This window comes from Bacillus sp. SH5-2 (assembly GCF_008368905.1).
GTDB lineage: Bacteria > Bacillota > Bacilli > Bacillales > Bacillaceae_G > Bacillus_A > Bacillus_A luti.
This window is the reverse complement of sequence record NZ_QOSD01000017.1, coordinates 112,908-228,250: the sequence shown is the minus strand read 5'-3', so window position 1 is coordinate 228,250 and position 115,343 is coordinate 112,908. Positions and strand designations below refer to the sequence as shown.

Genomic DNA, 115,343 nt, shown 5'->3' with positions numbered 1-115,343 from the left:
TAAAAGCGTCAGAGGCTGACATTTGGCAGGCAGTAAAGAGAGCGCAGTTAGAGGATTTAATTTACTCGCAGCCAGAAGGTTTAGATACAGTTATCGGTGAGCGCGGCGTGAAACTTTCTGGTGGACAGAAGCAACGTCTAGCGATTGCCCGTATGTTCTTGAAAAACCCGCCAATTTTAATTTTAGATGAAGCGACTTCTGCACTAGATACAGAGACGGAACTAGCAATTCAAAAATCGCTTGCAGAATTAGCAGTTGGCCGTACAACATTAGTGATTGCGCATAGACTTGCAACAATTAAAAATGCAGATCGTATCGTCGTTGTAAATAAAGACGGTATTGCAGAGCAAGGTTCACATGATGAATTAATTGAGCGTGGCGGAGGATATAGTAGGTTATACGAAGCGCAGTTTAGTTCGTAAATATAATTTCTGCTGAATTAGTGCACCATAAGTAGGTGAAAATCTCATATGGGAGGCTATAAAGTATGATTATAACAACAACATCTACAATTCAAGGAAAAGAAATTATTGAGTATGTCGATATCGTCAATGGAGAAGCAATTATGGGTGCGAATATCGTTCGTGACCTTTTCGCTTCTGTCCGTGACGTTGTGGGCGGTCGTTCGGGCGCTTACGAAAGTAAATTAAAAGAAGCGCGCGATATCGCGATGGAAGAGATGAAGACTCTCGCAAGACAAAAAAATGCGAACGCAATTGTTGGTATCGACGTGGACTATGAAGTCGTTCGCGAAGGGATGCTAATGGTTGCGGTGAGCGGGACTGCCGTCCGTATATAAAAGTGAAAAGCCGTGCTGATGCACGGCCTTTTATATTCTATGTCGAAGTTCCAATATTTCTTGGGAAATGCGGAAGGCCCTGTCGATATATAGGGAAGACATTAGAGTGCTTCTTTACATTTCCGGATTTCAACTAATAATGTTTCGTATTCTTGTTCGAGAGATTTGATGTCATCGTGATGATTTGGTATGGAAATTCGACCGATGATTTCTGTTAATTTTGTTTGTAATCGTAATAATTTTTGTTCAGTAACGTTTACAGAATCCCCGGTTGTTCTTTTTGTGTATTGCTCGTAATTACCGTGGAATACTCTTGGCTCGCTCTCATCTACTTGTAGAATATGGTCTGCAACAGAACGAATGAAGGCACGGTCATGACTAATGAAAAGTATAGTGCCAGGATATTCTTGTAACATGCTTTCTAATTCTTCTTGCGTCGCTAAGTCTAAATAGTTTGTCGGTTCATCGAGCAGAATCATATTATAGTTTCCTAAAAATACTTTTGCGAGTGCAACCTTCATTCGCTCACCCCCGCTTAGAACGTGCACAGGTTTATGAACATCTTCACGGCGGAATAAAAGCCTTGCAAGTATTGTGCGAACGAACGACTCTGTATAGTTTGTTTCTTCTAGAACATTTTCTAAAATGGTTTTATCTGTTTTTAAAATGGATAGTGTTTGTTCGAAGTATCCAATTTTACAACTCTTCGAGAGCTGAATGCCGCGCTCGTTTGCGAGAAGCATGTTGAACAAAGTTGTTTTGCCACTTCCGTTTGCCCCTAAAATAGCAAGCTTTGCACCAGGAGCAATAGTTCCATTCATATTTTTAAATAGTGTGCGGTCACCTATTTTCTTTGTTGCTTTATTGAACTGTACTGCCACTTTACTATGAATCGGTGTATGGTATTGCACGTCAAACTGAGCTTGAGAAAGATCCTTTGGCTTTTCCTTCTTTTCTAGTTTTTCGAGACGTGTTTCTAATGCTTTCGCTGCTTTACTAACTTGTTCTTGGCCATGAGCCCCACTTAATTTATAAAGTTTAGATTCAGATGAACTGAACCGTGTTGGGATTTTTGTCATGCGAGAAGCACGTTGCTTTTTTTGTAAAATGGACTGCTCTAAACGATTTTTTTCTTGTACATATTGCTCATATTCTGCTTGTTTTTGTATTCGCTTACGTTCTTTTTGCTTTCGATAGTTTGAATAATTACCTTTATACTCTTGAATAGTACCATCTTCGATTTCGATGATTTTTGTACATATCGCATCTAAAAAGTCACGATCATGTGATATTAAAACAAGTGCCCCTTTATAAGATAAAAGTACCTTTTCTAATTGCTCTGTACCGACCATATCTAAGTGGCTTGTTGGTTCATCAGCGAATAAAATGCCCGCATTCTGTTCAAGAGCGTGGGCAATCTTTAGACGCATTCGTTCACCGCCGCTCATTGAATCTGTAACGTTTGAAATACTCCATTTTCCTTTTGCGAGAGAAGAAGCGGTTTCTGGTAGTTCTTCGCTAAGCTGAGGAATGATGGAGATAGAACTATGATGAGTTACTGTACCTTCGTCAGCTTCTATTTCTTTACTTAATATTTGTAGTAACGTAGATTTTCCAGCTCCGTTGACTCCGACAATTCCTATACGATCCTGCGCTTGAATTTCCAGTGATGGTACCGTAAATAGGGTACGATCACCAAAGCTCTTTTCAATATTACGTGCGAATAAAATAGTCATAAAAAAACCTCCCTAGTTTCACTAGAGAGGATAAATGTCGCCCTTGCATGTAAAAATCGTACATAAATAAACGATTTTTCACATGATCGCTTCGAAAGAAAGTATCGACAAATGGACAGACTAATCCTCTGCTAGTTTTCATCATTTTTGTTCACTATTTGTGATGGATGAAATAAATAAGAGAATTAGAACTTCATTGGTCAAAGTACCTTCCTTTCATAATATTACTTTTATTGTATGCGCATACAAATGAGTTTGTCAAACTTATTACAGCTTGTGATTTTTGAATTCGTTATTATAAATTTGTGCCTTTGCTAGTGCCTCAGCATCATTTTGGATTTCATCTAGTCCATTCGCATCTCCAACAATATACCCTTCAAATGATGAACCAACAAAATCAAAGATGTATTGGAACTGAGAAATAAGCGGTAATGCTTTCAGTTTCGGATTATCTCCACCAACGATGACAACGTACATTTTTTTGCCTTTCATTTTTTCTTTGAAATGAAGGGATGTATCGCGCAAGCTTTGTGACCAGCGATCGACGAAGTTTTTCATATGACCGCTCATTCCATACCAGTATAGCGGTGTAGCGAAGATAATCGTGTCGTGATCTAACATGCGTTTCGTTAACTGCTCGTAGTCATCGTTTACAGGTTGAAATCCTTCTGCATCATGACGTTGATCTGTAATTGGATGAACTGTATGGTCACGCAAGTAAATTTGTTCTGTTTCAATTCCATCAATCATTATATGTGTTAGAGCTTCCGTATTCCCGTTTCGTCTTGAACTGCCATGTATAACAAACATGTAATCATCCCTTTTCTTTTGCTTGTTTTAGGAGTGAAACGTGTTTTTGCAAATTCGTTTGAATGCTAGAAAGTAATGAGATTTGCTTTGTTACTTCATTGAGTTTATCTTCGTAAAGCGTAAGGATACTGCTACATGGGTTTTCATATAGATGCGGCTCGATTTCGAGGCAACGCAGCATCCTTGCTGTCTCGTCTAAATTTAGGCCGAGCTGTAAGTACATTTGAATAAGATCTACTTTTTCAACGGCACTTTCGTCGAAATCACGATAGCCATTTGCGAGGCGCTTCGAAGGAAGTAATCCCTTTTCTTCGTAATGTCTTAGTGATCTTTCGCTAACGCCAGTTTCTTTTGATAACTCCCCGATTCGCAATGCGTTTCACTCCTTTTACATGTATTGTAAACCTTCACACTAATGTGAGGGTCAACTCTGTTTTTTCGCAAAAGAATCTACATGATTTAAAAACACTTGAATAGCTTTAGACGGAATAAAATATTTGCCGCGCACGATGGAGAATGGACGGATGAGTTGTTCATTTGGAACTTCGACGTGAAATAGCTCTTTTGCCAGTAGCTCTTTCCGTACAGTCCAATCAGAAAGTATAGCGATGCCAAGCCCGGCACTAACTGCTTCCTTCACACTTTGAATGCTGCTAAATGTAAAGAAGCGCTTCATTTTTAAATGGTGTTGATGAATAAAGCGGTCACTATAAGCACGTGTACCAGAACCACTTTCTCTTAATACCCATACTTGGTCTTGGAGTGTGCTTTCATTTATTTCCTTTGTGCGGAGCAGTGGATGATTTGGCGGAACGACGAGCTTCATTTCATCTTGCATAAATGTTTCAACGTTAACATCAGCGTATACGACTTGCCCTTCCACTAAGCCGATATCAATTTGATTAGAGCGAAGACTTTGCAAAACTTCTTCTGTATTTGAGATAAAGGTATGAACTTCGACGCGTGGATTTTCATTGGCATAATTAGCGAGTATTTTTGGAAGTAAGTATTCGCCAATTGTAAAACTAGCACCGATGCGAAGTGTTCCTGTTACAACGTTATGTAGTTCGTTAATTTCTTGCTTAGCATCTTCATAAAGAGAGAGCATTTGCTTTGCATGTATGTATAGAATATTTCCAGCTTCCGTAACTTGGACATGTTTCGGGGATCGCTGAATGAGTGTAGTTCCAAATTCGTTTTCTAAGTTGCGAATGTGCATACTTACGCCAGGCTGTGAAAGATTTAATAATTCCGCTGCACGAGAGAAGTGTTTCTGTTCAACAACCGTAACAAAAATTTTTAAAATATCTACGTTCATGTTCTAGGCTCCTTTCGTTTTTCTTTCATCTTATCATAAGTATTTCTGATGATAGAGATTTGGTATTGGTATTAAACTTATTATAGAAACTCTCTTATAATGTAAGTAGAAAGAACATGCATGTTCCAATACGATTATTGGGGTGGTTCAAAGTGGAACAAACACTTGTTATACAAAAGAAGAAGGGCTTTGGATTTTCGCAAGGAATTGGGATTACGTTATTAATCGCCATTGTCGCGAAATATTTAGCAGAGCTTCCATTTTTAAATATTATGGGACAATTAGTAATTGCTATTCTAATTGGGATGGTTTGGCGAGCAGCTGTCGGAGTTCCGCAAGAAGCGATAGCTGGAACGAATTTCGCCAGTAAGAAGTTGCTTCGCTTTGGGATTATCTTACTTGGAATGCGATTAAATCTTGTTGATATTGCGAAGGCGGGTCCAAAAGTATTGGTCATCGCAGCAGTTGTTATCACATTTACTATTTTCGTTGTATACGGACTAACGAAAGTATTTAAAGTGGACAAGAAACTTGGGATTTTAACGGCGTGCGGGACAGCAATTTGTGGCGCGGCAGCGGTCGTGGCAATTGCACCGCAAGTGAAAGCGAAGGATGAGGAAACGGCAGTCGGGGCAGCGATTATTGCAATTTTAGGTACAATATTTACACTTATTTATACGCTACTATACCCAGTGCTTGGCTTTTCTCCGTACGGTTACGGCGTGTTTTCGGGTGCGACGCTGCACGAAATTGCTCATGTCATCGCAGCTGCAGCGCCAGGGGGCAGCACAGCTGTAGACATCGCAGTTATCGTGAAACTAACGCGCGTCGCAATGCTCGTGCCAGTAGCAATTTTAATCGGGTTATGGTTTGGCAAGAGCGAGGGAAGCAAAGAAAAAGGTACTTGGCGTGATATCCCAATTCCATGGTTTATATTCGGGTTTTTAGCAATGAGCGCGGTGCATTCGCTCGGCGTGATTCCAGAAGTTGTTGCGGGATACATTGTAGTCATCGCTTATATGCTAATCGCAATGGCGATGGCAGGACTTGGTTTAAATGTAGAGTTTAAAACGTTCCGTAAATTAGGAAGTAAAGCATTCATGGCAGGGCTGATTGGCTCGGTTTGTCTATCGGTTCTTGGGTATGTTCTCGTATGGGGATTAGGATTTATGTAGTAGGAAGAAGCTGTTCCAAAAGGTATTTTGGAACAGCTTTTTCTTATGCTTATCGTGCTAGGAATGTCGGTATTTGTCGGTAAGTCGATATATTTAAAAAATCGCTGATATAAATTGAATTACTCTTGTACTTTGTTAGAGTAGATGTTCAGTGAAACGTTTTTCTAAAATTTGTAAAGATATCTTTACTTGTAACTGGAAAATATTTATAATTCAAGTAAAGATATCTTTACTTTCGAAGGTGGAGCCTATGGGTGTAAAAAATAAAATTAAAGAATTAAGAAAGCAACATCATATAACACAAGTTGAAATGGCAAAGGCGATGCAGGTGACGCGGCAGACGATCGTGGCAATTGAAAACCATCATTACAACCCGAGTCTAGAGTTATCCCTAAAAATCGCCAAATATTTCGGAGTGAAGGTGGAAGAAATATTTACGCTAGAGTAAAGGGAGAGAAAATGGACAATGCTAGAAAGTTATATGTCGGTTTGTTTTTTGGATTGTTGTTGGGAGACGTTATAGTCCGTATTATGAATCCGGCTATACCAATTTTACCGCTCGTAGTTAGTAATATTTTAGCGATTGTATTTCTAGTGTTGTATACAAATTACAAAAATCGTAAGTACAAAAAAGAAGAACTTCCAGATATAGATGAGCGAGTAAATGAAAATATAAAAAAGTATGTAAACGTTTCATTTGTATTCGCATTTCTGTTGCTTATTGTTTATATTGTTGCGAGTAAAGCAATAGGCAGGGCTGTTATACCAGTGCAAGAGATATTTATGATATGTAGTTTCTTATTTGCAGGTAGTCTCGTCATAGGAGTTATGGTAGGAAAACGAGCATAGCGATAGGAGGAATGAAAAATGCAAGATGAGTTTGAGAGATTTCAGTCGGATAAAGCGTTTAAATATGTAGGGTTGTTTTTTACAATTAGTTTAGCAATATGGAGTTTATATAATTTAATCGTTTACGGAAATGCTGGTATGCCGTTTGTGTTATTTGTATTAGGGCAGTTTGTTTATTTCTTTGTGAACTATTGGCCGAAATGGAGATATAGAAATAGTAAAGAGGCTGATCATGTATGAGTAAGAGAGAGGTCATGAGATTCGTAGGGAGTTTGCTTTTAGCAGGGATTCTTCTAAATACGAGTTTAATGATTTTAAGTATTTCATGGGGAACGATCTTCATATCGAACGTAGCGCTAGTTATTTTATATGCAATTGCGGAATATAGAGAACAGAAGCGTTTGAAAGAAGAGGGAATACCGTTGATTGATGAGCGGGTTGTGAATAAGATGAAGTCGTATTTTACGATTTGTATGACGTGCTTCGTTCTTTTGTTCATTATGTATCTGTGTGTAAATAAGTATTTAGATAGGCAAGTAGTACATGTAAATGAGTTATTATATATCGTTATTTTTGGTTTGTTAATAAGTATGGCATCGACGAGTATTTTCGCAACAAGGAATAGATAGAAAAAGGGGAACTGGGATGGGATTACCGGTATTATGTGTTGCTACGGCTATTTTTGCTTTGTTTTGGGGAATGCAGAACTTCTCTCGTAATCCAGTGCCAAGTATTTGTATTATGATTGGTACTGTAGGTTTATCGTATTATTTATTACTATCGGCACATTATCATAAAACAGCAACGAGCGTTGTTGTAGGAGCACTTATTTTATTTTGTGGTCGTGCAGTACAAAAGGGGTTATTTCCGTAAAAGCTGTTTATACAAAGAGTATAAACAGCTTTTTGTATTTTTTTTACAAAAAGATTGAAAGTTACGTAACGTCATCTTTTATAATGAAGGGGAAGAGGTGATGGTAGTGATTTCAATACAACAATTGACGAGAGAAACAGGGGTTACGGTACGTACATTACGTTATTATGATCAAATAGATTTATTAAAGCCGAGTGGAAAAACAGAAGGTGGACATCGGTTATATAGTGAAGCTGACGTAATACGTCTGCAACAAATTTTGTTTTTAAAGGAAATGGGATTTTCGTTAAAAGAAACTGCGAATATGTTAGTAAGAGGTGAGCTGGATTTAAAGGATTCTCTTGAAAAACAACTTCGATTTGTACAGGAAGAACAAAAGAAATTTAATCGAATGGAGCGTGTTTTACAAGCGGTTGTTTATTCAGTAGATATAGAGGGAGAGCTCGATTGGAAAGTTATGTTTGAACTTATTCAGCTTTCGAAACAGTCTCCTCGTATACGTGAAATATTCCAAAATGAAGTGTTTTCAAAGGAAGAACAAAAATTGCTTCACAATTTGCCAAATATGAGTGAGGAAGATCCGAATGTGTTAGAGTTTGTAGATTTGTTAAAGCAATTACGTACTTTTATGAAAGAAGGTAAAGAAGCCGCTAGTGATGAGGTACAAGAGGCAATGAAGAAATTAATGCAGAAATGTTTAGAGATGGCTAATGGTGACGAAGCATTTTTGGATAAGTTATGGGAAGTTAGAAAGTCAAAAGAGGATTCACAAAGGATGAGTATGTATCCAATTGAAGAAGAACTTTTACTATATATGGACAAAGCTTTTCGTATTTATGATGAAAGGGAGAGGGATAAATGAGTATACTCGCAGAATATCGTTGGTATTTTTTAATTGGGGCAGAGATTATATTTTGGTTATCGGCTATCGGTTTCTTTTTACTCCGTTACGGATTTCGTTTGAAGAAGGCGAGTTTTATCATGGGGATTGTACTCCTCGTAAATGAAGTGTTTATTTTAACTTTAGGGGTAGTGGACTATTATCAAACAGGAAAGTTCTCTAACTTTCAAATTATTACTGTAATTATTTTATTGTACGCAGTCTTTTACGGGAAAAAGGATTTGAAGAAGTTTGATATATTTGTGCAAAAGCTAGTTGCGAAATGGCGGAATGAACCGGCGCCTATTATGGAAGAACAGGTAGAATTAACAGGTATGGCCTATGCGAAGCAGGAAGTGAAAAATTGGGTAGTACATCTTGTTTTATTCGTTGCTGTTCATCTATTCTTTTTCTTCGCGTACGGATTGATTCCATTTGAACAATGGGGCAATTGGTTAGAGTCAGGAATCGTTTTAAATAAAGCTGCAAGTCGCGTGAGCCAAGTGTGGGCGATTATATTTTTAGTTGATACGGCGATTTCGTTTTCATATGTGATTTTTCCGAAGAAGGAGAAAGGAAAAGAAAAGCTACTTTCATAGTTGAAAGTAGCTTTTGGGTATACAAATAATTCTTATAGGAGAGGATGGCAATAGGGAAAAGAAGTGGTTTTATATGTCTACTTCTCTGTAGTTTAGTGGCCTGCTCACAATCTAACGTTGCAATTGATAAGAAGAATGATGTCATTGTAAAGGGAGCAGGAATTTCCAATCTAGATAAATTTGAACAGTTCATTTTGAATGTTGAACAAGGGGAAGTGGATAAAATAAAAATTGTACATTACACACATGAAGGTGACCCGATTTTTCAAACGTTAGAGCATAGTGAGAAAGATATACTTTATGTGTTAGATAATAGGCAAGATCAATTTGCTGGTGACGATAAAGGGGTACATAAAGATAGTTGTAGAAGTATTGTTAAAGAGCAGCGTGAATCAGGAAACACTTATAGGCTAATAGATTGTACGAATGAAGCTGGGCGCAATGGGTATGAATTATTATATGTACCTAAAAAATAGAGTTAGTAGAGGAAGGAAGTGTTTACTCCTTCCTTTTTCTATGTATATATTGTCGAAAACTTTACCGAATATCTGTTCGTTTTTTTAGGTTTTTTATGGGCATTCGTGGTAAAATAATAATACAGATTTTTATGAGGAGGTCGGATTTTACTTGGAACATCAATTTGAAATTATATCAGCGTATTCCCCGCAAGGTGATCAGCCGGTAGCTATAGAGAAGCTTGTAGAGGGAATTAATAGTGGAAAGAAAAAGCAAGTGTTGCTTGGAGCGACAGGAACGGGTAAGACATTTACAATTTCAAATGTCATTAAAGAAGTGCAGAAGCCAACACTTGTGATGGCTCATAATAAAACGTTGGCAGGACAATTATATAGTGAGCTGAAAGATTTCTTTCCTAATAATGCAGTTGAATATTTTGTTAGTTATTACGATTATTATCAGCCAGAAGCGTATGTGCCGCAAACAGATACGTTTATTGAAAAAGACGCGCAGATTAATGATGAAATCGATAAATTGCGTCACTCAGCAACGTCTGCATTATTTGAACGGGAAGATGTAATTATCGTTGCGAGTGTTTCGTGTATATATGGTTTAGGTTCTCCTGAAGAGTACCGTGAGTTAGTTGTTTCACTTCGAGTTGGTATGGAAAAGGACCGCAATCAATTGCTTCGTGAACTTGTGGATGTGCAGTATGGACGTAATGATATTGATTTCAAGCGTGGTACATTCCGTGTGCGCGGAGATGTAGTTGAAATCTTCCCGGCATCACTTGATGAGCATTGTATCCGAATTGAATTTTTCGGTGATGAAATCGATCGTATTCGTGAAGTAAATGCATTAACAGGCGAAGTATTAGCAGAACGTGATCATGTAGCAATTTTCCCAGCATCTCACTTCGTTACACGTGAAGAAAAAATGAAGGTCGCTATTGAAAATATCGAAAAAGAATTAGAAGAGCGTTTAAAGGAATTAAATGATAATGGTAAGTTGTTAGAAGCACAGCGTATAGAGCAACGTACACGTTATGATTTAGAAATGATGCGCGAGATGGGTTTTTGTTCAGGGATTGAAAACTATTCCCGTCATTTAACACTTCGTCCAGCGGGTGCAACGCCGTATACGTTATTAGACTATTTCCCTGAAGATTTCCTAATTGTTATGGATGAGTCGCACGTATCAGTGCCGCAAGTAAGAGCGATGTATAACGGGGACCAAGCACGTAAACAAGTGCTTGTGGATCATGGATTCCGTCTGCCATCAGCTTTAGATAATAGACCGCTCACGTTTGATGAATTTGAAGAAAAAACGAATCAAGTTATTTACGTTTCGGCAACGCCAGGACCGTACGAGTTAGAGCAGTCGCCAGAAGTAATAGAACAAATTATTCGTCCGACAGGGCTTTTAGATCCACCGATTGATATACGACCAATTGAAGGGCAAATTGACGATTTATTAGGAGAGATTCAAGATCGTATTGCAAAGAATGAGCGTGTATTAATTACGACTTTAACGAAAAAAATGTCAGAGGATTTAACGGATTACTTAAAAGATGTAGGGATTAAAGTGAACTATCTTCACTCTGAAATTAAAACGTTAGAACGTATTGAAATTATTCGTGATCTTCGCCTTGGTAAATTTGATGTACTTGTCGGTATTAACTTATTACGAGAAGGATTAGATATTCCGGAAGTATCACTTGTAGCTATTTTAGATGCTGATAAGGAAGGGTTCTTACGTTCAGAACGTTCATTAATTCAAACAATCGGTCGTGCAGCGCGTAATGAAAACGGCCGCGTTATTATGTACGCAGATCGCATAACGAGATCGATGGGAATTGCGATTGAAGAAACGCAGCGTCGTCGTACTATACAAGAAGCTTACAATGAAGAGCATGGCATTACGCCGAAAACGATTCAAAAAGGTGTGCGTGATGTAATTCGTGCAACGACAGCTGCTGAAGAGCCGGAAACATATGAAGCAACGCCAGCTAAGAAGATGACGAAAAAAGAGCGTGAAAAGACAATTGCGAAGATGGAAGCAGAAATGAAAGAAGCAGCAAAAGCGTTAGACTTCGAGCGTGCAGCTGAATTAAGAGATTTACTATTAGAATTAAAAGCGGAAGGGTGAAAAGAGTGAGCATGAGCAAGGATTTTATTGTTGTAAAAGGTGCTAGAGCACATAATTTAAAAAATATTGATGTAACCATTCCGAGAAATCAGCTTGTTGTTGTAACGGGATTGTCTGGTTCAGGGAAATCATCATTAGCATTTGATACGATTTATGCAGAAGGGCAGCGCAGATACGTAGAATCGTTATCTGCGTATGCACGCCAATTTTTAGGACAAATGGATAAACCGGATGTAGATACGATTGAAGGGTTGTCACCAGCGATTTCAATCGATCAAAAAACGACGAGTCGGAATCCACGTTCAACTGTCGGAACAGTGACGGAGATTTATGACTATTTGCGTTTATTATTTGCGCGAATTGGTACGCCAATTTGTCCGAATCATGGAATTGAAATTACATCGCAAACAGTAGAACAGATGGTAGACCGTGTTCTCGAATATCCTGAACGTACGAAATTGCAAGTACTAGCGCCTATGGTGTCAGGACGTAAAGGTGCACATGTAAAAGTACTTGAAGATATTAAGAAGCAAGGTTATGTTCGTGTACGTGTTGATGGGGAAATGCTTGATGTATCTGAAGAGATTACGCTAGATAAAAATAAGAAGCATTCCATAGAAGTTGTAATTGACCGTATTGTTGTGAAAGAAGGAATTGCAAGCCGTCTTGCGGATTCACTTGAAAGTGCATTAAAGCTTGGTGGGGGACGAGTGTTAATTGATGTTATGGGAGAAGAGGAACTTCTGTTTAGTGAACATCATGCTTGTCCGCATTGTGGTTTTTCAATTGGAGAATTAGAACCGCGTATGTTCTCATTCAATAGTCCGTTCGGTGCATGTCCTTCTTGTGATGGACTTGGCTCAAAGCTAGAGGTAGATTTAGAGCTTGTTATTCCGAACTGGGATTTATCGTTAAATGAACATGCGATTGCGCCTTGGGAACCGACAAGTTCACAATATTACCCACAACTTTTACAATCTGTATGTAATCATTACGGCGTTGATATGGATATGCCTGTGAAAGATATACCGAAAGATTTATTTGATAAAGTGTTGTACGGAAGCGGTGAAGAGAAGGTTTACTTCCGCTATGTAAATGAATTTGGTCAAGTGAAGGAAAATGAGATTTTATTTGAAGGTGTTATTCCGAATATAGAGCGTCGTTATCGTGAGACGAGTTCTGATTATGTTCGTGAGCAAATGGAGAAGTATATGGCAGAGCAAGCTTGTCCGAAGTGTAAGGGTGGGCGCTTAAAGCCTGAGAGTTTAGCTGTTTTCGTTGGTGATAAAACGATTGCTGACGTAACGAAGTATTCTGTTCAAGAAGTACAAGAATTCTTCTCGAATGTGGAGCTAACGGAGAAACAACAAAAAATTGCTCATTTAATTTTAAGAGAAATTCAGGAGCGTGTTGGGTTCTTAGTAAACGTTGGTTTAGATTACTTAACGCTAAGTCGTGCCGCAGGAACTTTATCAGGTGGTGAGGCGCAGCGTATTCGTTTAGCAACGCAAATTGGTTCTCGTCTTACTGGTGTACTTTACATTCTTGATGAGCCTTCTATCGGTTTGCATCAGCGCGATAACGATCGCCTTATTCGTACATTGCAAGAAATGCGTGATTTAGGTAATACGTTAATTGTCGTTGAACATGATGAAGATACGATGATGGCCGCTGATTACTTACTTGATATCGGACCAGGTGCCGGTATTCACGGTGGGCAAGTCGTATCAGCGGGGACACCAGCTGAAGTGATGCAAGATGAGAATTCATTAACAGGGAAGTATTTAAGCGGTAAAGAGTTTATTCCGGTTCCACCTGAAAGACGTAAAGGTGACGGACGTAAAGTAGAGATTGTCGGTGCAAAAGAGAATAACTTAAAGAATGCGAAAATGTCATTCCCACTTGGTACGTTTGTAGCGGTAACGGGTGTATCTGGTTCTGGTAAAAGTACGATGATTAATGAAGTGCTATACAAATCGTTAGCTCAAAAGTTATATAAAGCGAAAGCGAAGCCAGGAACTCATAAAGAAATTAAAGGTCTTGAACACTTAGATAAAGTTATTGATATTGATCAATCGCCAATCGGTCGTACACCACGTTCCAACCCAGCGACGTATACAGGTGTATTCGATGACATCCGTGATGTGTTTGCACAAACGAATGAAGCGAAAGTACGTGGATATCAAAAAGGACGTTTCAGTTTTAACGTAAAAGGTGGACGTTGTGAAGCGTGCCGCGGTGATGGGATTATTAAAATTGAAATGCACTTCTTACCAGACGTATACGTTCCGTGTGAAGTTTGTCACGGTAAACGTTACAACCGTGAAACGTTAGAAGTAAAGTATAAAGATAAGAACATTTCTGAAGTGTTAGGGATGACAATTGAGGACGGGGTAGAGTTTTTCGCTAATATCCCAAAAATTAAGCGTAAACTTCAAACGCTTGTAGATGTTGGGCTTGGTTATATGAAATTAGGTCAGCCAGCAACGACATTATCTGGTGGTGAAGCACAGCGTGTGAAATTAGCTTCTGAATTACATCGTCGTTCTACAGGACGTACGTTATATATTTTAGATGAGCCAACGACTGGTTTACATGCACATGATATTGCACGTCTTCTAGAGGTATTGCAGCGTCTTGTTGAAAGCGGAGAGACAGTTCTTGTAATTGAGCATAATTTAGATGTTATTAAAACAGCTGATTATATCGTTGACCTTGGACCAGAGGGTGGAGACAAAGGTGGACAAATTGTTGCTTCAGGAACGCCAGAGCAAGTAGTGAAAGAAGAGCGCTCGTATACAGGTAAGTATTTAAAAGAGATTTTAAATCGTGATAAAGCAAGAATGAAAGAGAAAATAAAAGAAGTAGAGCTATCGCAATAAATTTATTGATGAAAACCGAGTGGAAATGACGCTCGGTTTTTATTTTACGAGGAAAACTGGTAAGTGTGTTAGTAGGTATACAAGCATAAAGGGTAGAATAAGTTGATATAAGCGCTCGTAGGATACTTGCGTTTATTGTCTATTAGCGTATGATGAAATATATATGTTAAAAGGATGTGTAACGAAATGAGATGGATTGTATCACTTCTTGTAAATAGCGTTGTGTTAATCGCTGTATCGGGACTTTTAAAAGGGATTGCACCAGACGCGTTTTACGTAGCAAATATACAAACTGCAATTATTGCGAGTATTATATTAGCGATTTTAAATGTGTTCGTAAAGCCGTTTTTAATTTTAATTACGCTACCAATTACTGTTGTAACTTTCGGGTTCTTCTTAATTGTTATTAATGCGATTACGTTAAAAATAACAGATTCATTATTAGGGGATGCTTTCAATATAACAGGGTTTGGTGTAGCTATTGTTGCGGCAATTTGTATTTCAATTTTCAATATGATCATTGAAAAAGCAATTGTTGAACCGTTATATGAAAAAAAGAGAAAGTGACAAAAGGAAAAACATTTCATCATTCGTATGAAATGTTTTTTTCTATTTATTAGAAACCGTATTTCTTGTTTCCAGAAAAAAATGGTACAATATCCGGTAGAATGGAATTTTACATCAAATGAGACTGAACCCGCAGCGGAGTGGAGGTTTATACATATGCCGAAAGTAAGGACAAAAGATTTAATTGAACAATTTCAATTGGAGTTAATAAGTGGTGAAGAAGGAATTCATCGTCCGATTGATACAAGTGATTTATCACGACCTGGAATTGAGATGGCAGGATTTTTTACATATTATCCAGCTGATCGCGTGCAGCTTCTTGGAAAGACGGAGCTTACGTTCTTTGACACGTTAACGTCAGAGCAAAAACAAGAGAGAATGAAAGCGCTTTGTACTGAGGAGACGCCATGTATTATTGTAACTCGTAATCAAGATGTACCAGATGAGTTGCTGCAAGCATCACGTGAATCAGGTATGCCTTTATTACGTTCTTCTCAAACGACAACGAGATTATCAAGTCGTTTAACAAACTATTTAGAAGGTAAGTTAGCACCGACAACTGCTGTTCATGGTGTGTTAGTAGATATTTATGGTGTTGGTGTTTTAATTACAGGTCAAAGTGGTGTCGGTAAAAGTGAGACAGCTCTTGAACTTGTAAAACGTGGTCATCGCCTTGTTGCGGATGATAGTGTAGAAATTCGTCAAGAAGATGAAGACATGTTAGTCGGAAGCTCGCCAGATTTAATTGAGCATTTATTAGAAATTCGTGGTTTAGGCATTATTAACGTTATGACGTTATTCGGTGCAGGAGCGGTGCGAAATTATAAGCGTATTACACTTGTTATTAATCTTGAAATTTGGGATCAAAAGAAAAATTATGATCGCTTAGGTCTTGATGAAGAGAAGATGAAGATTATTGATACAGAACTTACGAAGATTACACTTCCAGTTCGTCCTGGTCGAAACTTAGCTGTTATTATTGAAGTGGCAGCGATGAACTTCCGTTTGAAACGTATGGGAGTTAATGCAGCACAACAGTTCTCTGAACGATTAATGAGTGCGATTGAGTTAGGCAATCAGGAGTAAACATTGGAGAGGGAGGTCATACATATGCTGTTAGGTTCTGTACCACAGCTTGACCGCGTAGCTATCCAACTTGGGCCATTCCCTGTATATTGGTACGGGGTTATTATCGGTACAGGTGTGCTATTAGGTCTTTGGCTAGCAACTCGCGAGGGAGAAAGGCTAGGTATTCCAAAAGATACATTTGTTGACCTTGTATTAATTGCAGTACCGGTCGCTATTCTATTTGCGAGAATGTACTATGTTATTTTTGAATGGGAATATTACGCGCAAAACCCGAGTCAAATTATTAATATTCGTCAAGGTGGTTTGGCGATTCATGGTGGTTTAATCGGAGCTGTTATTACAGGTGTTCTTTTTGCGAAACGACGCGGGCTTTCGTTCTGGAAGTTGGCGGATATTGCTGCGCCAAGTATTTTACTAGGACAAGCAATTGGCCGATGGGGAAACTTTATGAACCAAGAGGCGCACGGTGATGAAGTAACGAGACAGTTTTTAGAAGGTCTTCATTTACCAGATTTCATTATTAATCAAATGTACATTGAGGGTGTGTATTATCACCCGACGTTTTTATATGAATCATTATGGAATTTCGCGGGAGTAATTCTATTACTTGCATTACGAAAAGTGAATTTACGCCGCGGGGAATTATTCTTCACATATTTAATTTGGTATTCAGTAGGACGCTTCTTCGTAGAAGGATTACGTACAGATAGTTTAATGTTAGGACCACTTCGTATTGCACAAGTAATGTCAATTGGGCTTATTGTTATTTCTATTATTTTCATTATCGTGAGACGAAAAATGGGGCAAGCTGATAAAAGATATTTAGAAAAGTAGCATCTTATAATAAGATGCTGCTTCTTTCATATTCAGGAAAGCGAAAGGACGAAATGCAATGCAAATAAATACAGTGTTATTTGATTTAGATGGAACGTTAATTAATACAAACGAACTTATTATCTCTTCTTTTTTACATGTGTTACATACATATTATCCAAATCAGTATAAGCGTGAAGATGTATTGCCATTTATCGGTCCATCTTTGCATGATACTTTCAGCAAGATTGATGAAAGTAAGGTTGAAGAGATGATTGCATGTTATCGCCAATTTAACCATGAGCATCACGATGAATTAGTAGAAGAATATGAAACTGTATATGAAACAGTCCGAGATTTGAAGAAGCAAGGTTATAAAGTTGGTATTGTTACAACGAAAGCGAGACAAACGGTTGAGATGGGCTTAAAGTTGTCGAAGCTTGATGAGTTTTTTGATGTGGTCGTGACAATTGATGATGTAACGCATGTGAAACCACATCCAGAACCACTTCAAAAAGCGCTCGAATTACTAGATGCAAAACCAGAAGAAACATTGATGGTTGGGGATAATCATCACGATATTGTTGGCGGACAAAATGCGGGTACGAAAACAGCTGCGGTTTCATGGACATTGAAAGGTAGAGCATATTTAGAAGCTTATAAACCAGATTTTATGTTAGATAAAATGAGTGACTTACTACCGATTTTATCCGGTATGAATCGTTCATAAAGGTTCGAGTAAGTTAGTAGGGATGCGTGTCCCTACTAACTCAAAGTTTTACTTTTTTTAGTGGAGGAGCGAGCTAAGTGCGACGGACAACGCGCTATCCTGTTTCAGGAGAGAATTCATTATGGAATGTGTATAAAACAGTTTCTTTTTGGAAGGTAATGAAGAATTTTATTATTATCCAAATTGCACGTTACACGCCATTTTTATCTGTGAAGAATTGGTTGTATCGTACGTTTTTACGTATGAAGGTAGGAGAGAAAACATCATTTGCACTTATGGTAATGCCAGATATTATGTTTCCAGAAAAGATAGCTGTGGGAGAAAATTCGATTATTGGCTATAACACAACGCTTTTAGCACATGAATATTTAATTCGTGAATATCGTCTTGGAGAAATCGTCATTGGAGATGAAGTGATGATTGGAGCAAATACAACGATATTACCAGGTGTGAAAATTGGAGATGGCGCGATTGTCTCAGCAGGCACACTTGTTCATAGAGATGTACCGAGCGGTGCTTTCGTAGGCGGAAATCCAATGCGAATTATTTATACGAAAGAGCAAATGGCGGCTAGAGAAGTCTCATACTAAAAATGTAACATTTCTCCTCTTTTTTTATGAATAAAAAGGAAATAATTGAGTATAATATACTGTTTTGTTTTTTACGGAATCGTTTATACTTATAGATAGAAGAATGTGTGAGCGAAGAAAACAAAAAACTGGAGGATATATGGGGAAAAATCAAAGAATATATAAGGAGAACGGACAAGTTATCTCTTTTAATCAATTAGCGGACTTCTTTTATAAAAAAGGGATGAGAGCTTACAAAGGGCAGAAATTGCAAGATGCAATTAAATATTTTCGAAGAGCGGCACAAAGTGAGAAGGAGCCGTTTATTTTATGCCAATTAGCAATAACATTGTCTGAATATGGTGAATATCAAGAGTCGAATCAAATCTTCTTAAAGCTAATAAAATCTAATCCAGAACTTGAACAGTGTTATTATTTTATTGCAAATAATTATGCATATATGGGGCTATTTCAACAGGCGAAGAAGTATGCGGAGCGCTATTTAGATGTTGCAGAAGAGAAGGAATTTGTAGAAGATACATTAGAATTGCTTGAAATTATGGAAGAAGAAGCGATGGGTGCGGAAGAGATTGAAGATGAAGATGATTTAATTGTTATGCAGGAAGAAGCGAATCGTTATATTCGTAACGGACAATTAGAGGAAGCAATTGCTACGTTAGAAATTGTTACGAAAGATTATCCGGAATTTTGGTCAGGTCATAATAATTTAGCCATCGCACATTTCCAATCTGGTAATGTAGATAAGGCGCTGAAGTTAACAGAAATGATTTTAGAGAAAAATCCTGGTAATATACATGCGCTTTGTAATACGCTTATTTTTCTATATTCAATTGGAGAGCATAAACAAGTAGAAGCATTAGCTGGGCAGCTCGTTTCAGTATATCCAATTTCATTTGAACATCGTTTGAAACTCGGAACGACACTTGCAACAATTGGTCATTTCGAACCTGCATATAAATGGTTCAAAGTATTAAAACGTCAAGGATACGAAGGAGACGTTAGTTTTTATTATTGGTTTGCATATTCTGCTTATATGGTGAAAGATCAGCAAGTGGCTGAAAAAATGTGGCAACATGTTGTAGAATTGCATCCTGATAAAAAAGGAAAAGAACCGTGGAATGCACTGAATTTAGCAGATGAAGGGCAAAATGTATTATTTGAAGAATTACGAAAATCATTTCAGCAAAGTGCGACTCTAGAGGAGCAAATGCTAGCTTTATATTTAATGAATGAATTGTCAACACCAGAGAAGGTTGGATTCTTCTTTGATGTAACGCAAGCGAAGAACGGTGTTCCAATTGTATCGCAACTTGCAAAATACTTCTTTTTACTGAATAGCCACAAGAGTATTCCAGCTGATTTACAGCAATTTGAACAGTGCGTGCGAATTGCGGATGCGTTATACAATTATACGAAAAAAGATGATGAATTAATCGAAGAGTGTTTACAATTTTGGTTTTGTACATTCATACGTTTATATACATCTGGAGCGGTTTTTACAAACGTGTACGGATGGTCAGCGGCGGTTGAATATATTGTGCGCGGCGAACAAGGAAATAAGATGACACAGTCGGAGCTTGGAGATGTATATAATGTTTCTGTAGCGACTGTTCGAAAGTATGTGCAGGCTGTGAAGCGTACGCACACATAAGATAAGCAAATCATTGGGAAAAAAATGATGCTAACAGTATAATGAGGGTAACTTAATTGTGTAGGAATGGATAGGAGTGAATAGTGTGTCAGAAGAAAAAATTTATGATGTCATTATTATTGGTGCAGGACCAGCTGGTATGACAGCTGCAGTATATACATCTCGTGCGAATTTAAGCACATTAATGCTTGAGCGTGGTATTCCAGGCGGACAAATGGCAAATACAGAAGATGTAGAAAACTACCCAGGTTATGAGTCTATTTTAGGACCAGACTTATCAAATAAAATGTTCGAGCATGCGAAGAAATTTGGTGCTGAATATGCATATGGTGATGTGAAAGCAGTCATCGATGGTAAAGAGTACAAAACAATTATTGCTGGTAAAAAAGAATATAAAACACGTGCAATTATCGTTGCAAGTGGTGCAGAATATAAAAAAATCGGTGTACCAGGTGAAACAGAACTTGGCGGCCGCGGTGTATCATACTGTGCGGTATGTGATGGCGCATTCTTTAAAGAGAAAGAACTTGTTGTTATTGGGGGCGGAGACTCTGCTGTTGAAGAGGGTGTGTTCTTAACACGCTTCGCATCAAAAGTAACAATCGTTCACCGTCGTGACACTCTTCGTGCACAGAAAATTTTACAAGATCGTGCTTTCCAAAACGAGAAAGTAGATTTCATTTGGAATCACACTATTAAAGAAATTAACGAAGCGAATGGTAAAGTAGGAAGCGTAACGCTTGTAGACGTAAACAGTGGAGAAGAGAAAGAAGTCAAAACTGACGGCGTATTCGTATACATCGGTATGTTACCATTATCAAAACCATTCGTTGAACTAGGTATTACAAATGAAAATGGTTATGTTGAAACAAACGAGCGTATGGAAACGAAAGTTCCTGGTATTTTCGCGGCTGGTGATGTTCGCGAAAAAATGCTTCGTCAAATTGTAACAGCAACAGGTGACGGTAGTATTGCAGCACAAAGCGCACAACATTACGTAGAAGAGCTATTAGAAGAACTAAAAACTGTAACAGAAAAATAAGGGGTACTATACCTTTGAGAAGAAAGCTACCGATAGGGGGCTTTCTTCTTTTTTTTGTAAATGTCAAAGTTTTGTCAAAAATAAGTAGGATTATAAGCTTTCTTATTGATATACTGGACTTTACGGAAAAAATCACTATAAGAAATGAGGAGTTTATTCAGTATGGAATGGCGTAATATATATCGTGGATTTTGTATGGGCGTTAGTGATTTAATTCCTGGTGTGAGCGGCGGTACAATCGCTGTTGTGTTAGGGATTTATGAACAATTGCTTGCGGCAATTAGCGGGTTCTTTAGTCGTGAATGGAAAAAACATTTAGGATTTTTAATTCCCCTTGCTGCTGGTGTGGCGGCAGCGTTTTTAACGCTAAGTCATGTTATTAAATATTTACTTGCAAATCATTATGAACCGACTCAATTTTTCTTCCTCGGTTTAATAATTAGTATATTACCGATGTTAATGAGAGAAGCTGATGCAAAGGCGTCATTTAAAGGTAAGCACATTGCTTTATTAATAATCGCAGCAATTCTTGTTGCGATAACAGCGTTCTTTAAGCCAGATAAGGCAGCAGATCCAATTACAACGTTAACAATTTTAAATGCAATTGGTTTGTTTTTCGCAGGATGGATGGCTAGTATGGCTATGCTTCTTCCTGGAATTAGCGGATCGTTTATTTTATTAATCATTGGTGTGTATCCAACAGCAATTAACGCTTTAACTACACTTAATTTACCATTAATCGTGGTTATTGGTGCAGGTGTTATGGTCGGATTTGTTGTAAGTAGTAAAGGAATTAGTTTTTTACTGGATCGTTATAAAAGTATGACATTTGCGGCAATTATTGGACTAGTTATCGGTTCGATTGTAATTGTGTTCCCTGGTATTCCAACTGGTGGATTTTCAATTGTAAGTTCAATTATTACCTTTATTCTAGGGTTTGCAATTGTTACTTATTTCGGTAAGAAATAAGGGTTTTAGTCCCCTTAGCGATAAAAATCGTTAAGGGGACTTTTTATGCTGTTTATTGACAGTTCAAGCATTTACATTGCTTGTTCTAGAAAGCTTTTCTACAATTGTTGAGTAGCATATGCTTAACAAAAGAGGACTGGCTCCTTCGTTGTAGCAAACTGTTTTTGATAGTATAATGAAATGAGTATGCAGTGAGAAATTTCGCTGCAAGTAGCTGAGGTGAAGAAACATGCAAAGAGTGACAAACTGTGTGTTAATTAGAGATAATGAAGTACTCTTACTCCAAAAGCCTCGTCGAAATTGGTGGGTTGCACCAGGCGGGAAAATGGAGCGTGGTGAGACAGTGAGAGATTCCGTTGTTCGCGAGTATCGTGAAGAAACAGGTATTTATTTAAAGAACCCAGCGTTAAAGGGGGTCTTCACCTTTGTCATTCAAGAAGGTGATAAGGTAGTTTCTGAATGGATGATGTTCTCCTTTTTAGCAACAGATTTTGCAGGAGAAAACAAACTAGAGAGCGAAGAAGGCATCATTGGTTGGCATACATTTGATAAAATTGATGATTTAGCAATGGCGCCAGGAGATTATCACATTATTGATTATTTAATTAAAGGGAATGGCATAATCTACGGTACATTTGTATATACCCCAGATTTTGAGTTGCTTTCATATCGATTAGATCCGAGTTAAACCGGCAAGGAGAGGATACGATGACAGAGAATAATGATATAAAAATGGTAATTATTACAGGAATGTCTGGAGCTGGAAAAACAGTAGCTTTACAAAGTTTTGAAGATTTAGGATATTTTTGTGTAGATAATTTACCACCAATGTTATTGCCAAAGTTTATTGAGCTTATGGCGAATTCAAAAGGGAAAATGAATAAAGTAGCACTTGGCGTTGATTTACGTGGCCGAGAGTTTTTCGAACATTTATGGGGAGCACTTGATGATTTATCAGAACGTACATGGATCATTCCTCATATTTTATTTTTAGATGCAAAAGATAGCACACTTGTAACTCGTTATAAAGAAACGAGACGTTCGCATCCACTTGCGCCAACTGGCTTGCCATTAAAGGGAATCGAGGCGGAGCGTAGCTTATTAATTGATATGAAGGCACGAGCGAATATTGTGCTTGATACATCAGAGTTAAAACCGAAAGAATTACGTGAAAAAATTGTTCAACTGTTTTCAACTGAAACTGAGCAAGCATTTCGTGTAAATGTTATGTCATTTGGATTTAAGTACGGTATTCCAATTGATGCCGATTTAGTATTTGATGTTCGTTTTTTACCAAATCCATATTACATTCCACATATGAAGCCATTAACAGGACTAGATGAAGAAGTTTCATCGTATGTACTGAAATTTAATGAGACGCATAAGTTTTTAGAGAAACTAACGGATCTCATTACTTTCATGCTTCCTCATTATAAGAGAGAAGGCAAGAGCCAACTTGTAATTGCAATTGGATGTACAGGTGGACAACATCGTTCTGTTACGCTTACAGAATACCTTGGGAAACATTTGAAACCAGAGTATAGCGTTCATGTATCTCATCGTGATGTGGAGAAAAGAAAGGGCCATTAAGGGATGAAAAAAGAGAGAAAACCTAAAATTGTCATCATGGGAGGAGGGACTGGACTCTCTGTTTTATTACGAGGATTAAAGCAATATCCTGTTGATATTACAGCAGTTGTTACAATCGCTGATGATGGTGGCAGTTCAGGTAGATTACGTGATGAGCTAGAAATTCCGCCCCCAGGTGATATTCGTAACGTACTTGTTGCGTTGTCGGATGTAGAGCCACTGGTGGAAGCTTTATTTCAGCACCGTTTCACAACGGGAGACGGACTGAAAGGTCATGCGTTAGGAAATTTACTATTAGCAGGTATGACTTCAATTACAGGAGACTTTTTCCATGCAATTACGGAAACGAGTAAAGTATTAAATGTCAGAGGACGTGTATTACCAGCAGCGAATCAAAGTGCGGTACTACATGCTGAACTTGAAGATGGAGAAATTGTAACGGGTGAATCCAAGATTCCTTATTACGGAAAGAAGATTAACCGTGTCTTTTTAACTCCAGAAGATGTAGAACCGTTACATGAAACGCTAGCTGAGATTAAGCGAGCTGATTTACTTGTTTTCGGTCCTGGAAGTTTGTATACGAGTATATTGCCGAATTTAGTTGTTAACAAAATTGGGGACGCTGTTCTTGCTGCAAAAGCAAAGAAGGTATATGTATGTAATGTTATGACGCAAGCGGGTGAAACGATGGGATATACAGCGTTTGACCATGTGCAGGCGTTGCATGATCATTTAGGGCAACCATTTATCGATACTGCAATTGTAAATAACCGTGATATTCCTTGTGAATTACGTAAATTATATGAGGAAGAAATGTCGGGACCAGTTGTAGTGGATGAAGAACGTTTTGCTGAAAATAATGTTAATGTAATTCAAGATCAATTAGCGAAGTATGATGATCATGTTGTAAGGCATGATACATTAAAGTTAGCTTCTATTTTATATTCACTGTTGTAGATGTGCGTTATCTCTTTATGAGATAGCGCTCCTTCATTCATATAGGACAAGATTTTTGTTCCACAATAATCGTATAAGGAGGTGTTGACTGTGTCATTTGCATCAGAAACAAAGAAAGAGTTGACGAATCTGGAGATGAAGGAATGCTGTGAGAAAGCAGAATTATCAGCGTTGCTTCGAATGAACGGATCACTTTCTTTTTCAAACCGTCGTCTATCTATTGATATTCAAACGGAAAATGCAGCAATTGCAAGAAGGATTTATACGCTTTTGAAAAAGGGATATGACGTAACGGTAGAATTACTTGTTCGTAAAAAAATGCGATTGAAGAAAAATAATGTATATATTGTGAGGCTTGTTGAGAAATCACGTGAAATATTAGCAGATCTTCATATCGTTCGCGACGACTTTTCATTTATTCGAAATATATCGCAAGAATTAATTGAGAAGAAATGTTGTAAACGATCGTATTTACGCGGTGCATTTTTAGCAGGTGGTTCAGTAAATAACCCAGAAACATCATCTTATCATTTAGAGATCTTTTCGTTATATAAGGAACATAATGATGCTATATGTGAACTGATGAACGGATTTGATTTAAATAGTAAGACGTTGGAAAGAAGAAAAGGGTATATTACGTATTTGAAAGAAGCAGAGAAAATTACGGAATTTTTAAATATTATAGGTGCTCATAATGCACTTTTAAGATTTGAAGATATTCGAATTGTGCGCGATATGCGTAATTCAGTAAATCGTTTAGTGAACTGCGAAACAGCTAATTTAAATAAAACAATTGGTGCAGCGCTAAGACAGATTGAAAATATCCGCTATATTGATGAGACGGTTGGTCTTGATATTTTGCCAGATAAATTACGCGAAATTGCACAACTACGAAGAGATTATCAAGATGTAACATTGAAAGAGTTAGGTGAGATGGTATCCGGGGGGAAAATTAGTAAATCGGGTATTAATCATCGTTTGCGTAAAATCGATGAGATTGCAGAGAAATTACGCGCGGGGGAACCAGTAGTAAAAAAATAAGAGGTTAAAGGGGAAATGGAGCTGTGGTTCAAAAACAGGTTAAAGTTTCATTAAAAAACGGTTTACAAGCACGTCCGGCTGCGTTGTTTGTACAAGAGGCAAATCGTTTTCATGCAGATATTTTCATCGAGAAAGATGGAAAGACAGTGAATGCAAAGAGCATAATGGGGATTATGAGCTTAGCGATTGGAACTGGTAGCATGATAACAATTACAACGGAAGGTTCAGATGCAGAAGAGGCTTTAGAAGCGTTAGCTGCATATGTACAATAAAACTGCTATCGCATATGTGCGATAGCTTTTTTGTTTTTACTGTTTGTTGGTCGGGGCGGGGTATGTAGGGGTTATGTGTTTGTCGAGAATTGTCGGTAAGTCGATAAGTTGTGTCGAAACGTCGATATATTAAAATAATCGCCGATATAATTGGAGTTACGGTCGATATATTTGAAAAATCACTGATATATTTAGGTGGATACAGGGTGGGGTATGTGTGTGCGGAGGTTTGACTATAAAAAAAGCGCCCTATTATAGGGCGCTTCCGCTTTTAGTTATATCCAGCTCCGGCGGCTAGAACAGTCGGTCGTTTCACCCCTTCATTCGAGGCAAAAAGCGCCTCGGAATCAGGGGTTCCAACTTCCTCCTGTTCTGAACGAGCCGCCTCCGCTTTTAAGTATTAACGATTTGTAAAGATCTTATCGATTAAACCGTATTCTAGAGCTCTTTCTGCTGTCATGAAGTTGTCGCGGTCTGTGTCGCGTTGTAGTACTTCAAGTGGTTGACCTGTACGGTCAGCTAGAATTTGGTTTAGTTTTTCACGTAAGAATAGGATACGTTTTGCAGCGATTTCGATTTCAGTCGCTTGACCTTGTGCTCCGCCAAGTGGTTGGTGAATCATTACTTCACTGTTTGGGAGTGCGAAACGTTTTCCTTTTTCACCTGCTGCTAGTAAGAATGCACCCATAGATGCCGCCATACCGATACAGATTGTTGATACTTGCGGTTTAATAAACTGCATTGTATCGTAGATTGCCATACCTGCTGTGATAGAACCACCAGGGCTGTTGATGTAGATATGAATATCTTTTTCAGGATCTTGAGATTCCAAGAATAAAAGCTGGGAAACGATTGAGTTAGCTACGTTGTCATCAATTGCACTACCAAGCATAATGATGCGGTCTTTTAATAGTCGAGAGTAAATATCGTAAGCGCGTTCTCCACGATTTGTTTGTTCAATTACTGTAGGAATTAAATTCATCTGTTATTTCCTCCTTCTAAAGCTTTCTTAGTCTTATAATACAATTATGGTCAATAAAGGTCAAACGAAACCACTTTAAATCAAAAAAATATGTAGTTGTACCATGAATTATTCGCTATGTTTTTGAAATTCCCTGCTTATGTATCTTCAACATCATAACCGAATTACATAAATTTAAACGTCATGAAAGCTGTAGAAAAAAGAAAAGAACGCCTTTTGACGGGAGCGTTCTTTCACTATCTATTCTTTTAAAAGGTAGGTAACTTTATTTAAAATCTTTTCGACTTGTTTCGCATTTTTACTATACATTTCACTTGCTGTTTTGGACTTGGTTTCTAAAGAAAATAGTTCAAGATCAGCATGACATTTTTTTAAAGATGCCAATAATAAAGGCTTGTTTTGAGGAGAAGGCATTTGGAGTTTGTCATTGTAAATGTCGATAGTAAGTTGTCCATATGAGTCAACTTGAGCAAGGAAGACATTCTCGATGACAACACCGAGTTTTTCGAGCTCAGAATGTAACCAAGCGCGGTTATGTCCACTAGAGGATAAGGGTTCATCTAAGACATTGCCATCCATAATAACAGTTTGTGGTTCCTTTTCATTCGGTACTTTTAAGCCGATGTCTTTTGCTGTAAGTGGTTGGCGGTCTTTTTTCAATAATACATTTAATTCTCCGCTCGGTTCTAACACAGCAAATTCAACATCAGCTACGCTGAAAGCATCTTTTCCACGGAGAAGTTCCAGTAATTCGTCACTTGTATATTTTTCTTTCTTTAAGTTATCTTCGAGTATCTTTCCGTCTTTTATTAATACGGTAGATTTTCCTTCAAAAAAATCTCGAGCTGTTTTGTTCTTTAAAGAGAGGATTCCTGTGAAAAAAGGTACCACAGCGAAAATGAGTATCGCAAAGACGCCGTGGAAAAATTTTGAATCGAGCCCTGTAGATACTTGGGCAGCAATGTCACCGATTGTCATTCCGGCTATGTATTCAAAAAAGGAGAGCTGAGAGATTTGTCTTTTCCCTAACCATTTCGTAATAGCGAATAAAATAATTAATATGAATACAGAGCGAAGAATGACAAGTGTCCATTCCGGCAGGTGAGACATAGTCATTTCCTCCAGTCTACTTAAAACCCTTTATATTGAGGTTCTTCACGTTCTAATACTGAAACTCTATTCTGTAAATCAGCAATGATGCTGTCCATTTCTAACATGCATTCATGAAATACACGTTTTGATTCCGCGTCCTGTGAATTTAGTGAAAGAGAGCTTAAACTTGCTTGAGCGCCCCTTACACTAGCGAGGCAGGTTTTAACGCTAGCAATAACTGTCATACGAACACCTTATCCTTTCGGTTTGAATAGTAATGCTCCAATGAAGCCGAAAATAATAGCTGCAGATACGCCGGCGCTCGTTACTTTAAACATACCGGTAATAACGCCAACGATGCCATGTTTTGCAGCTTCTTCCATTGCGCCGTGAACGAGGGCATTACCGAAACTTGTAATAGGTACAGTTGCCCCAGCTCCAGCGAAGTCAATTAATGGTTCATACAAGTTGAATCCATCTAATATAGCTCCGGCAACAACGAGTGTTGCCATTGTATGAGCGGGTGTTAGTTTGCCGACATCAAACATAAGTTGTCCGATTACACATATGAGTCCGCCAATGACGAAAGCCCAGAAAAAAATCATTGCGTTGCACCTCCAAATTCAATCGAAACGGCGTGAGCGATACACGGAATCGTTTCTTCTTGTTGGAATGTAAGTGGAGATAGTAAAGCGCCTGTCGCAACGACAAGTATTTTTTTGAACTCTCCTCTTTTCATTCGGTTTAATAAATGACCGTATACGACCGTTGCGGAACATCCAGGCCCGCTAGCACCAGCTATGACAGGTTGTCCTTCTCTATAAATGAGTATCCCGCAATCTTGAAATTGTTCGCTCGTTACTTTCGTTCCGTGTTTATGTAGTAAGTCATAAGCAATTTCGCGACCGACATGTCCGAGGTCACCCGTTACGATTAAATCGTAGTAAGAGGCGTCAATTTGGCGTTCACGTAAATGGGCTTCAATTGTATCGACGGCAGCTGGAGCCATTGCGCCTCCCATATTAAACGGATCCGTTAATCCCATATCAATCACTTTTCCGATTGTGGCTGATGTTACCCTAGGACCGTGTCCAGTATCGCTTAAAATAGCGGCTCCTGCTCCAGTTACTGTCCACTGTGCAGTAGGTGGCTTTTGTCCACCATATTCGGTAGGATAGCGGAATTGTTTTTCTACAGCTGTATTATGACTGGATGCACCAGTTAATAAATATTTTGCGCCTTTTGCATTTACGATACTTGCCCCGAGTGCTAAGCCTTCCATCGAAGTAGAACAAGCACCGAATAATCCGAGATAGGGGGTGCCTAGTGTACGACACGCAAAGCTTGTAGGAGTAATTTGATTAATTAAATCTCCGGCGAGTACGAATTGAATATCGTCTTTACGAAGTTCTGCTTTTTCAGTAGCGCGGCTACAAGCTTCTTCGAATAAAATTTTGTGTGCTTTTTCATAAGAATCTTGTCCGAGCCATAAATCTTCATGAAGGATATCGAAGTCCTCAGGGATGTTCCCCTTTGCTTCAAATGGCCCGCCAACGACTCCAGTTGAAATGATAACTGGTTTGTTTTCAAATACCCACGTTCGGTGTCCTTGTAACATTTATAGCCCTCCCCATTGAACGAGAATCGTTTTAATAAGTGCGATGACGAAAGCGGAAAATACACCAAACAAAATAACAGAACCAGCTAATTTAAACATGTTACCGCCAACACCAAGGACAAATCCCTCTGTTCGGTGTTCGATACAAGCGGCAATAACAGAGTTACCAAATCCAGTAACAGGTACAGCTGTGCCTGCTCCAGCAAACTGTCCAAAACGATCGTATATACCAAATCCAGTTAGTAACATGGAGATGAAAATAAGAGTTGCGACTGTTGGATTTCCTGCTGAACGCTCGGTGAAATCGAAATATGTGATATAAAACGTAGAAATGAGTTGTCCGATGAAGCAAATAAAACCACCGACGAAAAAGGCTTTTATACAATTTTTTAAAACAGGGCGCTTCGGTTCTCGTTCTTGTTCGAATTTTTTATACTCCTGTTGCACAGGGGTTAAGTTTTTATCTTTACTAGACATTGCAATCCTTCCTTTTCTTTAAAAAAAGCGTTAAGTGTTAGACTCCATTTTTTTACCAATGAATTTTAGCTGTTTATTAATTTCATCTTTAGATACTTTTTTTTCCTTAATTTTTCTTTCCAGTTTTTCGAGTAACATAAAGATTTTTTTATCTGTACTTACACGAACATCGAAAGTAGGATTCTCATCACTTAGCTGCTTTTGAAGTTTCTTACGCAGAGGTTTTAATCCGAACCTTTCGTGATGCTCGGGTAGAACTGCTATGTAGAGATCTAAATTTGAATTTACTGCTGTGCTTTTTATAATTTCATCCATAGCGAGAGCTCTTTTCTTTGCTCCTTGTGATATAGATTGATTAAAGGATTCCGTACTCGTCTTTGTTAATTTAGGACCTTTTTCTTTCTCCGTTCGTTTTGCTTCTTCTTTCACTTTTTTATCTAAGGGACTATTATCACATCCAGTAAAAGAGCTAAATAGAAGGGCAAATAATGCGGTTATGAGACCGAGTTTTCGCATGATTATCATTCCATTTCTATTGCAATATGTAATGTGATAGAAAAAGGATGACTGCATATCATCCTTTTTCTATTTCACAGCATGACGAATTCGTTATTGCTGTGAGTATTGTGGTTCTTCTTGTTGGACTTCTTCAACACGTGGGTTTAAAGAATCGATAATCGTTTGTGTTTGCTGCGCAGCTGTTTGGAAAAGTTGCTTAGCTTGTTGGTTATCCGTATCAAGAGCGAATCCCTCTAAGCTAGCTTGTGCACTTTTTAACCCAGAAACAGTTTGCTTTAGTTTTGTAATTACAGTCATTGAATGAAGCCCCCTTTGGAATATCAATTCAAAGATTATAATTTGTGAGTTGGGGTGAATTTATGATTGGAAAATTTAGGGGTAGAGCTTCTGGGAAAGGGAACGAGTGTATAGAATGAAGGTGATTTCATAGGAAGGATAGAAAGTAAGGGATTTAATACCAATATAAAATTTTTTTATTTAGCATGGTATATCCGTTTATAATGGGTACTTGTGGAATTTTAATACGGAGGTTGTACATGAATACTTTATTTTTATAAATAAAATCATCTAGATTCTACATAGCGTATTGATTGTGATACATTTATGGAATCTCTTGTTTTGCAATTGATATCTTAGTGGAGGGGATTCGATGGAAAAATTCGTTTTAATATTTGGGGCACAAGCAGTTGGGAAAATGACAGTTGGACAAGAACTAGCAAAGATAACTGATTTAAAATTATTTCATAACCATATGACAATTGATTTATTGGAGCCGCTGTATGGGTTCTCTCCGGAAATGTGGCGATTAACACATCTTTTTCGAAAAGAAATATTCCAATCATTTTCAGAAAGTGACCATTATGGAATGATTTTTACATACGTATGGGCGTTTAATGAAAAGAAAGATTGGGATGATGTTGAAAGAATATGTAATATTTTTCGTTCTCAAGGAGTTGATATTTATTTTGTTGAACTAGAAGCTGATATAGAAGAAAGACTTCAACGGAATAAAACACCTAATAGACTTGAACATAAGCCAACGAAAAGGAATATTGAACAATCTGAACAGAATTTATTAAGCACATTTGAAAGTCATAGATTGAATTCAAAAGAAGGAGAAATTACAGAGGAAAATTATATAAGAATCAATAATACAAATATAAACGCTACAGAAGTCGCTCAGATTATAAAGAAAGAATTCCAGCTATAATTTTTTAATCATAACAAATTGAACAGTCCAGGTTTTATGAATATCGCATACATTTTTAGTTGACATAACGTAACATTATCGATAGCAAGGACAAGGCAGATTACTTACGAGAGTGAGGGTCCGCTTTTTTCTTTTTCTATGACTCTATTCATGTTCTTATACATTCCTATTGGGGATCCCATTTGTTACTTGATTAGCCGACTTGCATAATCTTAGCGTGTTTTTTTGAAAATGCTGTAAAATGAAATGTGAAATCAGAGGGATAATTGGTCAAGGGTGCTTTTAATTTATTGGTAGAGCAGTTTCTTCTATGTAATGTGTTATCAGATATTTTTATTGATTTGGCTGGGTTTTATTGCTATTATATGAAGAGAAAATAAGCAGGTATTTACTTGTTATATTTCACTTCTATTAGAGGTTTTTCGCAAGAAATTAAATGTGGAAAAGCGAAATAGAAGAAGGCTTAAAACCTTGATAATAAACGGTTTATAAAATTTTATCATGCGCCCATAGCTCAGTCGGATAGAGCGGTGGTTTCCGGTACCACGTCTGCCGGGGGTTCGAATCCCTCTGGGCGCGTCAAAAAGTCCTAACTTACGTTTTGTAGGTTAGGACTTTTTTTATTTCCCTCTTGTTATATCTGATAATAAGATTTACTATTAGTACTTGATAATAATTTTTTAAACTTATTATTTTCTTTCAATATTATTCAAATTTCGGTTGTAAGTTGTAAATCTCATTAATACATATAAATTAATAATATTTTGGAATGGGTGTCTGTGATAGGATTCTCCTTTTACCAAACTTATTGTACAATAGAAACAAGGGGGAGATTAGTTTGAAGGCAAGTCTTTTACAAGAACAAAGCTTACGTTTGGCAATGACACAAGAGTTAAGGCAAGCGATTACAATGCTTCAGTATAATGTACAAGAATTATCGGAGTTTTTGTATGAGCAATCGTTAGAGAATCCCCTTATTGAGTTAGGTGGTTTTGAGAGGGAGAAGAAAAAGAGCTCTAACACAAGTAAAAGTACCAGCAAACAAGTCGAGAATCAGATGGAAATCTACAGTGTGGATTCTACAACGATTCAGCAACATTTATTAAATCAAATACAGTATTATAAAATAGATGAAGAAGAGCGCAAAGTAGCTTCTTTCATTATTATGAACATGGATGGAAATGGGTATTTACAAGAAACGAATGAAGAGTTAGCAAATCTTCTTTCCGCACCGCTTCATGTAGTCGACCGCTCTGTAGAGCTTGTCCAATCATTAGAGCCAGCAGGGGTAGGCGCACGTAATATTCAGGAATGTTTAACCTTGCAATTGAAGCGCTTACAAAGACGGAATGGATTAGCGGAAGAGGTTATAGAGGATCACTTCGCTTATTTTGTGAAAAAAGATTGGCGAAAGCTCGTTCAAGTGTTGAAGTGTAGTAATGAGGAATTGCAATCGGCGGTGAACTGTATTACGTCATTACAGCCGAAACCGGGTCTTGCGTTTTCTTCAGATAAACCACTTTATATTGTGCCTGATATGGCGGTAAAAAAAGATGGCGATCGTCTCGTTTTACAGATGAACGAGAGAAATATGCCGAGAATTGAAATCCATTCTGAGTATAGTGCGCTTCTTAATAATAGTGAAAGTGAAGTAGCGTCTTACGTATCAGAAAAGTATCAGCATGTGCAGTGGATTATGCGCAGTTTAAAACAGAGAAAACAAACGCTTCTGCAAGTGATGACTATTATTATGGAAAAACAACGAGATTTCTTCTGGGAAGGTCCAGAACATTTAAAGCCACTTGCTTTAAAAGAGGTAGCGGAAGAGTTAAGTGTGCATGAGTCTACAATTAGTCGGGCAACGCGAAATAAATATGTGCAAACACCACACGGTTTATTTGAGATGAAATCGTTCTTTAGCAATGCTGTTTCGACGACTGAAGATGAAGCAGTTTCTACAAAGCGTGTGAAACGATTTATTCAAACGCTCGTTGAGGCAGAGAATAAGAAAAAGCCACTTTCAGATCAAAAGATTTCAAAATTGTTAGAAGAAGAGCATGAAATTGTTATTTCTCGAAGAACAGTGGCGAAGTATAGAGAACAAATGCACATTCCAGCTTCGTCATTACGAAAAACGATCGGATAGGTGAAAAAGATGGAAGTTGTACTATATACAAAAACAGATTGCGGCCTTTGTGTGCAGGCGAAACAAGTTTTACAAGAAGTACAATGTGAATATTCTTTTCAAATCAAGGAAATAGATATATATGAAGATAATGACCTTTTAGAAAAATATCACTTAATGATTCCGGTTGTAGAAATAGGCGGAAAACAAGTAGAATATGGTAACATTCACAAAGGTGTCATAATAAACTATATAAAGAATGCAGTTAAGAGTTGAATAAGTTTCTATCTCCTGTTACAATAATACACGTAGCAGGGATTATTTTTTTAATCTATGTGGGACACAAAATGTCACTACGGGACATAAAGTGACCACGAGAGGAAATGAACCAATGTAGTGAGGAGAAAAGATATGCGCTCATGGATTCAGAACACAAAAAAATTATTACCTGATCTGCTACCTGTTATGCAAACGAGAATGCAAATTCTTCAGTACATTAGGCTTATGCAGCCGATTGGAAGAAGAAATTTATCAGCAAGTCTCGGTATGACAGAACGAGTATTGCGAAGTGAAGTTCAAGTTTTGAAAGAACAAAACTTAGTTCACATCGCTTCTTCTGGAATGACATTGACAGAAGAAGGAACAGCTTTAGTTCTTGCTTTGGAAGACTTTATGAAAGAAATTTCCGGGTTAAAGGTTTTAGAAAAACAACTTAAGGAAACATTAGACTTGGATGAAGTTTTCGTTGTCCCTGGTGATAGTGATGAATCGCCTTGGGTCAAACTGGAGATGGGCCGTGCTTGTGTGACTTGTATAAAAGACCGTCTGACAGCGAATAATATCGTTGCTGTGGCTGGAGGAACTACGCTAGCTGCTGCTGCGGACATGATGCAGCTTGATTGCAAAGATTTACATATGCTATTTGTCCCAGCACGTGGTGGAATTGGAGAAGGCGTTGAATTAGAAGCCAATACCATTTGTGCCAAAATGGCGCAAAATACGATGAGTAATTATCGCTTATTGTATGTTCCAGACCATGTTAGTAGCGAAGCATATGCGTCTATTGTGACAGAGCCTTCCGTGAAAGAAGTTCTTGAGTTGATTCGATCTTCCAATATCGTCATTCATGGAATAGGTGATGCGTTAACAATGGCACGTCGCAGAAATACTTCAGAAGCAGATTGGTTAAAGATTCAGGCAAGCGAAGCAGTTGGCGAAGCTTTCGGTTACTACTTTAATGAACAAGGAAATGTTGTTCATAAAGTAAGAACAGTTGGTATGCAACTTGAGGATTTACAAAATGTATCTCACGTTGTTGCAGTCGCTGGAGGTTCTTCAAAGGCAAAGGCAATACAGGCTGTAATTAAACAAGGGCACACTTCAATTCTAATTACAGATGAAGGTGCAGCAAAACAGTTAACAAAGGGTATTACCCTTTAAATATAATCCCCCAAGGAGGAAATTCAAATGACTAAAATTGGTATTAATGGATTTGGACGTATCGGACGTAACGTATTCCGCGCAGCTCTTAACAACTCTGAGGTAGAAGTAGTAGCAATCAACGACTTAACAGATGCTAAAACATTAGCTCACCTTTTAAAATATGACACAGTTCACGGAACTTTAAATGCAGAAGTATCTGCTAACGAAAACAGCATCGTTGTTAACGGTAAAGAAATTAAAGTTATCGCTGAGCGTGACCCAGCTCAATTACCATGGAGCGACTACGGAGTAGAAGTAGTAGTAGAATCTACTGGCCGTTTCACTAAAAAATCAGACGCTGAAAAACACTTAGGTGGATCAGTTAAGAAAGTTATCATCTCAGCTCCAGCTTCTGACGAAGATATCACTGTAGTTATGGGTGTTAACCACGAACAATACGATGCAGCTAACCACAATGTAGTATCTAACGCTTCTTGTACTACAAACTGTCTAGCTCCATTCGCTAAAGTATTAAACGAAAAATTCGGCGTAAAACGCGGAATGATGACAACAATTCACTCTTACACTAACGACCAACAAATCTTAGACTTACCACACAAAGATTTACGTCGTGCTCGTGCAGCAGCTGAAAACATGATCCCAACATCTACTGGTGCAGCTAAAGCTGTAGCATTAGTATTACCAGAACTTAAAGGTAAACTAAACGGTGGCGCTGTACGTGTTCCAACTGCTAACGTTTCTCTAGTTGACTTAGTTGTTGAACTTGATAAAGAAGTAACAGTTGAAGAAGTAAATGCAGCATTCAAAGCAGCAGCTGAAGGCGAATTAAAAGGTATCCTTGGATACAGCGAAGAGCCATTAGTATCTATCGACTATAACGGATGTACAGCTTCTTCTACAATCGATGCATTATCTACAATGGTAATGGAAGGTAACATGGTTAAAGTACTTTCTTGGTACGATAACGAAACTGGTTACTCTAACCGTGTAGTAGACCTAGCAGCTTACATGACTTCAAAAGGTCTTTAATTCTTAATTATATAAGTTATCAATGACAAAACGAGGGAGAGGGTTTGTTCCCTCTCTCTCTTCTTTCGTTTTAAAAGCAAATGTGTTAAGCTTTTGAGTGGGTTTTGTCAATCCTAACTAGTAGTCGGAGGGAAATCCAATGAACAAAAAATCAATTCGTGACGTAGATTTAAAAGGTAAGCGTGTATTTTGCCGCGTTGACTTCAACGTACCTATGAAAGAAGGCAAAATTACAGATGAAACTCGTATCCGTGCAGCTCTTCCTACAATTCAATATTTAGTAGAGCAAGGTGCGAAAGTTATTTTAGCAAGCCACTTAGGCCGTCCAAAAGGTCAAGTAGTAGAAGAAATGCGTTTAACTCCAGTAGCAGCACGTTTAGGCGAGCTTCTTGGTAAAGACGTTAAAAAAGCAGACGAAGCATTCGGACCAGTTGCACAAGAAATGGTTGCAGCAATGAACGAAGGCGACGTATTAGTTCTTGAAAACGTACGTTTCTATGCGGGCGAAGAAAAGAACGATGCAGAACTTGCGAAAGAATTTGCAGCTCTTGCTGACATCTTCGTAAACGATGCATTCGGTGCAGCTCACCGTGCTCACGCTTCTACAGCAGGTATCGCAGACTACCTACCAGCAGTATCTGGATTATTAATGGAAAAAGAGTTAGATGTACTTGGTAAAGCACTTTCTAACCCAGAACGTCCATTCACAGCTATCATCGGTGGTGCGAAAGTAAAAGATAAAATCGGTGTAATTCGTCATCTATTAGACAAAGTAGATAACTTAATCATCGGTGGCGGACTTGCTTACACATTCGTTAAAGCTTTAGGTCATGAAATTGGTCTATCTCTATGTGAAGATGACAAGATTGAACTAGCTAAAGAATTTATGCAACTTGCAAAAGAAAAAGGCGTAAACTTCTACATGCCAGTTGATGTTGTAATCACTGAGGAATTCTCTGAAACTGCAACAACTCAAATCGTAGGTATCGACTCTATCCCTTCTAACTGGGAAGGCGTGGACATCGGCCCTAAAACACGTGAAATTTATGCAGATGTAATTAAAAACTCTAAGCTTGTTGTATGGAATGGACCAATGGGTGTATTCGAAATGACTCCATTCTCACAAGGTACAAAAGCAGTAGGACAAGCATTAGCAGATGCAGAAGGTACATACTCTGTTATCGGCGGTGGTGACTCTGCAGCAGCTGTTGAAAAATTCGGTATGGCTGATAAAATGAGCCACATTTCTACTGGCGGCGGTGCGTCATTAGAATTCATGGAAGGTAAAGAGCTTCCAGGTGTAGTTTGTCTTAACGACAAATAAGTAGCAGCCAAAGAAAAAGGACGGTGCAAAGCATGCGTAAACCAATTATCGCAGGTAACTGGAAAATGAATAAAACTCTATCTGAAGCAGTTAGCTTCGTAGAGGAAGTTAAAGGTCAAATCCCAGCAGCTTCAGCTGTTGATGCAGTAGTTTGCTCTCCAGCTCTATTCTTAGAGCGCTTAGTAGCTAAGGCTGAAGGAACTGATTTACAAGTAGGTGCACAAAACATGCACTTCGAAAAAAATGGTGCATTCACTGGCGAAATTAGCCCAGTAGCACTTAGCGACTTAAAAGTAGGCTACGTAGTGCTTGGCCACTCTGAGCGTCGTGAAATGTTTGCTGAAACAGATGAGTCAGTAAACAAAAAGACTATTGCAGCATTTGAACATGGTTTAACACCAATCGTATGTTGTGGTGAGACTTTAGAAGAGCGCGAAAGCGGAAAAACATTTGATCTAGTAGCAGGTCAAGTAACAAAAGCACTTGCAGGTTTAACAGAAGAGCAAGTTAAAGCAACTGTTATCGCTTATGAGCCAATCTGGGCTATCGGTACAGGTAAATCTTCTTCTTCTGCAGATGCAAACGAAGTATGTGCGCACATCCGTAAAGTTGTTGCAGAAGCTGTTTCTACAGAAGCTGCAGAAGCTGTTCGTATTCAATACGGCGGTAGCGTAAAACCAGAAAACATTAAAGAGTATATGGCACAATCTGACATCGACGGCGCTTTAGTTGGCGGTGCTAGCTTAGAGCCTGCTTCGTTCTTAGGTCTTCTGGGGGCGGTAAAATGAGAAAGCCAACAGCTTTAATCATTCTTGATGGTTTCGGACTTCGTGAAGAAACTTACGGGAATGCTGTAGCACAAGCTAAGAAACCTAATTTTGATGGTTACTGGAACAAGTTCCCTCACACAACGCTTACAGCTTGTGGCGAGGCAGTAGGTCTTCCAGAAGGTCAAATGGGTAACTCAGAGGTTGGTCACTTAAATATCGGTGCTGGCCGCGTAGTATATCAAAGCTTAACACGCGTAAACGTTGCAATTCGTGAAGGTGAGTTCGATCAGAATGAAACTTTCCAAAATGCAATTAAAAGCGTAAAAGAAAAAGGTACTGCTCTTCATTTATTCGGTTTACTTTCTGACGGTGGTGTGCACAGTCACATGAACCACATGTTTGCCCTTCTTCGCTTAGCAGCAAAAGAAGGCGTGGAGAAAGTATACATTCATGCATTCTTAGATGGCCGCGATGTTGGACCAAAAACAGCACAAAGCTATATCGATGCAACAAATGAAGTAATTAAAGAAACAGGAGTAGGTCAATTCGCGACTATCTCTGGTCGTTATTACTCCATGGACCGTGACAAGCGTTGGGATCGCGTAGAAAAATGTTACCGTGCTATGGTGAATGGTGAAGGCCCTACTTATAAATCAGCAGAAGAGTGTGTAGAAGACTCTTATGCAAATGGTATCTACGATGAATTCGTATTGCCGTCTGTAATTGTTAACGAAGATAACACGCCAGTTGCAACAATCAATGATGATGATGCAGTTATCTTCTATAACTTCCGTCCAGACCGTGCAATTCAAATTGCTCGTGTATTTACAAACGAAGACTTCCGTGAGTTCGATCGTGGTGAAAAAGTACCTCACATTCCAGAATTCGTATGTATGACACACTTTAGTGAGACAGTAGATGGTTACGTGGCATTCAAGCCAATGAACCTTGATAACACTTTAGGTGAAGTTGTTGCGCAAGCGGGATTAAAGCAACTTCGCATCGCGGAAACTGAAAAGTATCCGCACGTTACATTCTTCTTTAGCGGTGGTCGTGAGGCTGAATTCCCAGGAGAAGAGCGTATCTTAATTAACTCACCAAAGGTTGCAACGTATGACTTGAAACCTGAAATGAGCATTTACGAAGTAACGGACGCTTTAGTAAATGAAATTGAAAATGATAAACATGATGTTATCATTCTTAACTTTGCGAACTGTGATATGGTTGGCCATTCTGGGATGATGGAACCAACAATTAAAGCAGTAGAAGCAACTGACGAATGTTTAGGAAAAGTTGTAGAAGCGATTCTTGCAAAAGATGGTGTAGCACTTATTACTGCTGACCATGGTAATGCTGATCAGGAGTTAACTGCTGATGGTGAGCCGATGACAGCTCATACAACTAACCCGGTTCCTTTCATCGTTACAAAAAATGATGTAGAGCTTCGTGAAGGTGGTATTTTAGGAGATATCGCCCCAACAATGCTTACACTTTTAAATGTGGAACAACCGAAAGAAATGACAGGTAAAACAATTATTAAATAATTTGCTTATATAAAAAGGAGAGAATTTATTATGTCAACAATTATTGATGTTTATGCTCGCGAAGTCCTTGACTCTCGTGGTAACCCAACTGTAGAAGTAGAAGTTTACACAGAAAGCGGCGCTTTCGGACGCGCTATCGTACCAAGTGGTGCATCTACTGGTGAACACGAAGCAGTAGAATTACGTGACGGTGACAAATCTCGTTACCTTGGTAAAGGTGTTATGAACGCAGTAAACAACGTTAACGAAGCAATCGCTCCAGAAATCGTTGGTTTCGACGTAACTGACCAAGCTGGTATCGACCGTGCTATGATCGAATTAGATGGCACTCCAAACAAAGGTAAACTAGGCGCTAACGCTATCCTTGGTGTATCTATGGCAGTAGCTCACGCAGCAGCTGACTTCGTAGGTCTTCCATTATACCGTTACCTTGGTGGATTCAATGCAAAACAATTACCAACTCCAATGATGAACATCATCAACGGTGGTTCTCACGCTGATAACAACGTAGACTTCCAAGAGTTCATGATCTTACCAGTTGGTGCTCCAACATTCAAAGAATCAATCCGTATGGGTGCTGAAGTATTCCATGCACTTAAAGCTGTATTACATGACAAAGGTCTTAACACTGCAGTAGGTGACGAAGGTGGATTCGCTCCAAACCTTGGTTCTAACCGTGAAGCACTAGAAGTAATCATCGAAGCTATCGAAAAAGCTGGTTACAAAGCTGGCGAGAACGTATTCTTAGGAATGGACGTTGCTTCTTCTGAGTTCTACAACAAAGAAACTGGTAAATATGACCTTGCAGGCGAAGGCCGTACTGGCTTAACTTCTGCAGAAATGGTTGATTTCTACGAAGAGCTTTGCAAAGACTTCCCAATCATCTCTATCGAAGATGGTTTAGACGAAAACGACTGGGATGGTCACAAATTATTAACTGAGCGTATCGGTGATAAAGTACAATTAGTTGGTGACGACTTATTCGTAACTAACACTCAAAAACTTGCTGAAGGTATCGAAAAAGGTATCTCTAACTCAATCTTAATTAAAGTTAACCAAATCGGTACTTTAACTGAGACTTTCGAAGCTATCGAAATGGCTAAACGTGCTGGTTACACAGCAGTTGTATCTCACCGTTCTGGTGAAACTGAAGATGCTACAATCGCTGACATCGCAGTTGCAACTAACGCTGGCCAAATCAAAACTGGTTCTATGAGCCGTACTGACCGTATTGCTAAGTACAACCAATTATTACGCATCGAAGACGAACTAGGCGAAATCGCTGTTTACGATGGTGTAAAATCTTTCTATAACATCAAACGATAATTGTAGAAAATAACGACAGACCGTGAGAAATCACGGTCTGTTTTTTTATGCTAAAATTGTTCCCCCGTCATAAGTGACATGAAATGTTTAAAGAAACGGTTATAATCAAAATCAATTGCGATTTGATGACTCGGCCAATCAATAAATGGTTTAGATCCTCCTAAAGAGCGAAATTCTCCAATGCTTGCTCCTTGTGCATAAGATTCTGTCATGACAACGATAGGTGATTTGTGATACGTAAACATAGAGTTATCAAGTAAAGCGAGTATTGGAATTGTGTCATGGAAGGGGCTACCCTTTAAATTCGGTAAGGTGTCTTTATAATATCCGTAGTAATAATGATCGAATAACGGTTTAACGAGTGGGGCTTTTCCTTTTGCTTCAATATATTCAGCCATTTCTGGTGTAATGATGGAATATTGGGTGACATTTAATGGATAAATGTACATGTTAGGTGAGGATTGAAGGACTATATTAGCGGCAGTAGAATCGCCATAAAAGTTTGCTTCGGAAATAGGGGTGACATTACCAGGATGTAAAAAGGCACCGCCCATTACGTAATAAGATTTAACTTGCTGCATTAGCTGTTTACATACGATGAATAAAATTGCTAGGGAGGTAAGTCTTCCCAAACTTACAATGATTAGTTCATCTTTATACTGTTCAATAAGAGGAATGATTTCGAAAAAATTCTCCATTTCTCCGTTTGTCACATTCCCTTTTGGAATAATTGGCCCGAGCCCTTGTTTCCCGTGTACATCTGTAAAAAAAGCAGGCGGGGCACCAGTAAGCGGACGCTCTGACCCACCAAACACTTTAATATTTCTATCCTTTGCTTCTTTCGTAAGAAAATGAGCATTTTGTACGGCCATCTCTTTCGGAACATTGCCATAATCAGCAACAATGCCGATGATTTCTATTTCATCGATAAAGAATGCTAAGAGGAGAGCCATCGTATCATCAATGCCAGGATCACAAAAAATAAGAACTTTTTTGGTCATATGTTCACCACCTATCTTGTTTATATATATGTAAGCTTAAAGGTAAAAAGATTATTTTATTGAAATAACAACCTTTAAAATTCAGAAAATAAAAACTTCTTATATTAGGTCAAGGTTTTTGACTTAATTTTCTCTTGGAAATGTAGTCATATCAAGGTTGTAAGCGCATAACATAGGCGTTTTTTGCTGTCAAGTTGATAAATTGCAGCTTTTTACAATTTATACTATGATAAAGATATTAACAGAAGATCGTATAAACAAGAGGGATGATGAACATGAAATTTACAAAGATTCTTGTCCAAATTGCTGCTCTTTACGTTTTTTATATGGTTGGAACTTGGGTACAAGAAATGTTAAATATTCCGATCCCAGGAAGTTTGATTGGAATGTTCCTCTTACTTGTTTTACTTAGCCTAAAAGTTCTTCCAGTAAAATGGTTCGATTTAGGAGCAGAAACACTCGTTGCTATTATGCCGTTTTTATTAATTCCGCCAACGCTTGGCCTAATGAATTACGGTGCTTTTTTTATGAGTAAAGGAATTTCTCTTTTCATTACAGTTGTAGCGAGTACATTTTTGATCATTATTGTCGCAGGACATACAGGACAATATCTTGCGAATAGAAAGGAAAGAGAGTCGCAATGAGCCAAATATTAATCGGAATCGGTTGGGTTCTTTTTACGGTGCTATTATATCAATTATCTAAAAAAATCTATAAAGTATTTCCAACACCATTCACCATTCCAATGCTTGTAGCAACAGGATTAATGGCTTTCTTATTTATCGTGCTTGATATACCGTATCAACATTATATGGAAAGTGGTGGTGGCTGGATTGCGAAGTTGCTGGGACCCGGTGTTGTAGCATTTGCAATTCCTCTTTATAAACAACGTCACGTTCTGCAAAAATATGTTGTACCGATTGCCGGCGGGGTACTAGTAGGTACAACAGTTGCCATTGCAAGTGACTTTGCTATTGCCTCACTTATGGGAACAGATAAAAGCTTAATTTTATCTTCTTTACCAAAATCGGTGACAATGCCAGTTGCGATGAGTGTTTCAGAGCAAGTTGGTGGTGTACCTTCCTTAACAGCAGCTTTCGTTGTTATCGCAGGTATTACTGGAACGATTACAGGACCTCTTTTATTAAAATGGAGCCGTGTTACAAACTCGGTTGGTAAAGGTATCGGATTTGGATGTGCTTCTCATATTATGGGCGTGATGAGAGCGATGAAAAATAACGAACATGAAGGTGTTATTGGATCGGTAACAATGACATTAACAGCAATTTTGACATGTTTACTTGGACCGTTATTTGCAATGATGTTTATGTAATAGAAGAAAAGCGAGAGCAACCTTATAGCTCTCGCTTTTCTATAGAATTTATGCTACAGTTACAATAACTGAATCTTTGTAGGAGGTACGCCAAGTGCATACGTTATTATCAGTTTTACTTATTATTGTATCGATTTTAATGATTGTTATGGTACTTATGCAGTCTAGTAATAGCTCAGGCCTTTCAGGTGCAATTTCAGGCGGTGCGGAGCAATTATTTGGTAAGCAAAAGGCACGTGGAATTGAAGCGGTATTAAACCGTATTACAATTGTTTTAGCTGTATTGTTCTTTGTATTAACAATTGGTGTTACGTACTTCAATTTATAGAATTGAAAGAAGAAGCGTTAGTAAGATGTACTAATGGTTCTTCTTTTTTTATTTTGCTATTTGAAAAAAGTTTCTAATTAGATTATAGAAATATAAATATGGTACACTAAGATATAGAAAGAATACGACTAGATTACAGAAGAGAAAGAGGAGAAGTACATGATGAAATTAGCATCTCCGAAACCATTTACATTTGAGGGTGGAGACCGCGCTGTTTTATTACTACATGGATTCACAGGGAACTCAGCTGATGTACGTATGTTAGGGCGTTTCTTAGAAAAGAAAGGCTATACTTGTCATGCACCAATTTATAAAGGGCACGGTGTACCACCAGAAGAGCTTGTTCATACAGGTCCTGAAGATTGGTGGCAAGATGTAACAGAAGCATATCAACTTTTAAAAGATAAAGGTTTTGAGAAAATTGCTGTTGTTGGATTGTCACTTGGCGGCGTATTTTCTTTAAAATTAGGTTATACAGTACCGGTTTTAGGTGTAGTACCGATGTGTGCACCAATGTATATTAAGAGTGAAGAAACGATGTACCAAGGTATATTGGCATATGCCCGCGAATATAAGAAGCGAGAGCAAAAATCACCAGAGCAAATTGAACAAGAAATGTTGGAATTCCAACAGACACCGATGAATACATTAAAAGCATTACAACAATTAATTGCTGACGTACGTAACAATGTGGATATGATTTATGCACCAACATTTGTTGTACAAGCACGTCATGACGAAATGATTAATACAGATAGTGCTAACATTATTTATAACGGTGTAGAATCTACGTTAAAAGACATTAAATGGTATGAAGACTCTACGCATGTCATTACACTTGATAAACAACGTGACGAGCTACATGAGGATGTATATAACTTCTTGGAGCAACTAGATTGGTAAGATCTAGTTGCCTCTTTTTTTCATAAGGAATTTTTTGTGAAAACTGTAAAAATCATAAGGGGAGTATTGAAGTTTCGCTTTATACATCCCCTATCTTTCGGATACACTAAATAATATAAGGTTTTAAAGGAGGTATTTTTGCTTGGAAGAAATCACACAAGAACATATTGATAAGTTGTTATTATTTATGAGAGAAGAAGCGTATAAACCGCTAACGATACAAGAGTTAGAAGAGGCATTTGGAATTGAAGGTTCTGAGGGCTTTAAAGATTTTGTAAAGGCACTTGTAATGATGGAAGAGAAGGGACTTGTTATTCGTACGCGTAGCAATCGTTACGGTCTTCCTGAAAAAATGAATTTAGTACGTGGTAAGTTAATTGGACATGCACGTGGCTTTGCATTCGTTGTACCAGACGAGAAGAAAACGGGAGACGATGATCTTTTCATCCCACCTACAGAATTAAACGGTGCACTTCATGGTGATACAGTATTAGCACGCCTTAGTTCTCAATCGAGCGGTTCGCGTCAAGAAGGTTCAATTGTACGCATTTTAGAACGTGGCACGAAAGAACTAGTTGGTACATATACAGAATCGAAAAACTTTGGATTTGTTATACCTGACAATAAGCGCTGGACGAGTGATATCTTTATCTTGAAAAGTGCATCAATGGGTGCTGTAGAAGGTCATAAAGTAGTTGTGAAAATTACGAGCTATCCAGAGAATCGTTTAAGTGCAGAAGGTGAAGTTATTCAAATTCTAGGTCATAAAAATGATCCAGGAGTAGATATTTTATCTGTCATTCATAAACATCATTTACCTTTAGCATTCCCTGAAGAGGTGATGGAACACGCAAACAGTGTACCAGAAACGATTTCAGAAGAAGATTTAAAAGATCGCCGTGACCTGCGTGACCAAATGATTGTAACGATTGACGGCGCGGACGCAAAAGATTTAGATGACGCTGTTACAGTAACGAAGCTCGAGAACGGTAACTATAAGCTTGGTGTTCATATTGCGGACGTAAGTCATTATGTTCAAGAAGGTTCTCCAATTGATGTAGAAGCAGCGGAAAGAGCAACGAGTGTATATCTTGTTGACCGTGTAATCCCAATGATTCCACATCGTCTATCTAACGGTATTTGTTCATTAAATCCGAAAGTAGACCGTCTGACATTATCTTGTGAAATGGAAATCAACAATCTAGGTGATGTTGTCAAACACGAGATTTTCCAAAGTGTGATTAAAACGACAGAGCGTATGACGTATGCTGACGTAAGAAGCATTTTAGAAGATGAAGACGAAGAGTTAATTAAGCGTTATGAGCCGTTAGTACCAATGTTTAAAGAAATGGGCCAATTGGCACAAATTTTACGTGAAAAACGTATGCGCCGCGGTGCAATTGACTTTGACTTTAAAGAAGCGAAAGTATTAGTAGATGAAGAAGGAAAACCGACTGATGTGGTCATGCGTGATCGTTCTGTATCAGAGAAGTTAATTGAAGAATTTATGCTTGTTGCGAACGAAACAGTAGCAGAGCACTTCCACTGGATGAACGTACCGTTTATGTACCGTGTCCATGAAGATCCGAAAGAAGATAAGCTGGAGCGCTTCTTCGAGTTTGTAACAAACTTCGGATACGCAGTAAAAGGACGTGCGAACGAAGTACACCCTCGTGCATTGCAACAAATTCTTGAAATGGTTCAAGGGCAACCGGAAGAAATAGTAATTTCAACAGTTATGCTTCGTTCTATGAAGCAAGCACGTTACGATGCAGATAGCTTAGGACATTTCGGTTTATCAACTGAGTTCTACACGCATTTCACATCACCAATTCGTCGTTATCCAGATACGATTGTTCATAGATTAATCCGTGAATATATCATTAACGGTAAAGTCGACAATGAAACACAAGCAAAATGGCGTGAAAAGTTACCTGAGATTGCAGAGCACTCTTCTAATATGGAGCGTCGTGCTGTTGAAGCAGAACGTGAAACAGACGAAATGAAAAAAGCGGAGTACATGGTTGATAAGATCGGTGAAGAGTATGACGGTATGATTAGCTCTGTAACAAACTTCGGTTTATTCGTAGAGCTTCCAAATACAATTGAAGGTCTTGTACACGTCAGCTATTTAACGGATGATTACTACCGTTATGATGAGCAGCATTTCGCAATGATCGGAGAACGTACAGGTAACGTATTCCGCATCGGTGACGAAATTACAATTCGCGTTATTAACGTAAACAAAGACGAGCGCGCAATCGACTTTGAAATCGTTGGCATGAAAGGTACACCTCGTCGTAAGTTCAAAGATCGTCCAGTTGTAATCGAACAGCCAAGAACAGGCAGAAAGAAACGCGGTGGACGCAGCGAGCGCAGTAATGAGCGCGGCGGCGAACGCGGTACAGGAAGAAAGTTTGACCGTGGTGGTAAAGGCAAAGGAAAAGGATCAGCATCAGCTTCCGCGTCTGCTAGCCAGCCAGGGAAAAAAGATGGTAACGGTAAGAAGAAAAAAGCATTCTTCGAAAACGTACCAGGATTCAAGAAGAAAAAGAAAAAGCGTAAGTAAGAAGAGAGTGGCTTCGCTTTGATGGAAAGCGGGGCCTTTTTCTTTTTTATTGGTGGCTTGAGAGCGAGCCACTTTCGCTTTTTAATGGAGTCCAGCTACAGTGGCTAGAATGTTCGGCGGCTTCGCTTCTTCCCAGAGAGGCAAAGAGCGCCTCAAGGTCAGAAGCTCCATCCGCCTCACATTCTGAGCGAGCCACTTTCGCTTTTTATTGTAATCCAGCTACAGTGGCTAGAATCTATTGGCCATTTCACTCCCTCGGACGAAGCAAAAAGCGCTTCTTTGTCGGGAGTTCCAATGTCCAAAGATTCTAAGCAAGCCACTTTCGCTTTTTATCTACATTTGTTACAATGGTAAAAATAGAGGAGGGACGTTGTATGCCAAAAGGTACAGGTAAGGTTATTGCACAAAATAAAAAAGCATTTCATGATTATTTCATCGAAGAAACATACGAAGCGGGGCTTGTCCTTCAAGGAACGGAAATTAAGTCGATTCGCGCTGGACGAGTAAACTTGAAAGATGCGTTTGCACGTGTACATAATGGTGAAGTATGGGTTCATAATATGCACATTAATACATATGAGCAAGGAAATCGTTTCAACCATGATCCACTTCGTACGAGAAAATTACTTCTTCATAAAAAAGAAATTGATAAACTAGCGGGCGCTGCTAAAGAAACAGGCTACGCATTAGTTCCACTTAGAATCTATTTGAAAAATGGATTTGCAAAAATGGCACTTGGTTTAGCAAAAGGTAAGAAGCAATACGATAAACGTCACGATTTAAAAGAGAAAGAAGCTAAACGTGAAATTGCACGCGTGTTCCGTGATCGCCAAAAGATGTAATACAGATATTTACATTTGTAAAACGGCGCGCGTATGTTATAATAACTTATGTAAGATTGTTGCACATTGAAAAACAGCTCTTAGTAGCTATCACGATATTTCTTCGTATGCTCCATTTTTATCATGGGGACGTTACGGATTCGACAGGGATAGTTCGAGCTTAGGTTGCGAGTCGAGGGGATCGGCCTCGTTAAAACGTCAAAGCCTATAATTGGCAAACAAAACAATCTTTCTTTAGCTGCTTAATTGCACTAAAGGTTCCTCCCTCCATCGTCCATGTGGTAGGGTAAGGGACTCAAACTAAGTGGACTACGCCGGAGTTCGCCGTCTGAGGACAAAGGAAGAGAACAACCAGACTAGCAACTTGGAAGCCTGTCGATAGGCCGAAGAGTTCGCGAAATGCTAATATATCGACTACACTCGTAGAAGCTTAAGTGCCGATATTTTTGGACGTGGGTTCGACTCCCACCGTCTCCACCAATACATATTTGGTGGTTTTTTATTTTGTGTGTGATATGAACCATAAGTTTGCCGGAACGGCAAGCTTATGGTTCTTTTTGTTTGCGGCAAATTTATGGTTCCAGTAGTTCTGATGTTTTGGAATGAATGTTCAAAAGGCATTCTTCCATTCTGATATCAAAAATCACCTTTTAAGGGCCACACTATATCATTTCAAGAAAATTTTACACTAAAGACTAAAAGTCTTAATTCTTACAGCATTCTTTAAAGGTGAATAAGTGTCCAGAAAGATAAAAATATAAGTGCAATTGAACATTGGTTTGTTTACACACTTTATAAACACAATTGTAGTTAGAAAAATTTGGTATTATTGAGTTTTATCCTCTGTTTATAAACATAAAATTTTCTGTACATATATTTCTTAGCATATAGAAAAAAGGATAGTTTGGGCGATTGTCCATAAAAATTTATAGTTCTATTATATAAACTATGTACTTAATATGATCTTTCTTATAGTATTGTAGAGCTGGATTAGTACCATGCAATAAAAATCAATGGAATTTTAATATAGGAGTATGGAAAATAAAGATGAAGACTGAAATTAATAGCAACAGGATTGATATATTAGATTATTTACGAGGCTTTGGCTTGATAGGAATTTTGTTGGTGAATGCTCCGTTTTTATTAAAGATGGATCCCCCACCACTAGGTCCTATAGATACGTCATATCAACGATTTTTATATTTGTTTATAGAAGGACGTTTTTATACAATTTTTACTTTTTTGTTTGGTATAGGTTTTTATATATTTATTGCTCGTGCAAAAGCAAAAGGGTCTAATGAATACCTCTTATTTATTAGGAGGCTTATCCTACTATCTATTATGGGATATATTCTTAGTATATTTTTTTCAGGAGAGATCCTAGGATTATATGCAAGATGGGGAATCTTTTTATTACCTTTTTATAAAGTAAGACGGCAGTTCAATTTAGTATTTGCATTATTAGGAATATTATGTTTAAGTTTTTTAGGTTCGAAAGATCTTTTAGTATTTCCTTTGTTTTTATTGGGTCTAGCAGTGGGACAGTATTGCGTATTTGAAAAAATATTAGAGAACATAAGGGGATTTAAGGTTTTTACTGTAATTATGGCAGGATTGAGTTTAATTGGATTAGTAATTCATTATATATCTTTCAATCATGGAACACGAGTTTCTGGTACATCTTATCGTATAGGTCTTATGATTGGTCCAATTATTTCAGCCTGTTACGTAGGAGCGTTAGTTTTATTATTACAATCTGTTTGGGTTCAAAAACTTTTATGTCCGTTGAAACATTACGGACGTATGGCTTTGACAAACTATGTTTGTCAAGTAGCTTTGGTACTAATAGCTGACTATTACTTTCAATTAACAGGGAATATTACTTATCTCCAAACTTTTTTTCTTTGTATAGGTATTTATGTATTTCAACTACTGGCTAGTACGGCATGGCTTCAATTTTTTAGAATGGGTCCCTTAGAATGGCTATGGAGAACATTCACTTATTGGAAATTAATTTCTAACAAAAAATAAAATGCAACTTTCATTAAAACATAATCTATTTAGATTATGTTTTTTTTGTTGTAAGAGGATTAATTGATTTCTGTCTAAAGTTTATTTAAAGGTACAATTTGCTCGAAATGAGATGGTGTCCCCTTTTAAAAGCTCATAAAAAGTGAATTTTATGTACTTTTGATAAAATTCACGGCCAGCTTATGATTCGTTTTGTTTAAGGAATAGACATGGTTCCAAAAATAAAAGGAGTATCTCTTGCCTAACAAGAGATACTCCTTTTATTTGTTTTTAATAATTATTTATTATTTTACACCTAATTTTTCTTTTGTTTTTGCAGGTAAATCTGATTTTTAGAGATACTCCTTTTATTTGTTTTTAATAATTATTTATTATTTTACACCTAATTTTTCTTTTGTTTTTGCAGGTAAATCTGATTTTTGTACTTCTTCATAAGATTTAACTTCTGTGTCTGGTATATCTGTTTTCTTTTCGTCCTCTTGTTTAATGTAAAGGCGTAAAAATGCATTTTCTTTCATTTTTTCATTATTTGGTTTTTGACTAGTGAAAGTAACTTTTTTTTCGTCTCCATCTTCACCATAAGTAGGTAAAGTATAGACACGTTTATTATCTTTGATCTCACCTTCACCTTGGATTTGAACGTAGTATTCTTCTGTACCAATTTTGCTTGGAGAAGATACATCACACCCTACCGCAAAGCTAGCGAATAGTGCAAGAGTAGCGCATGAAGCAAGTAATTTTTTCATATAAAAACTCCTCTATAAGTTATTTGTGTATTTAAACTGGACTAACTAATTATTAGTTTACAAGGAATAAATGTGTGCAAACATCGATGTATCTAACTGGAAACTTACATTTTTGTAAGGAACCCCTATTTTGAAATCTATCTATATAAAAAGTGATTTTTAGTCATCTTGAATGATTTTAAATTTAAAGTAGTAATGAAGATATATTACATGAAAAGTTGTTGAGCGATTTTAATAACAGCAGCAACACCAGATAGTAAAACGAAACCGCCTAAGCAAGAAACAGTAACAATTTGGTTGAATAATAAGTCTTGGTTTTCTTTCATAAGAATTCGCTCCTTTAATTAATTTGATAATTTATGATTGCAATAAGAGTAAAAGTGTATATTACATGAAAAGTTGTTGAGCGATTTTAATAGCAGCAGCAACACCAGATAGTAAAACGAAACCGCCTAAGCAAGAAGCAGTAACGATTTGGTTGAATAATAAGTCTTGGTTTTCTTTCATGAGAATTCGCTCCTTTAAGTGATTTGATAATTTATAATTGCAATGAAAGTAAAAGTGTATATTATATGAAAAGTTGTTGAGCGATTTTAATAATAGCAGCAACACCAGATAGTAAGACGAAACCGCCTAAGCAAGAAACAGTAACGATTTGGTTGAATAATAAGTTCTTGCATGAGAATTGGCTTGTTTAAGTGAGTTGGTTTTTTAAACCACCAGAACCCCAGATAGTAAAACGAAACCGCCTAAGCAAGAAACAGTTGGTTGAATAATAAGTCTTGGTTTTCTTTCATGAGAATTCGCTCCTTTAAAAATGTTTTTATTGTTGATTGATTATCTACTTTTAGTTTATATAAAATGTAAGATTGGAAACATCGAAGTAACTAACGATTGGCTTACAGTATTGTAAGGAATCTTACAGAAGTATGAAAAAAGGCTATTCTATTGAAAGAATAGCCGAAGCTGAAGTAGATGTTGTTATGGAGTTCTCTCATCTAACTTCATGTTTTTTATGAATTGTTTCGTTTCTGGATTCGTAAGGAGAAGTAAGCGGAAGGATGTTCCACCGTAATAAACGCATTTTTTGATTTTAGTAACTATTGTTTGTTTTTGTGTAGGAGAAAGACAATCGATATCATTTTCTTCTAACAAATAAATAACCTCTAACATATTCTTTTCTGCTTTTTGGGCGATACGATTAGATTTGAATTTTATATACATGAAATTAATGGTTGCCCCAATTGTATAAGGTAATAAAGCTAATTGAGCTTTCTTTTCTAAATTTGTTTTAAAATCATTCATATTAAAATTCGTTTCCCCGTCAATTAGTACAGAAACATCTTGAATAAAAATAACGAGTAATAATAGCGTTGTTGCAATCATTGAATTGGATATGAAAAAAGCATTTTCTGTACGACTTAGTTGATAAGGAGGTCGTATCCATACAATTCCCATTTGGACAATAATGCCGATGAAAATCGTTAAGATGATAGAAAAGTTATTTAAAAGGTCAAAATGAGTTAAACTACCTATTGTTGATAATAAACTAGTACTTATTATCGCTCCAGTGATAACTGAAGAGAGTATTAATACTATGGTCATTAATATATTTGTCCATTGTAGTGCAAGATAAAGGCTGGTTACTGTTACTGCACTTAGAAGTAAAATCATTTGCATCACATTAGAGAATAGGTCTGAAAAAGACGATGAGATGGATGCATTAATTTGTAATAAGCTATTGAAGCTCAATACAGCGATAAGTAGGCTGTACAATATTTTTGTATAACATTTGTAAATGTATCTACGATAAGGTAATTCTTTATGGGAGTCAAAGAGAGAAAAGAAGGTTAATTCTTTTACCTTTTGATGTTCTTGTTTCATTTCGAAGTAAATATTTTTAGCGAAATATAAATAAAGTAACAAGACCATAAGCCAACTAATATTAACGATCCACAATCCGTAAGACTCCCTAGTGTTAAAGAGAATAGAAATTATTTTTGTTCCCATATACATATAAATAGCAATAAGAATAAATGCATTTGTTTTTTTTCTTAAGTTATAGGCAGAAAATTTTCTGATTTGTTTGCTGAAGAAAAAGTATAGAGAAGTTCTTAGTAGTTGTTTCACATGCTGCAATAAAATAGCTCCTTTCGTTTATTCAATCAGTTGTTGAAATTTAAAATAGAATCAAGTGCATATATTAGTATAGTGGATAAATGATTAATATGGGATATAAAAAAGCTGGTGACAGCATGTCACCAGCTTTTTTATTATCTTTCTTTCGGAAGTACAATCCCTTTATATAATTGAACTGTAATAAGGTAATAAATTGTATAGATCACTGCGAAAATTGTCAGTGGAACCCAAATACGGAAGTATGGGTCAACCACAATGAAGGAGAACAGATTCATACCAACAATTACATGGGATATGCCAATGGTAGCTGGGAATAAGAATACTAGCAATAGCTCCTTATAGATTGATCTCGCTAATAGCTCGCGACGTACTCCTATTTTACGTAACATTTGATAGCGCTTTGTATCTTTCGTTGCACCAGATAGAATTTTGAACATTAAGCAACTTGCCATCATAGCTAAGAAAGCAATTCCTAAGAAGAAGCCCATAAAGACTGTACCACTTGTGAAATTGTACATAAATTCGTAAAAGCTAAATTTACTATTCAACTGATCCTTAGTTATATCTTTATATTTTGTTAATTGTAATTGATTAAGTTCTTTCCATTCTTTCTTATAAGCTGCATAATCATTAGTTTTTCCGATTACAACATATTGTTCCGCTGTTTTTATTTGATTGTACATCTTTTGGTCTACAATTTTTATATGTTGTTGTTTGTATAAGTATTCAGGCTGTATTCCATTGAATACATTCTTCCATTCTTCAGAAAGAGTAGGACCGTCAATTGTATCGTTTTGACCTTTCTTTACAATTGCTCCCACTGGAAGCTCACTTGTAGTTCTTTCTACTTTACCGATTTTCTTTTGCTCAAATCCAATTTGAACGAGAGGTCTATTCTTTTCTAAGTCTTCTTTCAAGTAGTAAACAAATTGCTGATCTACTTTGTATCGATAGTCCGCTTTTTCTTCGAATTTGATCTTTTTTAATATTTTTTTCTCATCTGCTGTTGGGTTGTGAACTGCTACGTCATATAGGTAAGAAATATCAGTAGCTAGGCTAATATTGTTTTTAAAAGCCATTCCGCCAGCAATTGCTCCAACTGCAAGTGCAATTAACATTGCTACAGTTGCTAATACTTTTGTTAAATCATTTACTCGGAAGGTTAATTGAGCAAAAGTAAAAGAGTTTAATCCTTTTTCATTTAATGGCTTAATTTTTTTGAGTAATTTCATAGTTAGCGGTAATAAAGAAATGAAAATAAGATATGTTCCTAATGTTGTTGCTACTGTAGCGATAGGAAATCCAGCAAATGATAAAGTTTCTATGTTTATTAATGCTGCATATCCAATTGCTAATGAACCAGCACCAATTAATGATACAAAGAAAGTTTTGATTCCTTTTACTGAAGGTTTGTCTGTTTTCATCTCAGAATGAACCAGTTGTAATATTGTAATGCGAGATAGTTTCGCTGTATTCATAATGGCAGCTAAGAAAAACAGAATGAAGAAAAATATTACTGTTACACGAATAGATGGAATATAAAGAGCATGGTATCCATCGGAAGCAAACTCTAACTCTTTCATGAGAAGTTGTCCAATTCCTTTAGAAAGCCCGATACCGATTCCAATCCCAATAATAAGTGAAGTGATACCGATAGCTAAAGTTTCTATAAACATGAGCATTGTAATTTTATATTTTTTCGCACCTAACATCATATACATACCGAACTCTTTTTGCCTTAATGACAGTAAAAATGAATTCGCATATAAGATGTAGAAGAAGGTGATAGTCGCTAATAAAAACGAACCTATTTGAAAGATGATTCCAATAGTGCTAACCATTGCATTTGCCTTAATAAATGAATCATTCATCGCTAGTGTTTGGAACATATAAAAGATAGAAATGGACATAACAAGTCCAATTAATAAGACAATGTAATCTCTTATTTTACTTTTTAGTCCTGACATCGAAAGTTTGAGTAACATGTTGTAAAATTCCTTTCTTATGCTTTTTGTGTACCTAAATCAGCAAGTACATTTAAAATTTCTTTATAAAACATTTCGCGGTTTGTTGTACGATGTAGTTCTCTATACAGCTCTCCATCTTGAATGAACAAAATGCGCTGGCAGTAACTTGCACTAAATGGATCATGAGTAACCATCATAATTGAAACATTTTGTTCTTCATTGAGACTTTTCATTGCATCTAAAAGGCTAGTTGCATTTTTAGAATCAAGTGCTCCAGTTGGTTCATCTCCTAAAATAATCGCTGGCTCATGAACGAGTGCACGTGCAGCGGCAGAACGTTGTTTTTGGCCACCGGATACTTCTGAAGGATACTTTTGAAGAATTGCTGAAATTCCTAACATCTCTGCTACCTTTGTTACTTTTGGTCCAATTTTTCGAGAAGGAACACTTTGCAGGGAAAGTGGCAATGCAATATTTTCATAGATTGATAAATTTTCTAAAAGGTTAAAGTCTTGAAAAATAAATCCTAATTTTTTGGAACGGAAATCAGAGAGTGCGCCTTGCTTCATTTTTGTAATATCCGTACCTGCAATTTCAACTTTGCCGTCTGTTGCATGATCTAATGTAGAAATTACATTTAATAATGTTGTTTTTCCTGAACCAGATGGCCCCATAATTCCTACAAATTCACCTTCTCGAATTGAAAATGATACACCTTTTAAGGCGTATGACTGATTTTCACCTTTTTTACCATATACTTTCTGAACATTTTTTACGTCTACAACAGGTCTTTGCATTTTTATATCCTCCTATATGTTATTTCTTACTATTATTTTTTTCGGATAGGCATTAAGTTCCAATAAGTTAAGCAACGCCAGATCCATTCTACAGGTCCAAAATTAAAATATTTTAACCAAACATTACTAATCACGATTTGAAAAATCCATGTTAGGAAACACATACTCACCATAGCGATTGCTGGTGAAAATACGCTTAGAGTTATTGGTAAAATGAACATTCCAATAAAGGTCTGTCCTAAATAATTACTCATTCCCATTCTCCCGTAAGCTTGTAATGGTTTTAATACAGTGCTTCCTACTGTACTTTTCAACAGAGCTACAAGGATTAAAATATAAGTTATTGTGAGAAATGGTTGTAAAATGTTTAGTAATATAAAAGATAGCTTTGCACTTGGTGTTAGCATTTGTACAGTAACCCCAGTAATAGAAACAATACTAAACATAATAATGAGCAATTTATGAAGTTTTGGGCGTTGTTTTAATTTAGTAAGAACATCCAACTTCATTAGTGAATACCCTTCTATAAAATAGATTAAAAATGAAGTTATCATAGTTAATATTTGAAGAGCATCAAGAAATGGAGGTATGTTCGACTTTAACTGAAATATATAATCGTAAGATATTATACTTACGATTATGCCCATTACATGTAAGCTTAAAGAAATTACTAACAATAATCGGCCAGGAACTTTATGAAGACTTAATAATAGTAACCCGACAATGGCGTAAGAAATTAAGACATCTCCTCCCCAAACACTAGCGTGTAATAAACCAATTACTGCTAGTATGATCATACGGCGTATATAGATAAAATATGGTTGACCTTTTGCTTTTGCTCGAGCTAAGAATAGGGCTGATCCAGCTCCAAATAGTAGTGAGAAAATGGCATAAAACTTTCCGGTTACAAAAATGTTAATCCATTTATCATCTGGTAAAGTAGTATTGGATACATCAGCTTCGTTAAAAAACATTGATATATTCACTAAGAAAATGCCAATTAAGGCAAAACCTCGTATGACATCTAAATCAACAATTCGATTCTTTTGAGGTAAACTTTGTTTTATTGCATTCATAATTCATACATCCTTTCTATTATGATTTTTAGTACATGTATTAAATCTGCGACGATAACAGATTAACCCTCCAGTATTGCTTGATTAACTATTGTTAGTTTACAAGTGATTAAAAGTTGCAAACATCGATGTATCTAACTGGAATCTTACATTTTTGTAAGGAACCTGCATGGAGATATTTTTTATTAATTCTTTAAAGACTTTTTGATGAGTAATAAGTTCACTTGAAAATTAAATTAATTGAATGAAAAAACAAATAAAACTGAAAATGGCATAAAAAGAAAAATTTGTTATAATAGCGAATGTTGTATATTTTGGAGGTGAAGAACTTGGGTGCTTATTTATTCCCGATTAAGACGGCGATAATTACATTTCCAATCGCTGGTTTTATTTTATTAATTCCTTTTTTAATTTGGCAGTATCGTAAGCATGGGTATATTAATTATTTACGTATGTTTGTTTTGTACTCTTTATTATTATTTTCAATGGCGGCCTATTATTTAATTATTTTACCGTTTCCGGCAACGTTTGATACGTGTAGTATGCAACGTCCAGGAACACAGCATTATCAAATAACACCTTTTACTTCAATCATGGACATCTTGAGAGAAACAAAGGTGAATTTTGCGAATCCAATGTCATACATTGGAATTTTGAAAGAGCGTGCATTTTTACAGGTGGCATTTAACTTTCTATTATTGTTACCATTAGGCGTTTATTTACGATATTATTTCCGTCGTAATCTGTTACAAACTGTTATTATTACATTTTTTGTTTCCTTATTCTTCGAAGTTACACAATTAACTGGATTCTATGGATTATATAATTGTCCATATCGTTTATTTGATGTTGATGATTTATTCTTAAATACGTTTGGTGGATTTGCAGGATATATGATTGCACCAATATTTACTTATTTCCTACCAGATGTACATGCGATGGATGAAAAAGTTGATCTTGAAAATAAACCAGTTCGTATGACACGACGTTTCCTTGCTCTTTGGATGGATTGGTTTGTTATTGGGATTGTGACTTCTTTAATATTCAATGTTAAAGTTTCCGTGGCATTTATATTTAGCCCTGCTGAAAAATTAGACGAGCTTTTACTTGTCTTCGTTTGGATATTCGTTTATTTTATTGTTGTTCCTTATTTCACAAATGGGAAAACAATTGGGAAATGGATTCTTCATTTTAGAGTAAAAGGGCAAGGAGAGAGAATTACTTTCATTGAATTATGTAAACGATATGGCTTGTTATATTACGGGATTGGTGGTATCAATTATATTTTAATTGCTTCTAGAGTATTGAATGAGCAATTAGAGATAATTTTCCTTTTACTATTCTTTATTTTCAATGGTTTAATCTTATTGCATTTTGCATTGCATATTTTTAAACGAGATAAGCGTTTATTCTATGAGAAAATGAGTAAAACGTATAATGTGATAACTTTTAAAAAGAACAAATAAATAAAAAAAGCATCTGTTGAGATGCTTTTTTTATTTATTCACAATGTTATTGTAGGATTTTACTGTCAGTATATAGTAAGCAAAATAAATCAATGTATAGGCAACTATGGTAGTTAAAACTGGAATGAAAATGTCTATACCAAGTGTATTAGAAAGTGCATTTAAAGCGACAATACTATGCAAGCTACCGACAGTAAGTGGCAAAATGAATATAAAGGCAATTTGTTTTGCAATAGATTTAAAAATGGTTTGCTTACTTACACCTAATTTACGTAAAATGATATATTTGTCTTGATCTATAGTTGCTTCTGTTAATTGTTTAAAGTAAATGATGCTTCCAGTTGCAGCTAAAAAGACGAGTCCTAAAAATACACCAGCGAAGATGACTAATCCTGTGGCTTCCACAGCACTTTTATAAGCACCGTATTTGGATATTAAATTGATATCTTTAAGGAGTATTTGAATTGCTTTCGTTAACTTTTCTGTATTTTTGTCATCGGATACTTTATATGCTTGTAGCATATAAGGTTTTTGTTGTTTGCTCATATCAGAAAAAATTTTGTCAGGCACGACGATAGTAAATTCATGTAATGAATCATTTAGGATGTTGTCTTGAATTTTCCCTACAAATTGCAATGAATAATCACTACTTGAAAGATGCAGGTCTACTTTGCCGTTTTTATATTCAGTTTGAAACGTAGTACTCTTATTTGCATCGAGAGCAACCACTTCTGTATTTTGAAGGGATACTTGTATATCCTTATTAGTCTTATCGGCTAGCATATTGAATGTGCTCTCCGATAATAAATTTAATTCTTTAGGATTTCTTTCAAAATCAACTGGCAAGATGCCATTCACTTGTAAGTCTGCTTTTATTTTTATTAAAGGGATAGCAATTTTCTCTTTTACTGTATGATTAGAGTTTCTTATTGTATTTTCAATTTGCTGATCTATATGTGAATCTGTTTTTACATACATAAAACTAAAAGGTTCGGTTTTATCAATCATTACCTTATTTTTATAATACATACTATAAGAAGCACCGATTCCACACAGTGTGACTGCGCTTAATAGTGCAATGGCAGTTAGTGTTTTTGCATTTGATTGAATGCGTGCTAATAGTTGAGATACACTAACCACATTAATCCCACGGTAATAGCGTGTTTTATTCTTCTGTAAGCCAAGTAATAAAAAAACAGTAAAAGAACGAAATATGAAATATGTACCGATCACAGAACCACCTAAAATAATACACATATTCCGTATCTTATGGTCCAGCCATATAGAAGAGAAAATAGGTTGAAGTGCGAACCAGTAAGAAGCAATAACTAAAATAATTCCTAATAAAGCAGTCCATATGGATCCTTTTGGAATGAGCTCACCTTGTCTTTCAGCCTGAAGTAATTCAATCAATTTGAACTTGTAAATGATGCTATAACCGTGAAAAGATGTTATTAAAATAATAACGGTAAATACGAGTATGGTATGCATGATTGCTTCTAGAGAGATGGAAAATGAAATAGCAGTTGATAATTGCATTACTTTTAAAAGTAACATTGAAAACACCTTTGAGAGTAAAGCCCCGATGCCCATTCCTATAATGAGTGCAATAATTCCTATGATGAGATTTTCATAAAATAACATGGTACCAATTTGCCGTTTTGGAACACCTAGTAAGGAATATAATGCAATTTCTTTTTTTCTTTTCTTTGTGAAAAATGAGTTTGAATACCAAATGAATATTGCTACAAAAATGATTAGAATAACAGAAGAAGCTTTAAAAACATCTGCAATACCTTTGGCTGTACTCGTTTGTTCTACGATATAGTCGTTATATTGTAAGGATACAAAAATAAAATAAATGACAATACTAAGTATCATAGATGCAAAGTAGAGTACATAATTTTTAAGATTTCTTTGTAAGTTTTTTTGGATGATACTAAATGGAGTCATGCCCACTACCTCCAAGAGCAGAAAGAATACGTAACAGTTTTTGGGAAAATTCTTCTTGTGGCATCTCGCCCTTTACAAGTTCTGTGAAAAGTTTTCCATCTTTAATAAAGAGGATGCGTTTGCAATAACTTGCTACAAAGGGATCATGCGTAACCATCAAAATGGTGGCAAGTTGTTTTTTATTTAACACTTGTAGGATTTGTAGTAAATCAACTGCTGATTTAGAATCTAGTGCACCTGTAGGTTCATCAGCTAAAATTAATTTTGGTTTTCCTATAATAGCTCTCGCTGCTGCAGTACGCTGCTGTTGTCCACCAGAAATTTGATACGGATATTTATTTAGCAATTCTTGAATGCCAAACATTGTTGCAACTTCATCTACACGTACATCAATTTCGTGTGCATTCATATTTCTTAAAGCAAGTGGTAGAAGTATATTATCCTTTATCGTTAACGTATCAAGTAAATTGTAGTCCTGAAAAATAAAGCCTAATGTGTCACTACGGAATGCAGTCAGTTGTTCATCTTTCATTTTTATAATATTTCTTCCACCAACAATAATTTCTCCTGTGGTTGGTATATCAATCGTCGATAATATATTTAATAAAGTAGATTTTCCAGATCCAGATGGACCCATTATGCCAACGAATTCACCTTCAAAAATTGTGAGATCAATATCATGGAGGGCAGTAAATATGCTACCTTTATTACTAAAGACCTTCCTTACGTGTTTTGCCTGTAATACGGGGTTCAATATGGATCCTCCTCTATTGTATGATAAGCTTATTGTATGGTAATTTTATACCCTAAACCATAGGACAACCTTACAAATTATAATTCAAACCTTACAAACTTGTAAGGTTAAAATAGTGCTAGGAGGCAAACTTTTTATGAAAATTTTATTAGTTGAAGATGAACCAACCATTCGTGAAACAGTGGCCGATGAGTTAGGGAAATGGGGATTTGAAGTATGGGCGAGTACAAACTTTGAACATATTTTAAACGATTTTTTCGCTCAATCTCCGCAACTTGTTTTACTTGATATTAATCTTCCTTATTTTGATGGATTTTATTGGTGTAGAAAAATTCGAGAAGTATCAAAAGTACCAATTATTTTCTTGTCATCTCGTGATAATCCTATGGATATGGTAATGGCCATGAATATGGGTGGAGATGATTTTGTACAGAAACCATTTTATACAGATGTTTTAGTGGCTAAAATTCAGGCTCTTATGAGACGTACATATTCTTATACACAAACTGAAACAAATGTTGTTGAATATGAAGGTGTCGTATTAAATTTACAGAGCGGGGAAGTAACATATCATAATCAAATATTGGAATTAACAAAAAACGAATTTAAAATTTTACAGATATTAATGCAAAATATAGGATCGATTGTAAGTCGCGACAATATCATGCGTAAACTCTGGGAAAATGAAAGTTTTGTTGATGATAATACATTAACAGTAAACGTTGCTCGTGTAAGGAAGAAGCTTGCTGAACTTGGAAAAGAGGAATTTATACATACGAAGAAAGGGCAAGGTTACATTATTACATGAGTATTTTTCGTTACATAAAAGAACGTCGTTATTTTATGCTTCTGTACTTCTTGATTATGTTATTTATTTCTACCATGATTTATTTAAGTGAGGGATTAAGTAATACGAAAGAAAATCTTTTGTATATCAATGTTGTAAGTGCAATTTTTATTCTTATCTATCTTATAATCGGGTATTTTTATCATAAAAGATTTTATAAAGAACTTCATATTGCTCTTCATTTAGAGCAGGATACAGTTATTGCAATCCCAAATCCACATACATATGAACAGGAACTATATACAGATATATTAAAAAAACTGTACTTAGAGCAACAAGAGCAAATGTACGTATTGCATGAGGAAAAGAAAGAATATCACGACTTTATTATGTCGTGGATTCATGAGGTTAAGATACCGATTGCTGCTAGTCAACTATTGATGCGCAGTGGAAAACCAGCGGATATTTTAATTGATAAATTAGAGGATGAGTTAGGGAAAATAGATTACTTCGTTGAACAAGCCTTGTATTATTCACGGCTTGATTCCTTCTCAAAAGATTATTTTATTCAAGAAGTTTCTCTAGAGGCGATTACGGGAGCTAGTATGAAGAAATATGCTAAGTCATTTATTTCAAAGCGCATTCAATTTGAACGTACACACTTACAACTTCTAGTAGAGAGTGATACAAAATGGCTATCTTTTATTGTCGATCAGATTGTAGCAAATGCATTGAAGTATACTGATTCGCATGGAGAAATTAAGTTTATTGGGGAAGAAGACAAAGCGGAAAAGCGTCTCATTATTCAAGATAATGGAATTGGTATTAAGCTTGAAGACGTTGGAAGAGTATTTGAACGTGGATTTACAGGGGTGAATGGACGAATTCATACGAAATCAACTGGATTAGGATTATATTTAGCGAAACGATTGTCTCATAAATTAGGGCATGATATTTCTATTGAATCGAAAGAGAATGAATATACAAAAGTGACAATACATTTTCCTAAAGGGAATCAATATCATGCGATTGCGAAAATATAAGAAACGCACTTATCTATAGATAAGTGCGTTTCTTATATTTTTTTATCATGGGGCGGTATCCCTAAAACAGAAAATGAAGAAATAGTTATTGATGATAAGCAGTTAGATACTATAGCGATCCCTTAATGATTAAATAATATGTATTTAAATCTTCATATACTTTGTGTTTTTATCCGTATCTATTGTAAGATTATATAGAGTTCTCCTAATAAGCTGTTATAATGGTTTTTTTTAGGGATTTAATATTTGTAAATCTTAAATTGTTTTTTCGGGATAATTTTTTATTTAACTAAGTTATATTGAAGTAGAGGTGAACCATCGGTGAGGCAGGTGTTAGTAATTAAAAATGAGCGGTCTTTAGCGAAGAAAATCGTAAGCGGTTTAACGGAAGAAGGCCATTTCATTTTAAAACTTCACAATGAAAACGAAGGTTTAAATATAATATATGAACAAGATTGGGATATTATCATATTAGATTGGGATTCATTAAGTATATCCGGACCAGAAATTTGCAGACAAATACGACTTGTTAAAATGACACCGATCATTATTGTGACCGATAATATTTCTAGCAAGGATTGCGTAGCAGGGTTACAAGCAGGCGCTGATGATTATATAAGAAAACCATTTGCGAAAGAAGAATTAGTAGCAAGGGTTCAAGCTATTTTAAGGAGAAGTGACTGTAACCAGCAAAATGAGATAAACTTTTTTCAGTTTAAAGATCTCTTTGTTGATGCATCTAGCAATATTGTGAAAAAAGGTAGTGAAAATCTCTCACTTACGAAGCGCGAGTACGATTTGCTTGTATTTTTAATCAAGAATAAAAATACAATATTGAGTCGTGAAATGCTTTTGAATCAGGTTTGGGGATATAACGTAGTAGTAAATCCAAATGTAGTAGACTTATATATTGGATATGTAAGAAAAAAGTTAAAGTGCGAGAAGAAAGACAGATATATCCAAACGATACATGGCAGAGGCTATTCAATGATTGAATGATAAAAATAAGATGATAGGTAGAGTACAGTTTTTTTCTATTAAATCTAATAATCAAATAGTTTCTGAGAAGTATTAAAAGATGTAAAAAGCATATTTCTATCAGGCAATGGATTATGAAAATACTAGCTATTAATGGGTGTGTTTTGTAGGAGAAATCAAGGTTAGTCAACATGCCTGACTTCCAATATTACTTCTGGCATCCAATGTATGCTTGGTTTTATTAATTCACACCATTCACAAGATTTTCACAGAATTAATGCTTATACTAATTAACAGGGTATTCAAATGAAAATGATTATCAATATTGGTTTAGGTGAATAGCAGTTACTATCTAATTCAATCTATGGACGTCATCATTTTCGAAATAAATTACAATATAAGGAGTATACGTATGAAAAAAACTATGCTTTTAAAATTAGTAAGCATTCTAGCAATTTTCACTTTAATGTTAGTAGCTTGCTCTGATTCAGGTAAAGAAACTTCGAAAGCTACTAAAGGTAATAGTAGTGATAAGCCAAAAACGGTTGAAATCACTGATGCACATGGAAAGGTTACTGTTCCTGTAAATCCAAAGAACGTAGTTGCTTTAGATAATAGAACTTTTGAAACTTTAGCTGATTGGGGAATTAAATTAGCGGCTGCTCCAAAGGATATCATGCCTGCTGATTCAGCATATAAAAAGGATGAAAAAGTTCAAAATATCGGAAATCACCGTGAACCAAATCTTGAAATTATTGCAGCTGCAAACCCTGACCTTGTAATCGTTGGTCAAAGATTTGCTGACCATTATGAAGAAATTAAAAAATTAGTACCAAATGCAGCGGTTATTGATCTTAACTTTGATGTTTCTGAGAAAGCTACTAAGCCTGGAGAAAACTTAGTAAAAGGACTTAAAGATTCTACAATTACTTTAGGAAAAATCTTTGATAAAGATAAAGAAGCTAAAAAATTAGTGGCTGATTTTGATAAATCTATTGAAAATGCAAAATCTGCTTATAACGGAAAAGATAAAGTTATGAGTGTTATCGTTACTGGTGGTAATATTGGTTTTGCTGCTCCACATTCTGGTCGTGTTTGGGGACCAATGTATGAAATTTTCGGTTGGGTTCCAGCATTAGAAGTTTCAAATTCTACTGCAGGTCATAAAGGTGATGACGTTTCTGTTGAAGCTATTGCACAAACAAATCCTGATTGGATTTTCGTATTAGATCGTGATGCTGCAACATCTGATGCAGCTACTTCAACACCTGCTAAGGATGTTATTTCTAAATCACCTGCTCTTCAAAACACAACTGCTGTTTCTAAAAAACAAGTTATTTATGCACCAGAAGATACTTACACAAATGAATCAATTCAAACTTACATAGAGTTATTTGGAAATATTACAAAAACTTTAGCTAAGTAGTGTAAAGGAGTACGAAACAGTGTCAAAAAATATAATTTCTAGGGTTGAGAATATTTCTCAACCCCAGTTTTATAATCACAATAAATTATGGACAAAATCTTTTATAATAGCGATTATAGTTGTTATAATTTTAGGGATTATATCACTGTTTACTGGAGTTTATGATATACGTGGACAAGAGGACGGAATAGAGATGTTTTTCATAACTCGTGTTCCGAGAACAGCTGCATTAATGCTTACTGGAGCTGCGATGGCGATGGCAGGACTCGTCATGCAACTCATTACACAGAACCGCTTTGTTGAACCTACTACAACGGGTACTATTGAATGGTCAGGCTTAGGCCTGCTTTTTGTGTATTTATTATTTCCTGCCCCGACTTTAGTTCAAAGAATGACTGGTGCAATCATTTTTTCTTTTATAGGAACTATGATTTTCTTTCTATTTTTAAGAAGAGTTAAGCTTCGTTCGTCTTTAATTGTCCCGATTATTGGATTGATGCTTGGAGCAGTAATTTCTGCAGTGTCTACTTTTTTAGGACTCCTTTTTCAAAAGACGCAAAGTATTGAAACTTGGTTTGTAGGTTCATTTGCTAACATTCAGGTGGGAAGATATGAATATTTATGGCTGATTGTTATCATTACTTTTCTTATTTTTATGTATGCCAATAGATTGACTTTAGCTGGACTAGGAGAAGATGTCGCAACAAGCCTTGGAGTTAATTACAATAGAATTGTTCTTTTTGGAACTGCTCTTATCTCTGTTGCAGTTGGAATTGTTGCAGCTGTTATTGGACACTTACCTTTCTTGGGATTAATTGTTCCAAACATTGTTTCCATGTTTAGAGGTGATGATCTTAGGAGTAATTTACCTTGGGTTTGTGTGATCGGAATGGGGACGATAACTGCCTGTGACATCATTTCTCGAACAATTATAAAGCCTTTTGAAGTACCTGTTTCTTTAATACTTGCAACAGTGGGAGCAGTCGTGTTTATTACTATTTTATTGAGACAAAGAAAACCAAGGAGGCTACGATGATCACATTAGAATATAAAAATAAAGAAAATGTCGAAATCGATTCTAGCCTTCATAATGAAAGTAGATCAGCTAGTGCTTTTCGTTCTAAGAAGGAAGCAAGACGTTATTGGATTTTACTGACCACATTGATTGGTTTAGGCCTTCTTTCTTCATATGGACTTTTAGTTTATAACAATCCAGTTCCGATAGATTCGCCTTCTTTTATCCCAGTTGTTAAGAGAAGGATAGTAGCTATTGTTGCAATGATTATTGCAGCTGTTTGTCATAGCTTGTCGACTGTAGCTTTCCAATCTATTACGAATAATAAAATTATTACGCCTTCGCTTTTAGGTTTCGAATCACTTTATTCAGCGATTCAAACGAGTACAATATTCTTCTTTGGTGCTAGTGCATTACTAAATTTTAATGGAATCGGATCATTTTTATTCCAAGTTGTTGTTATGGTTTTCATGAGTTTGATACTTTATGGATGGTTACTTTCCGGTAAATACGGGAATTTACAACTTATGCTTTTAGTTGGAATTATTATTGGTACCGGGCTAAATTCTGTGTCAACTTTCATGAGAAAACTACTTGCGCCTTCAGAATTTGATATTTTACAAGCAAGATTATTTGGCTCTGTTAATCATGCAGATCCTGCATATTTTCCTATTGTAATTCCTATGATCATAATTGTAGCAGTATTAATTTTTGCTCATTCTAAGAATTTGAATGTTTTGTCACTAGGAAAGGATGTTGCCACTTCTTTTGGAGTTAAATATCAACCTAGTGTAATTTATACGCTTGTATTAGTAGCTATTTTGATGTCCATTTCAACAGCTCTAATTGGGCCGCTTACTTTCTACGGATTTTTAGTAGCGACTTTGAGTTATCAGGCGGCATCAACTTATGATCATAGATATATTTTTCCAATGGCTTTTGCAATCGGATTTTTAATAATGACGAGTGCATACTTTTTAATGTATCATGTATTCCATGCTCAAGGTGTGGTTTCAGTTATTATTGAATTATTTGGTGGAATCATATTCTTAACTATAGTTTTAAGGAAGAGGGCTTTATGATAAAAATTGATAATGTTAAAAAGTTCTATACTGATAAGGTAAAAATAGGACCTTTGGATATTGAAATACCAAAAGCAGGCTTTACTTCTTTAATTGGACCAAATGGTGCTGGAAAGTCAACGACACTTTTGATGATTGGCAGACTTTTAGATATGGATGAAGGTCAAATTCAGGTAGCGAATATGGATGTTTCTGAATCCAAATCAAAAGACTTAGCAAAAGTTTTGACTATATTACGACAAGAAAATCATTTTGTAACTAGGCTTACTGTTAGACAATTAGTTGGATTTGGGCGCTTTCCTTATTCAAAGGGAAGATTAACGAAAGAGGATGAAGTTATTATTTCTAAATATATCGATTTCCTAGATTTAACTAATTTAGAGAATAGATATTTAGATGAGCTTTCTGGTGGTCAAAGACAAAGGGCATATGTAGCGATGGTATTGTGCCAAGAGACTGAATATGTACTTTTGGACGAGCCTCTAAACAACCTTGATGTTGCGCGTTCTGTTCAAATGATGGAGCATTTGAGACGTGCGGCTAATGAATTTGGAAGAACAATTTTGACTGTTATGCATGACATAAATTTTGCAGCTAAATACTCTGATAAAATTTGTGCTATGAAAGATGGGCAAATTGCTGCTTTTGGAACAGTAGAAGAAGTTATGGACCCAACACTTTTGACGGATATTTTTGAAACAAAAATAGAGATTATTAATGGTCCTTATGGGCCGATCGCTGTTTATTAGTTATAAAATGTAAAAAATACTATAGCTTGCGTAGATTACGTAAGCCACTCTAGTTGAAGTTGCTGTCTGTATTTTATAGGCAGCAGCTTTTTTTATGTGATTACTCATAAAATGCAAAAGAATGCTTCACCTTTTCAAGTATCTACCAAGCGAAAAAAATATCTCTGTATAATTTTTTAAAAGAATTCAGCTTGTTTTTTTATATGTAATATTGCATATCAGAGTGTATTGATAAAAGTGTAAGGGGTCACTATAATGAGGGCATAAAGATAAATCACATTTTCGTAGCAATAAAAAGGAGGAAATGATATGGAAATCGCAATGGCAGTTTTAAAATTTGTAGGTGGCGTAATCCCGTTAATTCAAGAACTTTTAAAAGCATTTATGTAAGTTTATTAGTTAGCTATCATTTATCAATCATTATCATATTCTACTAAAAAAAGAACGGGGTGATTTTTCTGAATATTAAGAAAAGAACTAAAAGAAGAAAGTTCCTTGCATGTTTATTAGTTAGTCTATGCACTATTAATTATTCATCTATTTCCTTCGCAGAAACACAAGCAAGTAATACAACTGATGTAACCAAAAATGCTAGTGGCATTGATACTGGTATAGCAAATCTTAAATATAATAATCAAGAGGTTTTAGCTGTAAATGGTGATAAAGTAGAGAGTTTTGTTCCGAAAGAAAGTATCAATTCAAATGGTAAATTTGTAGTAGTGGAACGCGAGAAAAAATCACTTACAACGTCACCAGTCGATATTTCAATTATTGATTCTGTAGTGAATCGCACGTATCCAGGAGCTGTACAACTTGCAAATAAAGCGTTTGCAGACAATCAACCAAGTTTATTAGTGGCTAAGAGAAAGCCTTTGAATATTAGTATAGACTTACCGGGCATGAGAAAAGAAAATACAATCACTGTCCAAAATCCGACATATGGTAATGTAGCTGGAGCAGTAGACGATTTAGTATCTACTTGGAATGAAAAGTATTCTACAACACATACGTTACCTGCAAGAATGCAGTATACGGAATCTATGGTTTATAGTAAATCACAAATCGCAAGTGCTCTTAATGTTAACGCTAAATATCTTGATAACAGTCTAAACATTGATTTTAATGCGGTTGCAAATGGAGAGAAAAAAGTGATGGTTGCCGCATATAAGCAAATATTTTATACGGTAAGTGCTGAACTACCTAACAATCCATCCGACCTTTTTGATAATAGTGTTACTTTTGGTGAGTTAACTCGAAAAGGCGTAAGTAATTCGGCTCCACCTGTTATGGTTTCAAATGTAGCTTATGGTAGAACGATTTATGTAAAATTAGAAACAACATCTAAGAGCAAAGATGTACAAGCTGCTTTTAAAGCCTTACTTAAGGATAACAGCGTTGAAACAAGTGGACAGTATAAAGATATTTTTGAAGAAAGTACTTTTACTGCTGTAGTATTAGGTGGAGATGCGAAAGAGCATAACAAGGTTGTTACTAAAGATTTCAATGAAATCCGAAATATCATTAAAGATAATGCTGAATTAAGTCTTAAAAATCCAGCATACCCAATTTCATATACAAGTACTTTCTTAAAAGATAATGCAACTGCTGCTGTTCATAACAATACAGATTATATTGAGACGACAACTACAGAATATTCAAGTGCTAAAATGACACTTGATCATTACGGTGCTTACGTTGCTCAATTTGATGTATCTTGGGATGAATTCACATTTGACCAAAAGGGTAACGAAGTATTAACACATAAAACATGGGATGGTAGCGGAAAAGACAAAACGGCTCACTACTCTACAGTTATCCCTCTTCCACCAAATTCAAAAAATATAAAAATTGTAGCAAGAGAATGTACAGGTCTTGCATGGGAATGGTGGAGAACAATTATTAATGAACAAAACGTTCCATTAACAAATGAAATAAAAGTTTCAATTGGAGGAACAACACTATACCCAACAGCTAGTATTAGTCATTAAGTATAAAAAAGCGCCCTATAAGTAGGGCGCTTTTTTACTTAGTCACAAATTTTATTCTTTCCAAAGCTGATTAATAATGTAATTCCTAATATAGTTAATCGGCGTTGATTTACTTCTCCACGTAAAATGGATTGAAATGAAATTCCTATTACTTGGACAAGTGTTGCTAAAATTGCGGCAATTGAAGGAATAAAACTTTAAAAAGTTTATGCTCTTTTGTTTGCGGCCAACTTAAGAAACTTTTGTAAAATGATAGAATTACAAAAATGTAATGTGAGTGTAAGGAAACTGGATTGTACCATCTTTATGGTTAAAGCATACTTAAGGTAAGGAAGATTTATATGTTAATGAATATAAATCTTCCAAGTAGAATAGAAAGGTTAGGTATTATCATATGAAATGGATCATGAGAATTTTTGTATTATTAGCTATAGTAGGAGGTGCTTTTTACTATCTGCAGTCAGGGAATGGATACTATTCAACTAAACAATATTATGTAAAAGTAACGACGGATTCTACAGTAGAAAACGAAAAATTGAGTAATGGAGAAGTTCTTACTTATCATGCTTATGATGAGAAGGTGTACGATAAAAAAGGGAAAGAAAGAGAACTGAAAATTTCCGTGCAAAATAAATTGGAAAAAAATCAATATTATTTGATTGATTGGGAAGATCGCCGTGGGATTGTTTCTAAGATAGCTAAGGTGGATCAAACAAAAATAGATAAAAGTATCTTAAATAAATTGAACGGAAATTCATAATATATCAGGATAAGTTAACTAGTAGCGGCGTTAACATACAATTTACAGGAAAAAGATAGTGTAGAAAAATAAGAAAGATTTATTATAAAACAAAAAGGACCGAACCGTCTGGTTCTGTCCTTTTTTAGGAGTGAATAATGAGTTTTACAAATGATGTGGCACAAAGCTGGATTGCTACAATTGTAATGATATGTATGAATATTGGACTGTAACACTTATGCAGATGGTTTGCAGAGATATAAAATCAATATAGAAGAGGAGTATTGTTATAAATGACTTATGTAACTACAATTTTATCAATAGCGGGTATCGTTATCATGTCTTTAGCAAGGATTAATTTTAAAATAAGGGCGTTTGCTAATAAACCAGCTTGGGGTGGCTTCACTCTTCCCTTAATTCTAATTGGATTTATTTTATTTTGTATTGGTATGATTTTGGGTTTTGTAAATCATCAACTATAAGGTAAGAATATTGTGGAGACGAAAATCTAACTGGTTTTTGTCTTCTTGCTTAATAAGAAAAATCCTGTAGCTCAGTACAGGATTTTTAATCAAACGTTTTTAAAAGCTAAATTGTGGCTTCATATCACCTGTATAAGGTTCATGTTCAACAAATACAGTGATGTCTTTACCCGCTTGGTCTTTACCAGTTCTTTTATACGTAAATTTCTTATTATTTAGTTCAGTAAGTTCAAGAGCCGCACCATATTTATTATTTCCAATTGAGACATGGGCTCTTATTTTATTTTCATGCACAACATCGAAGTAGCCATAATCACCGCGGCTTTGGCCTGTTTCGCTATTGAAGAACTCATATTTATTAGACTTGTCATCGAATTTTGCTAGACTTATAAAATTCAAATTAAATTGTGTTATATCATTACCAGCTTCATCTAATACTTTTGTTCCGTGCCAAAGGGTTCCACCTAAAATTTTATCTCCATCAACGTTTTTAACGATATCGCCTGTAGTCGTGTTCAGCTGCTTGTCCGGATCAGTGAAAGAAAGTTCTTTTTCTTTATATGGAACATGTTCAACGAAAACTTCTACATCTTTACCGTTAGCGTCTTTCCCCATTCGTTTATAAGTAAATACATTTTTATTTAGTTTTGTCATGTCAACGACAGCTTGATATTTCATTGATTCTGAAATTAATATTCTCTTCTTACCATCATTTGTGATAAAGAAAGTTCCTTTATCGCCACGACTTGCACCTGTTTTAGCATCAAAAAATTCATATCTGCCTGACTTCGCATCATATTTTGCAAGACCAATGAAGTTTGCATTCTCTTTTGTTAAGTCATTCTTATCTTTGTCTAACACTCGTGTGCCTTGCCAATTTGTGTCGCTAAGAATGTTAGCCATTTTTTGGCCTTTCGTTAACTTATTTTCCTTTTTTGTTTCTTTAGCAGCTTGTTCTTGTTTCGGCTTACTATGATTTTCTTCGGCTTTAGTACCAACACACCCTGTTAGTGCTAGTGTGAATCCGAGCAATATAGATGATAGTGCTTTCGTTTTTTTGTTCATGTTTTATCGTCTCCTCATTTTATAAATGTAAGTAGTATGGTTTGTGATTATAGTAATAGTTACTACGTTTATTATGTTAATACTCGACTATAAACTCCCTCTAAATAAAACATTAAAAAAAGATAAACTAATTCCTAAAAAATGTTCATATTTATAAAAAGGTCTTTTTACATGAGGTGAATGTAAAACCCTCATTTTGAAAATGGTGTAATCAGATTGGGGTATACACATTATGCTTACAGTGCGATTTTAGCTGTGATGCTATACTGTGTATAGGATTTCATGGGTGTATGTTGTGTCGGTTTTTGTCGGTAAGTCGATATATTTCGAAAATCGCTGATATATTTGGAGTTGCGCCGATATATTTCGAAAATCGCCGATATAATTTGAGTTGCGCTGATATATTTGAAAAATCGCTGATATATTTTGGAGGGGGATAAAGATGATTGTGAAAGAACTGAAAATGCCCGTACATTTGCTCCAGTTAGAAGCTTTACTTAGAAGATTGCCTGCCCATCATCTAAAAAGGAATATAGTTTCTGAAAATCTAGCTAAATTTATGGCTGGTTATAAAGGAGAGCAGGCGATTGAATATCCGCTTAGTTTTCTACCCGAAGCAGAATATCGTATTTTACATGATATCAGGTTGTTTGATCAGAAGCATTATTTCCAAATTGATACCCTCATAGTTTCCGCATGTTTTCTTCTTTTTCTTGAAATAAAAAATATCATTGGTACATTAGTTTTTGATGCAAAGTTTAATCAGCTCATTCGAATAACAGAGGGTAGTACGGAAGAAGGTTTCCCAGATCCGATTTTACAGCTTAAGCGACAAGAGATGCAGCTGAGAAAATGGCTGAGTCTGCATGGTTTATATAATCTTCCGATTGAATCCCTCGTTGTAATTAGTTCCCCTCGTACAATTATTAAAACTTCAGATGAAATACTTTCTAGTAAAATTATTCACAGCGCAAATTTACCTAATAAAATAAAACAGCTTGAAAATCAATATAAAGAAAAATCGATTGGTAATATAAATGAACTTATAGCTCAAATCATGAATGAACATTCTCAGCAGCGACAAAATATCCTTGCACAATATAAAATTAAAAAAGAGGAATTGCTAAAGGGCGTGCAGTGTGAGGAATGTTTTACAATGGCAATGTTAAAAGAAAAACAGGGATGGCGTTGCTCAAACTGTAATAGTACGTCTAAACATGCTCATTTACGTGCTTTACAAGATTACACACTTCTGCTTGGAATGATAACTACTAATAGCAAATTGAGGGACTTTCTTAATATGCAATCTAGTTCTGCGGTTAAAAGACTCCTCCAAACAATGAACATCCCCCACACCGGCACCAATAAAGGCCGAAAGTACGATCTAACCCACCTCTAATTATAATTTTGCTATAATAAATAAGTGTTTATATGAAGGGGAGTGCGGAGAGCAAATGAAATCTCATATCGATCATTACATAGCTAGTGTTTTACAGTGGATATTAAATATAGCACTAATCATACTATCCATAGTTTTATCTATCTTTTTAATTAATGAAACGATTACTTTTATTCAATACATATTTTCAGCGAAGAAGTATACGTCATACAAATTAGTTGAAAGCATCATCGTCTATTTCTTATACTTCGAGTTCATTGCATTAATTATTAAGTATTTTAAATCGAACTATCATTTTCCGTTACGTTATTTTATTTATATCGGAATTACGGCGTTAATTCGATTAATTATTGTATCTCATGAGGAACCGATGGAGACGTTATTATACGCAGGAGCAATTCTTATTTTAGTTATTGCTTTATACATATCGAATATGAGAGATTTGAGAAAAGAGTAGTAGTGCAGGCATAAGTTTGCACTGCTTTTTTTATGTCTTGACCTTCAAGTTACTTGAAAGTTTACAATGTAACTAGGGTGTTTGAAATTGAAAAAAATTGAGAAATTAAGTGAAGAGGTTTCTTTTACTTGGAGGTTATAAAAATGAGTCAGGAATTAAAATTACGTCCTTTAGAACGAGAGGATTTAAAGTTCGTACACGAACTGAATAATAACGCACATATTATGTCATACTGGTTTGAAGAGCCGTATGAGGCCTTTGTAGAATTGCAAGACTTGTACGACAAACATATACACGATCAAAGTGAACGCCGATTTATCGTTGAGAAAGATAATGAAATGGTTGGATTGGTCGAGTTAGTAGAAATCGATTATATTCACCGAAGAACGGAATTCCAAATTATTATTGATCCGGGTTATCAAGGTCACGGATATGCAGCTGATGCAACGCGTTTAGCGATGGATTACGCTTTTTCTGTATTAAATATGCATAAAATATATTTAGTTGTCGATAAAGAGAATGAAAAAGCTGTGCATGTTTATAAAAAGGTTGGATTTATAGTAGAAGGCGAGCTACAAGATGAATTCTTCGTAGATGGCACGTATCATAATGCAATAAGAATGTGCATGTTTCAGAAGCAATATTTAGAAAAAAAGCGTTTATAAAGTATTAACTTTATAAACGCTTTTTTTATTCGGAATGATATTTATTTATCGTAGAACAATAAATATTGATTGACTTATAATATGTCTTTCGTTATTATGATGGTAGCTAGTGAAGAAGAATGTTACGTATAGAGGAGAATGTATTATGAAAAAATATGTATTATCCATTATGTTAATCGTGCTTGGAGTTATTTGTTTATCGATACATAGTTCGAATAGTACGGTAGCGGAGAATGGTATGCTAATGGAGCCTTACTTTTTCTTAGTACCAGTAAGTTATTTGCTATTCTTTATGGCGATAGCGGCAGGTTCATTTACATTTATTCAATCAAAATTAAAAGGGAATAAGTAAATCATATATAAGCGGCAAGTGATTATATTTGCCGTTTTTTTGTACGTTTATTTAGGAAGTTAATTTTGATGAGGCAAAGAGAATTGTCAATTTGGTTAAAACTTATCATTATTTTTTGTGGTTGTATCGGTGTACTATTCTGCATGTATATTGGGCCAAAGATGGGGAAAGCAGTATTGTTAGGATCTGAACAGTTAAAGGATTTATACAATCCGTTTGTATCATTTATTTGGATTACAGGATTTCCGTATTTTATTACCTTATTTTTAGGGTGGAAAATATGTTCAGATATTGCTGTAGATGAAGTATTTACTTCATAAAATAAGAAGAGATTAAAGACAATTAGCATTTTATCGATGATGGAAGGTATTTTATATATTGGAGCATTATTGTATATTTTTATAGTAGGGAATTATCATACAAGTATTTTAGTGATTCCATTACTTATTTTATTTTTCTCAGTTGTTATATCCATTTTCACTTCTTTACTTTCTCATTTAGTTAGGAAAGCGAGTGACATAAAAGAAGATAACGACTTAACGATTTGAGGTGCTCTGTTATGGCGATTATAGTAAATCTTGATGTAATGTTAGCGAAGCGGAAAATGAGTGTGACAGAGCTATCTGGAAGATTAGGAATTACGATGGCGAATGTTTCTATTTTGAAAAATGGGAAAGCGAAAGCAATTAAGTTTTCAACTTTAGAGAAGATATGTGAAGTGTTAGAGTGTCAGCCTGGCGATATTTTAGAATATGAAAAGGATGAGTTCTAGTACAGTTACGTATGAGAACAACAAACATATGGTATAGGTGAAGTGTAATTATGCGTAAAAAGTGAGCGGAATAATGCTTATTTTTCCGATAGAGATATAAATTCAGCAACTGGGGCACAAGAGACAGTGCAATCGGTCTATTATGCAGTACATACTATATTGCGGTGTTGTTCATCCAGCAGCTCTAATTTTAATTCAGCATTGAGAGACATACTTTTTATGAAAGAAAGCGACTGATATAACAGTCGCTCTTTTTATATTCCGCCAAGTTTCATTCCAAGGAAAGCGAGGAGGATACCAATTGTATATGTGCTACTCACATATACAAGGAACATACCAATCTTTTTGCGATCCAGCAGTTGGACAAATTCTAATTTCAATGTTGAAAATGTAGTAAAAGCCCCCATAAAACCAGTACCTAGTAGAAGTTGCCAACCTGTGGTTATTCCCGCTCCAATTATATATCCGAGTAAAAAGGCCCCCGTTATATTTACAAGAAATGTAGCGATTGGAAAGGAAGTTGTATTTCTTTCTTTAAACCAATTGCTAATGGCAAATCGTGTAATAGCACCGAAGAAACCTCCAGTTGCTACTAATAAAGCCTCCATCATGAGAAATCACCTTCTGTAAGGCGTTTCTTAATTAAGAAATCACCGAGTGTATAGCCAAGGCCAGACATAATGAGACCACCAAGTATGCTACATGATACGTATAAGAAAGCTGTGCTCCATTCAGAATGATTGATTAATTGCACAGTTTCTACACTGAACGTTGAAAACGTCGTAAAGGAGCCAATGAATCCAGTCCCAATGCCTGTAACAGCCTCAGAAGGTAAGATGTTTAGCCGAGCGATATAAGTAGTTAACCAGGCTAATAAGAAGCAGCCCGCTAAGTTAATAAGTAATGTAGCTAACGGAAATGAATGATGCCAAAATGTATGAATAGTAAGCCCTATATAATAACGGGAAAGAGCGCCTAATATACCGGCTATGCCAACGATAATATAAATCAACTTCCTCACCTCTTTCATAGTTTGTTCAAAAAAATAGACTCCTACCAGCAAGCATACTGGTAGGAGTCATTAGCTAACTAGCGGTTATGGCGAACTCCATCGCCTATAATTATTACATATAGTGTACTAAATATTGGTGTTAAATTCCAATGGAAATTTCGAGGTGATTATAAATTATATGAATTGTTGAAAACCTAAATATAATGATACGAGGTTTTAAGTGTGATAAAATATTTCTTACGTTTGTCATTTTGTTATAATTAACTGAAAATAAAGAAAAATAGTTGTCTTTCTAGAAAAGGGGTCATTTGTTTGAAGAAGGTTTTAAAAATAATACTTGTATTGATTTTAGTAGGAGCAGGCATTTTAGGTGGATTTTTAGGGTATATGACATTTACAAAAGAACAGCCTGCTGATGTTATAAGTTTGAAGGTGGAAAATAATAAGGAGCGCGTATTAGAGCAAGGAAATGAATTTAAGGTTACGACATTCAATATTGGCTATGCTGGATTAGATAAGGATCAAGACTTCTTTATGGATGGCGGAAAAGGTTCTGGTTCAAGTAGTAAAGAACAGACTGAAGTGAACTTAAAGAAGATGCTTTCTTTCTTACAAAATGAGAATAGTGATTTTGCATTATTACAAGAAGTTGATATAAAATCACTTCGATCATTCGATGTAAATGAGCATGAATTTTTGAAAAAAGGACTATCTGAATATGCTTCGTCATTCGGAAAAAATTACGATACAAAGTGGGTCCCGGTGCCAGTAACAAGTCCAATGGGATATGCTGAGGCTGGCCTAAGTACATTTTCTAAATATACAGTTCAAACAGCGACGAGGTTCCAATTACCAGGGATGGAGCCTTGGCCAAAGCGTTTATTTGATTTGGACCGAGCGATTGTTGAATATAAAATACCGGTTAATAATGGAAAGTTTGTTAGGCTCGTAAATTTACATTTGTCTGCTTATGATGAGGGCGGGAAAATTAGAAAGCAGCAAGCGGAGTATTTAAAAGAATATATGAACAAGCATTATCAAAATGGTGATTACGTAATAATGGGCGGAGATTGGAATCAATTAGTTTCTGATGTTCAATTAAGTGATCCGAAGTTTGTGAAAGAGCGTCCAGAATGGTTAGTAGAATTGCCGAAAGATTTTACTGACGGAGGATTTAAATGGGCTGTAGATCCATCTGTTATGACCGTGAGAGATGATGTGAAGAAATATGTAGAAGGTGAAAACTTTGTCACGATTATTGATGGCTTTATCGTTTCACCGAATGTTGAGATTGTAAATGTACAAGGGAAAGATTTGAAGTTTGAAAATAGTGATCATAACCCAGTAAGTGCGGTATTTAAGTTGAAGTAATTAAGTGAATGAAGTTGTTAGAAGATATTTTAGAAAAATAATATAACTTTAAAAGAGCACAAATAATGTGCTCTTTTCATACTTGGTAGGAATTTAATTGCTTTTCTTCGTGTTTTCTGCCAAGCTTAAGGAGATAAAATTCAACTAATAGCTACTAATTATTAGTTGAACCTCGCAGGTAGCGAGATAAAATACTTCAAAGAAAGAATTATATAGGTGACGCATATGATCGAAGTTAAGACTTCTGAACTTAGTGATGGAGAATTTAATAGAGGTGTATTTGCAACTCGTGATATTAAAAAGGGTGAGTTGATTCACTCAGCACCAGTTATCTCTTATCCGAATGAACAGCATGAACACATTGAGAAAACGTTACTTGCTGACTACGCATTTGAGTATGGGGTAAATCATACGGCATTCCTTTTAGGATACGGCATGTTATTTAATCATGCATATAATCCGAATGCAACGTATGAGATTGTCTTTGAGAATCATACGTTTAACTTCTTTGCTTATAAGGATATAAAAGCGGGAGAAGAGATTTTAATCAATTATAATGGTGAAGTTGATGATGACGAGCTGCTATGGTTTGATAAGGAAAAAGAAGAGAACGAAAAGTAGATTAACGAGTATGAAAAGGGTACATTCCGGTATGGGGTGTACTCTTTTTTTATTGAAGAAAATAAAGTAAAGATTACAAAAAAATACCACTTTCTTTTCGTATGGTATAGTAAGATACTGGGGGATAGTGTTTTGTAAAAGTGATATATTTTACAAATTGTTGTCTTTCTGATTACATGTCAAGTTTAGTGGTCCATTTGGGTTGCTTTATTATGCAATATATATTTTAATATGAGTGGCACCTCTTATAAATTAAGAGGTTTATAGGTGTCTCGAATTGATTTTGGGTACACTGTATCCACCACTTTAGGTTCATGTATGTGGGGATATTATGGGCCCGTATAACGGGATAAAAAGAATATAGAAATAGAGGAATCGTAAAATGAATATGCAAGAGGTTTATGAATATTTAAGTACGGTATTGCCTGAAGGTCATGTGAAACAAGATGAAATGTTAAAGAATCATACGCATATTAAAGTTGGCGGAAAAGCAGATGTGTTCGTTGTGCCTACAAATTATGATGAAATTCAAGAAGTTATTAAATATGCGAACGAATATAATATTCCAGTTACGTTTTTAGGAAATGGATCGAATGTCATTATTAAAGATGGCGGGATTCGCGGGATTACAGTAAGTTTAATTCATATTACAGGAGTTACTGTAACAGGAACGACGATTGTAGCACAGTGCGGTGCAGCAATTATTGATGTATCACGAATTGCATTAGACCACAATTTAACAGGTCTTGAGTTTGCTTGTGGTATTCCAGGTTCGGTTGGCGGAGCATTATATATGAATGCTGGTGCTTACGGCGGTGAAGTATCGTTTGTGTTAACAGAAGCTCTTGTAATGACAGGCGATGGAGACTTACGTACTTTAACGAAAGATGAGTTTGCATTTGGATATCGTAAGAGTGTATTTGCTAATAATCATTACATTATTCTTGAAGCGAAGTTCGAACTTGAAGAAGGTGTACGTGAAGAAATTAAAGCAAAAATGGATGATTTAACGTTTAAACGTGAGTCAAAACAGCCTCTAGAATATCCTTCATGTGGTAGTGTATTCAAGCGTCCACCAAATAACTTTGCTGGTAAGTTGATTCAAGAATCAGGACTACAAGGTAAGCGAATTGGCGGAGTAGAAGTTTCTTTAAAACACGCTGGATTTATGGTGAATGTTGATAACGGAACAGCACAAGATTACATCGATTTAATTCACTTCGTACAAAAGACAGTTGAAGAGAAATTTGGCGTGAAGTTAGAGCGCGAAGTAAGGATTATTGGAGAAGATAAAGAATAATAAAATGCGAATTATTTCAAAATAACATTTGGGTATTGTTGACAATTTGTCTTCAATTCAATATAATGGCTAATAATTTAACAAATAACATACGTTGAAAGAGCCCAGTAGCAGTTTGTCACTGTTAACGAGAGAGCTAGGGGTTGCTGGAACCTAGCACAAACAAACTTGTGAATTACACTCTGGAGTATCTTAGGTAATGCTAAGCGGATTGGCAATCGATATTATTGCTAAGAGTGGTATGAGTAGCTATGCTATTTATACAAACTGGGTGGTAACACGGTGAATAATCGTCCCTATGTCATAGACATAGGGATTTTTTGTTTTTTAAAAATAAAGGGGATGACAAAAGATGAATATCATTGATGAGTTAGAATGGCGCGGCGCCGTTAATCAACAGACTGACGAAGAAGGCTTACGTAAGTTAGTAGAAGAGAAGAAGATTTCGCTATACTGCGGAGTTGATCCGACTGGTGATAGTATGCATATCGGACATTTGATTCCGTTTATGATGATGAAAAGATTCCAGTTAGCTGGTCATCATCCTGTTATTTTAATTGGCGGAGCAACTGGAACAATTGGCGATCCAAGTGGACGTCAATCAGAGCGTCAACTTCAAACATTAGAAGTAGTTCAGCATAATGTGGATGCGTTAACAGCGCAAATGAAAAAGCTATTTGATTTTGGCGGAAATAGCGAAGTGAAGATGGTAAATAACTACGACTGGACACATGAAATAAATATTATTGAGTTTTTACGTGATTACGGAAAAAACTTTAGTATTAATAGCATGTTAGCGAAGGATATTGTAGCAAGTCGTTTAGATACAGGGATCTCTTTCACAGAATTTACGTACCAAATCTTGCAAGCGATGGACTTCCATCATTTATACACGAAAGAAGATGTTCAACTGCAAATTGGTGGTAGTGACCAATGGGGCAATATTACGAGCGGTTTAGATTTAATTCGTAAGTTAGAAGGGCACGAAGCGAAAGTATTCGGATTAACGATTCCGTTATTATTAAAATCAGATGGTACGAAGTTTGGTAAATCAGCAGGTGGTGCAGTTTGGCTTGATCCTGAAAAAACAACACCATTTGAATTTTACCAGTTCTGGGTGAATACAGATGACCGTGATGTCGTTAAATACTTGAAATACTTTACATTCTTAACGAAAGAGCGTATTGATGAATTAGCAGTGAAGGTAGAAACAGAGCCTCATAAACGTGAAGCGCAAAAAGTATTAGCGGAAGAAATGACGAAATTCGTTCATGGAGAAGAAGCATTCCTGCAAGCTGTGAAAATTACAGCAGCGTTATTTAGCGGAGATATTAAATCGTTAACAGCTGATGAAATTGAGCAAGGCTTTAAAGAGATGCCAACATTCCAGTCTTCAAAAGAGACGAAAAACATCGTAGAGTGGCTAGTTGATTTAGGAATTGAACCATCTAGACGACAAGCACGTGAGGATATTAATAATGGCGCGATTTCTATGAATGGTGAAAAAGTAACGGATGTGGGTACGGATGTTACTGTAGAAAATTCATTCGATGGAAGATTTATTATTATCCGTAAAGGGAAGAAGAACTACAGCCTTGTGAAGTTAGGGGAATAGTTTGTGTGAAAGGATGGGAGTAGGAAGAATACTTCCATTCTTTCGTATACACAATTTGGACATAAAATAATCAGTAAATTTAGATAATTAAAAGGGTTATATTATTCTTCTGCCGAATAAATAAGTTAGAGAAAATTACGGATAAAAATAGCCCGAACCATGCTGGGCATGATTCGGGCTTATATTCAGATTAGTAAGCTAAGCTGAATAGACCTTTAATGTGTGATAAGTAACGAACGTTACTTGCTTCTTTCATTAATGATGCTGGTAAGCCTTTAAGTGGAGTGTTGCTTGCTCCGATTGTAGCAACAGCATCTTTACGTCCTAGACTAGCAAGTGTTCCAGAGTTTACAGGTGCGAACTCTTCGAATGCTTTGCCTTCTAGTGCTGCGTATAAGTTGTATCCAATTAACTCACCCATTTGCCAAGCGATTTGTGCAGTTGGTGGGTATGGACGTCCGTCTGGAGCGAAGACAACAGCGCTGTCTCCAGCAACGAATACGTCTTTGTGAGAAGTAGATTGTAGGTATGCATCAACTGTTGCACGGCCACGGTTTACTTCAAGACCTGATTCACCGATTAGTGGGTTACCTTGTACGCCACCTGTCCAAACGAATGTGTTAGCAACAAGTTTTTGACCGTCTTTTAAGTCGATTTCATTGCCAGCAACGTTTGTTACAGGAAGACCAGTTAAGAATGTAACACCGCGTGCTTCTAGGCTAGTAGTTGCACGTTCGATTAAGTGGTCTGGTAATACTGGAAGGATTTTTGGACCTGCTTCAACAAGAAGAAGTTTCACTTCTTTTGGATTTACGCCGTGGCTTTTTGCAAGTTTAGGCATAATGTCAGCAAGCTCACCAACTAGCTCAACGCCAGTTAATCCGCCACCACCGATTACGATTGTAGCATCAGCTTCGTTTTTCGTTTTCGCGTATTCACGAATACGGTCTTCAACGTGTTTGTAGATTTTGTTTGCATCAGCAGCAGATTTTAATACCATGCTGTTTTCTTCTAGTCCTGGAATACCGAAGTAAGCAGTTTTACTTCCTAAAGCAACTACAAGTGCATCGTAAGATAAAGTAGTGCCGCCAGCTAGTTTGATTTCTTTGCTATCAACTGAGAATGACTCAACTGTTGCGATTTTAAGATCGATATCTTTGCCTTTGAAAAGCTTTGTAAGTGGCATTGCAATTGCTTGCTCAGCAACGTTACCAGCTGCAAGGCGGTGTAGTTCAGTGATAATTTGGTGTGTTGGGTATTGGTTAATCACTGTAACTTGTGCTTCTGATTTGCTGTAATATTTACGTACGTTTAAAGCGGCAAGAAGACCGCCATAACCAGCGCCTAAGATGACAATTTGTTTTGACATAGTATGATATCCCCCGTCTTTACTAATTGTTGTTATAAGTTAAATTATTTATTGTTACGTTCTGCACTAATTTGAAGATATGCGTTCACAAAACGGAACATTTTTTGTGCTTGTGGATCTTTTAGTAATTTTAATAGACCGAATAGGCCGATAACTTCATTACTTTCGTCAGCACGATCTTTCGCTTCGATTGCAGTTGCAGCCATGCTTTTCACTGTATCTTTTACAGGTTCTACAAGCTCTGTGATTGCACCAACAGTGTCGCTTTTTAATACTTCATCAGTAGCAACAGTTTGAGCGAAGTCATAAGATTTAGTTAAAATGTTAACAAGCTCAGTTAATTTTGGAAGCTGTTCTACTAGTGTTGTTAATGATTCTTGTACCTCAGGTTTTAACAACTGATCAAGTACATCAAGTTGTCCTTGGCTAGCAGAAATTTGTACAGTTTCTTGTTCTGGCTTTGTTTGAGTCATAGTTTCTGGCATCTCCAATTCTCCTTTACGATAGCAATACTCTTATTTTTGATAAGTAAGATAGTAACCGTTTACGAAACTTTATACAAAGTTTCACAAAACACAATAAAATGCCTTTAAATTTATGATAGCAATCAGCTGAAATCATAAATCTAAAACCATAACGTCTTACCTATTATTTATGAACTGTCCGATACATGGCTTGTCCGCATAATGGAAAGGTCCTTTATCGGAAAGTGTATATAATATATATCTTATATTATATACTATATACACCTATGTTAACATAAAAATGATTCCTAATTATTTGGTAGTAAGTGTATAACCTAGTACTGACAAGGTGTGAAAGCGTATAAAATATTTTGTTTGAATTAGAAATGTACATATATATAAAGAAAAAAAGGGGAAAATGAACAAATTCATGTTCGTTTTTTCCTTTTTCCTATTATTCACCTTCTGCAATTAGCATCGATGTGTTACCTTCTTTTTCAAGATGGCATTCACCCCAAGAACAAAGAGAATCAAGAATCGATTCTAAAGACCAACCGTAATCAGTAAGAGAATATTCTACTTTTGGTGGGACTTGATTGTATACTTTCCTTTGAATAACGCCGTCGTCTTCTAATTCACGTAATTGCTGGGTTAACATTTTTTGTGTAATACCAGGCATTGAGCGTTTTAGTTCACTCGTTCTCTTCGTACCTTTCGTTAAGTGACAAAGGATAACAACCTTCCATTTGCCGCCGATGACTTCTAAAGTCGCCTCTACAGGAATATTGTATTTCTTCATATGAAATCCTCCTTTTTTGAGTAAAGTAAGCTAAAACATACAAATGTTACTTTTTAGTACCTATAGCACTTTAAAGTACGTACTTTTTATCATGTTAAATATGTTTCATAATAGCACATGTAAGAGGCAAATGAGTAGTACGGTACTTAAAAGTTACTATGTTACTTTTTGGTGCCTATAGTACTTTAAAGTGCGTTCTTTCAAAAAGGAATGAAACCATTCATAATAGCATTTGTAGAGATTAAATATATTTTTTAGAAGATAAAAGGGCCTTTTTATCGCACTATTATGATTGGATTTCTTGTAATAAGGAGGAATTCAATTGAGTTCATATACAGTACCATCTTCGGAAGTTCAGACGAATCGAAGAAGTATGTTTGCTTTATTAGCACTAGCTATTAGTGCGTTTGGGATTGGGACGACCGAGTTTATTAGTGTCGGTTTATTACCATCTATTTCAAAAGATTTAAATGTTTCGGTTACAACAGCCGGTTTAACTGTTTCCTTATATGCGTTAGGGGCAGCGGTAGGAGCTCCTGTTTTAACAGCGTTAACGGCTAGTATGTCGAGAAAGACATTATTAATGTGGATTATGGTTATTTTCATTATTGGTAATGGCATTGCAGCAGTAGCAACAAGCTTCACTATATTGATTATCGCAAGGATTGTATCTGCATTTGCACATGGTGTGTTTATGTCGATAGGATCTACAATTGCGGCTGCAATTGTACCAGAGAATAAACGTGCTAGCGCCATTGCAATTATGTTTACTGGATTAACAGTTGCGACTATTACAGGTGTGCCAATTGGAACGTTTATCGGTCAACAATTTGGCTGGAGAGCGTCGTTTATGGCGATTGTTGTAATTGGAATTATTGCTCTTATCGCGAATAGCATACTGGTCCCATCTAATTTAAAAAATGGTGTACCTGTATCGTTTCGTGATCAATTCAAACTAATTAAGAATGGAAGACTGTTACTAGTTTTCATCATTACTGCACTTGGATACGGCGGGACATTCGTAACATTTACGTATTTATCACCCCTATTACAAGAAGTAACAGGATTTGAAGCAAGTACGGTTACCATCATTTTATTAGTGTATGGAATCGCAATTGCGATAGGGAATATGGTCGGCGGAAAATTATCGAATCATAATCCGATTCGAGCGCTATTTTACATGTTCTTTATCCAAGCGATTATATTATTTGTTTTAACATTTACGGCGCCATTTAAAGTAGCTGGATTAATCACAATTATTTTCATGGGACTATTCGCATTTATGAATGTTCCGGGGCTACAAGTATATGTAGTTATATTGGCAGAGCGCTTTGTTCCAAGTGCGGTTGATGTTGCTTCAGCAATTAATATTGCCGCATTTAATGGAGGAATCGCTTTAGGTTCTTATATAGGTGGTCTTGTAACGAATTCATTAGGATTAATCCATACTGCTTGGGTAGGCGGCCTTATGGTAGTAGCCGCTGTTCTTTTAACAGCGTGGAGTATGGCATTAGAAAAAAGAGATCAAGTAAAATAAAAGGAGAGAAAATAAAATGAAAAACTTACAAAGTCAAGCAGTATTAAATAATGGTGTAGAAATGCCTTGGTTCGGTTTAGGTGTATTTAAAGTAGAAGAAGGACCAGAACTTGTAGAAGCTGTAAAAGCAGCGATTAAAGCAGGATACCGCAGCATCGATACAGCTGCAATTTACGGAAATGAAAAAGCTGTAGGTGAAGGAATTCGTGCAGGTATCGAAGCAACTGGTATTTCAAGAGAAGATTTATTCATCACTTCAAAAGTATGGAACGCAGATCAAGGATATGAAGCAACAATTGCTGCATACGAAGAAAGCTTAAAAAAATTAGAACTAGATTATTTAGATCTATATCTTGTTCACTGGCCTGTAGAAGGAAAATATAAAGATACATGGAGAGCGTTAGAAACACTTTATAAAGAAAAGCGCGTACGTGCAATTGGTGTAAGTAACTTCCAAGTACATCACTTACAAGATGTAATAAAAGATGCAGAAATTAAGCCAATGATTAACCAAGTAGAATACCACCCTCGTTTAACACAAAAAGAAGTACAAGCTTTCTGTAAAGAACAAGGTATTCAAATGGAAGCATGGTCACCACTAATGCAAGGTCAATTATTAGATAACGAAACATTACAAGCAATTGCTGAGAAACACGGTAAAACAACAGCACAAGTTATTTTACGTTGGGATCTTCAAAATGGAGTAATCACAATTCCAAAATCAACGAAAGAACACCGCATTATTGCAAACGCTGATGTATTTAATTTTGAATTAACGAAAGAGGATATGGAAAAAATCGATGCATTAAACCAAAATCACCGCGTTGGTCCAGATCCTGATAACTTCGATTTCTAAGATTAAAGTAAGAAAGAAAAAAGAGTGCTTTTATGCACTCTTTTTTTGTGTATAAAAATATTTTCTAATTAAATACTACTTAGTATTAAGTTTGTTATTAAGGGGCTGTGAACATGAATATAAAGCAATCGTTCAAACTTTTAGCTATGTTTTTAAGTGTTTTATTTGTGTTATTCCCACTTCAAAAAGCATTCGCAGAAGTTATGGACCATACAAAGTATCAAATGGATTGGAGTTATAGTAAGTCCAAGAAGAAACCAATCCGAACAGAGCTTATTAAAACGGCAGATGGCAAAATTGCTTTTTGCTTAAATGTAGATCTGAAATCTCCAAGCGGTCAAGATTTACCGGAAATGGGGAAGGTGGATATTAATGTATACCGTGTATTATTAAATGGATATCCACAAAAGAGTCCGCAAGAATTGGGTGTTTCTGATTGGAGAGAAGCACATTATGCAACGCAGCTTGCAGTATGGAATGCGTTAAAACAAATCGATATTAATGATTTAGACTTCCGTAATAAAAATGTAGAAAAGGTAACGAAAGATATCGTTGCAAAAGCAAGCGCTAGTGAAGAATTGCAAGAAATTACGATGAGTGTAACTCCTACAGAAGAACAACAAGCAGTATTGAAAAATGATTTCTTTGAAACAGGTCTATATACAGTAGAAACAAATGCAAAAAGTGGTACGTATAAGGTTCAAGCAACTGGTGCACCACAAGGAGCGAAGTTTGTAAATGAAAAAGGCGAATCAAAAACAGAATTTAATGTAGGAGAAAAATTCCGCATTTTAATTCCAAAACAAACACCAGCTGGTGGATTTAGCTTTAAAGTAATCGGGAAATTAACGAAGCTACAAGGGATTGCACATAAAGGTACACCAACAATTCAAAATGCAGTTGTATTACTTGAGCGTAGTGAAGAAGAAACAAGTCCGGAGTTATCAGTGAATTGGAAAAAAGGAAATGGTCATGATAATAAACCAAATAAACCCTATACACCAAATGAACCACATAAACCGAATCAATATAACAGATGATGAAAAAAGCTCGTAAACATAGTGTTTACGAGCTTTTTTATTACTCAGCTTCAGAAACTACTGTGAAGCGTTCGTTTACATGTTTTGGATTTTCGATTTCATCAAGTGCTGCTACTGCGAAGTCTTCATAACTTACGTAGCTATCACCTTTTGAGTTAACAAGAAGATTGTCTTTACCAGCTGTATAAGAGCCAGTGCGTTTTCCTAATGCGAATAGTGCAGAAGGGCTGATGAATGTCCAAGTGATGTCATTTGTTTGTTGTAAGATTTCTAAGTTTTTACCTTGGTTTTGAGCAGTTGCAAGGTATTCGCCCGGGAATCCTGGTGTATCAAATACACGTGTTGTTTTCTCTTCGTCTACAAATAAACTACCAGCGCCGCCGACTACAAGTAATTTCGTATTAGGTGCACCTTTCATAGCTTCAATTAATACATTTCCTGCCTCTACGTGAAGATGTTCTTGTCCTGCTGGAGCGCCAAATGCATTTACAACTACGTCAAACGCTTGTAGGTCGTTAGATGTAAGAGAGAATACATCTTTCTCTAAAACTTGTACATTCTCTTCTGTGATTTTTGCAGCGTCTCTTACGATTGCAGTTACTTCATGTCCGCGATCTAATGCTTCTTTTAAAATGCGACTTCCTGCTTTACCATTTGCCCCGATGATTCCAATCTTCATAATAAATCCCTCCAAAGTGTTTTGTTAAAGTGTATATCTGAAAGTAAATGAATGTATTGTAATTAAGTTTGTTACAACTTGATGTAATCATTATAGTTACAGGTTAGCGTTTTTGTCAATGGGGTTGTTTAGGAATTTGTTTTTTGTTTTAGTATGTACATTTGCTAAAAAGGAGAATCATGAAACCTCTAATATTTGGAAATCGAAAGTTGTCGAAAAATGTTGATTTTTAAATATTTTTTAAATATAATTCGATTTATGGAGAAAAGGAGGGGTTAATTGTATGAATATTTTAGAACAATTCGTTTCATCAACGAATACGATTCTTTGGTCATATATTCTTATTGCAATGTTAATTGGTTTAGGACTTTATTTTTCTATTAAATTGAAATTCGTACAACTTACTCATTTAGGGGAAATGGTTCGATTAATGAGTGATGGATTAACTGGAAAGACGCGTAAAAAAGGTAGTGTATCTTCTTTCCAAGCATTTTGTATGAGTTCAGCAGCTCGTATTGGGATCGGGAACTTAGCCGGTGTAGCGTTAGCTATTTCTATGGGAGGACCTGGCGCAGTATTTTGGATGTGGGTTATTGCGATTATCGGAGCGTCTTCAAGTTTCGTGGAAAGTACGCTTGCCCAAATTTATAAAGTAAAAGATGGCAGTGGCTTCCGTGGTGGTCCTGCTTATTATATGGAAAAAGGTTTAAATAAACGTTGGATGGGAATTTGGTTCTCTATCCTTATTACAGTTAGTTACGGTTTAATTTTTAACTCAGTACAAGCGAATACAGTAACATTAGCGTTTGAAAATGCATTTGGTTTAGAGCGTTATATTGTCGGAATTGCATTAGCTGCATTAGTTGCGGTTATTATTTTTGGTGGTGTAAAAAGTATTGCACGTATGTCGGAAATGATTGTTCCGCCAATGGCGCTTATTTATATTGCGGTAGCTATTTTTGTTGTCATTAAAAACTTCTATTTAATACCAGATGTGTTTACGGAAATCTTTAAAGGTGCATTCGGTTTAGATTCAGCTGTAGGTGGCGGTATCGGTGCTGCGATGAAATATGGTATTCAACGTGGATTATTCGCGAACGAAGCGGGTATGGGTAGTGCGCCGAACGCGGCAGCGACAGCTGATGTAACGCATCCAGCGAAACAAGGTTTTATTCAAACAATTGGAGTGTTAGTAGATACATTCTTAGTATGTACATCAACAGCATTTATCGTACTGTGTTCTGGTGCATATAAAGCAACGAATTTAGAAGGTATTGAACTAACACAAAATGCATTAAGTTCACAAATTGGCCCATGGGCAAGTAGCTTCTTAGCGATCATCATTTTCTTATTTGCTTTCAGTTCGCTTCTAGGAAACTACTATTATGGTGAAACGAATATCGAATTCATTAAACAAAGTAAAACTTGGTTAACAATTTACCGTATTGCGGTAGTTGCAATGGTATTATTCGGTTCTGTTGCGACGCTTCAAGTTGTATGGAATATGGCGGATTTATTTATGGGTCTAATGGTAATCACAAACTTAATTGCGATTACACTTCTTGGTCGATTTGCGTATGCTGCATTGGCAGACTATGTAAGGCAAAAGAAACAAGGAAAAGATCCAGTCTTCAGTGCAGATTCTATTCCTGGTTTAACAAATACAGAGTGTTGGGATAAGTCAGCGGTAACGGATAAAGAAAAAGCAGTGTAATGAAAAGGCGAGCATCGAGATGAATTCGGTGCTCGCCTTTTTTTGTTGTAGTAAATGATGAAAAGAGTGAGAGGTGATTATTAATATAATTTTTGTTTGTTCATCCCTCTTGTTATTTGTAGGGAACGTACTGTCTTAAAAGTATGACTGGTCGCATAGGATGAGTGATTGATTATTGGATAAATGCACGTACTGGTTATAGTTTTACGTGAAAAAAGCACTCATGTTAATTGATTTAACGCGTTTATGTTAGAAAACCTAACATAAAGTTCTTGATTGCTAAGAGTTTTTAGAATATAATTTTCTTATTGTTAGGAAGAGGGGGCAATGCAATTATGGATTTTTTAGCTAAGGTAATTGGGGATATAAATAATGTCCTTTGGTCATATATCATTATTGCGATGTTAATTGGGTTAGGACTTTACTTTTCGTTTCGTGTGAAATTTGTCCAAGTTCGTTACTTCGGTGAAATGATTCGATTGCTTGGGGATGGGGCAAGTTCGAAAACGAGGAAAGCACAAAAAGAGAAGAGTGGTGTATCATCGTTCCAGGCTTTTTGTATGAGTACAGCTTCTCGTGTAGGTACTGGTAACTTAGCTGGTGTAGCTATCGCAATCTCAGCAGGTGGACCAGGAGCAGTATTTTGGATGTGGTTAATCGCGGTAATTGGGGGTGCTTCTGCATTTGTAGAGAGCACATTAGCACAAATTTATAAAGTAAAAGATGGGAATGCTTTCCGTGGTGGCCCAGCTTATTATATGGAAAAGGGTTTAAATAAGCGCTGGCTTGGAGCTATTTTCTCTGTTTTAATAACAGTAAGTTTCGGATTAATTTTTAACGCTGTACAGTCTAATACTGTAGCGGCTGCTTTTGATGGGGCATTCAAAACAGATAGTAGATTAGTAGGTCTTGTAATGGCTGGTTTACTAGCAGTTATTATTTTTGGCGGGGTAAAGCGAATTGCACGTGCGGTTGAAATGATTGTTCCAGTAATGGCAATTATTTATGTAGCAGTAGCGTTATTCGTTGTAGTAACAAACATTACGGCGATTCCGTATGTATTTAAAGAAATTTTCTTACATGCTTTCGGAATTAAAGAAGTAGTAGGCGGAGGATTGGGAGCTGCGATTTTATTAGGGGTAAAACGCGGATTATTCTCAAATGAAGCTGGTATGGGTAGTGCGCCGAACGCAGCAGCGACTGCAAACGTAACGCATCCAGTTAAACAAGGTTTCATTCAAACTTTAGGGGTATTTACAGATACATTATTAATTTGTAGTTGTACAGCATTTATCATTCTTCTATCAGATGTGCATAATGCTGCTGATTTAAATGGAATTCAATTAACGCAACAAGCGTTAAGTCAACATATCGGACCGTGGGCATCTATATTTGTAGCAGTTGCGATCTTCTTGTTTGCATTTAGTTCATTAGTAGGTAACTACTACTATGGTGAAACAAATATTGAATTCTTAAATGGAAGTAAAGTGTTATTAAATGCATACCGCATTGCTGTACTTGGTATGGTTATGTTAGGTTCTGTAGCAACAATTCAAATTGTTTGGGATTTAGCAGATTTATTCATGGGTATTATGGCTGTTATTAACTTAGTAGCGATTGTATTCCTTTCTAAGTACGCTTTCGCAGCGTTATCAGATTATATTAAACAAAAGAAACAAGGAAAAGATCCAGTATTTTATGCAGAGTCTATTCCAGGATTGAACAATACAGAGTGCTGGGATAAGCCAGTAGCTGATAAAGAAAAAGCTGTATAATGAGGTGAGCATCAAGTGAAACTTGGTGCTCATTTTTTTATTGTATAATGAAAAAGACGAACATTAATGAAGGTTTTATAATAAAATGTAATTTTTTTTAGAAAAGAGAGGATATGAGTTGGGATTTGTGTTAGAATGGAAAATGCCTTTGAGACAAGAGATTTTATCACTTTTCACATCCAATTGAAGGTTTTGGAGGAGGAATGGAAAGTTCGGATTATTTCTTGTTTTAAGTGGTCAGACGTTCAACGTTAATGAAGAGTTAAATGGAGGATTTTATTAATGAAGTTTGTTATGTTTCTTGTAGGATTACTTGTTGTATTCGTACTCGGTTTTCTTATAAGTTCTGATCGTAAGAAGATTAAGTATAAACCAATCGCGATTATGCTTGTTATTCAGCTAGCATTATCTTATTTCTTATTAAATACGCCAATTGGTTATATTTTAGTAAAAGGAATTTCAGATGGATTTGGAGCACTTCTTGGATATGCGGAATCTGGAATCGTTTTCGTATTTGGCGGCCTTGTTAATAAAGGAGAGGTTTCATTCTTCTTAACAGCGTTATTGCCAATCGTATTCTTTGCCGTTTTAATCGGAATTCTACAGCACTTTAAAATTTTACCGATATTCATTCGTGCTATTGGTACTTTGTTAAGTAAAGTAAATGGCCTAGGAAAACTAGAATCATATAACGCAGTAGCAGCTGCCATTGTTGGACAAGCAGAAGTATTTATTACAGTAAAAGATCAATTAAGTAAAATCCCAAAACATCGTTTATATACATTATGTGCATCTTCCATGTCGACAGTATCGATGTCAATCGTCGGTTCTTACATGAAAATGATCGAACCAAAATATGTAGTAACAGCACTTGTATTAAATTTATTTAGTGGTTTCATTATTATTCATATTATTAACCCGTACGATATTACAGAAGAAGAAGATACACTGAAATTAGAAAATAAGAAAAAACAATCATTCTTTGAGATGTTAAGTGAATATATTATGCTTGGTTTCACGATTGCAATTACAGTAGCAGCGATGTTACTTGGTTTCGTAGCATTAATTACAGCAATCAATAGCTTGTTTGATTCAGTTTTCGGTATTACATTCCAAGCTATTTTAGGATATATTTTCTCACCATTAGCATTCGTAATGGGTATCCCGCAAGCAGAGATGGTAACAGCGGGACAAATTATGGCAACAAAATTAGTATCAAACGAATTTGTTGCGATGCTTGATCTTGGAAAAGTAGCTGGTGATTTATCAGCTCGTACAGTAGGTATTCTTTCTGTATTCCTTGTATCATTTGCGAACTTCTCATCTATCGGAATTATCGCAGGTGCAACGAAAGGTATCGATGAAAACCAATCAAATGTTGTATCATCATTCGGTTTACGTCTTGTATACGGTGCGACATTAGTAAGTATTCTATCAGCGATTATCGTTGGTGTTATGTTATAAAGTGAAACTTTAATCAGTGGGGGGCTTTATCCCCCGCTGATTATTAGCCTTCACCAATCGGGGTAAAAAAAAAGGATGGTCCTAGCTCAAAGCTAGGGCTATTTTTATGGGAAATTTACATATAAAAACCAATTAATTAGGAATATATTAACATATGAAAATCTTTTAAAATTTATATTGCATTTCAGTTAGATAACGCTTACAATTTGATTTGTAGGTGGTATCAATTTCAGACTTTCAAGTATGGTAGGAGAGAAGAGGCTACCTTTTATAAATTGCAATTTATGTAAACGCTTACTGATTTTAGATAACAGTTGAATAGTATTTAGGGGTTTTAAATTTTTTTAACATCAATGGTCAGACGTCATTCGTTATACGTTATACGACCAATAACTCGTGGGAGAAGTGGAGGATTCACATATGAAGTTCGTAATGTTTCTAGTCGGTTTACTTGTAGTATTTGTACTAGGGTTCCTTATCAGTTCAGATCGTAAGAAAATTAAATATAAACCAATTGCACTTATGCTTGTTATTCAATTGGTACTTGCATACTTCTTACTAAATACAAAGGTCGGATTTGTATTAGTAAAAGGGATTGCAGATGGGTTTGGCGCTATTTTAAAATTTGCGGAAGCAGGGGTTAATTTCGTATTTGGTGGTCTAGCAAACGATGGACAAGCACCATTCTTCTTAACAGTATTATTACCAATTATTTTCTTAGCAGTATTAATCGGAATTCTGCAACACATTAAAGTTTTACCGATTATCATTCGTGCAGTCGGCTTCCTATTAAGTAAAGTTAACGGTTTAGGAAAACTAGAATCATATAATGCAGTAGCAGCTGCAATTGTTGGTCAAGGTGAAGTATTCATTACAGTAAAAGATCAATTAAGCAAATTACCGAAAAATCGTTTATACACACTTTGTGCATCTTCAATGTCTACAGTATCGATGTCAATCGTCGGTTCTTATATGAAAATGATTGATCCAAAATATGTAGTAACAGCACTTGTACTAAACTTATTCAGTGGATTCATTATCGTTCATATCATTAATCCATATGAAGTAAAAGAAGAAGACGATATTTTAGAATTACAAGAAGATAAGAAACAAACATTCTTTGAAATGTTAGGCGAATATATTATGCTTGGTTTCTCTATCGCTGTAACAGTAGCGGCGATGTTAATCGGTTTCGTAGCATTAATTACAGCAATTAACGGTGTATTCGATTCAATTTTCGGAATCACATTCCAAAGCATTTTAGGATATGTATTCTCACCATTAGCATTCGTAATGGGTATTCCAACATCAGAGATGCTAACAGCAGGACAAATTATGGCAACGAAATTAGTAACGAACGAATTCGTTGCAATGCTTGACCTTGGTAAAGTAGCTGGAGATTTATCAGCTCGTACAGTGGGTATTTTATCTATCTTCCTTGTATCATTTGCGAACTTCTCATCAATCGGAATTATCGCAGGTGCAACGAAGAGTATTGATGGCAAACAAGCAAACGTTGTATCATCATTCGGACTAAAACTTGTATACGGTGCAACGTTAGTAAGTATATTATCAGCGATTATCGTTGGGGTTATGCTTTAATAAATAATAAAGAAGTCGTTTATCTCTCACTTAGAGGATGAACGGCTTTTTTGTTTTTGGATGATAAATAATGCAGAGAGGGGAATAAGCATAGTAGAAGAAGGAGAGGGGACTTTTACTAATAGTGACTTTGTTGAAAAGGTTGCAGGGCTTTATAAGAAGAATGTGGCTAAGGTTATTGAGTTTAGAAAAGAACAAATTAAAAAATCACCTTAATACCATTCATTAAGGTGATTGAAATACTACTCAGCTGGAGGCGTAAATGTACGTTTCTCTAATTCAGCGTCTAGCATAAATAATGCGTTTGAATCGCTTGTAATACGTTTTAATTTTTGAATGATGCTATCGAATGAAGCTTCTTCTTCTACTTGCTCATCGACGAACCATTTTAAGAATGTAATTGTTGCGTGTTCACGCTCATCCCAAGCGATATCAGATAGGTTGTAAATGCGTTTCGTTACTTCACGCTCGTGCTCAAGTGCCACTTCAAAAGCGTTCAGTACAGATTCATATTCATTATTCGGATTATTAAATCCCGTAATAATAGCACGCTCGCCGCGGTCATTAATGTAGTTGTAAAGTTTCATTGCGTGGAAACGTTCTTCTTCAGCTTGTACAAGGAAAAAGTTAGCGAATCCATCATAGCTTTCCGCTGTACAGTAAGCAGCCATTGCCATATAAGCGTGGGCTGAGTAAAATTCAAAGTTCATTTGTTCATTTAATGCGTCGTGCAATTTTTTAGATAACATAAAATCCCCCTTATTATTGTGACAAGAATATTATACCATAATTGATAATATTCTCATTTGGATGTCTCGAACCTTTTCGAAAGCTTTGTGACGTGTGCGTCCATAATGTCTTGCAGGTCTAAATCATATTTTTGCGAAAGAATAATAAGGTTAGATAGTACATCACCAAGTTCTTCTTTTAGCTCTTGTTTTAGTTCTTCTTCCGTTTTCGCGTCTTCATCAGGACGATCGCGACCGATTTCAATAGCGCGAACGACGCGTGAAACTTCTCCAACTTCCTCGGTTAAGAAATTTAAGCGAATAAAGGCATTATACTGTGACCAGCTTCGTTTTTCGTAAAATTCCTCAACCCATCTTTGAAATGCAACGATATCCAATTCTTCCTCATCTCCTCAATATGTTGTACAATGTCAATTGTATCATAACAATATATAGTTTTGGGGTGTAGGGATGAGAAAGATTTGTGTGTTTGCAGGTTCCAATTTAGGGGAGAGACCAGAATTTAAAGAGCAGGCAATAGCGTTAGGGAAAATGTTTGTTGAGAACGATTATGAGCTTGTATACGGTGGTTCATGCGTCGGATTAATGGGAGAAGTAGCAAACGAAGTTCTTCGTTTAGGTGGACGTGTAACAGGTGTTATGCCGCGCGGTCTATTCCGAGGAGAGATTGTACATACAGGATTAACAGAACTAATTGAAGTAGAAACAATGCATGAGCGTAAAGCGAAAATGGCAGAACTTGCGGATGCTTTTATTGCATTACCAGGCGGATATGGAACATTTGAAGAGCTATTTGAAGTAGTATGTTGGTCACAAATTGGTATACATAATAAGCCAGTTGGTTTATTAAATATTAAAGACTTCTATGGACCAATCCTGCAAATGGTGGAACGTGCAGCGGAAGAGGGATTTATGAATCCATCAAATAAAGAGTTGATTGTTTCAGCTGAGACGGCAGATAAACTAATTCATGAAATACAAAATTATGAGCGCCCTGTTTTAGGAACGAAGTGGAAACAGCTATCATAATACAATCTTATAGGGATTTTTGGAAACACATGTCATTTTATCCTTTTCGGCAAGAAGACTCCATCTGATTTGTGTTACGGGTGAAACCTAACAATTCAGGTGGAGATGAATTGCCGTCAACAGGTAGACGAAACAATTTGGTTTCTTTTGTCTTACTATATAATCTGCCTTAGATAAGGAGGGAATATATCGTAGGAAAACGAAATTGAATAATGATAATCATAATCATTTGTTTGCTTGAACCAAAAGGAATTATGATGAAGACCATGTTCCCATTTTGTTCCGTCCTAAATATTGATTTGTCAAAAGTAATTAACAGTTACAAAATTATTTCTTTCCTAAGAAAAAACGATTTTAGGAAAGAAATAATTGTAATGAACTCTCTAAGAAAGGTGGTGAAAACAATGGCTAGAAAGAAAGCGGTGAAAGTATTACGTAAACAAAAGAAAAGAGAAAACATACAACGATTCACGCAGAAACAGAATATCGGACGAGCTTGTCTCACAGCTAAAGAATTTCGTTTATTGCAACACATGTCGCATAGTTCAAAAGCGTTACGAAATGTTGGATTGTACACGATTAAACAAAGTTACTTGAACAATAACAAAATAGCTACTGTAAAAGAAGTGGACACTGCCATGCAAGCTGATATGAACTACTGGGGTGTTCAATCAAACTCTGTTCAAGCGATTCGAAGAGCCTTATTTACAGAAGTGAAGAGCTTTTTTAAGGCGTTGGAACAGTGGAAGAAAAATCCTGAGAAGTTCACAGGTCGTCCGAAGTTTCCAAATTATTCTCGTTCAACTGACAAACGAATTATTGAAATCTATCAAGTGCCAAAAGTGGATGAGAACGGATATTGGATCATTCCGATGAATGTTGCATTCAGAAAAAAATTTGGTTCTATTCAAATACGTATGCCTAAAAACTTAAGAAATAAAAAAATCTCCTATATTGAGATTGTACCGAAGCAAAAAGGTCGGTTCTTTGAGGTGCATTACACATATGACATGCACGTTTCTCAAATGAAGAAACAATCCACGACTACTAGTAACGCTTTGAGTTGCGATTTAGGTGTAGATAGATTAGTAAGTTGCGCAACGAATACAGGTGATACGTTCTTAATTGATGGAAAAAAATTAAAATCCATTAACCAATACTTCAACAAAACGATACGTAATCTGCAACAGAAAAATATGGAGAATGGAATTTCTAAACGTGTTGTAACGAATCAAATGGCTGCACTTTGGCATAAACGAGAAAAACAAATCAATGGTTACATTTCACAAACGGTAGGCTTGTTGTTCAAAAAAGTGAAAGAATTCGATATAGATACGATTGTTGTAGGGTATAACACGGGTTGGAAACAAAAATCTGATATGGGGAAAAAGAGTAATCAAACATTTGTGCAAATCCCATTTCATAAACTGATTGCAGCAATTGAGAATAAATGTGTAAAAGAAGGCATCCGTTTTTTGAAACAAGAAGAAAGCTATACTTCAAAAGCTAGTTTTCTTGATAAAGATCCGGTGCCAGTTTGGTCTAAGGATGATAGGACGCAGTATCGCTTTAGTGGCAAACGAATCACGCGTGGTCTGTACCAAAGTAAAGCAGGAACATGTATTCATGCGGATATTAATGGTGCGCTGAATACATTGCAAAAATCAAGAGTTGTAGAATGGGATGACAATCTTAGAGTGAAAACGCCGCTTCTATTAGAAGTACAAAAACGTAAGGCTGTTGCTTCGCGCATAGCTTAGTGGGTGCGTCAACCATCCATGTGTACTCGACTTGTCGGGGCTTGTAGCACACGCCGGATTCATCTGAGTGGTGGTTTCTTCCAAAAGGAAGAACTGCTCTTTTTCGAAAGGGTGGTGCAAGTGGGAAAATAATTGTTCGTTGCCAGTACCAACCAAAAGCATACTTGGGGTGTTACCATAGGGTGGCATGAATGCTAGAGCGTCAAACTGTCTAGCGATAGACGAAAAGACCTAGCGTTCGAACTCAAGCCCCCACTGAAAGGCTTTATCTCAGTGGGGGTAGTTGACTATAGACGGCAATAAAAAGAAGGCATTCCATATTACTTTGGAATGCCTTTATCATTTTGATTACTTTGTTTTTTATATAGGTACCAGCCACCCCAGCCGCCACCAATTGCTACAACCACGAGGAAAGCATAGTCTTTAACCGCGACGTTTATATTGAAAATATTAGCTATAAGTAAGACAATCCCAACTGTTATTAACGCAAAAAATGCTCTAATTAAGTAGTCTTTCAACTGAACCACTCCCGCCATTTAAGTAGTAAATGATGAATATGGAAAAGCTTTTTGGATCTATTTTACTAAAGGGTGTTTCCTATATTTTAACATAAACGGCATTGTAATATATTGATAAGAGTAGAGGAGAGGGGGGCTATTATTGTCGTGATTTGTCGGTAAGTCGATATATTGGAAAAATCGCTGATATAATTAGAAAATCGCTGATATATTGATGCAATCGCCGATATAACTAGAAAATCGCTGATATAAATTTCATGTATCAGCATGGGACGATCGCTTCATAGAAAAAAGCGACTCTGAACGAGCCGCTTCTGCTTTTAAGTATTATCCAGCTCCAGCGGCTAGAACAGTCGGTTGTTTCACTCCTTCATTCGAGGCAAAAAGCGCCTCGTAATCAGGAGTTCCAACACCCTCCTGTTCTGAGCGAGCCGCTTCCGCTTTAAAATCTATTATTGATTCAAGAAAGCACGTAGCATCCAAGCGTGTTTTTCTAGTTCTGTGTAGATTCCTAGTAGTAGGTCAGATGTCATTTCGTCGTCAGAGTTTTGAGCGATTTCCATGCCTTTTTTCAGTTCGACTAGCATCATTTCATAGTCTTTCATGATTGATTCGACCATCCCTTCTGCAGTTTCTCCGTATGCTGCTTCTTGAATAGAAGATATTTCTAAGTATTCTTTCATTGTTGCTACTGGTTTGCCGCCAATTGCTAAAATGCGTTCTGCAATTTCATCGATGTGAGTAGCTGATTCTGTGTAAAGTTCTTCGAATTTTTCATGTAACGTGAAGAATTGAGGTCCTTTTACGTACCAATGGAAGTTGTGTAGTTTTGTGAATAAAACGCTCCAGTCTGCTACTTGTTTGTTTAATACTTCGATTACTTGTTTATTCATTATGATCAATCTCCTTTTGAGTTGTTATGTGATATCAATTACTAATTTATAATTATTATAATCTAGTAATCTGTATAAATCAACCCTTTTGCTGGAATTATTTTGAACAAATTATGAACTGTGGTAAATAAAAATCCCTATTACGTTGAAGTAATAGGGATTTTGTTTGAGATATGGCTCTTGTTTTGAACGAGCCGCTTCCGCTTTTAGTGATATCCAGCTCCGGTGACTAGAACAGTCGGTCATTTCGCGCCCTCCTGTGAGGCAAAAAGCGCCTCTTCGTCAGGAGCTCCAATGACCTCCAGTTCTGAGCAAGTCACCTCCGCTTTTAGTGATATCCAGCTCCAGCGGCTAGAATCTCCGGTCATTTCGCTCTCTCGCTCGAAGCAAAAAGCGCTTCAAGGTCGAGAGCTCCAATGTCCTGCGATTCTGAACGAGCCGCTTCCGCTTTTATTTGTTAAACAGCCTTTTGTTTTTCTTCTACATCCTGTCCATCCCAGCACTCTGTATTCTGTAAGCCAGGGATAGAACTTGCAACGAAAACAGGATCTTTTCCTTGTTTCTTTTGCTTAATATAGTCTACTAATGCTGCATAGGCGAACTTGCTTAGGAATGAGATGGCAATTAAGTTTGTGAATACCATTAGTCCCATGAATAAATCAGCTAAGCTCCAAACAGTTTGAAGGGCAGCGATGGATCCGAAGAATACCATTCCGACAACTGCAATGCGATAAATCATTAACCAAGTCTTGCTTTCTTTAATGAATGCGATATTTGTTTCACCATAATAGTAGTTTCCTAGTAAGGAACTGAAAGCGAATAGGAAAATAATAATAGCTAAGAAAGTACTTGCCCACGGTCCAATTTGTGAACTTAATGCTTGTTGTGTTAATTCAATTCCTTGTAAGTTTGATCCTTTGTAAAGTCCAGAACATAATACGATAAATGCTGTTGATGTACATACTAAGAATGTATCTACGAAAACACCTAATGCTTGAACAAGTCCTTGTTTTACAGGGTGAGATACATCTGATGTTGCTGCTGCATTAGGAGAGCTCCCCATACCTGCTTCTGTCGCGAATAAACCGCGCTGAATTCCGAACTTGATTGCTGCTCCAATACCACCAGCAACGGCTTGGTCTAAACCGAATGCGCTGTTAAATATTTCTGTAAAAATGCTTGGTAGCATAGTGAAGTTGTTAATCACGACAAAAATAGCCACACCAATATAAACGATTGCCATTGGAGGAACAATCATTTCCGTAATACGTGAAATGCTCTTGATACCACCAAAAATAATAACTGCAACTAATAAAGCTAATAGAGCTCCTACGATCGTTCGCTCTAGTCCAAAAGCATTTTCAAATGCTATTGTTACCGTGTTTGCTTGTACAGAATTGAAAATTAATCCGTACGCAACTGTAATAAGAAGTGAGAACCAAACACCCATCCAGCGTTTGTTTAATCCTTTTTCCATGTAATATGCTGGTCCACCACGGAATCTGCTTCCATCTTTTACTTTATATATTTGCGCGAGCGTACATTCTACGAAACTAGTAGCTGCTCCAAGGATGGCGATAAACCACATCCAAAATACTGCGCCAGGTCCACCCATTGAAATGGCTAATGCTACACCAGCTAAGTTTCCGATACCGATACGTGCTGCTGCACTTAAGCAAAATGCTTGAAACGGGGAGATGCTATCTTTCTTTTTTTCTTTTCGATTAAATCCTTTACTAATTAAACCGACCATCTCACCGAAATGAGTAATTTGGACAAATTTTAATTTAAAAGAGAAATAAAGACCGAAGCCGATTAGCATTGCAATAAGAATATATGACCATAAAATATTATTCGTTACCTCAAGGAATCTGCTAAAGATATCAACCATATAATACACTTCCTTTTTTCCGTAATAAGAAAATTATATGCAAAAAATATACGAGAATCAATTTTTCTAAAAAATTATGTTACTTAAATGTGTTTTGTGTTATGATTATGTTACATCGTAATATTTTTAGAATTATTTACATTTTAAAAAACTAAATTTAAAGCGAGAAAGAGGGGATAATTTGAAAGAAGAAACTTTATTGAAAGTAAGCCTTAAGAGTTTGAAAATGAGAAGTAATATATTTTTTATCATTACATCTGTAAGTATCTTTTTAGGAGCCACTTATTATTACAATAAAAGATTTCCAAATCACAGGTATCCTGAATGGTTAGAGTTTCTAAAGTTGATTGGATGAACAAAAGACAGAAAAACAGAAAATTCAAATAAAAATTGTTGTGGAGGAGCCAAATATGAATATTAGAGAAAGTGAACTTCCGGGTATTGGTTATAAATTTCAAATCGTTACGAAAGGTAACGAGAAGATGGTAATTGTTATTCATGATGATGGGCGTAGAGAAATGTATCATTTTGATTCAGACCATGAAGAAAGTATCTCAAGTATTTCATTACGTGACTCAGAGGCAAGACAAATTGCAGCAATATTAGGTGGAATGGTATATAAGCCTAGAGCATTAGAAAATGTTGAAATGGTTTTTGAAGGTTTAGCGATTGAGTGGTTTAAAGTGGAGAAGGCAGCTCCAGCAATTGGAAAAACAATCGGCGATCTTGAAATAAGAAAAACATATAGCGTAACGATTATTGCAGTTATGAAAAAGAATATGAAAAAGCTATTTAATCCAGGACCAGAAACAGCAATTGAGGAAGGCGATATGCTTGTAGTTTCAGGCGAGAGAGAAGAAATTAAAAAAATTATCAATGAGTTACTTTCGAATAGGGGGACTGACTAGATGGATACGTTAATTTTTGAAGTTGGTACAGCGTTAGTATTAGTTGCAATTGCGGCAGTAATTGCTGGAAAGTTTAAATTCTCAGTAATTCCGTTTTTAATTGTTCTTGGGATGTTAGTGGGGCCACACGCGCCGACAATAGGTGTGATCGATTTCAAGTTTATTGAAAGTGCAAGTGTCATTTCCTTCCTTGGACGGATTGGCGTTCTGTTTCTTCTGTTCTATCTAGGATTAGAATTTTCGATGAAAAAACTAATTAAATCTGGACGTTCTATTGCGATTGGCGGAACGATCTATATTTTAATTAACTTTTCACTCGGGTTATTATACGGATTTATAATGGGCTTCCCGTTACTTGAAATCTTGATTATTGCGGGTATTATTACGATTTCTTCTAGCGCTATTGTTGCTAAAGTATTAGTGGATTTAAGAAGAACTGGTAATAATGAAACCGAATTAATTTTAGGAATTATTATGTTTGAAGATATATTCCTTGCTGTGTATTTATCAGTAGTTTCGGGCCTAGTACTTGGGGATCATGCTTCCTTCTTAGGTGCCCTTACTTCAATTGGAATTGCTTTAGGATACATGCTTCTATTCTTTATTGTGGCTAGAAAAGCTACGCCATTATTAAATAAATTGCTCAATATTAGTTCGGATGAAATTTTCATTATTGTAGTATTTGCTTCATTATTCTTTATTGCAGGTTTCTCAGAAACAATTCACGTTGCCGAAGCAATCGGAGCACTTCTTTTAGGTTTAGTTTTCTCTGAGACAGAGCATAGTGATCGAATTGAGCATCTTGTTGTTCCATTTAGAGACTTTTTCGGAGCTATTTTCTTCTTCAGTTTCGGATTAAGTATTGATCCGTTCTCATTGGGCGGAGCGATATGGTTAACGTTAGGTGCTGTCCTTCTTACAATCATCGGAAACTTTGTAGCAGGAATGATTGCAGGGAGACAAGCTGGATTATCTCATAAAGCATCAACAAATATTGGATTAACAATCGTTTCAAGAGGAGAGTTCTCTATTATTATGGCCAATATTGGAATAGCGGGTGGTTTAATGTCAGTACTAAAACCATTCTCAGCACTATACGTGCTTATACTATCCATCTTAGGTCCACTTTTGACGAAAGAGTCAAAGAATGTATATAAATTTTTAAATAAAATCTTTAAGTGGGATACGAAGACTAATTAAATTAAAAAAATAAAAGTACAAGATATTTCCTGCTTGTACTTTTATTTTTGCAATGAAAACAGTAAAGAGAGGTACATGATGTTAGGAGAGTTGATTCATTCCGTTTTAGTTTTTCTAGAAGGACTTGGTTATTGGGGAATTATGCTTGGATTAATGCTAGAGGTTATTCCAAGTGAAATCGTATTATCTTATGCAGGTTATTTAGTATCAACGGGAAGCATTACATTTTGGGGCGCTGTCGCGTTTGGTACAATTGGTGGTGTAATCGCACAACTATTTATTTATTGGATCGGTCGATACGGAGGGAGACCTGTTCTTGAGCGATATGGAAAATATATATTAATTCAGAAGAAACATATTGATTATGCGGAATCCTGGTTTAACCGTTACGGAACTGGCGTTATCTTTACTGCACGTTTTATTCCAGTTGTGCGTCATGCCATTTCCATACCAGCGGGTATTGCGAAAATGTCACATGCAAAGTTTATTACGTTAACTACACTAGCTGTCATTCCGTGGTCAATTGTGTTTGTATATTTAGGATTTAAATTAGGGTCAGAGTGGGAAAGTATTAATAAGGTAGCTGGTCCTTATGTTAAATATTTTGCACTTGCTGCTATTGTTTGCGCAATCGGTTATTTTGTACTTAAAAAAATGATGAAAAAAAAGTAATTATGGAAAAGAACCTATACTGATATAGGTTCTTTTTATTGTCCTTTTTCAAAGGATGAAAGGGTATGTTTAATATTCACCATATTGTGGCATATATATAGAAAAAGAAGGCTTGGAAAGGGGAATAAAGGGAAATGGAACTCCAGTTTCAAAATGTATATCAACAGGTGGAGAATTGGTATGTGTTGGATTCGGAGCTTCCTTGGGATGTCAAAAAGCTAAGAGAGGATTTGTTTTCTCTTATTGAAACATGTAAAACGCCAGTTATTTTTTGTGATACGTGTGATGCAAACGATGTACTTCTATCATTAGGGGAAGAGGAAGAGGAGTTCCTATTCCCAGTAGGTGGTTTTTATCATAAAGAAAAACAATTAATTTTCGTTTGTATGTGGGAAGGGTATGAGCAAGTGCTTAAGACACTACTGCACGAATTTCGCCATGTGATGCAGCATAAGAGAGAGGTATTGTATGTGGGAAGTGAATCGTACGAAGAGAGATGGATTGAGAAAGATGCGAGGGCATTCGCGGAGAGGAAATTAGATGAGTATAAAAATAGAAAAGTGATGTAAAGCATAGTGGAGAATTAGTGCTGTGCTTTCTTTGTTGCTTACTAAAAATAAGTGTTTGACTTTTATAAAGTTTAGTTCTAAACTAATATTACGAAACGAGCGAGGTGATGGAATGAAAACAGAAGATAGACTAGGGCTACTATTATGGTTTCGTTTATCACGCTTTTATAATAAAAGCATTCGTGAGACGAATCAGCACTTGAAAGAATGGAATGTATCTGCCGCTCAGTTTGATGTACTAGCTCAAGTTGGAGGACATGATCGTTTAACGCAGCAAGAGCTTGGAAATAAGCTGTTTGTTACGAAAGGAAATGTCACGCAACTTTTAAATAAGATGGAGCAGCTCGAGTGGATTCATCGTGAACAAGAAGGTACTACGAAATATATTTCGCTAACAGAAAAGGGACGAGCTTTATATGGGGAAATCGTACCTCCTCAAGAAACGTTCCAAGCGAGGCAATTTCAAAATTTGAATATAGAAGAACAACATCAATTACTACAATTACTAAAAAAATTACAGTGATAAAAATTTTGAAATAAATCTCGATTTCGAGATAATACGGGGTGAAGGATATGTTTAGAAAAGTTGATCATAAAAATATGGGAAGAGCAAATCACGGTTGGTTAAATACACATTTTCATTTTTCCTTTGCTAATTACTATAATCCGGATAACATGAATTTTGGAGCGTTACGTGTAATTAATGATGATTTAGTAGCACCGCAAACTGGTTTTGATATGCATCCGCACCGCGATATGGAGATTATTTCTTATGTTGTAGATGGTGCTTTAACACATGAAGATAGCATGGGGAACCGCGGAACAATTGAGCGTGGACATGTTCAATATATGAGTGCTGGTACAGGTGTATTTCATAGTGAGTATAATTTAGGAAATGAAACACTACGTTTATTACAAATTTGGATTTTACCAGATCGTGCGGATCATAAACCAAATTATGGTGAGTTTAAATTTGATTGGAGCAAGCGTGAAAACGAATGGTTTCATATGGTATCGCCAATAGAAGGCGGGGCACCAATTCAAATTCACCAAGATGCGAATTTATATTCTTTATCGTTAGATACTGGAAAAGAAATTCATTTTCCTGTGAAAGAAGGCCGTCAATTGTATCTTGTACAAATTGAAGGAAGTAGTGTTATAAATGGTGAGATACTTGTTATGCGTGATGCGGCAGAAGCAGTAGAAGAAGATATTCATATTCAAGCGAAAGAACAATCGCACTACTTAGCAATTGAATTGAAAAAGTAATAAAACGTTTATAGAAAAGAGGACATCCGATAGATGTCCTCTTTTTTTGAGTGGAATTGTCAGAAAAAACTTTCTCAATTTTTGGAAAGAGGTATCAACTTGAAAAACAAGAATTGTATAAAAGTGTCAAAAATCTTTATGGGAATGGGGAATGTTATAGTGAAAAAGCAAGTCATTTCATCAGCATTAGCGTTAACTGTTATCGCCGGGGGATTTGGAACATTTGGAGCAACGACAACGAAAGCGGAAGAACAAAAAATTCAATATCATCAAGAGTTTAAAACACCTGCATACATAGGTGAAGAATGGAAAGCACCGGAAGGACTAGATAAAAAAGAGACGGTCTTTCAATATTTAGAGAGTAAGAAAGATATGTTTAAATTAGCAGGAAACATTGATAAACACTTCAATGTTGTTGGGGAAGAAAAAGATGCTGAATCTGGCACAACACACGTGAAGTTAGTTGAAAAACATAATAATATTCCTGTGTATGGTTCAGATCAAACTGTTACGCTAGATAAAGAGAATAATGTAAAAGCATTCTTCGGACAAGTTATTCCGAATTTAGAGGATAAAAATATTCCTGCGTTTGCAAAGATTAGTGCAGAACAAGCAGAAACAATTGCAAAGGCAGATATTGAAAAAGAAGTTGGTAAAGTAAAGAATTATGACGGTGTGAAAAAAGATTTATTTGTGTATGAAAAAGATGGAAATTACTATCTTGCATATTTAGTGAAAGCGTCGATTTCAAAGCCAGCTCCAGGATATTGGCATTATTTTGTTGATGCGACAAATGGAAATGTGATTGAGAAATATAATGCTGTAGATAAAATTACAGGATTTGGTTACGGTGTATTAGGAAATAGACAATCATTTGAAATTGCTCAAAATGAGAAAACAGGTGCATTCCATTTATTCGATGGGAAACGTGGACAAGGTGTTCATACATTTGATGCAGAGAATATGGATGAAAACTGGTTTAATATATTCTCACAATGGTTCGGATATACAGGTGTCGAAGTAGAAAGTAAAAATAAGTTCTTTGATGACAAAGCAGCGGTTGATGCACATGTAAATGCAGGGAAAGTATACGATTATTATAAAAAGACGTTTAATCGTAACTCTTTCGATGATAAAGGTGCGAAACTTATTTCCTCTGTTCACGTAGGTGAAAACTGGAATAACGCAGCTTGGAACGGTATTCAGATGATGTATGGTGATGGAGATGGTACAACATTTATTCCATTATCTGCTGGCCTAGATGTTATTGGTCACGAATTAACGCATGCTGTAACTGAGCATACAGCAAATCTTGTTTATAAAAATGAGTCAGGTGCGTTAAATGAATCGTTATCTGATATTATGGGTGTCATGGTTGAGAAGAAGAGCTGGGATTTAGGTGCTGACATTTATACACCTGGAAAACCTGGTGATGCACTTCGTTCTCTGAAAGATCCAGCATCTATTCCAAATCCGTTAAAACCAGGTGAAGGTTACCCAGATCACTACAATAAGCGCTACACTGGAACAGCTGATAATGGCGGCGTTCATATTAACAGTAGTATTAACAATAAAGCTGCATATTTAGTATCTGATGGTGGAGAGCATTACGGCGTGAAAGTAACTGGAGTAGGCCGTGAAGCGACAGAAAAAATTTATTACCGTGCGCTTACAAAATATTTAACTGCAAACTCTGACTTTAAGATGATGCGTCAAGCGGCACTTCAGTCAGCTGAAGATTTATATGGTAAAAACTCTAAAGCTGTACAAGCTGTAACGAAAGCTTATGATGCAGTAGGCGTAAAATAATAAGAGAAAAAGACCTGACTAGGTTGTCAGGTCTTTTCTTTATCCCGTTATTAGCTCACCTTATTTAGTCACGAATACCTAATGCGATTTTTGCCATACGTGACATGCGTTCTTTAGACCATGGCGGATTCCAAACGACATTTACTTCTATTTCATTTACTTCAGGTACATTTGTTGATAATACTTTTTTAACGTCCGATACGATTTGACCAGCCATTGGACAACCGATGGAAGTCATTGTCATTGTAATGACAGCATTATTATTTTCATCCGCGGTAACATCATAAACTAATCCAAGATTGACAATATCAACACCTAGCTCAGGGTCAATAACAGCTTCTAAGTTTGCAAATAATTTATTTTCAAATGCTTCTTGTGACATAAGGAGCACCTCCTACCTATTAATGGTGATATCGATTCTCATTATAACGGAATTGTGTATAATGTGCAGGAAATGAGCTTGAAAAAATATCCCTTTTGGAAGAGGGATATTTTGTGACAAGCTATTCGGTTTTAAAATGAGATACGAGTTGATCTAATTCTTCAACTGTTTGTTTCATTTTCCCAGCAGTTACTGTCATCTCATTCATAACAATAACTTTCTGCTCAGCAAATTGTGATGTTGCGGCAGTTTCACTGGATACTTCATTCGAAACAGAAGCAATGTTATTAAGTGAAGCATTCATTTCTTCAGCGCTTGCAGCCATCTCTTCAGCAGTTGCAGATATATCCTGCATTTGAGTAGATACTTTATTTACTTGTTCAACAATTGTTGTGAAAGAAGTACCAGCTTCACGAATGACATGAATGCCTTCAAATGCTTCAGAGCGACCTTGAGCCATCATAGAGCTAGCAGTTTCTGTATCATTTTGAATTTGATGGAGTAATTTGTTAATATCTGTTGCAGCTGTTTTAGATTGTTCAGCAAGTTTTCGAACTTCATCAGCTACGACAGCAAACCCTTTTCCTTGTTCGCCAGCACGAGCTGCTTCAATAGAAGCATTCAAAGCAAGTAAGTTCGTTTGCTCAGCGATATTAGAAATTGATTGTACAGCTGTATCAATATATTTCGTGTGAGTGATTAGACGTTCGACCACTTCTGACGTAGCATTTACAGCTTCATGAATCGTTGTCATTTGTGAAACAGATTTTTGGATAACTGTGTTTCCATCGTTAGCATGTTCAGATGTAGCGACAACAAGTTCAGCTACAGATGAAGCAGATTCAGCAATACGCTGAACGCTTACTGTCATATCGTCCATTGCAGTCGAGCTTTCTTCCATACTAGAAGTTTGAGATTGAATACTGGCATTTAAATTGGACATCGAGTTTTGAATTTGTATTGTCGCTTCACGTGATGTATTCGTATTTTCTAACATATTTTCAGAAGCGGTTTGTACTTCCAATGATGTTTTTTGAAAACGATGAATGATATGTTGTAGGTTTTCTAACATTTTATTAAATGATGTTGCAATAGTGCCGATTTCATCATTGCTAGTTACTTGAAGGCGTGCTGTTAAGTCACCTTCTTGAGAGGCTAATTCTTTTAGCTTAATGTCAATCTGCTGAATTGGTTTTACAAGTTTACCAGAGAACCACCATGCAAGAATAATTGCAACGACAATACAAATAACAAGTGATAGGAAGACTGCATATTCAATTCGGAGTGCAGATTGATCAATTTGTTCAATTGATTGTTCACGTAACTTAGCTTGCTCATTACTATAATTAGTGAAATCGCCAATTACTTTATAGACTGTGCCATTTTCTGTAGAAGCTACTTGCAAAGCTTCTTCCCACTTCTGCTCTTTTGCAAGAGTGAAAACTTTCTCTTCAATAAATTGTCTCCAAGTAGATCCTAATTCCATTGTATTTTTCACAGATGGAGAAAGATTTGGATTAGAAAGAATTTTAGCTTTCGAATCCTCAAGATTTTTACTCATTTCATTAAACTTGTCTAATTCCACTTGATCATGTTGTAGTAAATAACCTCTTAAAGCAGAGAGTTGTACTTGATAAGCGTCCCCACGCTCTTTTAATTCAGTCGCAAGAGGTGAAATTTCTTCTTGTAGTGCGTCAGCTTTATGTGACTGATCGATAGCGAAGTATAAAATGAAAGCTAAGGCGATACCAAATAAAGCACAAATTGTTCCCATCATGAACATAAGTTTTTTTCTAATGCTGACAAAATTCATATGATAAAAAAAGCCTCCTTTTTAAAATCTTAGTATTATAATTAATTGATATAAAATTGAAAGTAAGCTTTACTCCAGTTGGAATAAAGCTTGCTTCTTTCCTTTAGGCATTATAGCAGACAGAATGAGAGAAAGATATATTTTAAAGTAAAGAGGGAGATTGATGTTAGTAAATGTTCTTAAAATGTATACATTTGTATATCCGAAAATTAATAAATAAATATTAAAAATGCCTATTGTAATTTGAAATAACATCATGTATACTTCTAATTAGTTGATAACGATTATCAATATCAACTAAAGACATTACTCTTCGTTATGTTGGTCATACCCCTTTTTGACGACGTAAGTCAGAGACAAAATGTTGAAATATCTTGTGTCCTATTCTACAGAATTATGGTAATCTCCAACCTCAACTTATATGCGTGAGCATGCAAAAAGGATCCTATCCGTGAAGGGATCCTTTTTTGCATGTTGTCGCAACTATTGTATATAGACCTGGCACACGTTCTTCAATTCCTTCTGGTGCAGTAGAAGGGAAGACCCATCGTTGATGAGATCCATGTTCTTCAACTAGTTCTTCGACTTTAAAATTTTCTGCGGCGAGTGTTGTAATAATTTCTCCTAACGTCCAGCGGCGTATATTTGTTTTCGGTACAGATTCTTTCTGCGCTTCTGTAAGAAGAATGCTGTAAGCAACATCATCTTCAATTAATTCTTCATCGAAATAATTCCCACTTGCTTGAAATGATGGATGGTCGACTCCTAATAGTTTTGTATACATTGGATGATAATCTCGAAGGATAAGTGTTCCGTCCGTTTTTAATAATTGAGAGATTTTTGTAAAGAGCGGTTTTAAATCTAAAAAGTAATGGAGTACACCAAGTTCTAGTAATACGATATCAAATGATTCAGGGAGAGTTACATCTAGTACATCAGAGACGATGTATTGAATAGAAACTCCGGCAGATTTTGCGAGCTCATTTGCGTATTTTGCATTACTTGCTGAAATATCAACAACCGTTACGTCAGCTCCTAAAAGAGCGAGAGCAACGGCTTTACTACCTTTTGAACCGAGTAAATTAATAATACGCTTTTCTTTTGGAGATTGTATGTAAGGTAAATAATGAGCTACCTCTCGCAAGGGATCTTCCATGATCTTTTTTGCATAAGCAGCTGGCGCCCCGTGGCGATTCGTCCATGCTTCATAAGCAGCTGCATTCCAGCTCTTTTCATTAATAGCGCTTAGTTGTTTTTGATTCAATGTGATCACTCCTTTTGTGAACGTATAGGTATTCGGCGGGAGGAGGAGATTTCCTGTTTTTTTAAAAAAATTTGATTTTTCTGTTATTAAGTCGTACAATACGTGTTATATAAAAGCGTTGAAAAGGAAAAGTAGGATGAAACCATTCTTTCCAGAGAGCTTCGGTAGCTGAGAAGAAGCAAGAATATTCATTTGAACAATGGCCTTTGAGCTTCGTCCTGAACTTATCAAATGATAATAGTAGGCGGCGACGAGAGTTGGTACTCGTTATCAAAACCACAGTATAAGAGCATATAGCTCCGTACTTGTTAAGGCTAATTATGTGAGTAATTGGCGAAATAAGGTGGTACCGCGACTGTTTATACAGCCCCGCCCTTATCTTTTTTAAGATAGGGGTGGGGCTTTTTATATTTTAAAGGAGGAGTGTAAGATGAGTATTTTTATTGGAGGCGCTTGGCCGTATGCAAATGGTTCGTTACACCTTGGACATATTGCTAGTTTGTTACCTGGAGATATTTTAGCACGTTATTATAGGGCAAAAGGCGAGAATGTGTTGTATGTTTCAGGAAGTGATTGTAATGGAACACCAATTGCAATTAGAGCAAAACAAGAAGGTGTGACGGCGAAAGAAATTGCTGATAAGTATCATGAAGAATTCCAGCGATGTTTTCAGAATCTCGGTTTTACGTATGATTGCTATACACGTACAGATAGTGAGCACCATCATGAAACAGTTCAAAAAGTTTTTTTACGTTTATTAGAGGAAGGCTATATTTATAAAAAAACAGTGGAACAAGCATATTGTGAAACGTGTACACAGTTTTTACCGGATCGTTATGTAGAAGGAATATGTCCGCATTGTCATGAAGCAGCAAGAGGAGATCAATGTGATGCTTGTTCGGCCATTTTAGATCCACTCGATTTGTTAGAAAAGAAATGTAAGTTATGTGGTAGTACGCCATCCGTACAGGAAACAGAGCATTTCTATTTCGCACTGCATACATTTCAGGAGCAAATTAAAAGGGCTGTAGAAATCGCCAAACAAACAGGGACATGGCGCGACAATGCGATTCAACTAACAGAGAGATATGTAAAGGAAGGATTACAAGATAGGGCTGTATCACGTGATTTACCAATCGGGGTACCAATTCCGGTAGAAGGGTATGAAGATAAGAAAATTTACGTATGGATTGAAGCAGTGACAGGGTATTATTCAGCAAGTAAGCATTGGGCTGAAGAAACAGGGAAAGATGATCAAGAGTTTTGGGATAGCGAAGCGAAAACATATTATGTGCACGGAAAGGATAATATTCCGTTTCATTCCATCATTTGGCCAGCAGTATTACTTGGAATAGGGGAGGACGCACTCCCACATCATATCGTTTCGAATGAATATTTAACAGTGGAAAAAAGAAAATTATCTACAAGTAAAAACTGGGCAGTATGGGTGCCTGACATATTAGAACGCTATGATCCAGATTCTATTCGTTACTTTTTAACAGTAAATGCACCAGAAAATCGCGATACTGATTTTTCATGGCGAGAATTTATTTACAGTCATAATAGTGAATTGTTAGGGGCATATGGAAACTTCGTGAACCGGACATTAAAGTTTATTGAGAAATACTATGGTGGCATCCTGCCGAAGGGAGCTATCAATGTAGAGCTGAAAGATAAGGTAGAAGGATTATATAAAAATGTAGGAGAGGCGATTGAGCAAACTAAATTTAAGGTGGCGCTAGAATCAATATTTGATGCAGTACGTTTTGCAAATAAATACTTTGATGAGAGGCAGCCTTGGAAACAAAGGGAGGATGATCCAGTTTCATGCGAAGAAACGATTTATAACTGTGTGTATCTTATCGCTAATTTTGCGAATCTTCTTGAACCGTTTTTACCATTTTCAAGTGAAAGAGTTAGAAACACATTATCGATTGTGAAACGAAATTGGGAGCCTCAACATACGTTGCCGAATAGAATTGATAGCGTGCGGCCATTATTTGAACGAATCGATATAAAGCAAATTGAGCATGAGATAGAAAAGCTATATGGAGCGGTAAAGTGAGATAGACAAAAGACCTTTCAAATAAATGAAAGGTCTTTTGTCATGCGCTATGCGCACTACTATGTTTCTTTCCTTTCCTAGCCGTAAGCAGCTGAGGAGTGAAAATCCCAATCAATATAAAAATAATCCCAATCCATTGCATGAGCGTTACGACTTCATGTACAAGTGTAATAGAAGCGATAATGGCTGTTGGTAATTCAGCTGCTCCTAATATTGTCCCAAACCCTGTTCCAACTTTCGGTACACCGATTGAAAAACAAATGACAGGTACAACAACGCCAAAAAGTCCGAGGAAGAAAGCATATTTCCATAGACCCGCTTGCAAGGCACCGTCTGTTAAAAAGGTTGGCGGGAAGAATAGGCATACGATAAGAGTAGCGCTTGTTGTCATGAGAAAGCTTTTCGTATAAGGCGGAACATCTGTAGCAACGCGCCCGCTTGCAAAAACATAGAATGAAAAAGAGACAGCAGCTAATAGTCCAAAGATAATCCCTTTCGTAGAAAAACTTTGTCCGAGGCCGTCAAAGATACCACCTGCAAACAATGTGCCAGTAAATAAAATAATGATAGATATCACTTTCTCACGGCTTGGAAATGTTCGATTTGCAATTGCTTCGATTACTACACCAATCCAAGTGAATTGGAAGAGTAGGACGACAGCGATAGATGCTGGTAGTTCTTCTACAGAAATAGCATAGAAAATCCCAGTCATACTCATCGTTGTTCCGACTGTTAGTAATGAAAAGAATTGCTTTTTTGTTACTTTATGACGGGAAAAGAAAAGAACGAGCAGTAGTAGTCCAATCCATCCGAAGACATATTGCCCTCCTAATAGTTGTTGCGCTGAAAAGCCATCAATGAATCCGAGTTTGAAAATAGTTGAAAGAACACCGTAGCTACAAGCGCCGAATAAAACGAGTAATGAATACTTAAATTTTTCCATAAAGATCCTCCTTTTAAATAATAAAAAACGCCCGCTATCCAAAAAGGATAACGGGCGAACGAAACAGAGTAAGACACTCTACAAAATTCCGCCATTCATACGAAGTATGAATTTGGGGTATGAAATTAGAGTTAGTTTTTACATTGCTTTTGGGAATACAATGGAGCATTTTACACCTTGAGATGTGTTTTG

Annotated in this window: 120 protein-coding genes, 1 tRNA gene, 1 other RNA gene, 1 pseudogene, 1 riboswitch and 2 other annotated features (2 of these 126 cut by a window edge); of the genes and pseudogenes, 84 read left to right on the top strand and 39 right to left on the bottom strand. The window is 36.2% G+C overall.

Annotated elements, in window-relative coordinates; genetic code table 11:
• Both DN410_RS13675 and DN410_RS13670 read left to right on the top strand, forming a co-directional pair.
• A protein-coding gene (locus DN410_RS13675; protein ID WP_149176904.1) for an ABC transporter ATP-binding protein crosses the window boundary here: on the top strand, nucleotides 1–422 show its 3' end. Its footprint begins 1,294 nt before the window's first position; the window shows 422 of its 1,716 coding nt (coding positions 1,295–1,716); its start codon lies beyond the left edge, outside the window; its stop codon occupies nucleotides 420–422.
• A gap of 65 nt (nucleotides 423–487) precedes the next feature.
• Nucleotides 488–799, top strand: a complete 312-nt coding sequence (locus DN410_RS13670; RefSeq protein ID WP_000587632.1) for a YbjQ family protein — start codon at nucleotides 488–490, stop codon at nucleotides 797–799.
• Nucleotides 800–900: 101 nt separating this feature from the next.
• On the opposite strand, the gene abc-f is transcribed toward DN410_RS13670, so the two are convergent.
• From abc-f to DN410_RS13650, 4 genes are all read right to left on the bottom strand, one after another.
• Complete coding sequence (abc-f, locus tag DN410_RS13665) at nucleotides 901–2,535, bottom strand: ribosomal protection-like ABC-F family protein (protein WP_149176903.1); 1,635 nt, start codon at nucleotides 2,533–2,535, stop codon at nucleotides 901–903.
• A 267-nt stretch (nucleotides 2,536–2,802) separates the two neighbouring features.
• A complete protein-coding gene (locus DN410_RS13660) occupies nucleotides 2,803–3,345 on the bottom strand; it encodes a flavodoxin family protein (protein WP_149176902.1) in 543 nt (180 codons plus the stop codon).
• Between the two features lie 4 nt (nucleotides 3,346–3,349).
• Nucleotides 3,350–3,718 (bottom strand): MerR family transcriptional regulator, encoded by a 369-nt coding sequence (locus tag DN410_RS13655; RefSeq protein ID WP_149176901.1) that lies wholly within the window; start codon nucleotides 3,716–3,718, stop codon nucleotides 3,350–3,352.
• 51 nt (nucleotides 3,719–3,769) lie between these two features.
• Entirely contained in the window at nucleotides 3,770–4,663 is an 894-nt protein-coding gene (locus DN410_RS13650) for a LysR family transcriptional regulator (protein WP_001100009.1), read from the bottom strand.
• A 152-nt stretch (nucleotides 4,664–4,815) separates the two neighbouring features.
• Here DN410_RS13650 and DN410_RS13645 point away from each other — a divergent pair, with 152 nt between their 5' ends.
• The 24 genes from DN410_RS13645 to DN410_RS13530 all read left to right on the top strand — a co-directional run bounded on the left by DN410_RS13645 (nucleotide 4,816) and on the right by DN410_RS13530 (nucleotide 25,836).
• Complete coding sequence (locus DN410_RS13645) at nucleotides 4,816–5,838, top strand: YeiH family protein (RefSeq protein ID WP_149176900.1); 1,023 nt, start codon at nucleotides 4,816–4,818, stop codon at nucleotides 5,836–5,838.
• 250 nt (nucleotides 5,839–6,088) lie between these two features.
• Nucleotides 6,089–6,286 carry a helix-turn-helix transcriptional regulator gene (locus DN410_RS13640; protein ID WP_000538359.1) on the top strand — a complete coding sequence of 66 codons (198 nt, stop codon included), beginning with the start codon at nucleotides 6,089–6,091 and terminating at the stop codon, nucleotides 6,284–6,286.
• Between the two features lie 11 nt (nucleotides 6,287–6,297).
• Nucleotides 6,298–6,687, top strand: coding sequence for a hypothetical protein (locus DN410_RS13635; RefSeq protein ID WP_149176899.1), 390 nt, complete (start codon nucleotides 6,298–6,300; stop codon nucleotides 6,685–6,687).
• Between the two features lie 18 nt (nucleotides 6,688–6,705).
• On the top strand, nucleotides 6,706–6,927 hold the full coding sequence (locus DN410_RS13630; protein ID WP_001150201.1) for a hypothetical protein: 222 nt from the start codon (nucleotides 6,706–6,708) through the stop codon (nucleotides 6,925–6,927).
• Nucleotides 6,924–7,316 (top strand): ATPase, encoded by a 393-nt coding sequence (locus DN410_RS13625; RefSeq protein WP_149176898.1) that lies wholly within the window; start codon nucleotides 6,924–6,926, stop codon nucleotides 7,314–7,316. Before DN410_RS13630 ends, DN410_RS13625 begins: the two co-directional genes overlap by 4 nt.
• Nucleotides 7,317–7,332: 16 nt before the next feature.
• Complete coding sequence (locus DN410_RS13620) at nucleotides 7,333–7,560, top strand: hypothetical protein (protein ID WP_063221789.1); 228 nt, start codon at nucleotides 7,333–7,335, stop codon at nucleotides 7,558–7,560.
• Nucleotides 7,561–7,660: 100 nt separating this feature from the next.
• Nucleotides 7,661–8,422, top strand: coding sequence for a MerR family transcriptional regulator (locus DN410_RS13615; RefSeq protein ID WP_149176897.1), 762 nt, complete (start codon nucleotides 7,661–7,663; stop codon nucleotides 8,420–8,422).
• On the top strand, nucleotides 8,419–9,039 hold the full coding sequence (locus DN410_RS13610) for a hypothetical protein (protein WP_149176896.1): 621 nt from the start codon (nucleotides 8,419–8,421) through the stop codon (nucleotides 9,037–9,039). Before DN410_RS13615 ends, DN410_RS13610 begins: the two co-directional genes overlap by 4 nt.
• A gap of 44 nt (nucleotides 9,040–9,083) precedes the next feature.
• Nucleotides 9,084–9,515: a DUF4362 domain-containing protein gene (locus DN410_RS13605; protein WP_149176895.1), complete on the top strand. Its 432-nt coding sequence runs from the start codon at nucleotides 9,084–9,086 to the stop codon at nucleotides 9,513–9,515.
• Between the two features lie 151 nt (nucleotides 9,516–9,666).
• Entirely contained in the window at nucleotides 9,667–11,643 is a 1,977-nt protein-coding gene (gene uvrB / locus DN410_RS13600; protein ID WP_149176894.1) for an excinuclease ABC subunit B, read from the top strand.
• 11 nt (nucleotides 11,644–11,654) lie between these two features.
• Nucleotides 11,655–14,525, top strand: a complete 2,871-nt coding sequence (uvrA, locus tag DN410_RS13595) for an excinuclease ABC subunit UvrA (protein ID WP_149176893.1) — start codon at nucleotides 11,655–11,657, stop codon at nucleotides 14,523–14,525.
• Nucleotides 14,526–14,711: 186 nt separating this feature from the next.
• Nucleotides 14,712–15,092 (top strand): phage holin family protein, encoded by a 381-nt coding sequence (locus tag DN410_RS13590; protein ID WP_001267306.1) that lies wholly within the window; start codon nucleotides 14,712–14,714, stop codon nucleotides 15,090–15,092.
• Nucleotides 15,093–15,248: 156 nt separating this feature from the next.
• Nucleotides 15,249–16,178 carry an HPr(Ser) kinase/phosphatase gene (hprK, locus tag DN410_RS13585; RefSeq protein WP_001127250.1) on the top strand — a complete coding sequence of 310 codons (930 nt, stop codon included), beginning with the start codon at nucleotides 15,249–15,251 and terminating at the stop codon, nucleotides 16,176–16,178.
• 24 nt (nucleotides 16,179–16,202) lie between these two features.
• Nucleotides 16,203–17,015, top strand: coding sequence for a prolipoprotein diacylglyceryl transferase (gene lgt, locus DN410_RS13580; RefSeq protein ID WP_149176892.1), 813 nt, complete (start codon nucleotides 16,203–16,205; stop codon nucleotides 17,013–17,015).
• 58 nt (nucleotides 17,016–17,073) lie between these two features.
• Nucleotides 17,074–17,724: a pyrophosphatase PpaX gene (ppaX, locus tag DN410_RS13575; protein ID WP_149176891.1), complete on the top strand. Its 651-nt coding sequence runs from the start codon at nucleotides 17,074–17,076 to the stop codon at nucleotides 17,722–17,724.
• 77 nt (nucleotides 17,725–17,801) lie between these two features.
• Nucleotides 17,802–18,314 carry an acyltransferase gene (locus tag DN410_RS13570; protein WP_001255058.1) on the top strand — a complete coding sequence of 171 codons (513 nt, stop codon included), beginning with the start codon at nucleotides 17,802–17,804 and terminating at the stop codon, nucleotides 18,312–18,314.
• A 139-nt stretch (nucleotides 18,315–18,453) separates the two neighbouring features.
• On the top strand, nucleotides 18,454–19,965 hold the full coding sequence (locus tag DN410_RS13565) for a tetratricopeptide repeat protein (protein ID WP_149176890.1): 1,512 nt from the start codon (nucleotides 18,454–18,456) through the stop codon (nucleotides 19,963–19,965).
• 85 nt (nucleotides 19,966–20,050) lie between these two features.
• The gene (gene trxB, locus DN410_RS13560; RefSeq protein ID WP_149176889.1) at nucleotides 20,051–21,007 is read left to right on the top strand and encodes a thioredoxin-disulfide reductase; all 957 of its coding nucleotides are present in this window, start codon (nucleotides 20,051–20,053) and stop codon (nucleotides 21,005–21,007) included.
• Nucleotides 21,008–21,169: 162 nt separating this feature from the next.
• The gene (locus DN410_RS13555) at nucleotides 21,170–21,976 is read left to right on the top strand and encodes a DUF368 domain-containing protein (protein WP_000455190.1); all 807 of its coding nucleotides are present in this window, start codon (nucleotides 21,170–21,172) and stop codon (nucleotides 21,974–21,976) included.
• A 229-nt stretch (nucleotides 21,977–22,205) separates the two neighbouring features.
• Nucleotides 22,206–22,664 carry an NUDIX hydrolase gene (locus DN410_RS13550; protein WP_001190080.1) on the top strand — a complete coding sequence of 153 codons (459 nt, stop codon included), beginning with the start codon at nucleotides 22,206–22,208 and terminating at the stop codon, nucleotides 22,662–22,664.
• Between the two features lie 20 nt (nucleotides 22,665–22,684).
• Entirely contained in the window at nucleotides 22,685–23,566 is an 882-nt protein-coding gene (gene rapZ, locus DN410_RS13545) for an RNase adapter RapZ (protein WP_149176888.1), read from the top strand.
• 3 nt (nucleotides 23,567–23,569) lie between these two features.
• Complete coding sequence (locus tag DN410_RS13540) at nucleotides 23,570–24,523, top strand: gluconeogenesis factor YvcK family protein (protein WP_000712184.1); 954 nt, start codon at nucleotides 23,570–23,572, stop codon at nucleotides 24,521–24,523.
• 90 nt (nucleotides 24,524–24,613) lie between these two features.
• Nucleotides 24,614–25,564 carry a DNA-binding protein WhiA gene (whiA, locus tag DN410_RS13535; RefSeq protein WP_000006562.1) on the top strand — a complete coding sequence of 317 codons (951 nt, stop codon included), beginning with the start codon at nucleotides 24,614–24,616 and terminating at the stop codon, nucleotides 25,562–25,564.
• Nucleotides 25,565–25,587: 23 nt separating this feature from the next.
• Nucleotides 25,588–25,836 (top strand): HPr family phosphocarrier protein, encoded by a 249-nt coding sequence (locus DN410_RS13530; RefSeq protein WP_000250298.1) that lies wholly within the window; start codon nucleotides 25,588–25,590, stop codon nucleotides 25,834–25,836.
• 400 nt (nucleotides 25,837–26,236) lie between these two features.
• Here the strand turns inward: DN410_RS13530 and clpP are convergent, their stop codons facing one another.
• The 8 genes from clpP to DN410_RS13485 form a co-directional block, all read right to left on the bottom strand.
• Entirely contained in the window at nucleotides 26,237–26,818 is a 582-nt protein-coding gene (gene clpP / locus DN410_RS13520; RefSeq protein WP_001049156.1) for an ATP-dependent Clp endopeptidase proteolytic subunit ClpP, read from the bottom strand.
• A gap of 240 nt (nucleotides 26,819–27,058) precedes the next feature.
• Nucleotides 27,059–27,928 carry a DUF421 domain-containing protein gene (locus DN410_RS13515; RefSeq protein ID WP_149176886.1) on the bottom strand — a complete coding sequence of 290 codons (870 nt, stop codon included), beginning with the start codon at nucleotides 27,926–27,928 and terminating at the stop codon, nucleotides 27,059–27,061.
• Nucleotides 27,929–27,948: 20 nt separating this feature from the next.
• Nucleotides 27,949–28,155 carry a DUF1657 domain-containing protein gene (locus DN410_RS13510; protein WP_002167398.1) on the bottom strand — a complete coding sequence of 69 codons (207 nt, stop codon included), beginning with the start codon at nucleotides 28,153–28,155 and terminating at the stop codon, nucleotides 27,949–27,951.
• A gap of 9 nt (nucleotides 28,156–28,164) precedes the next feature.
• Nucleotides 28,165–28,515 carry a stage V sporulation protein AE gene (spoVAE, locus tag DN410_RS13505; protein WP_000575919.1) on the bottom strand — a complete coding sequence of 117 codons (351 nt, stop codon included), beginning with the start codon at nucleotides 28,513–28,515 and terminating at the stop codon, nucleotides 28,165–28,167.
• Nucleotides 28,512–29,528 (bottom strand): stage V sporulation protein AD, encoded by a 1,017-nt coding sequence (gene spoVAD / locus DN410_RS13500; RefSeq protein WP_149176885.1) that lies wholly within the window; start codon nucleotides 29,526–29,528, stop codon nucleotides 28,512–28,514. The genes spoVAE and spoVAD overlap by 4 nt, the downstream gene beginning before the upstream one ends.
• On the bottom strand, nucleotides 29,529–30,005 hold the full coding sequence (gene spoVAC, locus DN410_RS13495) for a stage V sporulation protein AC (protein WP_000095399.1): 477 nt from the start codon (nucleotides 30,003–30,005) through the stop codon (nucleotides 29,529–29,531). It abuts the gene before it with no gap.
• A gap of 30 nt (nucleotides 30,006–30,035) precedes the next feature.
• Nucleotides 30,036–30,521, bottom strand: a complete 486-nt coding sequence (locus DN410_RS13490; RefSeq protein ID WP_149176884.1) for a YhcN/YlaJ family sporulation lipoprotein — start codon at nucleotides 30,519–30,521, stop codon at nucleotides 30,036–30,038.
• 93 nt (nucleotides 30,522–30,614) lie between these two features.
• Nucleotides 30,615–30,821: a DUF1657 domain-containing protein gene (locus DN410_RS13485; RefSeq protein ID WP_000216166.1), complete on the bottom strand. Its 207-nt coding sequence runs from the start codon at nucleotides 30,819–30,821 to the stop codon at nucleotides 30,615–30,617.
• A 352-nt stretch (nucleotides 30,822–31,173) separates the two neighbouring features.
• On the opposite strand from DN410_RS13485, the gene DN410_RS13480 reads away from it, so the two are divergent.
• From DN410_RS13480 to eno, 10 genes are all read left to right on the top strand, one after another.
• Nucleotides 31,174–31,734: a DEAD/DEAH box helicase family protein gene (locus tag DN410_RS13480; protein WP_149176883.1), complete on the top strand. Its 561-nt coding sequence runs from the start codon at nucleotides 31,174–31,176 to the stop codon at nucleotides 31,732–31,734.
• Between the two features lie 503 nt (nucleotides 31,735–32,237).
• Nucleotides 32,238–32,313, top strand: a tRNA-Arg gene (locus DN410_RS13475).
• A gap of 259 nt (nucleotides 32,314–32,572) precedes the next feature.
• Entirely contained in the window at nucleotides 32,573–33,880 is a 1,308-nt protein-coding gene (rpoN, locus tag DN410_RS13470; RefSeq protein ID WP_149176882.1) for an RNA polymerase factor sigma-54, read from the top strand.
• Between the two features lie 9 nt (nucleotides 33,881–33,889).
• A complete protein-coding gene (locus DN410_RS13465; protein WP_071710098.1) occupies nucleotides 33,890–34,135 on the top strand; it encodes a glutaredoxin family protein in 246 nt (81 codons plus the stop codon).
• Between the two features lie 135 nt (nucleotides 34,136–34,270).
• A complete protein-coding gene (gene cggR, locus DN410_RS13460) occupies nucleotides 34,271–35,299 on the top strand; it encodes a gapA transcriptional regulator CggR (protein ID WP_001258182.1) in 1,029 nt (342 codons plus the stop codon).
• A 27-nt stretch (nucleotides 35,300–35,326) separates the two neighbouring features.
• Entirely contained in the window at nucleotides 35,327–36,331 is a 1,005-nt protein-coding gene (gene gap, locus DN410_RS13455; protein WP_000161236.1) for a type I glyceraldehyde-3-phosphate dehydrogenase, read from the top strand.
• 139 nt (nucleotides 36,332–36,470) lie between these two features.
• On the top strand, nucleotides 36,471–37,655 hold the full coding sequence (locus tag DN410_RS13450) for a phosphoglycerate kinase (RefSeq protein ID WP_149176881.1): 1,185 nt from the start codon (nucleotides 36,471–36,473) through the stop codon (nucleotides 37,653–37,655).
• Between the two features lie 32 nt (nucleotides 37,656–37,687).
• Nucleotides 37,688–38,443 carry a triose-phosphate isomerase gene (tpiA, locus tag DN410_RS13445; protein WP_149176880.1) on the top strand — a complete coding sequence of 252 codons (756 nt, stop codon included), beginning with the start codon at nucleotides 37,688–37,690 and terminating at the stop codon, nucleotides 38,441–38,443.
• A complete protein-coding gene (gene gpmI, locus DN410_RS13440; protein WP_149176879.1) occupies nucleotides 38,440–39,969 on the top strand; it encodes a 2,3-bisphosphoglycerate-independent phosphoglycerate mutase in 1,530 nt (509 codons plus the stop codon). The genes tpiA and gpmI overlap by 4 nt, the downstream gene beginning before the upstream one ends.
• 30 nt (nucleotides 39,970–39,999) lie before the next feature.
• Entirely contained in the window at nucleotides 40,000–41,295 is a 1,296-nt protein-coding gene (eno, locus tag DN410_RS13435; protein ID WP_001975088.1) for a phosphopyruvate hydratase, read from the top strand.
• 50 nt (nucleotides 41,296–41,345) lie between these two features.
• Here the strand turns inward: eno and DN410_RS13430 are convergent, their stop codons facing one another.
• Nucleotides 41,346–42,296, bottom strand: a complete 951-nt coding sequence (locus DN410_RS13430) for a nucleoside hydrolase (protein WP_149176878.1) — start codon at nucleotides 42,294–42,296, stop codon at nucleotides 41,346–41,348.
• 275 nt (nucleotides 42,297–42,571) lie between these two features.
• On the opposite strand from DN410_RS13430, the gene DN410_RS13425 reads away from it, so the two are divergent.
• From DN410_RS13425 to DN410_RS13390, 8 genes are all read left to right on the top strand, one after another.
• Entirely contained in the window at nucleotides 42,572–42,940 is a 369-nt protein-coding gene (locus tag DN410_RS13425) for a CidA/LrgA family holin-like protein (RefSeq protein WP_149176877.1), read from the top strand.
• Nucleotides 42,937–43,629: an LrgB family protein gene (locus DN410_RS13420; RefSeq protein ID WP_071723486.1), complete on the top strand. Its 693-nt coding sequence runs from the start codon at nucleotides 42,937–42,939 to the stop codon at nucleotides 43,627–43,629. Before DN410_RS13425 ends, DN410_RS13420 begins: the two co-directional genes overlap by 4 nt.
• 94 nt (nucleotides 43,630–43,723) lie before the next feature.
• Entirely contained in the window at nucleotides 43,724–43,957 is a 234-nt protein-coding gene (gene secG / locus DN410_RS13415) for a preprotein translocase subunit SecG (RefSeq protein ID WP_000557264.1), read from the top strand.
• Between the two features lie 162 nt (nucleotides 43,958–44,119).
• The gene (gene estA / locus DN410_RS13410) at nucleotides 44,120–44,860 is read left to right on the top strand and encodes a carboxylesterase (RefSeq protein ID WP_162937161.1); all 741 of its coding nucleotides are present in this window, start codon (nucleotides 44,120–44,122) and stop codon (nucleotides 44,858–44,860) included.
• 142 nt (nucleotides 44,861–45,002) lie between these two features.
• Entirely contained in the window at nucleotides 45,003–47,429 is a 2,427-nt protein-coding gene (gene rnr, locus DN410_RS13405) for a ribonuclease R (RefSeq protein ID WP_149176876.1), read from the top strand.
• Between the two features lie 374 nt (nucleotides 47,430–47,803).
• Nucleotides 47,804–48,271 (top strand): SsrA-binding protein, encoded by a 468-nt coding sequence (smpB, locus tag DN410_RS13400; RefSeq protein ID WP_001123920.1) that lies wholly within the window; start codon nucleotides 47,804–47,806, stop codon nucleotides 48,269–48,271.
• Between the two features lie 125 nt (nucleotides 48,272–48,396).
• Nucleotides 48,397–48,751, top strand: a transfer-messenger RNA (tmRNA) gene (gene ssrA, locus DN410_RS13395).
• A gap of 567 nt (nucleotides 48,752–49,318) precedes the next feature.
• Nucleotides 49,319–50,302 carry a DUF418 domain-containing protein gene (locus tag DN410_RS13390; protein ID WP_149176875.1) on the top strand — a complete coding sequence of 328 codons (984 nt, stop codon included), beginning with the start codon at nucleotides 49,319–49,321 and terminating at the stop codon, nucleotides 50,300–50,302.
• A 371-nt stretch (nucleotides 50,303–50,673) separates the two neighbouring features.
• Here the strand turns inward: DN410_RS13390 and DN410_RS13385 are convergent, their stop codons facing one another.
• From DN410_RS13385 to DN410_RS13360, 7 genes are all read right to left on the bottom strand, one after another.
• Nucleotides 50,674–51,048 (bottom strand): YxeA family protein, encoded by a 375-nt coding sequence (locus DN410_RS13385; protein ID WP_147806426.1) that lies wholly within the window; start codon nucleotides 51,046–51,048, stop codon nucleotides 50,674–50,676.
• Nucleotides 51,049–51,254: 206 nt separating this feature from the next.
• Complete coding sequence (locus DN410_RS13380; RefSeq protein WP_000662454.1) at nucleotides 51,255–51,374, bottom strand: DUF4027 family protein; 120 nt, start codon at nucleotides 51,372–51,374, stop codon at nucleotides 51,255–51,257.
• 61 nt (nucleotides 51,375–51,435) lie between these two features.
• The gene (locus DN410_RS27985) at nucleotides 51,436–51,555 is read right to left on the bottom strand and encodes a DUF4027 family protein (protein ID WP_179958612.1); all 120 of its coding nucleotides are present in this window, start codon (nucleotides 51,553–51,555) and stop codon (nucleotides 51,436–51,438) included.
• A gap of 474 nt (nucleotides 51,556–52,029) precedes the next feature.
• Nucleotides 52,030–53,187 (bottom strand): AcrB/AcrD/AcrF family protein, encoded by a 1,158-nt coding sequence (locus DN410_RS13375; protein WP_149176874.1) that lies wholly within the window; start codon nucleotides 53,185–53,187, stop codon nucleotides 52,030–52,032.
• Between the two features lie 134 nt (nucleotides 53,188–53,321).
• Nucleotides 53,322–55,172 (bottom strand): FtsX-like permease family protein, encoded by a 1,851-nt coding sequence (locus DN410_RS13370; protein WP_149176873.1) that lies wholly within the window; start codon nucleotides 55,170–55,172, stop codon nucleotides 53,322–53,324.
• Between the two features lie 17 nt (nucleotides 55,173–55,189).
• Nucleotides 55,190–55,951 carry an ABC transporter ATP-binding protein gene (locus DN410_RS13365; RefSeq protein ID WP_149176872.1) on the bottom strand — a complete coding sequence of 254 codons (762 nt, stop codon included), beginning with the start codon at nucleotides 55,949–55,951 and terminating at the stop codon, nucleotides 55,190–55,192.
• A 32-nt stretch (nucleotides 55,952–55,983) separates the two neighbouring features.
• Nucleotides 55,984–57,027, bottom strand: coding sequence for a DUF418 domain-containing protein (locus tag DN410_RS13360; RefSeq protein ID WP_147806421.1), 1,044 nt, complete (start codon nucleotides 57,025–57,027; stop codon nucleotides 55,984–55,986).
• Between the two features lie 329 nt (nucleotides 57,028–57,356).
• Here DN410_RS13360 and DN410_RS13355 point away from each other — a divergent pair, with 329 nt between their 5' ends.
• Nucleotides 57,357–58,493: a VanZ family protein gene (locus tag DN410_RS13355; RefSeq protein ID WP_149176871.1), complete on the top strand. Its 1,137-nt coding sequence runs from the start codon at nucleotides 57,357–57,359 to the stop codon at nucleotides 58,491–58,493.
• Nucleotides 58,494–58,523: 30 nt separating this feature from the next.
• Here DN410_RS13355 and DN410_RS13350 read toward each other — a convergent pair whose 3' ends face one another.
• A complete protein-coding gene (locus DN410_RS13350) occupies nucleotides 58,524–60,446 on the bottom strand; it encodes an ABC transporter permease (RefSeq protein ID WP_149176870.1) in 1,923 nt (640 codons plus the stop codon).
• Nucleotides 60,433–61,200, bottom strand: coding sequence for an ABC transporter ATP-binding protein (locus tag DN410_RS13345; RefSeq protein WP_149176869.1), 768 nt, complete (start codon nucleotides 61,198–61,200; stop codon nucleotides 60,433–60,435). The genes DN410_RS13350 and DN410_RS13345 overlap by 14 nt, the downstream gene beginning before the upstream one ends.
• Before the next feature lie 136 nt (nucleotides 61,201–61,336).
• Here DN410_RS13345 and DN410_RS13340 point away from each other — a divergent pair, with 136 nt between their 5' ends.
• From DN410_RS13340 to DN410_RS13290, 10 genes are all read left to right on the top strand, one after another.
• On the top strand, nucleotides 61,337–62,008 hold the full coding sequence (locus tag DN410_RS13340) for a response regulator transcription factor (RefSeq protein ID WP_149176868.1): 672 nt from the start codon (nucleotides 61,337–61,339) through the stop codon (nucleotides 62,006–62,008).
• On the top strand, nucleotides 62,005–63,030 hold the full coding sequence (locus tag DN410_RS13335) for a sensor histidine kinase (protein ID WP_149176867.1): 1,026 nt from the start codon (nucleotides 62,005–62,007) through the stop codon (nucleotides 63,028–63,030). Before DN410_RS13340 ends, DN410_RS13335 begins: the two co-directional genes overlap by 4 nt.
• A 321-nt stretch (nucleotides 63,031–63,351) precedes the next feature.
• Nucleotides 63,352–64,029: a response regulator transcription factor gene (locus DN410_RS13325; RefSeq protein ID WP_149176866.1), complete on the top strand. Its 678-nt coding sequence runs from the start codon at nucleotides 63,352–63,354 to the stop codon at nucleotides 64,027–64,029.
• Between the two features lie 391 nt (nucleotides 64,030–64,420).
• Complete coding sequence (locus DN410_RS13320) at nucleotides 64,421–65,434, top strand: siderophore ABC transporter substrate-binding protein (RefSeq protein ID WP_149176865.1); 1,014 nt, start codon at nucleotides 64,421–64,423, stop codon at nucleotides 65,432–65,434.
• 19 nt (nucleotides 65,435–65,453) lie between these two features.
• Nucleotides 65,454–66,470, top strand: a complete 1,017-nt coding sequence (locus DN410_RS13315; RefSeq protein ID WP_149176864.1) for an ABC transporter permease — start codon at nucleotides 65,454–65,456, stop codon at nucleotides 66,468–66,470.
• A complete protein-coding gene (locus DN410_RS13310; protein ID WP_149176863.1) occupies nucleotides 66,467–67,531 on the top strand; it encodes an iron chelate uptake ABC transporter family permease subunit in 1,065 nt (354 codons plus the stop codon). The genes DN410_RS13315 and DN410_RS13310 overlap by 4 nt, the downstream gene beginning before the upstream one ends.
• Complete coding sequence (locus DN410_RS13305) at nucleotides 67,528–68,280, top strand: iron ABC transporter ATP-binding protein (RefSeq protein ID WP_087968642.1); 753 nt, start codon at nucleotides 67,528–67,530, stop codon at nucleotides 68,278–68,280. Before DN410_RS13310 ends, DN410_RS13305 begins: the two co-directional genes overlap by 4 nt.
• 449 nt (nucleotides 68,281–68,729) lie before the next feature.
• The gene (gene alo, locus DN410_RS13300; RefSeq protein ID WP_149176862.1) at nucleotides 68,730–70,268 is read left to right on the top strand and encodes an anthrolysin O/cereolysin O family cholesterol-dependent cytolysin Alo; all 1,539 of its coding nucleotides are present in this window, start codon (nucleotides 68,730–68,732) and stop codon (nucleotides 70,266–70,268) included.
• Between the two features lie 394 nt (nucleotides 70,269–70,662).
• A complete protein-coding gene (locus DN410_RS13295; RefSeq protein ID WP_149176861.1) occupies nucleotides 70,663–71,028 on the top strand; it encodes a YxeA family protein in 366 nt (121 codons plus the stop codon).
• A gap of 272 nt (nucleotides 71,029–71,300) precedes the next feature.
• Nucleotides 71,301–71,489, top strand: a complete 189-nt coding sequence (locus DN410_RS13290; RefSeq protein ID WP_149176860.1) for a hypothetical protein — start codon at nucleotides 71,301–71,303, stop codon at nucleotides 71,487–71,489.
• A 99-nt stretch (nucleotides 71,490–71,588) separates the two neighbouring features.
• On the opposite strand, the gene DN410_RS13285 is transcribed toward DN410_RS13290, so the two are convergent.
• Nucleotides 71,589–72,554 (bottom strand): DUF4822 domain-containing protein, encoded by a 966-nt coding sequence (locus DN410_RS13285; protein ID WP_149176859.1) that lies wholly within the window; start codon nucleotides 72,552–72,554, stop codon nucleotides 71,589–71,591.
• 442 nt (nucleotides 72,555–72,996) lie between these two features.
• On the opposite strand from DN410_RS13285, the gene DN410_RS13280 reads away from it, so the two are divergent.
• From DN410_RS13280 to DN410_RS13255, 7 genes and pseudogenes are all read left to right on the top strand, one after another.
• Nucleotides 72,997–73,953: a nuclease-related domain-containing protein gene (locus DN410_RS13280; RefSeq protein WP_149176858.1), complete on the top strand. Its 957-nt coding sequence runs from the start codon at nucleotides 72,997–72,999 to the stop codon at nucleotides 73,951–73,953.
• Nucleotides 73,954–74,008: 55 nt separating this feature from the next.
• The gene (gene psiE / locus DN410_RS13275; protein ID WP_149176857.1) at nucleotides 74,009–74,410 is read left to right on the top strand and encodes a phosphate-starvation-inducible protein PsiE; all 402 of its coding nucleotides are present in this window, start codon (nucleotides 74,009–74,011) and stop codon (nucleotides 74,408–74,410) included.
• Between the two features lie 143 nt (nucleotides 74,411–74,553).
• The gene (gene speG, locus DN410_RS13270; RefSeq protein ID WP_149176856.1) at nucleotides 74,554–75,075 is read left to right on the top strand and encodes a spermidine N1-acetyltransferase; all 522 of its coding nucleotides are present in this window, start codon (nucleotides 74,554–74,556) and stop codon (nucleotides 75,073–75,075) included.
• A 145-nt stretch (nucleotides 75,076–75,220) separates the two neighbouring features.
• Nucleotides 75,221–75,427 carry a DUF3955 domain-containing protein gene (locus DN410_RS13265; protein ID WP_149176855.1) on the top strand — a complete coding sequence of 69 codons (207 nt, stop codon included), beginning with the start codon at nucleotides 75,221–75,223 and terminating at the stop codon, nucleotides 75,425–75,427.
• 68 nt (nucleotides 75,428–75,495) lie between these two features.
• The gene (locus DN410_RS28490; protein WP_255446742.1) at nucleotides 75,496–75,747 is read left to right on the top strand and encodes a hypothetical protein; all 252 of its coding nucleotides are present in this window, start codon (nucleotides 75,496–75,498) and stop codon (nucleotides 75,745–75,747) included.
• Nucleotides 75,748–75,765: 18 nt separating this feature from the next.
• Nucleotides 75,766–75,975 (top strand): annotated as a pseudogene (locus tag DN410_RS28485) (DUF2975 domain-containing protein); the annotation flags it as partial.
• Between the two features lie 11 nt (nucleotides 75,976–75,986).
• Nucleotides 75,987–76,199 carry a helix-turn-helix domain-containing protein gene (locus DN410_RS13255; RefSeq protein ID WP_000974875.1) on the top strand — a complete coding sequence of 71 codons (213 nt, stop codon included), beginning with the start codon at nucleotides 75,987–75,989 and terminating at the stop codon, nucleotides 76,197–76,199.
• 254 nt (nucleotides 76,200–76,453) lie between these two features.
• Here the strand turns inward: DN410_RS13255 and crcB (DN410_RS13250) are convergent, their stop codons facing one another.
• Nucleotides 76,454–76,810 (bottom strand): fluoride efflux transporter CrcB, encoded by a 357-nt coding sequence (gene crcB, locus DN410_RS13250; protein WP_149176854.1) that lies wholly within the window; start codon nucleotides 76,808–76,810, stop codon nucleotides 76,454–76,456.
• Nucleotides 76,807–77,211, bottom strand: a complete 405-nt coding sequence (gene crcB / locus DN410_RS13245; RefSeq protein WP_179958611.1) for a fluoride efflux transporter CrcB — start codon at nucleotides 77,209–77,211, stop codon at nucleotides 76,807–76,809. Before crcB (DN410_RS13245) ends, crcB (DN410_RS13250) begins: the two co-directional genes overlap by 4 nt.
• A 53-nt stretch (nucleotides 77,212–77,264) precedes the next feature.
• A riboswitch (Fluoride riboswitch) is annotated at nucleotides 77,265–77,324 on the bottom strand.
• Between the two features lie 199 nt (nucleotides 77,325–77,523).
• Here crcB (DN410_RS13245) and DN410_RS13240 point away from each other — a divergent pair.
• The 4 genes from DN410_RS13240 to tyrS all read left to right on the top strand — a co-directional run bounded on the left by DN410_RS13240 (nucleotide 77,524) and on the right by tyrS (nucleotide 82,118).
• On the top strand, nucleotides 77,524–78,582 hold the full coding sequence (locus tag DN410_RS13240) for an endonuclease/exonuclease/phosphatase family protein (protein ID WP_149176852.1): 1,059 nt from the start codon (nucleotides 77,524–77,526) through the stop codon (nucleotides 78,580–78,582).
• A 225-nt stretch (nucleotides 78,583–78,807) separates the two neighbouring features.
• Entirely contained in the window at nucleotides 78,808–79,203 is a 396-nt protein-coding gene (locus tag DN410_RS13235) for an SET domain-containing protein (protein WP_000573651.1), read from the top strand.
• A gap of 382 nt (nucleotides 79,204–79,585) precedes the next feature.
• A complete protein-coding gene (gene murB, locus DN410_RS13230; RefSeq protein WP_149176851.1) occupies nucleotides 79,586–80,503 on the top strand; it encodes a UDP-N-acetylmuramate dehydrogenase in 918 nt (305 codons plus the stop codon).
• A gap of 85 nt (nucleotides 80,504–80,588) precedes the next feature.
• Nucleotides 80,589–80,804 (top strand) — a binding site (T-box leader).
• Nucleotides 80,805–80,855: 51 nt separating this feature from the next.
• The gene (tyrS, locus tag DN410_RS13225; protein ID WP_001021108.1) at nucleotides 80,856–82,118 is read left to right on the top strand and encodes a tyrosine--tRNA ligase; all 1,263 of its coding nucleotides are present in this window, start codon (nucleotides 80,856–80,858) and stop codon (nucleotides 82,116–82,118) included.
• 190 nt (nucleotides 82,119–82,308) lie between these two features.
• Here tyrS and DN410_RS13220 read toward each other — a convergent pair whose 3' ends face one another.
• The 3 genes from DN410_RS13220 to DN410_RS13210 all read right to left on the bottom strand — a co-directional run bounded on the left by DN410_RS13220 (nucleotide 82,309) and on the right by DN410_RS13210 (nucleotide 84,750).
• A complete protein-coding gene (locus tag DN410_RS13220) occupies nucleotides 82,309–83,487 on the bottom strand; it encodes an NAD(P)/FAD-dependent oxidoreductase (RefSeq protein ID WP_000043194.1) in 1,179 nt (392 codons plus the stop codon).
• A gap of 44 nt (nucleotides 83,488–83,531) precedes the next feature.
• Nucleotides 83,532–83,972, bottom strand: a complete 441-nt coding sequence (locus DN410_RS13215) for a DUF1641 domain-containing protein (protein WP_001115309.1) — start codon at nucleotides 83,970–83,972, stop codon at nucleotides 83,532–83,534.
• A gap of 433 nt (nucleotides 83,973–84,405) precedes the next feature.
• Nucleotides 84,406–84,750: a winged helix-turn-helix transcriptional regulator gene (locus tag DN410_RS13210; RefSeq protein WP_000760481.1), complete on the bottom strand. Its 345-nt coding sequence runs from the start codon at nucleotides 84,748–84,750 to the stop codon at nucleotides 84,406–84,408.
• 373 nt (nucleotides 84,751–85,123) lie between these two features.
• Between DN410_RS13210 and DN410_RS13205 the strand changes: the two genes are divergently transcribed.
• The 3 genes from DN410_RS13205 (at nucleotide 85,124) to DN410_RS13195 (ending at nucleotide 88,183) form a co-directional block, all read left to right on the top strand.
• Entirely contained in the window at nucleotides 85,124–86,287 is a 1,164-nt protein-coding gene (locus DN410_RS13205; RefSeq protein WP_179958614.1) for an MFS transporter, read from the top strand.
• Between the two features lie 16 nt (nucleotides 86,288–86,303).
• On the top strand, nucleotides 86,304–87,143 hold the full coding sequence (locus DN410_RS13200) for an aldo/keto reductase (RefSeq protein WP_149176849.1): 840 nt from the start codon (nucleotides 86,304–86,306) through the stop codon (nucleotides 87,141–87,143).
• Nucleotides 87,144–87,256: 113 nt separating this feature from the next.
• Entirely contained in the window at nucleotides 87,257–88,183 is a 927-nt protein-coding gene (locus tag DN410_RS13195; protein ID WP_149176848.1) for a thioester domain-containing protein, read from the top strand.
• A 40-nt stretch (nucleotides 88,184–88,223) separates the two neighbouring features.
• On the opposite strand, the gene DN410_RS13190 is transcribed toward DN410_RS13195, so the two are convergent.
• Entirely contained in the window at nucleotides 88,224–88,862 is a 639-nt protein-coding gene (locus DN410_RS13190; protein WP_149176847.1) for an NAD(P)-dependent oxidoreductase, read from the bottom strand.
• A gap of 283 nt (nucleotides 88,863–89,145) precedes the next feature.
• Between DN410_RS13190 and DN410_RS13185 the strand changes: the two genes are divergently transcribed.
• The 5 genes from DN410_RS13185 (at nucleotide 89,146) to DN410_RS28185 (ending at nucleotide 95,633) form a co-directional block, all read left to right on the top strand.
• On the top strand, nucleotides 89,146–90,576 hold the full coding sequence (locus DN410_RS13185; RefSeq protein WP_149176846.1) for an alanine/glycine:cation symporter family protein: 1,431 nt from the start codon (nucleotides 89,146–89,148) through the stop codon (nucleotides 90,574–90,576).
• 335 nt (nucleotides 90,577–90,911) lie between these two features.
• A complete protein-coding gene (locus DN410_RS13180; protein ID WP_149176845.1) occupies nucleotides 90,912–92,351 on the top strand; it encodes an alanine/glycine:cation symporter family protein in 1,440 nt (479 codons plus the stop codon).
• Nucleotides 92,352–92,633: 282 nt separating this feature from the next.
• On the top strand, nucleotides 92,634–93,815 hold the full coding sequence (locus DN410_RS13175; RefSeq protein WP_149176844.1) for a NupC/NupG family nucleoside CNT transporter: 1,182 nt from the start codon (nucleotides 92,634–92,636) through the stop codon (nucleotides 93,813–93,815).
• Nucleotides 93,816–94,235: 420 nt separating this feature from the next.
• Entirely contained in the window at nucleotides 94,236–95,417 is a 1,182-nt protein-coding gene (locus DN410_RS13170) for a NupC/NupG family nucleoside CNT transporter (RefSeq protein WP_149176843.1), read from the top strand.
• Between the two features lie 3 nt (nucleotides 95,418–95,420).
• Complete coding sequence (locus DN410_RS28185; protein WP_370456811.1) at nucleotides 95,421–95,633, top strand: hypothetical protein; 213 nt, start codon at nucleotides 95,421–95,423, stop codon at nucleotides 95,631–95,633.
• A gap of 26 nt (nucleotides 95,634–95,659) precedes the next feature.
• On the opposite strand, the gene DN410_RS13165 is transcribed toward DN410_RS28185, so the two are convergent.
• Together DN410_RS13165 and DN410_RS13160 are read right to left on the bottom strand one after the other, a co-directional pair.
• Nucleotides 95,660–96,166: a ferritin gene (locus DN410_RS13165; RefSeq protein ID WP_120459770.1), complete on the bottom strand. Its 507-nt coding sequence runs from the start codon at nucleotides 96,164–96,166 to the stop codon at nucleotides 95,660–95,662.
• Nucleotides 96,167–96,219: 53 nt separating this feature from the next.
• Nucleotides 96,220–96,543, bottom strand: a complete 324-nt coding sequence (locus tag DN410_RS13160) for a MazG nucleotide pyrophosphohydrolase domain-containing protein (RefSeq protein WP_000355748.1) — start codon at nucleotides 96,541–96,543, stop codon at nucleotides 96,220–96,222.
• 73 nt (nucleotides 96,544–96,616) lie between these two features.
• Here DN410_RS13160 and DN410_RS13155 point away from each other — a divergent pair, with 73 nt between their 5' ends.
• Together DN410_RS13155 and DN410_RS13150 are read left to right on the top strand one after the other, a co-directional pair.
• Nucleotides 96,617–97,195, top strand: a complete 579-nt coding sequence (locus tag DN410_RS13155; RefSeq protein WP_048528219.1) for an LOG family protein — start codon at nucleotides 96,617–96,619, stop codon at nucleotides 97,193–97,195.
• 404 nt (nucleotides 97,196–97,599) lie between these two features.
• Nucleotides 97,600–98,955, top strand: coding sequence for an RNA-guided endonuclease TnpB family protein (locus DN410_RS13150; protein WP_149176842.1), 1,356 nt, complete (start codon nucleotides 97,600–97,602; stop codon nucleotides 98,953–98,955).
• Nucleotides 98,956–99,275: 320 nt separating this feature from the next.
• On the opposite strand, the gene DN410_RS13140 is transcribed toward DN410_RS13150, so the two are convergent.
• The 3 genes from DN410_RS13140 to DN410_RS13130 all read right to left on the bottom strand — a co-directional run bounded on the left by DN410_RS13140 (nucleotide 99,276) and on the right by DN410_RS13130 (nucleotide 102,257).
• Entirely contained in the window at nucleotides 99,276–99,473 is a 198-nt protein-coding gene (locus DN410_RS13140) for a hypothetical protein (RefSeq protein ID WP_088232073.1), read from the bottom strand.
• 452 nt (nucleotides 99,474–99,925) lie between these two features.
• Nucleotides 99,926–100,366 carry a Dps family protein gene (locus DN410_RS13135; RefSeq protein ID WP_149176841.1) on the bottom strand — a complete coding sequence of 147 codons (441 nt, stop codon included), beginning with the start codon at nucleotides 100,364–100,366 and terminating at the stop codon, nucleotides 99,926–99,928.
• A 457-nt stretch (nucleotides 100,367–100,823) separates the two neighbouring features.
• Complete coding sequence (locus tag DN410_RS13130) at nucleotides 100,824–102,257, bottom strand: alanine/glycine:cation symporter family protein (RefSeq protein ID WP_149176840.1); 1,434 nt, start codon at nucleotides 102,255–102,257, stop codon at nucleotides 100,824–100,826.
• A 410-nt stretch (nucleotides 102,258–102,667) separates the two neighbouring features.
• On the opposite strand from DN410_RS13130, the gene DN410_RS13125 reads away from it, so the two are divergent.
• The 7 genes from DN410_RS13125 (at nucleotide 102,668) to nprB (ending at nucleotide 108,684) form a co-directional block, all read left to right on the top strand.
• Entirely contained in the window at nucleotides 102,668–103,165 is a 498-nt protein-coding gene (locus DN410_RS13125) for a cation:proton antiporter regulatory subunit (RefSeq protein WP_149176839.1), read from the top strand.
• Nucleotides 103,166–104,365: a cation:proton antiporter gene (locus tag DN410_RS13120; RefSeq protein ID WP_000380218.1), complete on the top strand. Its 1,200-nt coding sequence runs from the start codon at nucleotides 103,166–103,168 to the stop codon at nucleotides 104,363–104,365.
• A 78-nt stretch (nucleotides 104,366–104,443) separates the two neighbouring features.
• The gene (gene uptA / locus DN410_RS13115) at nucleotides 104,444–105,037 is read left to right on the top strand and encodes an undecaprenyl phosphate transporter UptA (protein WP_149176838.1); all 594 of its coding nucleotides are present in this window, start codon (nucleotides 104,444–104,446) and stop codon (nucleotides 105,035–105,037) included.
• A gap of 134 nt (nucleotides 105,038–105,171) precedes the next feature.
• Nucleotides 105,172–105,606: a DUF3920 family protein gene (locus DN410_RS13110; RefSeq protein WP_149176837.1), complete on the top strand. Its 435-nt coding sequence runs from the start codon at nucleotides 105,172–105,174 to the stop codon at nucleotides 105,604–105,606.
• A gap of 112 nt (nucleotides 105,607–105,718) precedes the next feature.
• Entirely contained in the window at nucleotides 105,719–106,129 is a 411-nt protein-coding gene (locus DN410_RS13105; RefSeq protein WP_149176836.1) for a MarR family winged helix-turn-helix transcriptional regulator, read from the top strand.
• A 50-nt stretch (nucleotides 106,130–106,179) separates the two neighbouring features.
• Nucleotides 106,180–106,875, top strand: a complete 696-nt coding sequence (locus DN410_RS13100) for a pirin family protein (RefSeq protein ID WP_149176835.1) — start codon at nucleotides 106,180–106,182, stop codon at nucleotides 106,873–106,875.
• Nucleotides 106,876–107,034: 159 nt separating this feature from the next.
• On the top strand, nucleotides 107,035–108,684 hold the full coding sequence (gene nprB / locus DN410_RS13095; protein WP_149176924.1) for a neutral protease NprB: 1,650 nt from the start codon (nucleotides 107,035–107,037) through the stop codon (nucleotides 108,682–108,684).
• A gap of 64 nt (nucleotides 108,685–108,748) precedes the next feature.
• On the opposite strand, the gene DN410_RS13090 is transcribed toward nprB, so the two are convergent.
• From DN410_RS13090 to DN410_RS13080, 3 genes are all read right to left on the bottom strand, one after another.
• Complete coding sequence (locus tag DN410_RS13090) at nucleotides 108,749–109,066, bottom strand: metal-sulfur cluster assembly factor (protein ID WP_000076418.1); 318 nt, start codon at nucleotides 109,064–109,066, stop codon at nucleotides 108,749–108,751.
• A 121-nt stretch (nucleotides 109,067–109,187) separates the two neighbouring features.
• On the bottom strand, nucleotides 109,188–110,879 hold the full coding sequence (locus DN410_RS13085) for a methyl-accepting chemotaxis protein (RefSeq protein WP_149176834.1): 1,692 nt from the start codon (nucleotides 110,877–110,879) through the stop codon (nucleotides 109,188–109,190).
• Nucleotides 110,880–111,324: 445 nt separating this feature from the next.
• Entirely contained in the window at nucleotides 111,325–112,143 is an 819-nt protein-coding gene (locus DN410_RS13080) for a class I SAM-dependent methyltransferase (RefSeq protein WP_255446741.1), read from the bottom strand.
• A 109-nt stretch (nucleotides 112,144–112,252) separates the two neighbouring features.
• Nucleotides 112,253–112,523 (top strand) — a binding site (T-box leader).
• Nucleotides 112,524–112,573: 50 nt separating this feature from the next.
• On the opposite strand from DN410_RS13080, the gene metG reads away from it, so the two are divergent.
• On the top strand, nucleotides 112,574–114,208 hold the full coding sequence (gene metG / locus DN410_RS13075; RefSeq protein WP_149176832.1) for a methionine--tRNA ligase: 1,635 nt from the start codon (nucleotides 112,574–112,576) through the stop codon (nucleotides 114,206–114,208).
• Nucleotides 114,209–114,248: 40 nt separating this feature from the next.
• On the opposite strand, the gene DN410_RS13070 is transcribed toward metG, so the two are convergent.
• Together DN410_RS13070 and DN410_RS13065 are read right to left on the bottom strand one after the other, a co-directional pair.
• Nucleotides 114,249–115,151 carry an EamA family transporter gene (locus DN410_RS13070; RefSeq protein ID WP_149176831.1) on the bottom strand — a complete coding sequence of 301 codons (903 nt, stop codon included), beginning with the start codon at nucleotides 115,149–115,151 and terminating at the stop codon, nucleotides 114,249–114,251.
• 138 nt (nucleotides 115,152–115,289) lie between these two features.
• On the bottom strand, nucleotides 115,290–115,343 hold the 3' portion of the coding sequence (locus DN410_RS13065) for a sensor histidine kinase (RefSeq protein ID WP_149176830.1). 1,383 nt of this gene lie beyond the right edge of the window; 54 of the gene's 1,437 nt are visible here — the last part of the coding sequence; its start codon lies beyond the right edge, outside the window; it ends in the stop codon at nucleotides 115,290–115,292.

Excerpts from the sequence above, each read along its gene's own strand:
- DN410_RS13670 (WP_000587632.1), top strand. The coding sequence starts at position 488 with ATGATTATAACAACAACATCTACAATTCAAGGAAAAGAAATTATTGAG.
- abc-f (WP_149176903.1), bottom strand. The coding sequence starts at position 2,535 with ATGACTATTTTATTCGCACGTAATATTGAAAAGAGCTTTGGTGATCGT.
- DN410_RS13660 (WP_149176902.1), bottom strand. The coding sequence starts at position 3,345 with ATGTTTGTTATACATGGCAGTTCAAGACGAAACGGGAATACGGAAGCT.
- DN410_RS13650 (WP_001100009.1), bottom strand. The coding sequence starts at position 4,663 with ATGAACGTAGATATTTTAAAAATTTTTGTTACGGTTGTTGAACAGAAA.
- DN410_RS13640 (WP_000538359.1), top strand. The coding sequence starts at position 6,089 with ATGGGTGTAAAAAATAAAATTAAAGAATTAAGAAAGCAACATCATATA.
- DN410_RS13635 (WP_149176899.1), top strand. The coding sequence starts at position 6,298 with ATGGACAATGCTAGAAAGTTATATGTCGGTTTGTTTTTTGGATTGTTG.
- DN410_RS13630 (WP_001150201.1), top strand. The coding sequence starts at position 6,706 with ATGCAAGATGAGTTTGAGAGATTTCAGTCGGATAAAGCGTTTAAATAT.
- DN410_RS13625 (WP_149176898.1), top strand. The coding sequence starts at position 6,924 with ATGAGTAAGAGAGAGGTCATGAGATTCGTAGGGAGTTTGCTTTTAGCA.
- DN410_RS13620 (WP_063221789.1), top strand. The coding sequence starts at position 7,333 with ATGGGATTACCGGTATTATGTGTTGCTACGGCTATTTTTGCTTTGTTT.
- DN410_RS13615 (WP_149176897.1), top strand. The coding sequence starts at position 7,661 with ATGGTAGTGATTTCAATACAACAATTGACGAGAGAAACAGGGGTTACG.
- DN410_RS13610 (WP_149176896.1), top strand. The coding sequence starts at position 8,419 with ATGAGTATACTCGCAGAATATCGTTGGTATTTTTTAATTGGGGCAGAG.
- DN410_RS13605 (WP_149176895.1), top strand. The coding sequence starts at position 9,084 with ATGGCAATAGGGAAAAGAAGTGGTTTTATATGTCTACTTCTCTGTAGT.
- uvrA (WP_149176893.1), top strand. The coding sequence starts at position 11,655 with ATGAGCAAGGATTTTATTGTTGTAAAAGGTGCTAGAGCACATAATTTA.
- DN410_RS13590 (WP_001267306.1), top strand. The coding sequence starts at position 14,712 with ATGAGATGGATTGTATCACTTCTTGTAAATAGCGTTGTGTTAATCGCT.
- hprK (WP_001127250.1), top strand. The coding sequence starts at position 15,249 with ATGCCGAAAGTAAGGACAAAAGATTTAATTGAACAATTTCAATTGGAG.
- lgt (WP_149176892.1), top strand. The coding sequence starts at position 16,203 with ATGCTGTTAGGTTCTGTACCACAGCTTGACCGCGTAGCTATCCAACTT.
- ppaX (WP_149176891.1), top strand. The coding sequence starts at position 17,074 with ATGCAAATAAATACAGTGTTATTTGATTTAGATGGAACGTTAATTAAT.
- DN410_RS13565 (WP_149176890.1), top strand. The coding sequence starts at position 18,454 with ATGGGGAAAAATCAAAGAATATATAAGGAGAACGGACAAGTTATCTCT.
- DN410_RS13555 (WP_000455190.1), top strand. The coding sequence starts at position 21,170 with ATGGAATGGCGTAATATATATCGTGGATTTTGTATGGGCGTTAGTGAT.
- DN410_RS13550 (WP_001190080.1), top strand. The coding sequence starts at position 22,206 with ATGCAAAGAGTGACAAACTGTGTGTTAATTAGAGATAATGAAGTACTC.
- rapZ (WP_149176888.1), top strand. The coding sequence starts at position 22,685 with ATGACAGAGAATAATGATATAAAAATGGTAATTATTACAGGAATGTCT.
- DN410_RS13540 (WP_000712184.1), top strand. The coding sequence starts at position 23,570 with ATGAAAAAAGAGAGAAAACCTAAAATTGTCATCATGGGAGGAGGGACT.
- clpP (WP_001049156.1), bottom strand. The coding sequence starts at position 26,818 with ATGAATTTAATTCCTACAGTAATTGAACAAACAAATCGTGGAGAACGC.
- DN410_RS13515 (WP_149176886.1), bottom strand. The coding sequence starts at position 27,928 with ATGTCTCACCTGCCGGAATGGACACTTGTCATTCTTCGCTCTGTATTC.
- DN410_RS13510 (WP_002167398.1), bottom strand. The coding sequence starts at position 28,155 with ATGACAGTTATTGCTAGCGTTAAAACCTGCCTCGCTAGTGTAAGGGGC.
- spoVAE (WP_000575919.1), bottom strand. The coding sequence starts at position 28,515 with ATGATTTTTTTCTGGGCTTTCGTCATTGGCGGACTCATATGTGTAATC.
- spoVAD (WP_149176885.1), bottom strand. The coding sequence starts at position 29,528 with ATGTTACAAGGACACCGAACGTGGGTATTTGAAAACAAACCAGTTATC.
- spoVAC (WP_000095399.1), bottom strand. The coding sequence starts at position 30,005 with ATGTCTAGTAAAGATAAAAACTTAACCCCTGTGCAACAGGAGTATAAA.
- DN410_RS13490 (WP_149176884.1), bottom strand. The coding sequence starts at position 30,521 with ATGCGAAAACTCGGTCTCATAACCGCATTATTTGCCCTTCTATTTAGC.
- DN410_RS13485 (WP_000216166.1), bottom strand. The coding sequence starts at position 30,821 with ATGACTGTAATTACAAAACTAAAGCAAACTGTTTCTGGGTTAAAAAGT.
- DN410_RS13480 (WP_149176883.1), top strand. The coding sequence starts at position 31,174 with ATGGAAAAATTCGTTTTAATATTTGGGGCACAAGCAGTTGGGAAAATG.
- DN410_RS13465 (WP_071710098.1), top strand. The coding sequence starts at position 33,890 with ATGGAAGTTGTACTATATACAAAAACAGATTGCGGCCTTTGTGTGCAG.
- cggR (WP_001258182.1), top strand. The coding sequence starts at position 34,271 with ATGCGCTCATGGATTCAGAACACAAAAAAATTATTACCTGATCTGCTA.
- gap (WP_000161236.1), top strand. The coding sequence starts at position 35,327 with ATGACTAAAATTGGTATTAATGGATTTGGACGTATCGGACGTAACGTA.
- DN410_RS13450 (WP_149176881.1), top strand. The coding sequence starts at position 36,471 with ATGAACAAAAAATCAATTCGTGACGTAGATTTAAAAGGTAAGCGTGTA.
- tpiA (WP_149176880.1), top strand. The coding sequence starts at position 37,688 with ATGCGTAAACCAATTATCGCAGGTAACTGGAAAATGAATAAAACTCTA.
- gpmI (WP_149176879.1), top strand. The coding sequence starts at position 38,440 with ATGAGAAAGCCAACAGCTTTAATCATTCTTGATGGTTTCGGACTTCGT.
- eno (WP_001975088.1), top strand. The coding sequence starts at position 40,000 with ATGTCAACAATTATTGATGTTTATGCTCGCGAAGTCCTTGACTCTCGT.
- DN410_RS13430 (WP_149176878.1), bottom strand. The coding sequence starts at position 42,296 with ATGACCAAAAAAGTTCTTATTTTTTGTGATCCTGGCATTGATGATACG.
- DN410_RS13425 (WP_149176877.1), top strand. The coding sequence starts at position 42,572 with ATGAAATTTACAAAGATTCTTGTCCAAATTGCTGCTCTTTACGTTTTT.
- DN410_RS13420 (WP_071723486.1), top strand. The coding sequence starts at position 42,937 with ATGAGCCAAATATTAATCGGAATCGGTTGGGTTCTTTTTACGGTGCTA.
- estA (WP_162937161.1), top strand. The coding sequence starts at position 44,120 with ATGAAATTAGCATCTCCGAAACCATTTACATTTGAGGGTGGAGACCGC.
- smpB (WP_001123920.1), top strand. The coding sequence starts at position 47,804 with ATGCCAAAAGGTACAGGTAAGGTTATTGCACAAAATAAAAAAGCATTT.
- DN410_RS13390 (WP_149176875.1), top strand. The coding sequence starts at position 49,319 with ATGAAGACTGAAATTAATAGCAACAGGATTGATATATTAGATTATTTA.
- DN410_RS13385 (WP_147806426.1), bottom strand. The coding sequence starts at position 51,048 with ATGAAAAAATTACTTGCTTCATGCGCTACTCTTGCACTATTCGCTAGC.
- DN410_RS13380 (WP_000662454.1), bottom strand. The coding sequence starts at position 51,374 with ATGAAAGAAAACCAAGACTTATTATTCAACCAAATTGTTACTGTTTCT.
- DN410_RS27985 (WP_179958612.1), bottom strand. The coding sequence starts at position 51,555 with ATGAAAGAAAACCAAGACTTATTATTCAACCAAATCGTTACTGCTTCT.
- DN410_RS13370 (WP_149176873.1), bottom strand. The coding sequence starts at position 55,172 with ATGTTACTCAAACTTTCGATGTCAGGACTAAAAAGTAAAATAAGAGAT.
- DN410_RS13365 (WP_149176872.1), bottom strand. The coding sequence starts at position 55,951 with ATGCAAAGACCTGTTGTAGACGTAAAAAATGTTCAGAAAGTATATGGT.
- DN410_RS13360 (WP_147806421.1), bottom strand. The coding sequence starts at position 57,027 with ATGAATGCAATAAAACAAAGTTTACCTCAAAAGAATCGAATTGTTGAT.
- DN410_RS13350 (WP_149176870.1), bottom strand. The coding sequence starts at position 60,446 with ATGACTCCATTTAGTATCATCCAAAAAAACTTACAAAGAAATCTTAAA.
- DN410_RS13340 (WP_149176868.1), top strand. The coding sequence starts at position 61,337 with ATGAAAATTTTATTAGTTGAAGATGAACCAACCATTCGTGAAACAGTG.
- DN410_RS13335 (WP_149176867.1), top strand. The coding sequence starts at position 62,005 with ATGAGTATTTTTCGTTACATAAAAGAACGTCGTTATTTTATGCTTCTG.
- DN410_RS13320 (WP_149176865.1), top strand. The coding sequence starts at position 64,421 with ATGAAAAAAACTATGCTTTTAAAATTAGTAAGCATTCTAGCAATTTTC.
- DN410_RS13310 (WP_149176863.1), top strand. The coding sequence starts at position 66,467 with ATGATCACATTAGAATATAAAAATAAAGAAAATGTCGAAATCGATTCT.
- DN410_RS13305 (WP_087968642.1), top strand. The coding sequence starts at position 67,528 with ATGATAAAAATTGATAATGTTAAAAAGTTCTATACTGATAAGGTAAAA.
- DN410_RS13295 (WP_149176861.1), top strand. The coding sequence starts at position 70,663 with ATGAAATGGATCATGAGAATTTTTGTATTATTAGCTATAGTAGGAGGT.
- DN410_RS13290 (WP_149176860.1), top strand. The coding sequence starts at position 71,301 with ATGACTTATGTAACTACAATTTTATCAATAGCGGGTATCGTTATCATG.
- DN410_RS13285 (WP_149176859.1), bottom strand. The coding sequence starts at position 72,554 with ATGAACAAAAAAACGAAAGCACTATCATCTATATTGCTCGGATTCACA.
- DN410_RS13280 (WP_149176858.1), top strand. The coding sequence starts at position 72,997 with ATGATTGTGAAAGAACTGAAAATGCCCGTACATTTGCTCCAGTTAGAA.
- psiE (WP_149176857.1), top strand. The coding sequence starts at position 74,009 with ATGAAATCTCATATCGATCATTACATAGCTAGTGTTTTACAGTGGATA.
- speG (WP_149176856.1), top strand. The coding sequence starts at position 74,554 with ATGAGTCAGGAATTAAAATTACGTCCTTTAGAACGAGAGGATTTAAAG.
- DN410_RS13265 (WP_149176855.1), top strand. The coding sequence starts at position 75,221 with ATGAAAAAATATGTATTATCCATTATGTTAATCGTGCTTGGAGTTATT.
- DN410_RS28490 (WP_255446742.1), top strand. The coding sequence starts at position 75,496 with ATGAGGCAAAGAGAATTGTCAATTTGGTTAAAACTTATCATTATTTTT.
- DN410_RS13255 (WP_000974875.1), top strand. The coding sequence starts at position 75,987 with ATGGCGATTATAGTAAATCTTGATGTAATGTTAGCGAAGCGGAAAATG.
- crcB (WP_149176854.1), bottom strand. The coding sequence starts at position 76,810 with ATGATGGAGGCTTTATTAGTAGCAACTGGAGGTTTCTTCGGTGCTATT.
- DN410_RS13235 (WP_000573651.1), top strand. The coding sequence starts at position 78,808 with ATGATCGAAGTTAAGACTTCTGAACTTAGTGATGGAGAATTTAATAGA.
- murB (WP_149176851.1), top strand. The coding sequence starts at position 79,586 with ATGAATATGCAAGAGGTTTATGAATATTTAAGTACGGTATTGCCTGAA.
- tyrS (WP_001021108.1), top strand. The coding sequence starts at position 80,856 with ATGAATATCATTGATGAGTTAGAATGGCGCGGCGCCGTTAATCAACAG.
- DN410_RS13220 (WP_000043194.1), bottom strand. The coding sequence starts at position 83,487 with ATGTCAAAACAAATTGTCATCTTAGGCGCTGGTTATGGCGGTCTTCTT.
- DN410_RS13215 (WP_001115309.1), bottom strand. The coding sequence starts at position 83,972 with ATGCCAGAAACTATGACTCAAACAAAGCCAGAACAAGAAACTGTACAA.
- DN410_RS13210 (WP_000760481.1), bottom strand. The coding sequence starts at position 84,750 with ATGAAGAAATACAATATTCCTGTAGAGGCGACTTTAGAAGTCATCGGC.
- DN410_RS13205 (WP_179958614.1), top strand. The coding sequence starts at position 85,124 with ATGTTTGCTTTATTAGCACTAGCTATTAGTGCGTTTGGGATTGGGACG.
- DN410_RS13200 (WP_149176849.1), top strand. The coding sequence starts at position 86,304 with ATGAAAAACTTACAAAGTCAAGCAGTATTAAATAATGGTGTAGAAATG.
- DN410_RS13195 (WP_149176848.1), top strand. The coding sequence starts at position 87,257 with ATGAATATAAAGCAATCGTTCAAACTTTTAGCTATGTTTTTAAGTGTT.
- DN410_RS13190 (WP_149176847.1), bottom strand. The coding sequence starts at position 88,862 with ATGAAGATTGGAATCATCGGGGCAAATGGTAAAGCAGGAAGTCGCATT.
- DN410_RS13185 (WP_149176846.1), top strand. The coding sequence starts at position 89,146 with ATGAATATTTTAGAACAATTCGTTTCATCAACGAATACGATTCTTTGG.
- DN410_RS13180 (WP_149176845.1), top strand. The coding sequence starts at position 90,912 with ATGGATTTTTTAGCTAAGGTAATTGGGGATATAAATAATGTCCTTTGG.
- DN410_RS13175 (WP_149176844.1), top strand. The coding sequence starts at position 92,634 with ATGAAGTTTGTTATGTTTCTTGTAGGATTACTTGTTGTATTCGTACTC.
- DN410_RS13170 (WP_149176843.1), top strand. The coding sequence starts at position 94,236 with ATGAAGTTCGTAATGTTTCTAGTCGGTTTACTTGTAGTATTTGTACTA.
- DN410_RS13165 (WP_120459770.1), bottom strand. The coding sequence starts at position 96,166 with ATGTTATCTAAAAAATTGCACGACGCATTAAATGAACAAATGAACTTT.
- DN410_RS13155 (WP_048528219.1), top strand. The coding sequence starts at position 96,617 with ATGAGAAAGATTTGTGTGTTTGCAGGTTCCAATTTAGGGGAGAGACCA.
- DN410_RS13150 (WP_149176842.1), top strand. The coding sequence starts at position 97,600 with ATGGCTAGAAAGAAAGCGGTGAAAGTATTACGTAAACAAAAGAAAAGA.
- DN410_RS13135 (WP_149176841.1), bottom strand. The coding sequence starts at position 100,366 with ATGAATAAACAAGTAATCGAAGTATTAAACAAACAAGTAGCAGACTGG.
- DN410_RS13130 (WP_149176840.1), bottom strand. The coding sequence starts at position 102,257 with ATGGTTGATATCTTTAGCAGATTCCTTGAGGTAACGAATAATATTTTA.
- DN410_RS13125 (WP_149176839.1), top strand. The coding sequence starts at position 102,668 with ATGAATATTAGAGAAAGTGAACTTCCGGGTATTGGTTATAAATTTCAA.
- DN410_RS13120 (WP_000380218.1), top strand. The coding sequence starts at position 103,166 with ATGGATACGTTAATTTTTGAAGTTGGTACAGCGTTAGTATTAGTTGCA.
- uptA (WP_149176838.1), top strand. The coding sequence starts at position 104,444 with ATGTTAGGAGAGTTGATTCATTCCGTTTTAGTTTTTCTAGAAGGACTT.
- DN410_RS13110 (WP_149176837.1), top strand. The coding sequence starts at position 105,172 with ATGGAACTCCAGTTTCAAAATGTATATCAACAGGTGGAGAATTGGTAT.
- DN410_RS13105 (WP_149176836.1), top strand. The coding sequence starts at position 105,719 with ATGAAAACAGAAGATAGACTAGGGCTACTATTATGGTTTCGTTTATCA.
- DN410_RS13100 (WP_149176835.1), top strand. The coding sequence starts at position 106,180 with ATGTTTAGAAAAGTTGATCATAAAAATATGGGAAGAGCAAATCACGGT.
- DN410_RS13090 (WP_000076418.1), bottom strand. The coding sequence starts at position 109,066 with ATGTCACAAGAAGCATTTGAAAATAAATTATTTGCAAACTTAGAAGCT.
- DN410_RS13085 (WP_149176834.1), bottom strand. The coding sequence starts at position 110,879 with ATGAATTTTGTCAGCATTAGAAAAAAACTTATGTTCATGATGGGAACA.
- metG (WP_149176832.1), top strand. The coding sequence starts at position 112,574 with ATGAGTATTTTTATTGGAGGCGCTTGGCCGTATGCAAATGGTTCGTTA.
- DN410_RS13070 (WP_149176831.1), bottom strand. The coding sequence starts at position 115,151 with ATGGAAAAATTTAAGTATTCATTACTCGTTTTATTCGGCGCTTGTAGC.